Raw genomic sequence first — 115,343 nt, forward strand, 5'->3', positions numbered from 1 at the left:
ATCAATACCTTACTAATGAGCCTTCCAAACTCTAATTTCTATTTGATGCCACAGTTTAAAACAAACGGTAAGGGATTCAATCGAGGCATAGGCCTTCAAGCCTGGCAATGACGATAATGCACCCTTACCGTTGTTAACTTTATCCACAAAAATCAAGGTTATTAACAAAGAAAAAGAAGCAAAAAGAAAGCTTCAACAATAATAATAACCTATACTATTTTGTTAAAGCTAATCTAAAGGCAATGACGGGAGTTTTAGAACATTCGTTTAACTATACCCGTCGCATGTCATAACTTTTTTTCAGATTTTGCCGGATGGATACTCGCAATGAGGTAGTTTAAGGCATTGATTTCAGATCGCTTAGTTCTGTCAATCGCAAAACTGCTTATCAACATAATTAAATAAAACAATCATAAGCGCAGGTATGGCAGCCAGTATCAGCCGCTGGTATTCAGAATAACCAGCCATCATTGCAACAGCCAGCTGGCCCGTAATAATTAACCACAAAAAAATCCTGAGCCAGGGCTCGTTCCTCCTCTTTATCCATGAGGCAATAAACATCATTAAATCGACGACTATCACTACGTACAATACCATAAAGGGAATATTAAAAACCAGGTATTCTATTTTTTCAATTCTGAATGCCAGCGGGCTAAGCTCATGGTCGGCGTAGTTGGTAAATATATTGGCATTGTGTAATGCAAGTAGCTTGCCGCCAATATGCTGTAAATAAGCGCCGGGCTGGTTTTTAATGCAGTTAACAATAAACTGGTGCACCCTATCCGGGTTAAACCTGGCCATAATATTTATACCCGGAATATGCCGGTCCGGATACTTTTTCTCCAGGTTGATATTATATTGCAGCGCTGCCGATATTTCGGGGTCACTGCCGCTGTGGTAAATACCGGCACTTACTATTACGGCCATTTCATTATTGTTGCCAACAAGCGAAATACCGTTAAAGCCGGCATGCCTTTTATTTAAAGCCGAGTAGCCCGATAACAAAAGTACTACCACTACCAAGGCCGCCAATCCGGATAAAGAAAATTTGCGCTCTTGTTTACAAATTATCAGCCTTAAACACCAAAATACAATAAGCAGGGGCAGCAGATAAATAAAAGATGGGCGCAGCATAATGGCTATAAATACAAACAATGTAGCAATCCAGGCTTTTACGTGCGTAGGCTTTTGCAAATAGCAAACCATTAAATAAATAAAAACCAGGCTAAAGCCAACAGAAAGCGACTCTGTAATAACCACCTTATCAAAATTAATTACAGGCAGCATTAGCCCATATAATAACGACGCGGCGAATACAACACGCTGATTTTTAAAAACCGATCGGCTTATTTTATAAAAAACAACAATACTTAAAAACGATAGCAGAATTTGGGCTGATACCACATGGTCAATTAAATTCTGGTGCCCCAACAACCCTACCAGTTTTATAAAGTACGGATATAATGGCGTGCGGCGGCCTTCGGTTTCGCCTTTTAATATATTGGCGCTATAGTTTAGGTAGCTGGCCGTATCAACAGCTATGGTATTTTGTAAAACTGAATAATAAACAGCGCGAACAATACCACTTAAAAGCAAAACCCAAAGCAGTGGTGCCGATATTAACTGCACCACTGCTTTGCTCCACCTTCCTTTTTGGGAAAAGCGGCTAAGTGTTAATTGCATATGGTTTTTAACGCGCATTGTTGAAATAACGGCTGTTGCCATTGGATATTCGTAAACAACAGAAAAAAGGTTGCGCGTCTATACTGTTTTATATTTTCACCCGTTTCATTAGCCAACGCGCTGGGTGGGCAAAAAGCACCGGTGGCTTACTTAGCATTACCGCTCTCTTCGCAGCTTATCGCGGTGCATAGTGCCCCATTTGGCCAGGGCAAGCAGTATATCACTCAATGTATCGGCATACTCAGTTACCCGGTATTCAACAACTACGGGAGTTTGGGTATGCACCGTTCTTGAAATAAAACCATTCAGCTCCAATTCCTTTAACTCGGCCGATAATACCCTCGCCGAAATGCCATCAACGGTACGCTGTATCTCGTTAAAACGCTTACCCCCATCCCTTAACGCGGCAATTACCCTCAATTTCCACTTACCGCCAATTACATACAGGGCATCGCCAATGGGCGTAAGCACCGCGTTACAATCTGGCGAAAGCCCTACTTTATTATCCATAATAATTTGATTTTCAATACAGTATACAAAAGGATAGCACTAACCTTTTGTATACTACTAATATTTTATAACCAAATGTAAATAGATTTGGTGGTATTAAAACAAAAAGAACATGAAAAAGATATTGCATATTATTTCGAGCCCACGGGGTGCCACGTCCTTAAGCATTCAATTAGGCAATGCCATTATTGAACAGTTAATTGCCAAATACCCGGGCAGTACCGTTCATGAAAATAACCTGGTAAACGAGCAATTTCCACATCTCGAAGAAGCGCAAATCGCTTCGTTTTTTACTCCGGCACAAAGCCGCACACCAGAAAACATCCTGGCCGCTAAACATTCGGACGATGCCATTGATGAGATCCGCGAAGCAGATATTATTGTGATTGGCGCACCGATTTATAATTTTGGTATTCCCTCTGCTTTAAAAGCATGGATAGATCATATCGTAAGATCGGGCGTTACCTTCAAATACGATCAAAATGGCGCTGCAGGGTTAATTAACGGGAAGAAAATTTTCATCGCCATGGCGTCGGGAGGTATTTATTCTGACGGCCCCATGAAACCGCTTGATTTTGCAGAGCCTTATCTTAAACATATTTTCAGCTTTATTGGCATCTCAGATATTACTGTATTCCGGGTAGAAGGTTCTGCAATACCGGGCGTACAGGATACCGCACTTGAAAAAGGGATCAGTAGTATCCAATTAAATTAATACACACTAATTGATACGGATTATTTCGAATTGCACGAATCAGAAGACCCAGTTTTGGAAATAATTGCTGCAATTCGAAATAATCCGTGTCTAATTCGTGCCTATATCATTGATTTACCTCGCTTCACAACAACCAGCGCAGCAACCGAGCACAGGCCGGCCAAAAATGAAAATACAGCCGCAAAAGGAAAGAAATAAATATACTCGATAACACCCATCACCAGCAGAAATAATGCCAGCACCGGCAACAGGCTTTTGGTTAAAGGATTAGTACTTTGACTGCTAAACAACCATAAAAAAATAGTAACCAGCAGCAATACGCCTATCATGGTAAAACCATACCCCTCAAAAAATCCGCCTAAAGTTACCGACCTGCCCATGAAATCAAAGTGTTGGCTTTGCATACCGCTAACAACCTGGCCAACTGCAGGGTTTGGCGCATCTTTCCAGGTAAGTGCACCAATGGTATGGCCTATGGTATGCAGCAACATCAATATTGCCGCAATGCGTAATAATAGTTTGGCTGTCATTGTTCGGCAATTTGCTTGTACAGGTCCATAATATGGCCCCAACCCTGATCCATACTTTCAACAGCTTTGGCACCCACCAGCCTGTCAAGGTTTTTATGTTCAAATTTAATTATGGTAGTTTTAGGCCCATCGGCTATAAAATGCACCTCTACCTCGGTAACAAGGGCAGGATCAAATTTAAAATCGCCGTTGATTTGCCATACCAGCACCAGCAGGTCGTTGGGTTGCCAGGTGCTCACGTATCCAACCTCGGCTTCGGCACCATCTTCGTGCCTGGAGTACCAACGGCCATTTAAGTTGGGTTCCAGCACCATTTCGGTCATCGGTGTACTGCCAATATGATGTGTTCTGGGCCACCACAGGTCCATTTTTTGGGTAAAAACCTTAAAAGCTGTGGCTTGCGAAGCCTCAACTGTTAACTCTTTTTTGATGGATGTTAAGTTTAGGATATTCATGCTATTGTTCTTGTTGTTCTGCAATTAGTTTAAACGCCGCCAGCGCATCGTCCCAAAATTTGTCGAGGTAATTGCGCATAGCCAAAACACCTTCCCTGTTTACGTGGTAAATGTTTTTAGCACCCCGCTGATGAATGCTTATCAGCTTGGCCTCTTTTAAAACCTTCAGGTGTTGCGATACCGCCGGGCGACTAACAGGGAATCCATCGGCAATATCAACAACCGCCAGCGGCCGGTCGCGCAGTTTTTCGAAGATTAATCTCCGGGTCGGGTCTCCTAATGCATTAAAGGCTTTTTCGCAGGCGCTCATCATATTATAAATGGTAAGCAATACCTTACCGTAAGTACAAACTTACCATTAAATTTCATTCATGCAAATAAAAAGCAAAAAATATTACAGGTTGTAGACTGATTTATTGCTTGTTAGCTTCCAAACTAAGATTATTCGTAGCCATTAAGACCGGGAGGCTTATTTGCAGAGAACTGCGGGATGTATAAATAACCACCTCATATTGCGGAGTGTACCGCAGCGCAAGATTGACAGAACTGAAAGGCGATTTCAATAGAGAAGCCTCGATTGCTGGAATAGCTGAGCTCTTATAACCTGCGTTATACTTTTCTTTTCGTAAAGTTTTCAACCAAAGGGTTTGGATAATTATCACTCTGGTCTTCGGCTACATTATCCAGGCATTTAAAATCTTTTTCAACAAGCAGATACATCTCACTGCTGTTGTTTTCATAGCCAACACGGTCGGTGCTGGTCCATTCAAGCGCCAAAGCATCGGGCATATACATAATAATGGTGTTATCAGTAAAATCTGCCGATAAAAATTCGGTTTCGGTACGCTGCAGGGCATATTTAAATGTGCGGGTACCAAATTTGGTACTTTCTTCCAGGTAACCATCCCTGTCAAAGGTTTCTACATCGATTTTGGTAAGGCGATATCGCAGCGAGTTTCCTTTTATCCTGATTTTCATACTTGTTTAATTGTTAACGTTAACCACATCGCCTATAATAATAATAGCCGGATAGGTAAGCTGGTTTTCGGCGGCGATTGCTATCAGGTCTTTAACCTGCCCCCGTGCCGATTTTTGTTTAGGTAGCGATGCGTGCTGAATAATAGCGGCAGGTGTATGGCCTTTACCCGATGTAACGTAGGCAAGGGCAATTTCGGCCAGCTTTTTCATTCCCATATATATAACTACAGTGGCGTTGCTTTGCATGGCGCAGGCCAGGTCGGCCGATAGGCTGCCATCTTTTTTGGTTCCGGTAACCATCCAAACACTTTCGCTTACCTGCCGGTGGGTTAAAGGAATATCCTGCAGGCCAGACGCCTGCATACTGGTAACGCCCGGTATATAATGGGTAGTTATGCCATGCTGCCTGGCGTAAATAATCTCCTCAAAGCCGCGGCCAAATATAAACGGATCGCCACCCTTTAACCTCACTACATTGCCTTTGGTAAAAGCGTAATGCTTAATCAGTTCGTGAATTGTTTCCTGTGGGGTATAATCACCGTAAGGCTGCTTGCCTACATATACCTTTTCGCAGTCATCACGGCAAATATCCAGCAACTCTTTATTGGCCAGGTTGTCATATAATACCACATTTGCCTGCTGTAATACCTTATATCCCTTCATTGTTATCAATTCCGGGTCTCCCGGGCCGGCACCTAGCACAAAAAGAACCGAATTTTGAATTATTTTTTGCATAATTTGAAATTTTATATCAAAAAACAGGCTTTTTGCCGATTTTATTTTGATGATTTTGCCAAAATGTTAAAATCAAACTTTACGATTGACATAAATAATGATATAAATTATATCATTAGCACTAAATTAACAATTAAAACATCAATAAACATGATTTATTTAATAAAAAACTTAAAATAAATTTTTATTTGCTGTTTTTTTGACTTATTATTGTGATATAAATGAAATCAGGGTCGCATTTGGTTCATTTAAGTTTAAAAATTGCTTTAACATTTAAAAAATTCCAATATGTCAAAACCAACCATTATTGTTGTTGGCAACGGTATGGTAGGTTATAAGTTTTGCGAAAAACTTTTAACCAGATCAACCCAGTTCCAAATAATTGTTTTTGGCGAAGAGCCCCGTCACGCTTATGACCGTGTGCATCTTAGCGAGTATTTTAATGGCAAAACCGCCGATGACCTGTCGCTTTCCACTTTATCATGGTATACCGATAATGGCATCGCGCTGCATTTAGACGATCCTATCCAGGAGATTAACCGCACCGCAAAAACCATCCACTCTTTAAAAGGCGTTACCCTTACATACGACTACCTGGTTTTGGCAACCGGCTCATCTGCCTTTGTGCCCGACATTCCGGGGATAGAAAAAGAAGGCGTATTTGTATACCGCACCATCGAAGATCTTGAATTGATAAAAACCTTTGCTGGCAATGCCAAATCGGGCGCTGTAATGGGCGGTGGCTTACTTGGCCTCGAGGCCGCCAAAGCCCTGATAGATTTAGGCATTACCGAAACTCACGTTATTGAATTTGCACCAAGGCTAATGCCAAGGCAAATAGATTCGGCAGGGAGCAACATGCTGCAGATGAAGTTAAGCCAGCTGGGCCTGCATATTCATTTAAATAAAAGCACGGCCGCTATTGCCGGCGATAAAAAAATCCAATCGTTAAAGTTTAATGACGACAGCCAGCTTGCAGTAGACATGTTGGTAATATCGGCAGGTATCCGCCCACGCGATGAACTGGCAAAACTGGCCGGCCTGCACGTAGGTACCCGCGGCGGCATTGTAGTGAACGAAAAAATGCAAACCAGTGATGAGCATATTTACGCCATTGGCGAATGTGCTTTATACGAGGGCATGATATATGGTTTGATTGCGCCCGGTTATGAGATGGCTGATATTGCGGCCGCTCATTTAACCGCGGCCGATAAATCTTTTTACGGTTACGACATGAGCACCAAACTTAAGCTGATTGGCGTTGATGTTGCCAGCTTTGGCGATGCCTTTATTACCGAACCCGATTGCCGCACCATTTTATTTGAAGATACCCATAAGGGCATTTACAAGCGCATTAACATAACCAATGACGGCAAAAACCTACTGGGTGGTATTCTGATAGGCGACGCAGAAGCTTACAACATGCTGCTGCAAACCGTTAATAATAAAATTATACTCCCGCCCGATCCTGAAGATTTAATATTAGGCTCAAGAGGGGGCGCTGCAAGCGAAGGTGCCGGGGTAATGAACCTGCCCGACGATGCGCTCATTTGCTCATGCGAGGCGGTAACCAAGGGCGCAATTTGCTCGGCGGTAGCTGATGGTGGCGTTACCAGTATCGATGGCATGAAAAAGTGCACCAAAGCAGGCACAGGCTGCGGCGGCTGCGTGCCAATGGTGAAAGATTTAATTGCAGGCACTCTGAAGGCGAACGGACAGTATGTTAAAAACTCCATCTGCGAGCATTTTGATTACTCGCGCCAGGAGTTGTTCGACCTGGTAAAAATAAATAAGCTTAAGAATTACGACCTGGTACTTGATCATTACGGCAAAGGCGACGGTTGCGAAACCTGCAAACCGGTTGTTGCCAGTATACTATCAAGCCTTTGGAACGATGTAATAGTAAAACAGGAGGTAATACAGGATAGCAACGACAGGTTTTTGGCCAATATCCAAAAAGGTGGCACCTATTCTGTAGTGCCGCGCATACCCGGCGGTGAAATTACACCAGATAAACTGATAGTAATTGGACAGGTTGCCAAGCGGTACGGCTTATATACCAAAATAACCGGCGGCCAGCGTATTGATATGTTTGGCGCACACTTAAGCGATTTGCCATTAATTTGGGAAGAACTGATAGATGCCGGTTTTGAAAGCGGCCACGCATACGGCAAAGCTTTGCGTACAGTAAAAAGCTGCGTGGGCAGTACCTGGTGCCGGTTTGGTTTGCATGATAGCGTAACCTTTGCTATCGAGATTGAAGACAGATACAAGGGCATCCGTGCGCCACACAAACTCAAAGGTGGCGTAAGCGGCTGCGTACGCGAATGCGCCGAAGCACAATCAAAAGATTTTGGAATCATAGCCACCGAAAAAGGCTGGAACTTATATGTATGCGGCAACGGCGGATCTAAACCACAGCACGCCTTGTTATTGGCTACCGATATTGATAAGGAAACGTTGGTAAAATACCTGGACAGGTTCCTGATGTTTTACATAAAAACCGCCGACCCGCTAACCCGTACCGCAACCTGGCTTAACAAGCTGGATGGGGGCATGAGCTATCTTAAAAACGTAATTGTAAACGATAGCCTGGGCCTGGCCGAACAGCTGGAAGAAGAAATGCAAATGTTGGTTAACACTTATCACTGCGAATGGAAAGAGGTTATTGAAAGCCCGGCCATGCGCAAGCGCTTCGCCCACTTTATTAACGCGCCCGAAGAAAAAGACCCAACCGCTCAGTTTGAGCCAATGCGCGAACAGGTAAAAGCCAAAGGGTGGTAGGTTTCAAAGTCAAAAATCAAAAGTCAAAAATATGCGGGCGTGGGTTAGTACACGCTTGCATAAAAAATCAATTACAACATGGAAACAGCGATAGAAACCAAATGGATAATGGCCTGCTATGTAGATGATGTGCCCGAAAATGGCGGATCGTGCATTAAACATGGCGATGAGCAGATAGCGATATTTAATTTTACCCGCCGCAACGAGTGGTATGCCACTCAAAATCTTTGCCCACATAAGCAGCAAATGGCTATTTCGCGGGGAATGATTGGCAGTACCGGCGAAAGCTGCGAACCAAAGGTGGCCTGCCCGTTTCACAAAAAAGCATTCTCGTTACTTACCGGCGAATGCATCGGCGAGGAAGAACTGGCTATAAAAACCTACCCCGTTAAAGTAATTGACGGAAAAGTATTTATAAGCGTAGCGTAGCTAAAGGCTGGTATCCTGAGTAAGGGCAAATAATTTATCCAGGTCGGTTATACTTATTTTTTTGCCATTGGTGGTAACAATGCCATCTTGTATCAACTCATTAACCACCCTAAAAACGGTTTCGTAAGTTGCCCCCGCAAATGAAGCCAGATCCTGCCGGGTAAGTTCGATATTAACATGACCTTCATCATTAGTCCCAAACTGATCTTTAAGGGTTATTAAGGCGTGGGCTACACGCCCCTTTACCGGCATATGCGCCAGGTTGCGCATTTTCTTTTCTGCTTCCTGCAGCTCATCAGCAAAAAACAACATCAATTCATAAGTAAATTGAGGATTTACTTTTAAGGTAGCCTCAAAAAACTCCATATCTATATAACATATAATACCAGCCTCTAACGCAGTTGCCGAAATGGGGTAATGCGTAGCATGCTTGCCCAAAACCCTATGCCCAAAAATAGCTCCCTTATTGGCAAAGCGGATAATTAGTTCCTTATCGGCTCCCCATTTTTTATGAACCTTTACATTACCCTCGTAAACAAAGTAAATCCCGGTAACCGGGTCGCCTTCACTAAAAATAACCTGTCCTTTTTTAACAACGAAGTTTTTTTTATTGGCCGCAACCGCCGGCAGCCACTCTTTAATGCAGCTTTTACACAAAAAACAAGTTTGATTATCGCACTGAGCCTTTTTTTTCATTTCAGGATATAAATTTTTCTATTTACCAGCACTAAAAACCAGTTAAATTATATTTTGTTCGAAATTATCGAGTTTTAAACCTAAATAATTCAATGAATTCATATTTTTCATCGAATTTATTGCAAAAAATTCATTTTACACGCATTTAAAAATTATCAAAAACACATTTTAGTAATTTTTTAAGGTAATAAATTTAGATTTTTGCTAAAAAATCAACATTTACATGATTTTAATCATAAAAATCAACTTTAAATCGAATTAATTTGCATCTAACCATGAAATAAGATATATTTATACTAATTAAATGAACATTTAAATAAAAAAGAAGTCGCTTATGGTAAAAATCAAAAAAATATAAAAAAAGCCCTGCCGGGAGGTCGCATTCCCAGACAGGGTTAGTCCAGTTTTTAATCGCTTTAACAAATAAAAAACCAACTCAAATGTACAAAAATGTATCTAATCAATACACCATTGGTAAAATTCTATTAATTATATCATGTTTTGTTTCCTATAATGCATCGGCACAGCTATCTGTAACCGGGCAGCTTAAAACAAGGGGCGAGTTACGTGATGGTTATGGAACTTTAGAGCCAATTGGTAATAAAACCGCGGCCTTTGTATCGCAACGAACGAGGCTTACCTTTAATTATAAAAGCAGCCGCCTTATTTTCCAGGCATCCGTACAGGATGTAAGGCTTTGGGGCCAGGATGCATCAACCATCACTATTAATGATGGTAATCGTTTAGGCGTTCACGAGGCCTGGGCCGAATTAGTCCTCTCCAATAAAAAAGACACCTCTTTCAAATTCTCTCCTGTTGATTATTTTGCCATTAAAGCAGGCCGCCAGGAACTTGTTTATGACGATGAACGCCTGTTAGGCGCATCAGACTGGTTGCAGCAAGCCCGCAGGCATGATGCACTCGTTTTTAAATTACAGCAATCGGGCTGGCAGCTTGACCTGGGCTTAGCCTTTAACCAAAGCTCCGATGCTACTAATTACAACGGCACCTATTATACGCCTGCAAACGTGCCCGCGACGGTAAAGGATAGCAAAGGCAATTTGGCCAATACGCCGGCCGGCCTTATACCGCTGGTTAATGCTGCAGGCATTAGCTCAAAAACAGGAAGCCCATCATTTTTAAACCCACCGGGTACCAACGGCTTAAATCAAAACTACAAGTCGCTTGAATATTTATATGTTGCCAAAAAAATCAATAAAACAAAAATATCCGGTCTGTTTTTGGCAGACCAATTTGGCAAGTATAAGCTTGATTCGGTAAAAAATGTATCTGGCACAGATGAAGGTTACATTTACGGCCGCCGCTTTAACCAGGCCGGTGTAAATACAAGATATACAACCGGTTTACTGGTAAACCCCGTATTTGGCGATAAAGACCAATGGGGCATAAACGGAGGTTTTTATTACCAGGGCGGCCATGATAAAGACGGCCTTGACCTGAGCGCCTATACCTACACAGTGGCCTTATTATACAAAGGAAAAAACTGGGGCTATACCGCAGGCTGGGATTACCTTTCAGGCAACGATGCTTTATCAACCTCAAAAACCAACCACCGGTTTGATCCGCTGTATGGTACACCGCATAAATTCTGGGGCTATATGGATTTCTTTTACGCTGGCAGCGGTTCGCCAACAGGCGGTTTAAGCAACCCTTATTTGAAAATCAAATACCTTTCAGATAATAAACGTTTTAGCACCGAACTGGCTAACCATTATTTCCTGTTGGCCCAGGATCAAAAAGGGACAGATGGGCAGGCCGTTGGCAAATACCTGGGTACCGAGTTTGATTTAACCAACAGCTATAAGCTTAATAAGTTTACTACGGTTGATTTGGGTTTATCATACATGGCAGCAACCCGTAGTATGGAATATGCCAAAAGCTTAACGCCGGGCGCCAACAAGCTACACCCGTTTTGGGCCTACCTGCAGCTAAACATCAAACCGGAATTTTTGAATAAATAATACGGGAGCTTAAAGCAGAAGGCTTAAGGCCCAAAGCAAAGAATGGTAAAAATTAAAATAAAAACACTAAAAGCTTTCGGCCTTGCGCTTTCAGCTTTTAGCTAAAAAAACCGATCATGGAAAAACAACTGACCAAACTCAATATATTTTCATTAAAGGGCGTTCAAATGCGCACCTTCCATACTACCTGGCTTATGTTTTTTGTGTGCTTTTTTGGCTGGTTTGGCCTGGCACCATTAATGCCAACCATACGTGCCGAACTGCATTTAACCAAAGCACAGGTAGGTAATACCATTATAGCATCTGTAGCTGCCACCATTATAGCACGCCTTATTATTGGTAAGCTTTGCGATAGTTGGGGGCCACGTAAAACTGCAATAAGGTTATTACTTATAGGTTCATTACCAGTTTTTTTGGTGGGTTTGGCGCATGATTACACTTCGTTCCTGTTGTTCCGCCTGGCTATTGGCGTAATAGGTTCGTCATTTGTGATTACGCAGTTTCATACATCTATGATGTTTGCACCAAATATAAAGGGTACAGCCAATGCCGTAACAGGTGGCTGGGGCAACCTGGGTGGTGGGGTAACCAATATGGTAATGCCGTTAATATTTGCCGCCATAGTTGGCGCAGGTTTTACCAAAGCCGAAGCATGGCGTTACGCCATGATAGTACCGGGTGTGTTGATGCTGATTATGGCATTTATATATAGTAAATATACCAAGGATACGCCCAACGGTAACTATGACGAAATAGGATACACCAAAGCCAGTTCTTCAAAAACCGATTGGTCGATACTTGCCGACTGGCGTGTTTGGGCCCTCACGATGGCTTATGCCATGTGTTTTGGTATGGAGATTACTTTTGACAACGTAGCCTCGTTGCATTTTGTAGATACCTTCCATTTGTCGCAAAGTTCGGCCGGTTTTTGGGCGGGTATTTTTGGCTTCATGAACATTTTTGCCCGTGCGTTGGGCGGCATCGTATCAGATAAAGTTGGCGGCAAATTCGGCATGCGCGGTAAGGGCTTATTGCTTGCGGGGGTATTGTTATTAGAAGGTGCAGGGCTTATTTTGTTTGCCAACTCTGGCAACCTTACTGCTGCTATTATTTCTATGCTTTCATTCGCGCTGTTCCTTAAAATGTCAAATGGCGCCACTTATGGTATTGTACCCTTCATCAACAGTAAAAACGTTGGTATGGTAAGCGGTATAGTTGGTGCGGGCGGTAACCTGGGTGGTATGATGTTCGGCTTCTTGTTTAAATCAACAACCATCACTTACGTGCAGGCTTTTACCTATATCGGCATCGCTGTTATGGTAGTATCTGTAATTGTGTTGATAACCCGTTTTCAAAAACAAATAGTTACAAAAGAAGTAGAAGAGCCGATGGTTGCAGTAGCTTAATAAGCCAAAAGCAGAAGGCTGAAAGCCCAAAGCTCTAAAAATTAAAAGCAGTTAGTTTAAGTTCAATAAAATTTAAGAAAGCTTTGAGCCTTGTGCTTTTTGCTTTCAGCTTAAATAAAGCCTTCTGCTTTCAGCACTAAAAAAATGTCTATAAATAAACGCTCTGTTAATACGTTAAAAAGTACCTGCTGTTATTGCGGGGTGGGTTGCGGCGTTGTTATTAATAAAGAGAAAAATGGCAGCATTACTTTAGAGGGGGATAAAGATTATCCCGTGAATAAAGGGATGTTATGTAGCAAAGGGCTTAATCTGCACTACACAGCCAATGACAAAACAGACAGGCTGCTGTACCCGCAAATGCGTTATAACAAAAGTATGCCCATGCAAAGGGTAAGCTGGGATGACGCATTGGAGCGTACAGCGGCTGTTTTTAAAACTTTCATCAACAAATACGGGCCCGATTCGGTTGCGTTTTATGCTTCGGGGCAATGCCTTACCGAGGAGTATTACGTGGTGAACAAGCTGATGAAAGGCTTTATAGGCAGTAATAATATTGATACCAATTCGCGCCTGTGCATGAGCAGCGCGGTGGTGGCTTATAAAGTAGCACTTGGCGAAGACAGTGTACCACTTTGCTATGACGACATTGAACTGGCCGATTGCTTTTACGTTACCGGCGCCAACCCCGCGTGGTGCCATCCTATTTTATGGCGACGGGTGGAGGCCCACAAAGCGGCCAACCCAAATGTTAAAATTATAGTAGTTGACCCACGGGCAACCGATACCTGCAGCATTGCCGATTTGCACCTGCAGCTAAATCCCGGTACAGACGTTACGCTTAACCATGCTATTGGCCGGGTGCTGATAGAGAACGGCGATATTGATGTTGACTTTATAACCAAACATGCTGATGGGTTTGAACAATACAGCAAAATAGTATTTGAACGCACACTGGCCGAATCGGCCCGGATATGTGGCGTGGGCGAAAGCGACATTCGCCTTGCTGCCCAATACATTGGCGAAGCTAAAGGCTTTATTTCGATGTGGACCATGGGGCTAAACCAAAGTGCTATCGGCGTAAACAAAAATTTAAGCCTCATCAACCTCAATTTAATAACCGGGCATATTGGTAAACCAGGCTCGGGCCCGCTGTCATTAACCGGGCAGCCCAATGCCATGGGGGGCCGTGAGGTAGGTGGCCTGGCCAACTTACTGCCGGCGCACCGTAACCTGGCCAATCCTTTACATCGCGAAGAAGTACAAAAGTTTTGGGGCGGCACCCAAATAGCCGCCAGGCCAGGCCTTACCGCTACCGAAATGTTTGAGGCTTTGAACGATGGCCGCTTAAAAGCCATCTGGATCATGTGCACCAACCCGTTAACCAGTTTGCCCAATGTACGCCTGGCCGAAGAAGCGCTCAAAAAGGCAAAGTTTGTGGTAGTACAGGAGATAAGCAACAAGCCCGAAACCCTGGCTTATGCCGATGTGATACTCCCCGCCGCCGCCTGGGCCGAAAAGGAAGGCACCATGACCAATTCCGAGCGGCGCATCAGCTACCTGAATAAAGTATTGGACCCTCCCGGTGAAGCCATTCCGGATAGCGAGATTATTTGTCGCTTTGCAAAAAAAATGGGGTACAAAGGTTTTGATTTTAAAAGCGCCGCAGAAATTTATGCCGAGCATGCCAAACTAACCGCCAAAACCAATATCGATATCAGCGGGTTAACCTACGATATCATTAAACAACAGGGATCGGTACAATGGCCCTATAAAAAACGGAATGTAACTATAGGGACACCGCGCTTATTCACCGATAAAAAGTTTTATACCGAAACCGGTAATGCCTGCATCAGCGCTGTTCCGGATACCCTAACCAGCGAAATGCCTGATGAGGATTTTCCATTTGTACTCACTACCGGCCGCATCCGCGATCAGTGGCATACCATGAGCAAAACCGGCAAGGTGAACAAGCTTAACCAGCACATTAAGCAATCGTTTATGGAGATAAACCCGCTTGATGCCATTGAGCTGAATATACAAGACGGTGATGTTACCATTATCAAATCTCGCAGGGGCGAGGTGAATGTAAATGCAAAAATTTCGCCGGAGATAAAACAAGGGGTTGTTTTTGTGCCGATGCACTGGGGTAAAATACTCAATAACGATTTGCACCGCATCAACAACGTTACCAATGATGCGGTTGATCCAATATCAAAAGAGCCGGATTTTAAGTATTGCGCGGTAAGCGTTCAAAAATATAAAAAACCTTTTCAGCGCATTGTAGTGGTAGGCGCGGGTGCGGGCGCGCACGGTTTTGTACGATCATACCGGGAATTGAATAAGGACGATGAGATAACCATTTTCAGTAAAGAAGAATATCCTTTTTATAACCGTGTAATGCTGCCCGATTACATCAGCGGCGAACAAAGCTGGGAGCAGCTGATAAAAATGACCGACGAGGAGGAGCCTGAATTTAAAATAAGGTTGTTACGCGGTGTAAGTATTGAAAAAATAGACCGTGGCAATAAATATGTGCTGGATAGCCGTGGGGTAAAAACCTATTACGATGTACTGCTGCTGGCTACCGGCAGCCGGGCGGCTATCCCCAAAAATGTACCCTCGTTACAAGGAATTTTTAGTATGCGCAGCCGTAACGATGCCGATAACTTTAAAAAACATGTACCCAAAAACGGCCATGTGGTTATAGTTGGCGGTGGTTTACTGGGTTTGGAGATGGCAGCTTCCCTCCGCGAAATAGGCGTAACCATCACCATCATCCAGCGAACATCCCGGTTTTTAAACCGTCAACTGGATGAACTGGGCAGCAGGCTTTTACATGAGGAAATGGCCGACCAGGGCTGCGATATTTTTTATGATGACGAGGTGCAGCTATTTTATGGCCGTAGCAAACTAACCGGCATAGGCCTTAAAAGCGGGCGCAAAATTGACTGCGATGCCATGATATTGGCTATTGGCACAACCCCCAACCTGGAGATTGCCAAAGAATGCGGCCTTGATATTAAACGGGGCGTAATTGTAAACGAGCGGCTGCTCACCAGCGATCCTAACATATATGCCATTGGCGAAATTGCCGAATTTAACGGCACGCTGTATGGCATCACCGCTGCTGCAGAACAGCAGGCCGCTGTAGTAGCCGGTTACATGAATGGCGATATTGGCAGCTATTATAAAGGCAGCCTGTTCATGAACATTATCAAAATTCATGGCTTTGATTTATGCAGCATTGGCTTATCTGAATGCCCGGACAATAAAGATTATGAGGAAATAGTATTTATTGATAAAGCCAAACGCTACTATAAAAAATGCATTATTCACCAGGATAAACTGGTGGGCACTATTTTAATTGGCGATAAAGGCGAGTTCCAGGAATTTAAGGAATTGATAGCCAATAAGACTGAACTAAGCGACAAACGCCTCCAATTGTTGCGCAGTGGTAAAACCGCCGAGCCTGTTTTAGGTAAATTGGTGTGCAGCTGCAATAACGTTGGGGCCGATAACATTCGCAATAAAGTGGCTGCCGGCTGTACCCAACTGGCAGATGTTTGCAGCCAAACCGGGGCCGGAACAGGTTGCGGATCATGCAGGCCGGAGGTGAAACGCCTGCTGGAAGAGGTTTTACAGCAGCAATTAATAAAAGTATAAGCAGATGAAAAAAAAGCAACTGATTAAAATAAACCTGCCGGGCGGGGTAGCTTCTGCCGGCGATTTTTACGAAATGCTTATCATCGCCCAAAATGCCGGGGCGACCCAAATTCGCTTCGGTAACAGGCAGCAGCTTTATTTTGAAGTGGATGCAGACCAGTTGGAAGACCTGGAGTTTGATATGTTGGGCGCCGGCATCGATCATGAAATTAATGGCGATCAGTTCCCCAATATTACCAGTTCCTATATTGCCGATGGAATTTTCAACCACGAAAACTGGCTGAAGGAAGGCGTTTACAAAGACATTTTCGACCTATTTGATTATCAGCCCGAGTTAAAAATAAACCTGGTTGACAGCAACCAAACCTTCGCTCCTTTTTTTACCGGCAACTTTAATTTTATCTCGTCGCCGGTAAGTAATTGCTGGTATCTGTATATCAGGTTTCCTAAAACCAATATCCTGTATTGCTGGCCTGTGCTGGTTTATTCAGACGATATCCCCGCTTTGTGCAAAGCTGTACAACAGGTAATATTTGCCAATAAGCCATTATTTTATGACCAGGCCGAGGTTAACGCCGGTTTGCTGTATCAATTGGTTGCTACCAATAATCAGTTTGTGATTCAGCAAATAGACCAGCCGTTAAATATCCCCGAGTTTCAGTTACCTTATTATGAGGGTTTTAACAAACAGGGTAATAAATATTGGCTGGGCATTTACAGGCGCAATGAATTGTTTGATATCGGGTTTTTGAAAGATATCTGCAACCTGTGTATGCAAACCCGGGTGGGGCAGCTGTATATCAGTCCGTGGAAATCATTATTGGTTAAAAACATCGAGGCTAAACACAGGCCATTATGGGGCAATTTGTTGAACAAATACAGGGTTAACATAAGGCACGCCTCAAACGAATTAAACTGGCAGGTAGAGGACCTGTGCAGCCAATGCCTTGATTTAAAACAACAGCTGGTACGCGAATTTGAGGAAGCCGACCTGCGCACTTACCGGCTCAGCTTCGCTATTAAGCGGTCGCCAAAATCGGGGATCTACGGCTCTATTATGATCCGCGAGCGCAAGCCCGATGAGTTTGAAATTGTGCATACCCGCGATTTTAACCACAATACCCGCGAATTTGTAGTGTACAAGCAAGGCGTAACCAAAACCGACCTTGGCCGGCATTTGATTGCACTTTGCGATTTATTTTATGAGCAGCAAAGCAATATTGTGCAATCGGCCACTATTGCAGGCAGGGAAGACATGCACAAAGCAACTCATCAAAAAATAGTACACCAGTGTAAAAATTGTTTCACTATTTATGATGAAGCATATGGCGATGAATTAAACGGGCTTTTACCCGGTATACCCTTTACCGGGCTAAGCAGTTTTGAGTGCCCTACCTGCGGGGCCGGTAAGGAGGATTACAAGGAACTGGTTTGCGTGGCGTAGCAAGTTTGTTTAAAAAAACCATCAAGTGTCCCTCTCATAATATTTAATTATACTTGTTATAATTTTTACATTGATGGATGACTTAACCCCCTTTATAAAATATATACAAAGGTTAGTAACACTGTCGCCCGACGACCTTGCCGAATTTTTAGCTGGCTTTAAATTAAAAAAGGTAAAAAAGAAGCAATTCATTATTCAGCCCGACTTTATAGCCAAACACCGGACATATATTCTGCAAGGCGCATTCCGCTCGTACGTTGTTGATAACGAAGGGACTGAACACACTATTCAATTTGCAATCGAGGATTGGTGGATATCGGATATTAACAGCTTTTTATACCAGAAGCCTGCAACTATGTTTGTGGTGGCGCTGGAAGATAGTATCGTACTACAAATAGACTTCGAAACTGAAGGGCATTTAAAACAAGCCAAACATCAATTCGAAACCTTTTTCCGAATGGCCGCCGAACGTACCGCCGCTTTTCATCAGCGGAGGATTATCTCCACCTTAACGCGTACAGCCGAAGAGCGGTACAGTGATTTTTTAGAAACATACCCTTCGGTAGCCCAACGCCTGCCACAGTATGCTATTGCCTCCTATCTTGGTATGACTACCGAGTTCCTTTCTAAAATCCGCAACCATAAAGTACGCAAAAAGTTGAAGTAGTTCAACCTTATTTCCTAACCTGGTTCATCGTTAATTTTTTACTGGGGTAGCACCTTTGTGTTATTAAAACAACACAAAAATGTCAGGTAAATTAAAAAATAAAGTGGCCGTAGTTACAGGTGGTAACAGCGGCATAGGTTTTGCAACGGCAAAATTATTTGCAAGCGAAGGTGCAAAGGTGGCCATTACAGGCCGCAACGAAGCTACCATAGCAACATCAGTAGCCCAAATTGGCAGTAATGCCATTGGCTTTGTAGCCGATGTGGCCAACATTAAAAGCATCGCCCCTGTTTATGAAAAGGTTAACAACACCTTTGGTAAAATAGATATACTAATAGTAAATGCCGGTATTGTGTACCTGGCACCAATTGCCGATGTTACCGAAGAAATGTTTGACCAGGTAAGCGATATCAATTACAAAGGTGTTTTCTTCACCGTTCAAAAAGCGTTGCCTTATCTTAACGATGGCGCGTCAATCGTTATCACTTCATCAACTGTGGCCAACAAAGGCCTTGCAGGGGGCTCGGTTTACTTATCAACAAAAGCTGCCGAGCGTGCCTTAGTAAGGGCTTTTGCAGCCGAACTTGTTGACCGTAACATCCGCGTCAATGCACTTTCGCCCGGTTCTATTGATACGCCTATATTTAAAAAGGCTGGCTTTGCCCAGGAACAGGAAGATGCCATGAACCAGTTTTTTGTAACGGTAACCCCAATGAAAAGAGCTGGTACGGTTGATGAAATGGCCAAAGGTTTTCTATTCCTCGCATCCGATGATTCATCGTACATGACAGGCGGCGATCTACTGCTGGATGGCGGCTTCCGCGATTTATAATTATGGGATTTATAACCCATTAAACGTTAATTACACCGTTTAAATGAGTTAGAGGGCCGGTTGCAAAAACCGGCCCTTTCTAATATTTTGTTCAAATTAGTGTTGCCTTTTTTTTCCAATAATTCACCAGGGGAACAAAACGCCCCTCACTTCGCCCCTATTTAACTACCAATTCGGTAGATTATCCAAAAAATGTGCATATTTGGGGTTTAATGTTTATTATTTAACAAATTAACACACACAATGAAAGTCGCAGTAGTAGGTGCTACTGGCTTAGTAGGCACCAAAATGTTGCAGGTTCTGGCAGAACGCAACTTCCCCGTTACAGAATTAATTCCCGTAGCTTCCGCAAAAAGTATTGGTAAAGAAATCACTTTTAAGGGTAAGCAGTTTAAGGTAGTTTCTGTTGAGGATGCGATTAAGATGAAGCCGGACGTTGCAATTTTCAGCGCCGGCGGCAGTACTTCATTGGAGCAGGCACCGCTTTTTGCGGCAGCAGGCACTACAGTTATTGATAACTCATCGGCCTGGCGTATGGATCCAAGCAAAAAACTGGTTGTGCCCGAGGTAAATGCCGATGTATTAACTGCAGAGGACAAAATTATTGCCAACCCAAATTGCTCAACTATTCAAATGGTAGTGGCGTTAAAACCACTGCACGATAAATATAAAATTAAACGCGTGGTAGTATCTACCTATCAATCGGTAACCGGTACCGGCGTAAAAGCTGTTGACCAGTTATTTAACGAGCGCAAAGGAATTGATGGACCAAAGGTTTACCCTTACACTATCGACCTGAACGTGATACCTCAAATTGATGTGTTTACCGATAACGGTTACACCAAAGAGGAAATGAAAATGATCCTGGAAACTAAAAAGATAATGGGCGACGACAGCATTAAGGTAACTGCTACCACCGTTCGCATCCCGGTTATGGGCGGTCACTCAGAGTCTGTAAACATCGAGTTTTTACATGATTTTGATTTGAGCGAAGTACGCGAGCTATTAGCCAATTCGCCAGGTATTGTGGTGGTTGATGATACCGCCAACCTGAAATACCCAATGCCGCTTGACGCGCACGATAAAGACGATGTTTTTGTAGGCCGCTTACGCCGTGACGAAAGCCAGGATAATACTTTAAATTGCTGGATAGTATCAGATAACCTGCGCAAAGGCGCTGCTACCAATGCCGTGCAAATTGCAGAATATCTGGCGGCAAAGCATTTGATTGGCGCGCCGGTTGAAGCATAGGTATTAGTGAGTAGTTGATTGGGGGGATTAGGTGAATGGTTTTAATCGCTTGGTTAACTCAATCAACCACTCTCCTGATCAACATAAAACTTAAAAACAGGGATAGTCGGTTGATTATCCCTGTTTTTATATAAAAGCTCCCCGTTAACATGGCCAACCCTGCCTGTTAGTTAACTGCTGCCTCATAATTAAGTAAAAAGATGTTTATTAACATAATTTAACGGTGTATCTACGTTAACTTATTACGTTTAATAGCGTCATTTGTATTTCAATTACATTATTTTATTTCACAATGAAAACTAAGATAATTATAGCAGCCGTTGCCGCTTTGGGTAGTTTGTACAGCGGTGCGGTTAGTGCGCAGCAAACCGCTTTACTTGCCGATCAAAACCCGCGATATAAAGAAAGCCAGGCTAAATATGCCCGCGGTGCAGATAGCCTTACCAGCTTACAGGGCACAACCATACAGGATACCTACAAAGCCTATGACTGGTACGAGGCTAAGCTGGAACGCCGCCGCCAAAACCGTGAATGGAGGCACCAGGAACGCATGAATGGCTACTTCGATTATACACCGTCATGGGGAATTTACGATAATTACTATTCGCCATCAATCAACTTTGGCTTTGGCGGCCGCTGGGGGCGCGGCGGATACCGCGGAGGCCGTTCCGGTATCGGAATTGGTTTTGGCTGGTATTAAATAGCGCCACGCATCACTTACTATCATAATTTAACAACCTACTATCAATGAAATTTAATAACATTTTAACCATTGCTGCACTTGCAGTTTCAACACTTTTTGCTGCCTCATGCTCAAGGCAGGTAACACGCGTTAGCACCGATCAAACTATAGATGTAAGCGGTAACTGGAATAACAGCGACTCCCGGATGGCTGCCGAAGAACTAACCGGCAAAATTTTAGGCGCAAGCTGGATCCAGACTCATCAAACCGATCACCAGGGCAAAAAGCCGGTAGTAATTGTGGGCTTTGTCCAAAACAAAAGCCATGAACATATTGATGCCGAGACTTTTTTAAAGGATATTGAAAGCTCATTTATTCAAACCCAAAAGGTGCGTTTGGTACAGGGTGGCAAAAAACGCGAAGAACTGCGTGCCGAAAAAGCCGACCAGCAAACCAATGCTACCGTATCAAGCATGAAACAGTTTGGTTTAGAAAACGGTGCCGATTATATTTTGCAAGGCTCTATTAATTCGATAGTTGATTCGCACAAACGCAAAAAGGTTGTTTACTACCAGGTAAACCTTGAACTTACCAATATTCAAACAAACGAAGTGGTTTGGATTGGTGAGAAAAAAATAGCCAAATACGTAACAAATTAAAGTAAGTAAGCCCTGGCGCTGGTACGCCATGTTCAGGGTTGCTTACAGCTTAAAATGATAAACATACGTACGCGTTTTTTCCGCGCATCACCAGTTATAGGGGTGATGCTTTTTTTATTTGGTTGTACCACTTACAACCAAAGCCTTACTTCTTATTACAAAAATGTTTATGCTGGTAACTATCCCCAGGCCGAAAAAGACCTGGATAATAATGGCCTCATCCAAAAGCCGCGCAATAAACTCCTGTACCTGATGGAGAAAGGGCGGGTGGCGCACCTGAGAGGAGAGTATGAATCAAGCAATAAGTATTTCAACAATGCCGATCAATTATTGGATAGTGGCTTAAGCGGTGCGGCCGACGCGGCCGTTGGCTTATTGGTTAACTCGATGTCGCAAACATATAAAGGCGAGGATTTTGAAAAATTCATGATCCACTATTATAAGGCGCTGAATTACCTTTATCTGAACAATACCGAAGATGCCATTGTTGAGGCCCGCCGCATCACCCTGCAGGCGCAGGACCAGGGCGATAAATTTAACAATAAAGACAACCGTTACTCAAACGATGCCTTTGCCTTGATGTTCCAGGGCATGCTTTACGAACGTAATAACGATGTAAACAATGCCTTTATATCATACCGCAACGCCGCCGAGATCTATCTGAAAAACCCCGATCAAACTTATTATGGCACGCCGATGCCCCTGGGGCTAAAGGAGGATGTGATCAGAACAGCCATGTTGAACGGCTTTACAACAGAGGCCGATCAGTTTGAGAAAACATTTGGTATTCCATACACTCCTAATCAACCCTCCGAAGGCGGCGAGTTGATCTTGTTTTGGGAAAACGGCCTTGCCCCGGTTAAAACACAGGAAGATTTATTTTTTAGCCTGGTGAGGCATAGCGATGGCGGGTTGTTTTTTGTTAACGGGGCAGGTTTAGAGATCCCCTTTAACTATAACGGCGACAGGAACAGGCTGAACCTGAAATCTGTAGAAAGTTTGCGGGTAGCTTTTCCAAAATATATTGCCCAAACGCCTTATTATTTAAGCGGCAGTATCAGTGTAAATAATGAACAAATACCTTTTGAAAAAGCCGAGGACATTAATGAGCTGGCTTTTAAAACGCTTCAGCAGCGTACTTTAAAAGAACTGGGCAAAGTGCTTGCAAGGCTTGCTGTAAAAAAAATGGCCGAATACGGCCTGCGTGCCGCAGCCACAAGCGATGGTAAAACAAACGGCGTTTTAGAAGGGCTGAGCTATGGTGTACAACTTTACAGCCTGTTATCTGAAAAGGCCGATACCCGCAACTGGCAGTCCCTGCCTTCATCTATTTCCTATGCCCGCGTACCGCTGCAAAAAGGGGCTAACAAAGTAAGCATCGTACTAAAAAATGCCCAGGGCACTACCGAAACCAAAACAATTGAGATACAAGGTAACGGAACAATGCAGTTTTATAATTATGCAACGTTAAGGTAGGGCATGAATAATAGTTGAATAAATTTAGTTACAACGAAACAGCAGAAACGATAAAATACCCGCCGTTGCAGGCTACGAGGATGTAACAAATAATTACATTACCTACAAATTCAACGGGCAATGTTTTGATAAGGTAAAATGCAGATAGCCCGATATAGTTATAAATTTCAACTATTATTTATAATTGCGGCCGATTTTTACTAACTTGTTACCAATGAAAGCCATTAAGCTCGTCGTTGTTTTATGTTGCTGTTTTATCACAGCCAATCTATCTGCCCAAACTATCAGCAGTCCGCAGGCCATTGAGGCCGACCTGTTACGGATTTTTAAGCGCGTTAATTACTATGGCACGCACAAAAAGGAATGGAAAGCTGTTGATTCCCTAAAGAAGATGAACAGCATCTTTGCCTTCAAACTTAAATATTACACATCCAAATACCCTTTTACTATCGATTTAAAATTCACATCGCTGGTAAAAGAGCGTATGGTTATCGCAACTTCGGCAGATGGTTTGTTCCGTACGTATTCCTGGGATACCCGGCTGGGCAATGGTGGGTACGATTTTGATAACATACTGCAATACAAGGTTAACGGCCAAACGCTATCGCTGTTAAAAATGGACCCGCCGGGCAAGGAAGCCTACTGGTTCCCCAAGATTTACACTTTTACGGCCAATAACAAAACCATGTATTTGGCTGTCTACAACTCGGTAATGTCGGCCAGTAAAGCCGGGCAGGGCATTCGTGCTTACGCTATCGAAAAAGGTGTGCTGAACGGACGTGTGCCCATGGTAAAAACCCCTACTGCCGTATTAAGCCGCCTGTATTATGAATATAACCTGCAATCGGTGGCCGATTGGGATACTTTCCCGAGCATCACATTTGATTATACTACAAAAACAATACATACCCCCCTGGTTGATTTCAGCGGCAAAATGACCCGCAAGGTTATCACCTATAAATTTACCGGAAGGTTTTTCGAGAAAGTAAAGAGTTAGCGCCGGGGCCTTTTACTATCTTTGAGATGTAAATTATGATCTCATTCGCCCACCGTGTTTTTATGGAAGTTGCTGCCAATTTGAGCTTTTCAAAGGCTGCACAGGTGCTGTTTGTAACGCAGCCCGCTATAAGCAAGCATATTAAGGCCCTGGAAGATCAATATAAAGTACCCTTGTTTGAGCGAAAGGGCAACAGCATCCTGCTTACCGAAGCGGGCAATAAGCTGAACGAATACCTGCAGCAAGCCACCGAAATTGAACGCAAAATTGAATATGACCTGTCGGTACTCAGCAACCTGTCGCAGGCAGCAGGCCATTTGCGCTTAGGGGCCAGCACTACCATTGCGCTATATATTTTACCGTCAATACTATCGGGCTTTCAGCGCGAGTACGCCAATGTGGATGTACAGCTGGTAAACCGCAACTCCGAATATATCCTGAATGCCTTACTGAATCACGAGGTTGATATCGGCATTATCGAAGTTGATAATAAACTCACAACAGTATCCTATAAACCTTTCATGAGCGATGAGGTGATCCCGGTATGCTCGGCAAAAAGCCCGTTGGCGGGCAAATCGCTAACCTTAAAGCAGTTTGTTAAAACGCCACTGGCCGTGCGCGAACGGGGTTCTGGAACACTGAACGCGGTTTTAAAATCACTGTCGGCACTGCACATTAAACCGGCCGACCTATCGGTAAAAATCCGTCTTGGCGGCACCGAAGCGCTTAAAAACTTCCTGCTGGCCGATCAGTGCCTTGGCTTTATGCCCCGCCCATCTATCATCCGCCAACTGGCCGAAGGCGACCTGGTTGAAGTACCCATCGAAGGCCTGAAAATTACCCGCGATTTCTTTTTCATCCGCCGTAAGGGAACGGAAGATTATGGGCTGACGAGTAACTTTATCAATTATGCGTTGGAGCATATAGGAAGCTGACCTACAAAATACATTATGCCACTGAAGTTAAAATCATCATCTAACGCAGATATACATCAAGCCGTTATTTATTGGATGGAGTTACTATCGGCAGAAAAATATACTGAAGCTTTTGAATTGACCTGGCACGACCCTTACTATCAGTGGACGCCATCTCTTTTAGAGAAAGTTATTAATGGATATGGCCTGCCCGATCAAACGCTGGATATCATTCATAAGGTAACATCGCCCCAAACCGCTGTACTTGACATAAACAATCAAAATATATACAAGGATATTTCACTTTTCGACACTCCTTTGAGTCGGAACCATGGCTCACCAGAATTTGAGATAATTGGTGATGTTTTTTATGACCTGCCTATAGACGGACACTGGAGCGACTTAACTGCCTCATTTAGAATATTACAGGGAGCTGATTTTTTCGGGCTCGAATTAAATGATATCCACGTACTCTGAGTTTTATAAAGTAGCAAAATTTGCATCCCCATCTATTTTAAAATACCTGAAACCATCTAACCGTTGGCCTGTATTTATATTGTACTTAATTTATTATAGTAATAATTAAAATATACAGTTATGGCAAGTTTAAATGATCGTAAGGTAGCTATCCTTACCGAAGAAGGATTTGAGCAGATTGAGTTAACAAGCCCAAAAGCAGCCCTGGAAGCAGCAGGAGCAACTGTTCATGTGATATCGCCTAAAGCAGGCAAAATAAAAGCATGGGACAAAACCAACTGGGGTATCGAAATTAATGTAGATAAACAACTGAGCGAAGTAAGCCCCGATGATTATGATGCCTTGGTTTTGCCTGGCGGTGTACTAAACCCCGATAAATTAAGGCAAAATAAAGATGCAGTAGCTTTTGTATCGGCATTTTTAGATGAAGGAAAACCGGTAGCAGCCATTTGCCACGGCCCGCAGGTGCTTATTGAAACGGGATTGATTAATGGCCGCCGCCTTACCTCATACCCATCTTTAAAAACCGACCTGATAAATGCAGGAGCCGATTGGATTGATGAAGAGGTGGTGGTTGACAACGGACTGGTAACAAGCCGCACCCCTGCCGACCTGGATGCCTTTAACCGAAAAGCCATTGAAGAGATTGCCGAAGGCGTGCATCACGGCGCTTAAACCCAGCATGATTAAGATAAGCGCAAATAATATCGAATAATGAATGTTGAAGCTCCAATACCGAAGTATTCACTTCATTATTCGATATTGGACGTTCAGTATTGGATATTTAAATCGATTATAACTCCTTAATTTATGCTTTAATGTTTGTTGCCAAACCCAAATTCGCGATAGGTATCGGGCATGCTGCCGTTATTGGTAAAAGCAAAAGTGTAGGTAGTGCCCCAGCTTTCAAAATCGGCATTTTTATCTTTCGATGCTTCAATATGTACCGAGCTTAGCATGTATATCCCTTCGCGGCTTAGTTTAAAAAATATAAGGCCGTTTGCATCAGCGCTCAATTTCTGGGGATAAACATTACCGTTGATAGTTTTTACGTACACAATAACTACGGCATCTTTTAACGGCTTACCATGAAAAAGAACTTCGGCAGTAACATCATCGCCGTAATCGGCTTTGTAGGGGTTTTGTTTAATTACAATTTCGTATTCCTCGTTCAGCGGTTTATCAAAATCCCGGTCGGTTGGCTTATCAACAGTTACCAACGTTTTTAAGTAACGGGTTGTTTTTTCTACAAAGTATTGCTGATTGTTGGCTTTTGCTTCTTCGGCAATTTGGTCAAGCCCTTCGCTGCTCAGGTATTTTAAAAACTTGTTTCTTTCCGATTCTACATTCTCACTTTTGATAACCTCGATGGTAGCCAAACCAGGGCTTTCCAGTTTGTAGTTTAATATGTTTGATGCCGTATCTTTTGGCGATTTACCAAGGTCGGTCTGCTTTTTTCCTTCGTATAATACAAACTTTGAGATCTTGGCGCCGTCGTATTTGTACTCTCCCTCTTTTGCAAATTCATTACCGCTTAACAGGTGCAGGTTAATGTTATCGCCTTTTTTCATGTAGAAGCTACCCGGCAGTAAAAAGAAATCTTGCGCGTAGGCCGTAAAACCAATAATTAACAACACCGCCAATAATAAATATACAAATCGTTTCATCGTTTTCAGTTAGGAATTACCAAACATACAAAGTTTAACCCGAAAAAATTATTTTTTGACCTTGTTGGGGGCCTTGCCATTTAAAAACTTCAGTAGTTTTACCTTATGATTTTTGATCGTAAAAACCTTGATACCGACACTTTACTGTCTTTTTACAGAAAACTGTTGCTGCCGCGCATGGTCGAGGAGAAAATGCTCATCCTGTTAAGGCAGGGCCGCATTGGCAAATGGTTTTCGGGCATAGGGCAGGAAGCCATTGCCGTTGGCAGTACCCTGGCTATGGCCGATGATGAATATATTTTGCCCATGCACCGCAACCTGGGTGTTTTTACAACGCGTAATATCCCGCTTTCGCGCTTAATGGCGCAATGGCAGGGCAAACCTTCGGGCTTTACCAAAGGGCGCGACAGGTCGTTCCATTTTGGCACACAGGAATACAAAATCATCGGGATGATATCGCACCTGGGGCCGCAGCTGGCATTAGCCGACGGCATAGCGCTAGCCGATGTATTATCTAACCGGCATAAAGCCACCCTGGTTTATACCGGCGAAGGCGCCACCAGCGAAGGCGATTTTCATGAGGCCTTAAACATTGCCGCGGTTTGGAATTTGCCCGTTATTTTCCTTATCGAAAACAATGGGTACGGCTTATCAACCCCAACCAATGAGCAATACCATTGCAGTCAGCTGGTTGATAAAGCCATAGGCTATGGCATGGAAGGCCGCCGTATTGATGGCAACAATATTTTAGAGGTTTACCATACCATAACCGATATTAAAAACAGCATCCGCGAAAACCCGCGCCCGGTTTTGCTGGAGTGTATGACCTTCAGGATGCGCGGGCATGAGGAGGCCTCCGGGACCAAATACGTGCCGCAAAACTTATTTGAGTGGTGGGGCGCAAAAGATCCGCTGGCTAATTTTGAGAAATATTTACTGAATGAGCGCGTGCTGCTACCCGAATGGATCCCGGTGATCAGGAAAGAGTTTACAACGCTTATCGAATCGGAATTTGAAAAGGTTTACAGTGAGGCTGATATTGTGCCGGATATTGAAACCGAAGTAGCCGATATGTACCGGCCATACCAATTCCCGGCAAACCAGCCACTTGCAAGCCCGGCAACCAATAAACGATATATAGATGCCATTAGCGATGGCATGCGGCAGGGTATGCGCAAATACCCCAACCTGGTAGTTATGGGACAGGACATTGCCGAATACGGCGGCGCGTTTAAAATAACCCAGGGATTTGTAGAAGAATTTGGCAAAGGCCGGGTGCGTAACACGCCCATCTGCGAATCTGGCATTGTGGGCGCAGGTATGGGCTTGGCGCTCAACGGCTACAAAGCTATTGTTGAAATGCAGTTTGCCGATTTTGTTACCTGCGGGTTTAACCAGATTATTAATAACCTGGCCAAAACCCATTACCGCTGGGCGCAGGCTGTTGATATGGTTGTACGCATGCCAACCGGTGCAGGCACTGGTGCTGGGCCTTTCCACTCGCAAAGTAACGAGGCCTGGTTTACAAAAACGCCGGGGCTTAAAGTAGTTTACCCCGCTTTCCCGGCCGATGCCAAGGGCTTGCTGCTGGCCGCAATTGACGACCCCAACCCGGTTATTTACTTTGAGCACAAATACCTGTACCGCAGCATTAACGGTCCCGTGCCCGATGATGATGTACTGATAGAAATTGGCAAGGCCAACATTGTACAACAAGGCGAAAAAGCTACCATCATTACCTTTGGTTTGGGCGTACACTGGGCACTGGAGTATGCGGCCAAACATCCTGAATTATCCTTAGAGATCATCGACCTGCGCAGCCTGCTGCCATGGGATAAGCACGCTGTAGAGCAAAGCGTGCAAAAAACAGGCCGCGCGTTGGTGTTACACGAGGATACGCTCACCAGCGGCTTCGGCGCCGAAATAGCAGCTCACATTGCCGAACATTGCTTTAAATACCTGGATGCCCCGGTAATGCGCTGCGGTAGCCTGGATACGGCCATCCCCATGAATAAAGCACTGGAAGACCAGTTTTTGGCCAAAGCAAGATTGGCGGAAATGATGGATAAATTGCTGGGGTATTGATTGCTTTGTTGTTGAAAGCTAATAGAGCCGCAATTATCTGCAGACGTTTATTGGCCAAACCAAGAGGCCGTATCATAAGTCAAAATAACCGTCTGAGAATCGCCTGTAAGAAAATTGACTCCATCAGGTATCCGAATAAATCACGTAAAAAGAGGCTGATCATGATTTATGATACAGCCTCTTCACCCCGAAAAAAAGTCTTAATTCTTGATTCTTGCCTCTTGATTCTCTCCCCTACTTCCACTTTAAGCTCTTAATCAACACCTCTACATCCTTTTTAACAAAGTTCAGGGCTGGTTGTACCGAGTCAAGGCGTGGCTCGTTGTTAAAATAAAGAGCTCCACGCAGGTAATTTTTTGTGCTATCAGTAAGGAAAAATTGGGCCGACGATGCCGCGTTGCCATCAATGGTATAGTAAATGCCGTATACCTTGCGCTCCGGATAAGCAATAATGCCCTCATCAATTGATGTGGCCTTTATGGTATGCTTGAAAGCGAAGGTGCGGGCATCCTCGGTTAGCTGGTTAAATTCTTTTTTGGTGGTTACCGGCTGATAGCTCAAGTGCAGCGTGGCATGAAAAACAGGAAATTGCATGTTTACCCAACACGGCTTTGCATTACCGCTCTTGTCTGGCTCAATAACAGCGTATTTAGGGTAAGTAAAGCTATAGGGGCAGTCGCCATCATATTCCTGGTATTCCTTTTTGGGGAACACAATGCGGGAGTAGCCACGGGGTTTGGGCGAGTAATCATGATTGCCGCCACAGGCAGCTAAAACAAATAAACCTAAAACCAGTGATGTTAAATACCTCATACACGCAGGTCTTTAGTATTCCATATCTCCCATGATTTTTCGGCCTGCAATACCAGCATTTCGTAACCGTTTTTGGTGGTTGCGCCACGTTCGCGGCCTTGTTTTAAAAACAGGGTTTCCTCGGGGTTGTAAATCAAATCGTACAGTAAATGCTCATCGGTAATGGCCTCGTAGGGTATCGGTGGGCATTCGTGAATATTCGGCGATGTGCCTACAGGCGTGGTATTGATGATGATTTTATGGTGTTTGATATGTTGCGGTTTCAAATCGCTGAATAGTAAATGATCGGGATGTGGTTTGCGGGTAACAGTTTTGTAGGTAATGCCCATATTTTCCAATACACAGCGTACCGCCTTTGCCGCGCCGCCATCGCCCAAAACCAGGGCCTCGTCATTCGTATCCTTGATGAGTGGTTTTATCGACATCTCGAAACCATACAAATCGGTGTTATAGCCTTCCAGCCTAAAATCGTGGCCGGTAATGCCAACCTCGCCTGTAAATGCAGCCTGCAAGGGGCTTTCGGCGCTTATGCAAATACAGTTTACGGCGCCTGCTGTACGGGCATCGTGCTCAACCCAATCCAGGTATGGTATAATGGAAACTTTATGGGGGATAGTAACATTTAAACCTACAAGGTTAGGGTGTTCATCCAGCAAGTCCTGTAAATCTTTAATATGTTCCAGCGGATACACATCGTAAACTGCATCTTCAATGCCTTCGGTTTTAAATTTCTCGGTAAAATATTTTTTCGAAAATGAATGCGAAAGCGGAAAGCCTATAAGCCCGTAGTGTTTCATGTATGTTTATTTAGTATCGCCTAAAATAAAAGCCTAAAGATATACACAGAAATGATAAGTGCCATATCAAAATCACTGTACTTAAGAACAAGCAAATATTGTTATTGATTTTAAAGAAAGAAAAAACAAAAAGGGTAAAAAAACTTGACTTAAGGGTAAAAACGTCTGTTTTTAAGAAATACCCATGCGAATTTTAAGAAAAAATGTACTTTAGGAAACTGTTTATGCCCCCTGATAATCAATCTTTAATTTTGCATCTGAAAAGATATCTGTTGGCCTGTTTGCTGCTAATAAGCACCATGATGGCTTACCCGCAACAAAAAAACAAGGAGCCACAGCTTAAACTGCTGCGGCAAATGAAGAACGCTGATTCGGCAGCAACTTTCGCAAAAAAACTAACCGACTCGGCAAGGAAAAATCACGACCAGCTTTTTGAAGCAAGGGTGCTATTGGCGCAGGCTTACCAGGCATATGGTAGCGGCAACGAAAAAGACGCGTTGGGTTTTGCCCGGCAGGCTGTAAAGGTCTCATCGCCGGCCGATACCACAACCTTCGAACGATCAGCAACAATGGTGGCCTATATGCTGAGCCGGCAGGGTAAAAACGTAGAAGCTTTAAATGTGGCCTTTGGTATTTTAAAAGAGTGCGAGGCGCGCGGATGGAAAGCGGCGGGCATTGATGCAAAAATGTGCCTGGCCGATATTTACCGCGTTATTAAAAATGTAAAACAAGCTTTACCGTTTGCCCGGCAGGCGGCAGATGATGCTTTCAGCATTAAAGATACGGCATCCTATACTTTTGCTTTAAGCCATATATCAAACATTCTATCCGAAGTTGACACTTCCTATGCCGCTAATGAAAAAGCGGCAAATATTCTGGAACAGATACTACAGCCCCGTTATAAGAAATTTGTGAGCGATTTTACCCGGGCCCGATACTTAGGCAACCTGGCGCGGTTGTACATACGTAACAAACAGGAAGACCGGGCGATAAAAACCCTGTCAGAATCGATGGAGATTGCCCGAAAGGGAGGCTTTAAATCATTGGAGAAACACAACTTGAATGAGTTGATGACTTTATACCGGCTTAAAGGTGATTTTAAAAAGGCGATTGCATATGGCGAGAAGGCAATAGTAGCCGAACCTGCTTTGCAAACCAGTATATCCTTACAAAGAAATATATACAGCCAACTTAACCAATCGTACCTGGGTATTGCCGATTATAAGAACGCGTTGAGGTATTCTGATCTTTTTCATAAGCTAAATGACAGTATAACCGCCGCCGAAACCGCACGCGAGGCAAACGAGCTTGATAAAAAATACCGTGCCGACAAACGCCTGCTTATAGCATCTAACCAAACCCGGCTGCTATCTGTTCAGCGTAATTATATTATCGCCATAGCATTGCTTGTTGTTATTGCATCCGGTATTTTGTACAACTGGCTTATTGCCAAAAAAAGGCGCGAGGCAAGATTAATGACAGAAGAGCATAAACAGCTGGAAAAGCTGGACGCCCTTAAAACTCGTTTTTTTGCCAATATCAGTCATGAATTACGCACCCCGCTAACCTTGATACTTGGCCCAGCCGATCAATTGCTCAATACCACCGAAGGCCTAGATAAAGAACCGCAACAAAATAATTTGATGACCATACTGCGTAACTGCAAAAAGTTGTTAAACATGGTAAACGAGTTGCTTGACCTTGGCAAGCTGGAAGCCGGCAAACTAACGCTGAAGTTAACTCCCGTGGCATTAGCCTCGTTTATAAAAGTAATATACCAGGGATTTTCATCTGCAGCGGAACATAAAAAAATCAGCTACCGGTTAGTTTGCGACATCGCGGAGGATACTTTTGCACTGCTTGATGAAGATAAGTTTGAAAAGATATGTAATAACCTGATCAGCAACGCGGTGAAATTTACCCCGCCGTTAGGTTCGGTGACGTTAACAGTACAGATTGCCGGGGGTATGATTATGCTGAATGTTGCTAACACGGGTACGGGGATTCACCCGGATGACCTGCCCCATGTTTTTGACCGTTACTACCAGGGCCGGCGCGAAGATGATGTGCCCGAAGGTGGCACCGGCATAGGGCTTGCCATTACCCGCGAATTTACCGACCTGATGGGTGGCGCGATACAAATAGAAAATGCATGTAACGCCGGTACCGCCTTCACGGTGCAGATACCTTATATATCAGCAGAAAGTCACAATAAAGCCCCGTTAACCAATGAGCTGCCAACCCCCGCAAACTTGCAACCGGATATACATCATAACGAAAGACAAACCATATTGCTGGTAGAAGATCATCACGAAATGGCCGCTTATGTAATGAGTGTTTTAGCGCCGTTTTATAACGTGGTTACGGTATTGAACGGAATTGAAGCACTTGCCAGGCTGCAGGCCCTGCCTAATATCCCGGCGCTGATTATATCAGATGTAATGATGCCGCACATGGACGGCTTTACCCTGCTGCAAAAACTAAAAGAAAATCCTTCGCTTTGCAACATCCCGGTTATTATGCTCACCGCACTGGCAGATCATCACCATAAACTAAAAGCGCTGCACACCGGGGTTGATGATTATATAACCAAACCGTTTGTAAGTGCCGAGCTTATTGCACGTACCGGCAACCTGATCAACAACGCTACAGCAAGGGCGGTTACAACGGCTTATGAACTGGAGGAAATAGGTGGAGCAGATGCAGCTGATAGTCTATCAGAAATTCAGCCTGTTTCGCCGGCCGACCTTGCCTGGCTAGCCGAAATAGAATTATTGGTGAGGGCGCAGGTCGGCAAAACAGATATAAACCTAGCTACGCTAAGCTATAACCTGGCCATAAGCGAGCGGCAGTTATTCCGGCGCATTAAAAACATCACGGGCTTAACACCTAACAAATACATCCGCGCCATTAGGCTACAAATTGCCCGTGAGGCCATCGAGAGCGGAAAATACCGCACCGTTGCCGAAATATCATATGCAGCAGGCTTTGATACACCTGCATATTTCAGCAAGTTGTTCAAAGAGCAATATGGCCGCGATGTGAGTGAATTACTATAGCCGATGGTTAAAAAATTGCTTAAAAGAAGTAACAAGGCGGTTTCATTATCTCAATTGGCAGTTTCATAATGCAAAATGGCAGTTTTGTTAACATGGTTTGGCCCACCTTTGTGTAATGCAAAGTGCGCCTGTTTATGAATATTATAGTTAACGAACGAATGTTAAAAGAAAATACTACCCCGCTACCAATCAAAACCTCTGTGAGCTGTCCGCGGTGTAAAAACAATGCCTGCCAAAGAATCCGCAGAGGGGCGTTGATTAAAACGTTGCTGCCATGGATGTCGCTTAAGCATTATTATTGCGATAGGTGTTTTAAAAAGTTTTATAAAACGGATAAGTAATTGTCCCTGTAAATATCCAATTGTACCCTTTTGCCCCACGGTTTTTGGCTTAACCGATATATCCCACAGTTATCTAACGGCTGTGGTGATATCGGGGTAAAAAGAGTCAAGAACCGAGAGTTTAGAATCAAGATAGGTTGTAAACAGGATTTGTTTCCTGATCCCCGATATCTCGGCCCGCATTCCAAACCTAAATTTTACTATATAAAAAGCCCTGGGGAAAACATCCCGGGGCTCGGCAGTGTATGGTAAGGTTAATTATAAACTCAAAAAATGATCGAATGTGTCGCTTCGGATGCCCAGGCGTAATGTTTCCAGCGGGATAATATCCGCGGGGGCTATGTTGCCCAGGCTTACATTGGCGCCAATAAGCTTAATAAACCAAACTTGTTGGGCTTTTTGCGGGGCTTCCCAAATAATGGTGCCTTCGGGTATCTGGGTGAGTATCTCATCAACCAGGCCTTGCCTTACTTCGCCCGAATCGCGATAGATACCTACATTACCGCTTTCGCGGGCTTCGGCAATAACCTTCCATGAACCGGCCTCAATTTCGGCGTTCATGAGCTTGATCCATTTATAGGGCGCAAAAATCTTTTGCACATCCTTTGATCCTACTTCAGATATTACGGTAACCTGTTTGGCTAGTTTGCGGATGTATTCGCATTTAACATCGTGCTCAATAGTGATTGAGCCGTCTGATACCTCACAATGCTCCAACTGGTATTTATCCAGCAGACGGCAATAATCATCGAACTGGTTACGTACAATAAAGGCCTCAAACAAAGTGCCGCCAAAGTATACCGGGATTCCGGCTTGCTTATACAGCTTTATCTTTTCATCCAGGTTGGGGGTAACGTATGATGTTGCCCAGCCCAGTTTTACTATATCGGTATGTGTGGCGCCAACCTCAATAAAATCTTCAACCTGCCTTAAGCTTAAACCTTTGTCCATTACCATGGTAATGCCCTTGTCGCGGGGTTTAGCTGTACGTTCGGGTAAATTATTGATGGTGTAATTCATATCGCTGTTCTGGTTATAGCCTATAACTAAAAGTACTAACGCCGGCAAAGGTCGTAAAAAAATTCATAGGAAAAATGAAGGAAATGTTAAATTAAAACAGATGTGCGGATGGCGTACCATTTGAGGATTTGAAAATTTAAAAAGAATCCTGTGAATCCTGCTTAATCTCGAAAATCCTGTCCAAAAAAAGCCCCGCATGGCGCAGGGCTTTCACACATATTAACTATTTATAACTGAAAAAACTCAAGTTTAAATAAAGCGCCTGCACGTATCGGTATTCAAAGTAAAGCTACAAATGGGTGTTATTAGGGTATGTTATATCAAATTTATTATTCTTAAACTATCATTCAATTTTAGAGTTTTCCACAATGTGTTCACAAGTGCCCATTTTGAGGCTTTTTTGTTGATTTACTGCAATAATTTTCAACATCAACTGATAGTTGAGTTTTCTTTTTTGTAAATTGGGCTTGACTTAACTACTATGAAAAAACTGTTTTTAATTGCCCTTGTATTGTTATTTGCTTTTGGAGCTAATGCACAGGACAAGCCAACTTTGTACAACCCGGCTGCCAACGCCAGGGCCGAAATTACCGCGGCGGTTAAACAGGCTGCCAGCCAGCATAAAAATGTACTGTTGCAAATTGGAGGCAACTGGTGCAGCTGGTGCATCAGGTTTAATAACCAGGTAACTGCCGATACTACACTTAATACCTACATGAACAAAAACTACATAGTTTTGCATGTAAATTATAGCCAGGAAAATACTAACGACGCTTTAATGGCAAGCCTTGGCTACCCGCAGCGTTTTGGCTTCCCTGTTTTTATTATACTGGATGATAAGGGCAACCGCCTGCATACCCAAAATTCCGAATACCTGGAAGAAGGTAAAGGCTATAACAAGAATAAAATACTGGAGTTTTTTAAGGGCTGGTCGCCAGAGGCACTTGACCCTAAAGTTTACAACAAAACCAAATAAACCCCTTTTTAAGCTAAGCTACTGGCAAGCAATTGTTTACAAAAACATCTATTTATAGATATAATACAACACGGGTTTATTTTGTAATAAACCCGATACAAAAGAAAAATTATTTTCTAAAGGTTAAATATTTTCTCAATTGTTAATTAACTTAGTTTATTGTTTCACCCTTAAAAATCAAACTTATGGCAAAGCACACCACTCTTAAACGAGGTCAGTTACTTAAGTACATTGGTAAAAGGTGGAAGAACCTGGACATTGGCAGCCCTATCATGAAATTTTTAGGCTATGATAGTAATGGTTTTGCCGATGTATGGGTTGAATACCAGGGCCGCCTTATGCTGCTGGCCATCGGAGAGGTTGAACTGGCAATTTAGCCAACAACATCTGTTTCTCACACAAACTCAGGGAGCCCTGGTCAGTACGCTGGTCAGGGCTTTTTGCTGCAGTACTTTTGGATAAAGCTATCCGCCTTATCGCTACCTATATTACGGATGAAGTTCCAGTCGGTACAGGCGCCGGCTATATCATTTTGTTTTAATTTCTCGGCGGCCTTGTTAAGGATATCATCTATCAGTTCGTCATCAAAACCCAGTTGTTTTTTAAGCGCTATGATAGTGTTTTCTTTAGATAGATCGGCCTTGCCCTGGTACTTGTTAATGTAGTAGTTGGTAACCGCGTTTTCAAGTTCCTGCCTGTTTTTATAATCAGTGATGGCCGCCTGCATATCCCTGGTAGTTGACTGCCCACACCGCGTTTGATCGGGATCAAACCTAATGGGCTGCACCAGGTTGGTTGTGGGGTTATAACCAGCAGGCAGCACCCATAAGCCGGAGGTTAACTTGATAACCCGCAGGGCTTCGTCGTCCAGGTCAATTCCGGGGCCTTGTTGTACTTTGGCATCGGTTACCCGTCCTTGCTTATCCAGCCGGAAAGCTACGTTTACCGTACCTGAAATACAGTTGCGGCTAGAATACTCCGGGTAAACTATTTTTGATTTCAGAAAATTATCCAGGGCACGCGGTCCGCCCTTAAACGCAGGCTGGGCACCTGCGGTAAATGCAGCTGTTAATGCTATTATACTGATGAGCAGGCGCTTTATCATACTATAAATATCGACAATAAAACGGGAATAATGTTTGGAGAGATTAAGAATATTGGGTGATATGAACAAAGGCTTAGGCTATTGCAAACCATAAGATTTCGAAGCAACAATAACGTATTGACGAAAGACTTACGAAGTTTTTAAAACTTCGTAAGTCTGGAAATTTTCATTTATTCATTGCTGGCTTCCAAGCCCCTCTTTACGGCGAAGCCTCGCCGGGTGAGTCGTCGCCGCCATGCAAATGTGTCATTATCTCTTTCATGCCTATTGGTGATGCATCAGATATCCGGATCCATCACCAATAGCTTTCCGGGCTGATTTATTTTGTAAATTTACTTCGATCATATGGAATTTGAGACGCAATATATTAGCCCCGATATTAAGCTATCGCTTTTTAGCGGGAAGTGTTTTAAAACAGAAGTGATGTTTGAGCATCACATCCTGGTTTGGTTTATTTCGGGCGAAACAAAAATTATACAGGCCGAGGCCAGCTATATTTTTAACGCAGGCGATATATTTTTGGTTCCGCGCAATCAGCTGGCAACGGTTATTAATTACCCCAAGGATGGCCAGCCGCATAAGGCTGTGGCCATGCACCTCACTACAGGGAAACTGAAGGATTTTTACTCGAGACATAAGGCTGTTGGCAAGGTACAACCGTTGCAAAAGGTGTACAGGTTTACCAAACACCCTTTACTGGAAAGTTGCCTTGCATCGTTAATCCCTTATTTCGATCTTGACGAAAGCCTGCCTGCCGACCTGGCCCATATAAAAATTGAAGAAGCCATCAGTATCCTCCGGTCAATTGATAACAGTGTAGACGGCTTGCTGGCCAACTTTGCCGAGCCCGGCAAAATAAACCTTGCCGACTTTATGGAACACCATTATATGTTTAATATGACCTTAGATAGGTTTGGCTATTTAACCGGCCGCAGCCTGGCCACATTCAGGCGCGATTTTAAAAAAGCATATAATACCACACCCCAAAAATGGCTGACAGAAAAACGGTTAAAGCTGGCCCACTACCAAATTGCCGAAAATAAGCGCAAACCTAACGATGTGTATCTTGAAGCAGGGTTCGAGAACCTGTCGCACTTTTCATATGCATTCAAAAACCTGTTTGGATATCCACCCAATGGTTTGCTGCAAAAATAGAATACAAAACGGGAGCCCCCGATTTTTCAACCTGGAGTTCCCGTTTTCATGATAGCGGCCATCGAACTAAACCCGAGCCGCTTCCCAGATGTTTGTCGGCTTTTTCTTTTCACACACTTAGCGATTTAATTGCCTAACCGGGTATCCACCGATTATTTACGAGTATTGTGGCTTAAGGTAATTGGAATTGGTCACTCGCCATTATAGGCCTGTTGCAGGGTTGCGACCTGAACTTTCTTCATCGTCATAAAAGTTTCCGTAACCCGCGCAATTTGTTCGGGGCTGCCGTTTTTGAGCGCATCGAACATAACGGTAGAGGCCACTTGCCACGATACGCCGAATTTATCTTTTAACCAGCCGCATTGCCCCGCTTCGCCATCAGCTGAAAGCGCCGACCAATAGTAATCAATCTCTTCCTGGGTTTCACAAGGGATTAATAACGACACCGCATCGTTAAAATTGAAACCATGCGAATGTGCGCTATCCATAGCGGCCAGCCAGGTTTTATCAATATAATAATCGGCAAACAAGAGTGTGCCTGCTTTATCTGGTCCCATATCTTCGGGGCGCAATGCAGTGGTACCACGTTTACTATCTTTAAATACGGAGCAGTAAAAGTCGATTGCTTCATTGGCTTTACCTGCAACCGGTGGGGTAAACAGTAGCGAAGGGACTATTACAGGCCTTTCTTCGCCGGTTGGGTCGGTTAGCATCAGTTGCCATGATACGCCATATTTATCTTCAACCCAGCCATACCGCTTGCTGAAAGGGTAGCTATCCAATGGCATCATTATTTTGCCGTTTTCGCTAAGTTTATTCCATACTTCGTCGATATGTTTGTCAGCATCCGGGTTGCGCGAGGGATCAAAATTGACCATAAATGAAATGGACGGATTGATACCAAGTTTGTGCCCGGCACTAATGCCGAAGAACGACTGGCCTGCAATAGTAAATTCTACTACTTCACATTCGCCACCGGGCATTGGGAAGTGATTGGCATAATTGACGGCCGAACCGGGCATGAACGATGCGTAAAATTCAGCTGCTTGTTTTGCATCCTGGTCGAACCAGAGGTGTGGTTTGATGGGTAACATAGGTAAATAATTTTGGTGTTGATAAAACGTTAAAATTTGCCGGCATTAATTTTTAATGGCAGCTATTTAACTATCTCAAAATTAAATGATTTTTTGTTGCCAGCACATGGGCATCCGGGACAATTTGCGGGGTGTATTGCGACAGGATTTAACGCGCGATTGGGCTGTTAAACTACCTTAAACCTCCTATTTTTCATTCAGGCTATTTAACAAGGGGCAAAAAAATCGGATAAGCTTGAAAAAACAAGCTTGCCCGATTTCGATATAGGGGAACATCACCTGAATCCGTGTCTTCGTGTTATGAACCTGGAGTGGATTATTGCTTTTAGTTTTTTATAATCTTTTCTTTTACCAGTTTTTGATCGCCAAACAGTATTCCTAAAAACAGTATTGCGCCTAAAATAACAATCCATTTAAATTTAAAGGCAACTGCAAAAAGCTGGTTGCTTGCGTTGGTATTAACAAATGCCAGCAATTTATAAAAAGCCGCAAAACCAGTTGCCAATACAACTAAAGACACTAAATAAAATTGAATGTCTTTTTTCCGGTTGATTTGTGCCTGTAAACGTGCTTTAACTTTTGAAGCAAAGTTATATGGCAAACCCTCTTTGGGCTCTTCTTTCAGTTTTTCAAACAAAAGCTGGTACTGCCCCAGGCTTGTTTGTTCATCTGCCGATAGCGAATCGCCGGGTAATTTTAGGTCACATTCCAGCAACCGCTGTATTTCTTCGTCCTTTAGCTCTTTCATAGTAGCTCATTTTTGGTGTCTTTTTCTATTTTTTCCTTCAACAGTTTTCGCGCCCTGAACAAATTGCTTTTTATAGTTCCTTCGGGCGTGCCGGTAATCTGCTCTATTTCCTGTACCGAAAATTCATTTAAGTGATACAATGTTAGTACTGTTCGGTAGGCCAGCGGCATTTGCGCTATCAGTTGGTTAATATATTCGGAAATGTTCTTTTTTGTTAAAACCTGCTCAGGAGTTTCATTGGTAAAATAATAGCTGTCTAAATTTTCCGGGTAATCATTCTGTCGTTGGTTTTTATATTTTTTTGTGTAATCGATGGCAGTTAAATAAGCAATACGGGCTATCCAGGTAGAAAGCTTCGACTCAAATTTAAATTTGGGCAGGCTATGGTGTACCTTAATAAAAACTTCCTGGCAAATATCCTCCTTATCCTGCAAATCCTGTACAATGCGGTTAGTTACAAAGAATACCAATTTTTCATATTCTTTTACTAATAGCTCAAAGGCGCGGAAATCTCCCTTAATTATCCTGGATATAACTTCCCTTTCATTTAACATATTACAGTAGTCAGCCGGCAGCGCAAAACGGTTGCAAAAAATAATAAAAAATAATTGCAACCGATTATCTTATTTTGCTGACTACTGTATCAAATCATTTAAAATAACAACATCATGAAACAGTTACTTCCTTTTATCATCCTCATAGTGTTTTTCATCATATTAGCAGTTTTGATTGTTGCCCTGTTTAATTACAGGCTCAAGAACAGGATACTGGATGCCGGGCCGCTGAATGAAAGCTCGGTTAAATTTTTAGCACAACTCTCGGGCTTTGGTACCGAATCATTAAAGTGGGGCATCATCCTGTTTTTTGCCGGCATTGGCCTGGTAACTATGCAATACATCCCCTACAGCGCCGAAGATTCGCCGCTGCCGTACGGTGTCGAAACGATCTTTATATCCGCCGGGTTCCTGACTTATTATTTAGCCATTCAAAGAAAAAAAGGCAGGCAGCAATAAGCCCGGCTAACACATCCAATTAATTTTTTACATCCCTTAAAAGCGCTTCGCAGCCCTTAATGGATAACTACATCCCAAATTTTCTACCATTAAAATTTTTATCACAATGAAAACTAAACTTAATTCCATCTACATAGTATTAATTATCAGTGCATTATTAATGCTTAATAAAGCTGCGCTGGCGCAATCTGCCCCAGGAGCTTATCGCTTATCCGGTAAAATAATTGATTCTGTTAGTCACGAGCCGTTGTCATTCATCACCGTTAGGTTAAAAGATGAAAAAGGCGAGCCGGTGCGGGCTATGGTAACAAAAGATAGCGGCCTGTTTGTTTTTTCGGCATTACAAACCATGCGTTACCATATAACCATTGTGGCTGTAGGCTATCGGCAAAAAGCCATCACTGTCGATATGTCTGGAAACACCAACCTGGGCAACATTTTCGTTGCAGCACAAGTTACCTCGTTAAAAGAGGTGGCGATTACTGCCGACAGGCCCATCATTAATCAAAAGGCTGATAGGGTTGTTTATGACCTGAAGGCTGACCCGGAAAGCAAAGGGAGCAGCGTTTTAGGCATGATGCGTAAAATTCCCTTTATCTCGTTAGATGGCAGTGACAATATTTTGCTAAAAGGGAATTCCAGTTATAAGGTACTTATTAACGGCAAATCCTCAAGCATGGTGAATGGCAACCTGACAGCCATACTCAGAAGTATGCCTGCTTCTACCATCCGGAAAATTGAGGTGATAACCATACCTCCGGCTAAATACGATGCCGAAGGCCTGGCCGGGATTATTAATATCGTCACCGATAAAAAAGTGAACGATGGCTATAACGGAACACTGAATGTGAATGAAAGCGGTCCGGTTGGCGGCCCTGGACTTGGCGGTTCATTTACTGCTAAAATGGGCAAATTTGGTGTGTCGGCATTCGGTGGGGCAAGTATATATAATTCTCCGCAAACCAGTTTCTCCAATAGCAGGACAAGTTCAGGTGAATCTGCCGGGAATTTGCAGCAGGAGGGTTCCGGCAAATCAAATAATAAAAATGCCTATTTCGGAACACAGTTAAGTTATGAAATCGACTCTCTTAAACTCATCTCCGGCCAGTTCAACATTAATGGGAACCGTTCAAACAGCAGCAGCAGCCTTTCTTCTGCTTTAAATGGGGCTAACATTGCGCCGCAGCATTATGACCTTTTGAATAATAATACAGGCACATCTTACGGTATTGATGCAGCGCTGAATTACCAATTGGGCTTTAAATCTGTAAGGAACCGATTTCTGACATTTTCTTATCAATACAGTACAAATCCCAGTAACCAGAACACTGATATCAGCTTTTTAAACCAGGTTAACCAGGCAGCGCCAAACTACCAGCAATATGATCACGAAAAATTCAGGGAGCAAACCGTCCAGGTGGATTTTGTAACACCGGTAAAAATGGTAAATGTGGAAGCCGGAGTGAAAGCTATATTCAGAAACAATGCAAGTGATTTCAGGTATAACACATTAAACCCCGCCGACGGCGAGTTTGAATTGGCCCCATCATTATCAGATTTGTATACCAATACTCAAAATGTTTATAGCGCTTACAACTCTTATCAGGTATCACTAAAAAGCTGGAACATTAGCGCCGGGGTACGGCTTGAGCAAACTGTGACACGGGCCGATTTCATTTCATCCGGGTCTGTTGCTGATCAAAATTACCTTAACGTTGTTCCGTCATTTGCAGTAAGCAAAAATTTCAAGAACGAGAGCAGTCTTAATTTCGGTTTTTCACAACGGATAAGAAGGCCGGGAATAAACAGGCTGAATCCATATATCGATCGTTCTAACCCAAACATCGAATCAACCGGCAATCCAAACCTACGCCCCGTGATGTTAAATGATGTGCAGGCGGGTTATAGCAGCAACAAAAAGCTGTCAGTAAATATCGGGCTGGATTATTCGTTCATGAACAACCTCGATCTTAAGGTCACTCATTTTAACAATGCAACGCAGGTAACCAACACCACCTATGCCAATGTGGGCAAGGCCCAAAGCCTGGGTGCTAACTTTAACATGGGTTACCCGGTAAGCAAATGGTATAATGTGAATTTAAATGGCAACCTGATGTACCTGTGGCTATCTGGCCCAAATGATGGCGTTATTAGCCATAATAACCGTTACATTTATTTCCTTGCTTTATCCAACGCCTTCCAGGTTAGTAACGGCTGGCGCATTAATGCTGATGTGAATGTGATAAGCCGTAACCCCAACGGCTTGCAGGGCACCTCAAACGGGATGGTAAGTACAGCATTTGGAGTAAACAAAGAGTTAATAAAAAACAAGCTGGGTTTTGCTGCGGGTATCAAAAACCCATTCACCAAATACCGCAACAATCAAAATCAGACCTTTGGCCCTAACTTTTCACAATACAGCACCGGCAGGGAATATTTCCGGTCCTTTAACATCAGCCTGAACTATAATTTTGGAGGTTTGCGGGATGGTATCAAAAAGAGTAAAAACGAGATCAGGAATGATGATCTGTCGAATTGAAAACGGGAGAACCCGAAAAGCAGGTTCGCCTTTGCAAAGAATAAAACAACGGGACAGGGTTAAATGAAGAAGATTCCAGTGGCATTGTCGCATTATGCCCCTTATTTGTCATAAGCAGGACTATTGGTGCTGGTATTTATCCGATAGTTTTGCTTAAGCAAAATAAGTAATGGCTACTGTTATCATCACCAATAATTAACTATTTTTAAACCAACCTAAAAAGACCGCTTACCCATCCATGAAAACCATTTTTGACAAAGGCACCCGTGCCGAAATTATTACCCGTATAGGCACCCTCAATGAAAACAGCACCGCACAATGGGGCAAAATGACCGTTTACCAGATGCTGAAACATTGCAGCCTGTGGGAAGAAATGGTATTGGGTAAAACCATGTACAAGCAATCATTTATTGGGAAGCTGTTTGGCAAAATGGCCCTGAAAGGCATGCTAAAAGACGATAGCCCCGTCAAAAAAAACATGCCTACTGTGCCGGGTTTTAACATTACCGGCACGGGCGATGTGGAGGCCGAAAAAGCCAAATGGATAGGCCTGATACATGAGGAAGAAAATTTTGCCAACCACCATTTTGTGCACCCTTTTTTTGGCAAAATGACCAAAGAGCAAATAGGCTGTTTTGCCTATAAACATATCGATCACCATTTGAGACAGTTTGGAGCTTAAAAGTTGTAGCCTCCTGAACTTGTCGAAGCGTAGCACGAAGAGGCCTTTGCCGTTTATGGTTCGACAGGCTACCCATGACATGTTCTATTTTCGAGGTGCGTGCGCCTGTCACCCTGAGCCTGTCGAAGGGTCGCGCGGATAGGCCTTTGCCCGCTATGGTTCGACGAGCTCACCATGACAGCCCTTTTTATGATGTCATTCCTCCTTCAGAATTTTGAAAAATTTTATAACTCAGCATGACAGCCTTCATTACGACGATATTTTCCTCCCAAATTTCGAAGAAAGGGTAAAACGCAGCGCAAATTTTATGTTGTATATTATTCCTGCTCCGGTTTCTTCGGCAGGGTTTTCATGTTGAATTTGGGCTTGTAGGCAGGTTTTGCGGCAGGCGTTTCCTGGGCGGGTTCATCAGCGCTTGCTTCGGGTTTTGATGGTGTAGCTGGCTGGGCGGTTACTTCCGGTGCTGGGGCTGCCTCCTCTTCTGCAATTGGTTTCGGCTTCATCATGGCCGCGTTGAACCGGGGCTTAAATCCCGGCTTTGCAGCGGGTGTTGCCGTGGGTTCAACAGGCATTTCTTCTTTTTCTGCCGGTTTTTCTGCAGTGAGCTTAGTTCCTTCAGCGGGTTTTGGGTTCATCATGGCCGCGTTAAACCGTGGCTTAAAGCCTGGCTTGGCAACAGGCGTTTCGGGGGCTGCTGCCGTTGGTTGTTCTTTTACTTCCGGCGTATCGGCAGGGGCTTCGCTTTTTTCGGCAGGCTTTGGTTTTACCATTGCTGCATTAAACCGTGGTTTAAAACCAGCGGGCCTGGCAGCAGGTGTTTCTGTGGGCGGTGTAACTCCTCCATCGGCAACATCCGGTTTTTGTTCAATAGCGTCCGCGCCTTCAGCAGCTTTGGGTTTTACCATGCCCGGGTTAAAACGCGGCTTAAATGCCGGTTTGGGTGCTATATTTTCTGATGGCGTTGATGTTTCTGCGGGTTTTGTTTCTTCAATTGCTTCGTTAACTGGTTTTGGTGGTACCGCTGTAGCCCTGAATTTTGGTGTAAACCCAATTTTAGGCGGTGCTGTGTTGCCGGGCTCTATCAGGCTTTCGGTAATAGTTTGCTCGGCTAAAGGGTTGGCAATATGTACCCGCTCGGTTTTAATTTCGGCAGCCAAAGGGAACCGGCGCCTTAATTTATTAAACCAGTATTTTTTGCTATGGTCAAAACTTTTCTCGCCCATTTGCTCAAAGTGGTCTTTAAATTCCGAAAACAACAATCCCTCGGCTACTTGTAAAGCAGCAAGATCAATCCTTTTCTTTTTAAAAAACTCTTCGAATAGCATAGGAATTAAATGTTAGAATCAAGAGCCAGGAATCAAGACAAATCGCCCGTATTCAAAACTCTTGATTCCTGATTCTTGTATCTTGACTCTATAAAGTCACGTCCACATCCAATTGATTAAAATGGATGCCTTTATCTGTTTTTTTCCAGTCGTCACGTTCCTCGTCGGTAGCGTTCATCAGTTTAGGGAACCACTCCAGCGGGAAGGCCTGTTGCTTACCATCGGGTTTTTCAACAAAAAGCAGGCCGTTGGCAAAGGTTACCTTTACTTTTTTTTCTTCCTTACGTGAGCTGAATAGTGGCATGTTTTTTAATTTGAGAATTTGAACATTTGAGAATTTGAAAATGAAAAAGACACGAATAATTGAAAATGCTTTCTGCCTTATCAAACCATTTCAAATCCTCAAATTGTTACCTTATCTGCCATCTTCAAATTTTCAAATCAAAGTTTACTCCGCCATGTTATGGTACACCGCTTGTACGTCGTCGTCCTCTTCCAAACGGTCAATCAGTTTCATAATATCAACCACCTGTTCTTCGGTTACTTCGTGGAATGATTGTGGTACGCGCTCCAGTTTGGCCGATTTTACTTCAACTCCGGCTTCTTCCAGCGCTTTCTGCATTTTTCCAAAATCTTCAAACGCGGTGTGGATAACGCCGATATCTTTTCCTTCTTCATCTGCTTCAACAAACAGGTCTTCCAGGCCAGCATCAATCAGTTCAAACTCTAATTCTTCCAGGTCGCGGTCGCCCGGCTCAAAGGTGAATACCGATTTGCGGGTAAAAATAAAATCTAACGACCCGGTTTTTCCCAGCGAACCGCCATATTTGGTAAAATAGCTGCGTACGTTGGCAACAGTACGGTTGGTATTATCGGTAGCCGTTTCAACCAAAACGGCAACGCCATAAGGCGCATAGCCTTCGTAAACAAGTTCTTCGTAATCTTTTTCATCGCGGCTGGTGGCGCGTTTTATAGCGGCCTCAACGCGGTCTTTAGGCATGTTTACCGCCTTTGAGTTTTGCACAGCTGTTCGTAAACGCGAGTTAGTAGTAATATCGCCACCACCTGCTTTTACGGCCATTACAATCTCTTTCCCTAAACGGGTAAACTGCACCGCCATTTTGGCCCAGCGCTTAAACTTTCTTTCTTTGCGGAATTCAAATGCTCTTCCCATAACTTTTGTTTTGTCGATGGTCCATAGCCTATAAACCATGGACGGGCAGCGAATATAATACTGTTTTAATACGTATGCAAAAATACGATTAAAACCTTTATCCTTTCGCCTTTAACCTGATAACCGGGGCATAGGAGATACCCGCCACCCATCTAAATAAAGTATAAAATGATGTAACGATAATAGCGCAGCCCATGTCTTATAGTCATGATGAAACTGATACGCGTATTTCTGTTGCCCTTATTCATGCTGTTACTTTTTAATGTTGCCCAGGCGCAAACCAACAGCGGTAAAATTTCGGGTATTGTTTTAGATGATACTAAGAAACCACTTGATGGCGCAACCGTTATTTTACTTGCTGCAAAAGATTCAAGCGTGGTAGGTACACAGCTTGTTAACCCGGACGGTGGCTTCGTATTTAAAAACGTAAAGGATAATACCTACCTTATTAAGGCTACTTATATTGGCTATAAAACTTACCAAAGCAGTCCAGTGGTTGTAAGCCAGCAAAAGCCGGTTAATTTACCCCCGTTTATTTTATCGCTGGCCGGCAAAAAGTTAAATGAGGTGGCCATAACGGCCAAAAAATCGTATGTGCAACAAAAAATAGACCGCACTGTAGTTAATGTTGGGGCGTTGATATCAAACACCGGCGCCAATGCTTTGGAAGTATTGGCAAAAACACCAGGCGTACAGGTTGATGCCGATGGCAATATTACTTTTAAGGGAAAAAGCGGCGTAATGGTGATGATTGATGATAAACCAACCTATCTTTCGGCCGCAAACCTGGCAACTTACCTGCGCTCGTTACCGTCATCGTCATTAGACCAGATAGAGCTGATGGATAACCCGCCAGCCAAGTATGATGCCGCAGGAAATGCAGGCGTAATTAATATAAAAACAAAAAAAAATACCACCAGGGGATTTAATGCAGTGGTTTCGGCCAATTATGCGCTCGGTTTTTATGGCCGGACAGACGAGAGCATCAACTTGAATTACCGTGTTGACAAAATTAATATTTTCGCCAACCTTGCTTACAACAAGCAAAAAACATTCAGACGGCTGGAAATTGACCGCGATTATTTTGATGCTAATGGAGATAGAACCTCTTCGTTAAAAGACATCTCCTATTTCAGGCCCTCCGGTAACAACACCAATATTAAAGCCGGAATGGACTTTTATTCGTCGCCAAAAACTACATGGGGCGTGGTATTTACCGGCAATATATCGCATGATCATGACAGCAGCCCGGTATACAGCTTGTTATACAACAAAGATGGCGGGCTGGATTCGACCATAAATACGCTGAATACATCTACCAATAAGTTTGACAGCAAGGGTATAAACCTGAATTATACCCATAAATTTGATAGCACTGGCCGTACACTTACATTCGACCTGGATTATATTCACGATGCCGCCGGCAGCAACCAGCTGTTTGTAAACAACACTTTTTTACCCGATGGCACGTTAACAAATTCGCAAACGCTAACTGATAATTTGCCATCCACCATCAACATTTACTCGGCAAAGGCCGATTACGCCCATCCGCTTAAGGGCAAAGCCAAGCTGGAGGCCGGGGTTAAAAGCAGCTATGTGAGCACAGATAACGCTGCCAATTATTTTAACGTGGTTGATAATGTAAGCACTATTGACTACAACAATACCAACCGGTTTTTATATAAAGAAAACATCAATGCAGGCTATGTTAATTTCAACAAAACCCTGGGCCGGTTTTCATTACAAACCGGCTTGCGGCTGGAGAATACCAATGGATCGGGCCATCAGCTGGGAAATGCCCAAAAGGCCGATTCATCGTTTGTTAAACATTATACCAACCTGTTCCCAACTGCTTATTTTTCATACAACCTGGATACAGCCGGCCATAATGTACTGGTTATGTCGTACGGCCGCCGCATTGGAAGGCCCAGCTACGGAAGCTTAAATCCCTTTACCTTTTTTGTAGATAAGTTTACTTATTTTTCGGGTAACCCTTTCTTAAAATCACAGTTTACTGATAATTATAAACTGGCGTATAGTTTCAGGAGTTTGTTTACAGTTGCGCTTGCCTATAATTATACCACCGATGTTCAGGGCGAAACCATTCACAACAGCAACAACGTATTCATCAGCACCCAGGGCAACATAGGGCGACAGAAAACAATCAACCTGTCTGCCAATAGCAACTTTCAGCCGGCCAAATGGTGGTCGGTTAACTTATATGCCGAGGTTTATAAAAATACTTACCAGGGGGCGTTTTACACCGGGTACCTTAATCAATCGCAATACACATTTTCGGGCAATGGCAACAACCAGTTCACCTTATCCAAAACCTGGAGTGCCGAACTAAGTGGCTTTTATGATAACGGGGGCACTTACGGCCAGTTTGTTATACTGCCTAAAGGCATGCTTAACGCGGCTATCCAGAAAAAAATATTGAATAATAAGGGATCAATTAAGTTAAATGTGCGCGATATTTTCCACACCTTCAGGCCAAGCGGCACCATTACCAATATTGTGGGCGCCAATGCCACCTTCCATAACTTTTTAGATACCAGGGTAGCCACGCTGGCATTTACCTATAGTTTTGGTAAATTAACTAACACCCCTCAAAAGCGAGATACCGGCGGCGCCGAGAGCGAACAAGGGCGGGCGCATTAATTGAATGGGGTGTTTTTGAATTTGGGAAGATGTGATTCCTTTGGTCCCTCAGGGTTTTTATAATGCTATTGAGTTAAGAAAAATTAAAGTTTTACTTTCGCGTAAAGACACCGAGACGCTAAGAAAAAATCAGCAAATCACTTTGCGACTCTGCGTCTTTGCGCGAATACCTTTAACCTTTCCCCTTACAGCACCCGCTTCAAATTGTCCAGCATATCGGCGGTCATTTTGGGCAGGTCGTATTCCAGTTTCCAGCCCCAGTCTTGCTGCGCGCTGCTGTCGTCAATTGATTTGGGCCAGCTATCGGCAATGGCCTGGCGTGGGTCGATATCTGTATAGCTTATCTCGAACGCCGGGATATGCTTTTTAATTTCTTCGGCCAGTTGTGTTGGCGTAAAGCTGATGCCGGCCAGGTTGTATGACGAGCGGATTTTAATTTGCTCTGCCGGTGCATCCATGAGGCTGATGGTAGCCCTTATGGCATCTTCCATATACATCATTGGCAGCGCGGTTTCGGCCGAAAGGAAGCTTTCGTATTTACCATTCTTTAATGCTTCGTGAAATATGTGAACGGCATAATCGGTGGTGCCACCGCCGGGCGATGCCTTCCAGCCGATAAGGCCGGGGTAACGGATGCTGCGTACATCAACACCATATTTTTCAAAATAATACTCGCACCAGCGTTCGCCGGCCAGTTTGCTAAAGCCATATACCGTGTTGGGATCCATTACACAATACTGAGGCGTATTGTACTGCGGCGAGTGTGGACCAAAAACAGCAATAGAGCTTGGCCAAAACACTTTGGCAGTTTTAAACTCTACAGCAAAATCAAGCACATGGATAAGCCCCGTCATGTTTAAATCCCAGGCCATTTTTGGTTTTTTTTCGCCTACGGCCGATAGTATGGCAGCCAGCAGGTAAACCTGGGTTGGGCGGTGTTTATCAAATATGTGGTGCAGGTTATGCTTATCAAGCACATTTACAATTTCGAAGGGGCCGCTGTTGCGGATGGCATAGGTAGGATCGTTAATATCGGAGGCGATTACATTTTCGGCACCGTGGATGCCGCGTAATGCCATAACCAATTCGGTACCAATTTGACCATTGGCACCAATCACTAAAATTTTTTCAGTCATCAACTTTTAGTTTTGGCAAATGTAGGAATTTGCCTGAAAAATTAACCCTTACTTAAGCTGTTTACGCAAACGATTGATCAAAATAGTACCAGGCTGCTAGGGCAAGTATTAAGTCGCAAGTATCAAGTATCAAGACAGCAGCTGAAAGTCCGAATCAAAAAAGTCGAGATACTGCCCTTAACGTAGTAAAAACAAGTCGAGATTCCAGCTCGCTGTGGCCCCATGCTGTTACATCAAAATTTCGCCGATGGAGTAGGTGCGGGCAGTGCCGCATATCAATACCCTGTCGCCCTGGTCAATGCAAAACAATTTGCCAAGCCGGGCCGATAGTTGCAACGCCTCCATCTCTTTTTTATTTAACCTTTCGGCCCAAAACGGAATGAGCGAACAGTGTGCCGATCCGGTTACCGGGTCTTCAAGGATAAGGGCCTGGGGTGTAAAAAAACGCGATACAAAATCGCAGTGATCGCCTTTTGCTGTAACTACCACGCCACCGGGATCAAGATTTACCTGGTCAAACAGCTGCCGGTTCAGGGTTATGTTGCGCACATCGGCTTCGCTTTCATAAACCAGCACGTAGTCCCTTGCCTTAAGTACCTCTTTTGGCTGGATGCTTAATGACTGGCTAATCAGCTCAGGTAATACTGCGGGGGCAGGCTTTCTCGACGGAAAATCAAGCGTATATATCCCATTTTTTACGGTCACTATTAACTCGCCGCTCAGGGTGCAGAAAATAATTTTATCTGTTGGGTAATTTAAAATAGTAATAATGGCGTGCGCGGCAGCCAGCGTTGCATGCCCACACAGGTCCATCTCAATCTCGGGCGTAAACCAGCGCAGGTGAAAATGATCGCCGCGATCAATAAAAAAAGCGGTTTCGGCAACGGCGTTTTCCTGTGTAATTTTCAGCAGTACCTCATCAGCCGGCCAATCCGTAAGCGGCACCACGCAGGCCGGGTTACCGCCAAACAAAGTATCAGTAAAAGCGTCAATCTGATAAAGTTTCATTTTTTGTTTGCTGCTTAGTATCAAGAAGACAGCTTCGGGTGTAAAATTAACATCTTTTAATGGTTTGGTAACAAGGAACAAACAGTAGCAATTAAAAAAAATTATACATGGAGAAGACAACTACTTGCTGCAAGCTCCTCAAAAATCATGACACCTGATACCCGCTGCCTAATACGGTTTCCAAAAATCTTGATACTTGATACTGACGACTTGATACTACTTTAAACTTTTTTGCTTTATTTTGTTTTTATGTTAAAAACCAGACTTGCCCTGCTTTTATTAGCATCGATAGCCTGCAGCACATCGGTAAGCGCCCAGCAAACCGATTCGCTGAAAAAGGACACCGTTAAAATTGATACCGCGCAGCTTAACAAGTTACGCCTCAATTCACGCCCAAATTCCATCCCCACCAGGGTTAGGCCAATCCAGATAATACGCGAGCAATTGCCTGTTAGTATGTTGGATTATAAGGTTATCCACTGGAAAAAGGCGGTAACTTTTGGGCTGAATTTTAGCCAGTCGGCCTTTACCAGCAACTATAGCGCCGGTGGTGTAAACTCGGTAGCGCTGGGTACAAACTTTATATACCATACCGAGTATAACAACGCTCCTTTTAGCTACGTATCTGAGCTTAACCTTACTTATGGCGTTGCCAAAAACAAAGGCCAGGGCAAACGTAAAACCAACGACAGGATTTACTTTGATAATAAGGTAGCCTCGCAATTATCTAAACACTGGTACCTTTTCGGCGCGCTGACGTTTGAGTCGCAGTTTGACAAGGGCTTTAACTATGTTGACCAGGGCAACGGGCGTTTTGATGCCCAACAGATCTCGAACTTTATGGCTCCGGGCTATTTAACCGAGTCGTTGGGTTTGGAGTATAAGCCAGCCCCTTACTTTGATTTACGTTTAGGTACCGGTACCGCAAGGCAAACGTTTGTTTTAGATAAAAGTATCCGCCGCTTTCAAACCGATAATTACGGTGTAGATACTAACAAAACTGTTAAAAACGATTTAGCATTTCAAATGGTAGCGCTGTTTGATAAGGATTTGATGAAAAATATCCACCTGAATACACGCTATGCATTGTTTATCCCTTATGGGCAGTCGCTTAAATATGTTACACACCGCGTTGATGCTGTATTATCGGCCCGGGTAAACCGTTTAATCAATGTTACCATCAATGGTACGCTGTTATATGATCAGCATACCTCAAAAGATGCGCAGGCTACAGAAGGTTTGGCGCTGGGGATGTTGTACAGATTCCCGTAATAGTCATTGGTCATTGGTCATTGGTCATTGGTCATTGGTCATTGGTCATTGGTGAAAATTGGATAGCTGTGGGTTTGTTTTATCTTATTAAAAAAACCACAGCTTTTTTGTTGATTTTGCCAGACGGAAAACGGCATATACATCTGTCTTAAAATTAACTTTCAAAATCATACCTTTGTAACCTCAAAACTGGGATATTACAATGTTTGAAAATCTTTCGGATAAACTCGACAGGGCCTTTAAGGTACTGAAGGGGCAAGGAACTATTACTGAGATAAACGTGGCCGAAACCATGAAGGAAATCCGCAAGGCCCTTCTTGATGCCGACGTAAACTATAAAACCGCCAAAGCATTTACTGATGATGTAAGGCAAAAAGCGCTGGGTAATAATGTACTAACAGCCATTTCGCCAGGCCAGTTGCTTACCAAGCTCATGAACGATGAGCTTACCGAGCTTATGGGCGGCACCACTGCCGAACTGGAAATAAAGGCTTCGCCAACCATTATCCTGATTGCGGGCTTAAACGGTGCGGGTAAAACAACCTTTACCGGCAAGCTGGCCAATTATCTTAAAACACAAAAAAATAAAAAACCTTTACTGGTTGCCGATGATATTTACCGCCCCGCGGCTATTGATCAGCTGGAGGTATTAGGCCAGCAAATTGGCGTACCGGTATATTCAAACCGCGAATCGAAAGATCCTGTTGCTATTGCGTTGGAGGGTATTGCCCTGGCCAAACAAAATGGCCATAATATAGTGATTATTGATACCGCCGGCCGCCTGGCTATTGATGAAGCCATGATGGTGGAGATTGAGCAGGTGAAAAGAGCGGTAAAACCACACGAGATATTATTTGTAGTTGACTCGATGACAGGTCAGGATGCCGTAAATACCGCTAAGGTGTTTAATGACAGGCTTGATTTTACCGGCGTAGTATTAACCAAGCTTGATGGCGATACCCGCGGTGGTGCAGCCTTATCTATTAAATCGGTTGTAAATAAACCCATTAAGTTTATAGGTACCGGCGAAAAGATGGAAGCACTTGATGTTTTCCACCCCGATCGTATGGCATCCCGTATCCTGGGCATGGGCGACGTGGTTTCGTTGGTTGAGCGCGCTCAGCAGCAGTTTGACGAGAAGGAAGCTGCCGAACTGCAAAAGAAGATCCGCAAAAACAAATTTGATTTTAACGATTTTTACAGCCAGATACAACAGATCAAAAAAATGGGTAACATGAAGGATCTGATGGGCATGATTCCGGGCGTAGGCAAAATGATGAAGGATGTTGAAGTTGATGATAACGCTTTTAAAGCTATCGAGGCCATCATCCAGTCAATGACCCCGTTTGAAAAATCAAACCCCGAAACTATTAATCAAAGCCGTCGTAACCGTATAGCCAAAGGTTCCGGAACCGATTTAACCGAAGTAAACCGGTTAATGAAGCAGTTTGACGACATGAAAAAGGTAATGAAACAAATGAGCAACCCCGCCGCCATGGCCAGCATGATGCGCCGCATGCCAAAAATGTAAAACTATTGGCCCCACAAGGGCATTTTAAAATGCAACAAAGCCCATGGTGATTTACGATGGGCTTTGTCATTTAACCAGGATGTTGTATTCGTGGCATGGTTATATGTCTCCCAACTCTTGATATCTGGTCATCTGATATTTGTTTTGTGTATTTTTTTCTATACAAAAGCACAAGTTATTTAATCTATTCCGGTTTTAATTGGTCAATGGCATACCATTTGTCTACGCAATGTCATGGTGCCGGGTTAATAACCCGGCATGTAAACCATCAATTTAATAGATAGATATTATGAAAACTTTAGTTAAATCAGTATTATTTACAGCAGCTTTTTTCGCGGCAAAGTCAAGCATTGCACAGGTTAACGTAGGTGCAGCAACAGCAACAAAAATTGTTACCCAAACAGCATTACCATCTGTTAACGCAGCTACTGTAGCTCAAAAAGCAGCAGCAACTACTACCAATATCACAAACCAGGCAGCCGCACAGGCGCAAAATGCAGCGGCGCGTACTGCAGCCCAAACCCAGGCAGCAACCACAGCGGCAGCCGTGCAATCGCAAACAGCCGCAAGCCAGGCAGCCAATGTAAGCGGAACTGTTAACACCGCTGCAGCAACAAATGCCGATGTTGCAGTGAATAACGCAAATACTGCTGCAAACCTTGCAGGTTCGGGTAACGTAAATGGCTCAGTATCGGCAGATAAGGCTACAACAGCCGCAGGTAGCGCATTTACAGCATCAAAAAATGCCGCAAGCAACGCATCGGCCGATGTTAGCGCTAAGGCCAACGATGTTGCCGCAAAAGCTACCGCAGCTAAAACCGCTTCGGTTAATACAGCCTCTGCAGTAGGTAAAAAGGCTATAACTGCCAGGAAAAACGTTAGTGTTAGCAGCACCGGGAGTTTAAATACCTCTGGTAGTGCAGCTACAACTTCAAAAACCACCAAAGCAAGCTTATCACACAGTGGCTCATCTGCAACCACAGTAAAAGCAGGTAAAAAAAGCGCAACAGTTAGTGCATCGGGCAGCAGTTCAACTAAAGTGAGCGCTGCTAAACAGTAACATTAAATTATAGCAATGTAATTAGCAAAAGGGCCGTTAGCGGCCCTTTTGTTGATTTAAAACATAGGCCACGTACGTCAAATACTTCATGAAAAAACTTAAACTTACCGCGCTGCTTATAATGATGGGCAGCTGCACTGCCTCATTTGCACAACAAACCGTTACCGATACGGCAAAAAAGCCACAAGTAAAGGAGCTATTTGTAAATGCCGGGCTACAATACATGTCTAACCTAACCTACGCCGGCCGCCGCGATGAAAGCAGTGTGCCATTGTTATTACCATCGCTAACACTAGTGAGCAAGCATGGGTTTTTCCTGAGCGCAATAGGTTATTTTGATTTAAACGGGTCAAAATCGGGTGCCGAGGGGCTGAGTGTTACGCCGGGTTACGTTTTTGGGTTTGATAGTAAAAAGTATTACGGCGGTACCATATCGGCTACCAAATTTTTTATCACCGGTAGCAGCCCTATCATCTTATCGTCTTTTAACGCTACCATTGATGGTTCATTGTACGCCAACCCCGATAATATTGTAAAACTTAGCATCGGCGGCAGTTACCGTTTTGATAAAAACAACAAGAATGACATCATCAATACAGCCGAATTATCGAAGGAAATATTTGCGGTTAAAACCGGGGCTACCAAATTAAATGGACTTAAGTTTACGCCGACAGCGTCATTGTATGCCGGTACACAATCGTTTTACCAAACCTATTATACCGAGTCGCAAGTAACCCGGTCGGTAGAGTCGCCACAAAAGCAAACGCCTATCAATATCCTGTTCCCTAATCAGCCCAAGCAAACCATTATTACCCAAACCGTAACCCAGGAAAATCAAAAGGAAGTAAGAAAATACCAGCTGCTTGCCTTTAGCGGATCGATGCCGGTTACCTACGTTATAAACAAAGTGCAGATAGTTTTTACACCATACCTCATAAAACCATTTAACCAGGTTGATTATGTGAGCAATACGTCAAAAAACGGACTTTACTTTTTGTTCTCGGCTGGTGCCAGTGTAACTTTTTAATATAATTGCGTTTTTTCTCACGTAAAAATATTAACATATGGTTTAAATGCTGTAGTTTTTTATAAACTTCGCATTTAAACCGTTTTGTATGCGTTCAATCCTCTACTATAAAAAACTATTTCCTGTAGCTTTTGCCTTTTTTGCGTTATCTGCCCATGCCCAGGTTCCCGGCTCGGCTATTGATGTGCAGCACTACAATTTTGCATTACAGCTTAATGACGACAATAACAATATAAAAGGCGAGGCCACCGTAGCCATAAAATTTATAAAGGATGCTGCCTCCTTTAGCCTGAACCTGGTAAAAAAGAATGCCGGTGGCAAAGGGATGACTGTATCAGCAGTAACCGAAAATGGCAAAAGCCTTAAATTTGAACAGGATAGCGATATTGTTAAAATATACACGCAGGTTAAAGCCCCCAGCAGGCACAACTTTATAATTAGCTACGAAGGTATACCTGCCGATGGATTGATCATATCTACCAACAACTTTGGCCACCGCACTTTTTTTGGCGATAACTGGCCAAACCGGGCACATAACTGGCTTCCCTGTGTTGACGACCCGGCCGATAAAGCAACCGTCGACTTTGAAGTAACCGCTCCAGATCATTACCAGGTGGTGGCCAACGGTTTACAACTGGAAGAGAAAGCATTGGATAATCACCTAAAGCTTACTCATTGGCAGGAAAACGTGGTGCTGCCTACCAAAGTAATGGTTATTGGCGTTGCCGAATTTGCCATTGACCATCCCGGCGATGTAAGCGGTATCCCGGTTTATACCTATGTGTTTCCCGAAAACAAGGAGGCCGGTTTTAAAAACTATGCTATTGCAAAAGATATATTGCCGTTTTTCATCAAAAAGGTTGGCCCGTACAGTTATGAGAAACTGGCCAACGTACAATCCAAAACGATATTTGGCGGAATGGAAAATGCAAGCGCGATATTTTATTTCGAAGAGTCGGTTACCAGCAAGGGCATAGAAGAGTTAATGGCGCATGAAATAGCCCACCAATGGTTTGGCGACGGCGCAAGCGAAAAAAACTTTGCCCACTTATGGTTAAGCGAAGGTTTTGCCACTTACATGACCAACCTGTACCTCGAGAATAAATACGGTGCCGATACCTTAAAAAAGCGGCTAATAGAGGACAGGCAAACCGTTATTGATTTTGAAAAGAAAAGGCTGAGCCCCGTTGTTGATACAGCTGTAAAAGATAAATACATGCAATTGCTAAACGCCAACAGTTACCAGAAAGGCGGATGGGTACTGCATATGCTGAGGCGCAAACTCGGGGACGTTATATTTTGGAAAGGGGTAAGTAATTATTACACCATGTACAACGGACGTAACGCCAATACTGCCGACCTATGTGCTGTGATGGAAAAAGCCAGCGGCCAAAACCTAAAACCATTTTTTAAACAATGGCTACGGACTGCCGGCCATCCGGATTTAAAGATAACATGGGCACAACGCGCAAATAGTTCTGTTGTAGAAATATCGGTAACGCAAAAACAGGCATGGCTTTACGATTTCCCGTTGGAGTTTACTGTTAATGGTAAGTCCTACACCATGAATATTAAAAATAAGGAAACCGGACTTAAAGTATCCGTGACTGCCGGCGATGTCAAGGTGATAATTGACCCTAACATTAATTTACTTGCATCTTTTAGCCTTGAAGGTATTACTGTGCAAAAGTAATAAGCTTGTGACTATCTGCTAAATAAATCAACAGCCTTATTGATTTATAAAATTTTATAATTATCATTGTGTAATACCTACACAATGATAATTATGGGCATATCGTCCCAAAAATCATGGTAATGGTATACGTTATTCAGCCCCCGGATAATCCATAAACCAATTATATTAAACCAGATAACCATGAATAAAAACTCAACATTTTGGGCTTTAATGGCCATTTGCCTGCTGCCATTATTTGGCTACAGCCAAAGCAGCGATGCCATTATTGCCGGCKAAAACGTAGCCGTAACCAGCACCGATGCCGGGCAGGTACGCGGGTACATCCACAACGGTACCTTTAATTACAAAGGTATCCCTTATGCAACCGCCAAACGTTTTATGGCGCCCGAAAAGCCGGCCCCGTGGCAGGGTGTTCGCGCATCGCTGGTATACGGCGCTGTTTGCCCTATCGACCCGACCACTACCGTTACCGACCCTATCGAGTTTGGCTTTCAGCACAACTGGGGCTATATGAACGATGATTGCCTGAAACTTAACGTTTGGACGCCAGGTATTAACGACCAAAAGAAACGCCCTGTAATGGTTTGGCTGCATGGCGGCGGTTTTGCAGCCGGTTCGGCTATTGAACTGCCGTCCTATGATGGCGAAAACCTGAGTAAAAAAGGTGATGTTGTTGTAGTGTCCATTAACCATCGCTTAAACCTGTTGGGCTTTTTAAACCTATCAGCCTATGGTGATAAATATAAATCATCGGCCAATGTGGGTATGATTGATATTGTGGCCGCCTTGCAATGGGTAAAACAAAATATAGCCAGCTTTGGCGGCGATCCGGATAATGTAACCATTTTTGGCCAGTCGGGCGGTGGTGGCAAGGTTACTACCTTAATGGCGGCACCATCAGCAAAAGGCTTGTTCCATAAAGCTATTGTGCAAAGCGGCAGTTACCAGTCAAAATTTATGGATAACGATGTATCAAAAAGAATTGGCGCGGCTATGCTGGAAGTATTGAACCTGCAGCCAAACCAGGCAGATTCGTTACAAACCATATCATATGAGCGCCTAAGCGCCGCCGCAAAAAAAGCTTTACCTAAAGTTGCCCAGCAACTAAAAGCCGAAGGCAAGCCTGTTGCCGGTTTTGGCCTTGGCTGGGAGCCTGTTAACGACGGCGTGTTTTTGCCTTACCAGCTGAATGACCCCGCTGCTGCCCAACTATCAAAAAACATTCCCTTACTGGTAGGCTCAACCAAAACCGAATTTATGGCCTCGCTGATCAATCCGGCTATCCGTAACTTTAGCATGGACGATGTTAAAAGCTACCTGCAAAAAAAATATGCCGATAAAACAGATGCCTACATGGCCGAGGTTTTAAAAGCCTACCCGGGTACTGTAAAACCATCCGATTACCTGGATATTGATTTGGCAACCTTCAGGCCGGGTGTTATCCGCCAGGCCAATGCAAAATCGGCAGTAACAGGCGCGGCCCCGGTTTACATGTATATGTTTACCTGGCAATCGCCAGTGGCCGATGGCATGTTTAAATCCATCCACTGTATAGATATCTGTTTTGAGTTTGATAACATTAAACGCTGCGAAGAAATGACAGGTGGAGGTAAGGATGCCTATACCTTAGCCAATAAAATGAGCCAGGCCTGGATAAATTTTGCCCATACCGGCAACCCAAATGCCAAAGGCTTACCCAACTGGCCAGCTTATACCGCCCAAAGCGGCGCGGCTATGTTATTTGATAACAAAGCCGAAGTAAAATACCATCATGACGCTGCCTTGCTTCAAATGGCTTCGGCAAAATAAAAATCTGCAACATTAATAAACAAAAACGGCTGCCTTTTGGTGGCCGTTTTTGTTTACCCGCAAGAAAGCGCCATCCCGGCATATTTAAATTAGCAGTGCGTGCAAATTTTTATATGGCGATCTTGAAAAATTTGGAATTTTTGCATAATATAATTTTGCAGTTTGCGTTATCAACCAAACAATCCATTCCAATGGCTCGTTTAACTACCAACTATTAACCTTTAAACCATTAACATCATGAACACAGCAGCAATTAAATCCATTTATGTAACCGCTTACAGATGGAACGCCAGAAATTTCGGACAAGGTGGCCTTCCCAAATTTAACTCGCTTTTTGGCGTTAGTTTCCTGTTAATCCTTTTGCTAACCAACCTGCTGATGTTTACCCAGCTTTGCCTGCATCAAAAATGGTTTAATATTAACCAGGTAACCGCAACCGTAATGCTTTTGGCTGCCTCGGGTGCACTGTTGCTTAATTACTTTATACTGCTAAACAACGGCCGGTTTAAAAAATGGAATATTGCATTTGAAAAACTGAGCAAAAACAACCAAAAAGCATGGTCAATTATGCTGATGGCTTATGCCGTGGTATCCTGTGTGTTTTTCCTGTTTGTAAATGCGTTTTAATCTTTCAAAAATATTAGCCTCATTTTGACCTGGTTGTGCACATGGCAACAAAAATTTAACAGCCAGGTTATTTTATAATTATGCTAATTACATGAATTGTGCGTTATTTTGCATCACCTGCCGGTGGTACTGGTGTCGTGTCGGCGATAAATTGACGGATAGTCTTTAGTCCAGAGTTTTAAGCTCTAAGCCAAAAAAGAAGAAATTCAACTTTAGACTTACGACTTAGTACTGTTGACTTAACAATAGCAGGTAATATAAAGCATACCATAACCATGAAAGTGATCACAAAATTTAGCTGTTTTATTGCCCTAATTATCTGCACCTCGGTAAATGTTGCCCTGGCACAAACCAAAGCCGATGTGTTTAATCCTAAAGTACCGGTTACCTGGTTGGGGATGGACTTTTCGCAGGCAAGATTTATTGGCTCTGAAGCGGCATATAAGGCATCAGGCGAACTATTGAACTCCGAGTTTGTAGGTAAATTTATCCCGGCCTGGGCAAACCTGTTTATAACCGAGCCAAAAACATACAACGTGCCCCGTGCCTCGCACCGCGATAGTGTACACTTTGCTTTTAAAGTGACCGAAGCTGTGAATAACGCCATCACCAAAAACTTTTTTACCGAGAAGCCAAGCGACTTTAGCACCCTCAAAGAAAAAGACATTGTTGATTTGGTAAAGAATTACGATTTCCAGGGCCAGAAAGGTTTGGGCATGATGCTGTTTGTTGAAGGCATGAATAAAGCAACACACGAGGCGGGCGCCTGGGTAACCTTTGTAAACATGAACGATAAAACGGTATTATTTACCGTTTATAAAACCGGAAACAGCCGTGGTTTTGGCTTCCGTAACTACTGGGCACATTCCTGGTACAACATCCTGAAAGATTTTGCCAGCGATTTTGATACGTATAAACAACGGTCATAAGTATTTAACAGCGGCGCCCATAAGGCGCCGTTTTTGTTTTAGGCACATTTTTATGTTCCTTTTATCTTGCGATACTTAAAAATTTTTATCTTACGCTTTGAACAAACTTTATCATCGTGTTAGTTAAAACTTTTGGCAGTGCGGTTTATGGGATACAGGCTATCACCATTACAGTTGAGGTAAATATAGCGGCAGGTACCAAATATTTTATTGTGGGCCTACCGGATGTGGCTATTAAAGAAAGTTATTTCCGTATTGATTCGGCACTAAAAAATTGCAATTTCAGGATGCCGCGGCAGCAGGTAGTGGTAAATATGGCCCCGGCCGATATCAAAAAAGAAGGCTCGTCATATGATCTCACCATTGCTACCGCCGTGTTAGCTGCCTCGGGCCAGTTAGATACCGAGGAACTGGATAAGTATATCATTATGGGCGAGCTATCGCTTGATGGCAGCTTGCAACCCATCAAAGGTGCATTGCCAATAGCCATACAAGCCCGTAAAGATGGCTTTAAGGGCTTTATCCTCCCCAAACAAAACGCCCGCGAGGCCGCCATTGTAAATGACCTGCAAGTTTATGGTGTTGAAAGCATTAAAGAGGTTGTGGGCTTTTTTAATGGCGATGTAAAGCTTGAACCTGTAATTGTAAACACCCGCGAGGAATTTTACGACAGCCTGTGCAACTATGACAGCGACTTTAGCGAAGTGCGAGGACAGGAAAACATCAAACGCGCGCTGGAAATTGCAGCTGCGGGTGGCCATAACGTGATCCTGATTGGTCCGCCGGGAGCCGGTAAAACCATGCTGGCCCGCAGGTTGCCATCCATTTTGCCACCGCTAAGTTTATACGAAGCATTAGAAACCACCAAAATTCATTCCGTTGCAGGTAAGCTTGCCGCTGCCGATGCGTTGGTTACTATTAGGCCCTTCAGGAGCCCGCACCATACAATATCAGATGTGGCCCTTGTAGGCGGCGGAAGCAATCCAGCCCCCGGCGAAATTTCGCTTGCCCACAATGGTGTTTTGTTCCTGGATGAATTACCCGAATTTAAACGCAGCGCCCTGGAAGTAATGCGCCAGCCGCTTGAAGAACGCCGCGTAACCATCTCAAGGGCAAAGTTTACCGTTGATTATCCATCGAGCTTTATGTTGGTGGCCAGTATGAACCCATGTTCGACCGTACACTATTCTCCGCGTTTAGCGGGATAGAGGGAGCATAGGCCAGCGTTATCGTGATATCTTCCTTGTCAATTTCAATCGCCTTGGTGATCGTTTCAACGATGCCGCGCTTCTGCTCAAACGGCAGTTGCGCCCATTGGTCATACAGCGTTTTGATTTCTGACACTACGATTTCGCTTGACATCGCCTGGATGGTGCGCACGTCGATTTCGGCCTGCAGTTCCGGCCGCCGCGCGTCCATTTGCAAAATACGCTCCTCGACCGGCCTGAACTTCTCGGCAAACAGCTCCTTGCTCATTTCGCCGTTCAGGCGCATCGCAAGCATGTCGTCGGCCTGCTTAGAGAGCTTTGCGCGGTCTTTTTTCAGTGTTTCGAGCAGGCTTTTCTTTTCTTGCAGTTCCTGGTCGGTGGCCTCCACATAGGTTGCATGGTTGATGCCGCTTAGATAGTCCCGCAGATAGCTTTGGTATATCTCGTCGAGGTCGGCAACCGTGATGCGGTTCTTGCACTTCTTGCAGACGTACGTTTTCGAGTTGTGATACACGTACATCGTGTTGCCGCAGGCGCAGCGGACGAAGCCCGACAGGAGGTACACGGCCTTGGGGCCCTTGGGCCTTTGCAGCCCCTCCTGCATGTCGAGAATGGCATTGCACTCGTCCCACAGCTCCCTTGAGACGATTGCCGGACAGGGCAGGATGATCCATTCGGACTGCGGCTTGATCGACCAGGCCTTGCCATCCCCCCGGCTTTTGGTGTAGTTGGCGCGGCGCTCGCCCTTGGCTGCGCTGTCGCGCAATAACCGCATGATCGTCTGGCGGGTGAATGTTGAGCCGTTGCGGGTCCTGTAGCCCGCGTCGTTGAGCGCCTTGGCGGTGGTGAGCTTGCGTTGGTGCTTCACAAACAATTCGTACATCAATTTCCGCACTGGTGCCTCTGCCTCGTCAATCACCAACTCATTGCCTTGCCACCGATAGCCAAAGGACGCCTGGCCGCCAAGCGGCTTGCCCATGCGGGCGCGTACCGGCACGGAGGCCGCGACGCGGCTGGCGATTTCCTCGCGCTCCCACTGCGCCATCGCGGCGATCATGGTGTAGAAAAGGCGGCCCGCCGGGGTGCTGGTGTCGATGCTTTCCGAAAGGGAAATCAGGTCGGCACCGCACGCGCGGAAGATCTCGGCGAATTCCAATAGTTCCTTGGTGTTCCGGGCGAGACGTGCAAGCTTCGAGAACACCAGGCCGGTGATATGGCCGCTTCTGATGTCCGCAAGCATCCGCTTTGTTTCGGGCTGCTGCATGACGGACTTGCCGCTCACCGCATCAAGGCGGTACACCTCAATAATTTGCCACCCGTCCTTGGAGCTGACGTACCAGCGGGCGCGCTGCTCGTGGTGCTCCGGGCTCTCGTCCTGCACCTGCATGTCCGTGCTCACGCGGATGAAGATGCCTACGCGTTTCGTTTCCATTTTTTTTGTAGAATTTGATTGTGAAAGAATAGGGTTGACTAAAGGTAGCGGTTTGCCGCCTTGGAAAAAATACCCCGAGGGGTATTTTGCATTCACGGCGCGCACAGCCATCGGGCAAGCCGTCCTGCGAGGTCGGCTGCTATGGTGACGAGCATGTACGCGAGTGCTAGCCACACCGTCGCGCCGCCGATGAACAGCAGCAGTTTTTCTGTCTTGATTTTGGGAACATTCATTACTTTTTCTTTCAGTGTAGCGGAGGGGGACCGGATGCGTCAGGGAGGCGGCACCGATGGTTGGCCGATAGCACGGCCTCCCTTTCGCTTCAAGCGGGCCGTGCAATACTGTTTCAAAAAGAAACAATGAAAGACACCAACAACCTTGTAAAGCTGTTTGAGCAGTACGCGCACCGGCAGAACTATTCGGCGGCCTTCGGCGACATGCTCGACTTTGTCCTCCTTCCCCTCAAGATGCACGATACCGCCGAGGGGCAGCAGGATGCCCTCGCCAGGCTGACCGAACATCCCAAAAGGGAGCTGCTCGTGCCGCTGATGACGGAGATCGGCGAGCTGGCCGAGGGATTCCGCGACCCGCTGGGCGTTCTCTACGAGCTGCTCATATCGAAGGGGCACAACGGCCAGTTCTTCACCCCCGATCCCGTCGCCGAACTACTTGCGAGACTGACGGCAGAGGGCGAAGAGCAGGCAAGCGAACGGGTCCTCGATCCCGCCTGCGGATCGGGCCGGATGCTGCTAATGGCGGCAAAAGTCAACAGGCACCGCCGATTCTATGGTGCTGACATCGATCCGCTGTGCTGCAAGATGGCGCTGGTGAACATGCTGCTGAACTCGCTTGCTGGCGAGATCGCCCACATGGATTCGCTCTCCAACGCCTTCTATACCGGGTACAAGGCCGAAACGGTCCTCCGCCACGGCTACCACTATCCCTACTACCGGGAGTTCACCGATCCTGAAGAAAGTTATATTTGGCTTCGGCCCGGGCCGACGACGTCGCCGCAGGGATTTTCGGAGCCGTTTGATCCGTCGTCCTCGCCGATTGTACCCGGCGTACAGGGTACATTATTTTAATATGGAAATATAAAACGGCCCGTCATGGGCCGTTCGTTATGGTCGCTATTCCTTTGGTGCAGGCGTGCCGTGCACGTGTGCCAGATAGGCGACGATCACGGCCTCGAACATCTTGGTGTGGTACTTCTTGTTGCGGCTGGCGAGCTCGCGCTCGCGAACGCCGCTCAGTTCGGGATAGGTCGCGACGGCGTGGAGCATGAGATCTTTCTTGTTGCGGATGTCGGGAAGCTCAGCCTTGACGTCCTTCTGCGTCCTTATTTGCACCATGCACCCGTGGGTGACGACGAATTCCTGCATGCGCTCGAGGATCGCGAACAGCGTGTCGGTGAAGTGGCTAAGCGGAGGAACCTTGATGACGACGGCGGTAACGCTGTGCGTCCTGACGTACCGCTCGTATACGCCCGCGATCTCCCCGGCCTTTTGCTCCGACCACGCGTCCTTGAACGAGTGCGTGTTCCAGGCAACGAGCCTGCCGTTGTCGAGCACCGCGACCCCCGACAGCCTGCTGCCGAGGCTAATCCCGAGCACCACCATTGCCGAATCGCATGTACTTATTCACGTTGTTGACGAAGATCGCCGCCCGCGAGCTGGTAATCTTGTGTTCGGGATACGCGCAGGCGCTCTCCAGGAACCGCCGGAGCAGTTCGTGCGGGACGGCCTTGGTGAACCCCAGGAACTGGCTCAGGTACGCGGGATCGTTGAGTCGGTCCGCGATCTCGTTTGCCAGGGCAATCTCACTTTCGGTATAGTAGCTGTTCATTGGACGTAAAGTTTGTGGTTATAATTTGCTGCTAATGTTAATCGGTCGATCGCTCGATTTTTTTTACATTTCGGTCCCCGATAGGGGTGCCTTCCGCGACGAGCGGCATTGATGCGCGTATCGGACACGGGTAAAGGACATGTTTATTCAAATTCCTTCGCCTGCATTTCCTCGCGCAGCGAGTAGGTCAGTACTGTGTACAGTTCCCGCGGCGTTCTCTTGAGAAGAATGCACAGCTTGAAGAGGTATACCGTACTGGGAAGGGATGCTCCCTTCTCCCAAGAAGCAAGCGGACGGGTGCTTTCAAGTCCGAGCAGCGACGCCGCGCGCTTTCTGCTGTACCCCAATGCCTTTCGGTGCAGTCGCAATGTATTTGGAATAGGCCGATTTCCTTTTTCCATGCACAAAGGATACCAGCGAATTTATTTCGGCATAAGAGGGGTAAATTTTTCCTAAAGGAAGGCGCGTGGATTTGGAAACAAAAAGACCGCTCTTGCAGATGGTCTGACGGTTGCTACATGCCGAGCAGCGTGAGTGCCGCGTCGATGACGAAATACACAGGTGTGAGAATCAGCGCCGAGGCCACAACAAATTGGGCAAGCGATTTGAACGGGTGGGGGAACATTGGACTGTTCCACGCAATGCCTTCCCGGCGAGTGCATCTACGGGGATTACTATTAGCAATATGTGAGACATTACCGGAGGAGTTTTCCTCTCTTATCTTTTTTGCGTGGCTGCGCCACAATGTCTCCATGAACCCCATCGCGACACTGTTCGGCGACTTTATCGTCGAGTGCAAATATTCGAGAAAGCTGCGGCCCGAGACCACGAGGGGGTACGCGGCCGTGTTCGCGCTGTTCCAAAAGATCATGCCGGAAATCACCGACACCGCTGCGCTGACGCCCGACATGCTCAACGAGTTCTTCCGGCGCATCGAGACCCGTCCCCGCATGGTCGGGAAAAAGGTGAGGGTCGGGGTCAAGAAGTCGACGATCAAGACGCAGTGGTGCAAGCTAAACGTATTCTTCGCCTGGCTTGCCAAGCGCGGATACATACTGGAAAGCCCTCTAAAGGGCATTCGCGCCCCGCGGCCCAACTATGACGACTTTCGCCGCCTCAAGAACGAGGAGGTCAACAGGATATACTCGTCCATAGTAAGGTGCTCAAACGGGCCGCTCATAATCCGGCGCGATACTGCAATTGTGAGCATCCTGCTGTTTTGCGGGCTGCGCAAGGGCGAGCTTATTTCGCTGCAGCTGAAAGATATCGATCTCTTGAAAAGCGAGCTGACCGTCCGGGGCGAGACTTCTAAGTCAAAGAAGACGCGCGTATTGAAAATGCACCCGACGCTGGTGCTGCACATGAAAGACTACATGAAGGAGCGTCGGCACCTCAAAACCGAGCATCTGATAGTTTCCGTCAAGGGAGATGCGGGCCTTACCCGACACGGGCTAAAGCATTGGGTGCAAAGCCTTATAGCCAAGTCAGGCGTCAGGTTTCATCTTCACCAATTCCGTCATACGTTCGCGTGTAAGCTCTGCGAGGCTAACGTCAACGTGTTCAAGGTGCAGAAGATGATGGGGCATATCGACATTGCCATGACCATGCGATACGCCCGCTCCATGAGGACGGAAGATATGCTTGACGACATCAGCAAGATATCTGTTAATTAAAAAGTAACATTAAATTAATATTATTTTCTTTAAATGCTAAAAATCAATATATTAGATCTTTATTAACCTAATTATCATTATTTGCAAAATGGGAACAATAGACAAAATTTACGTCCGGAACTCTAGGGACGAATTGGGAAGATTTCCTAACTGGCCACTTAACAAAAACGTTTCTTTAGGAAGTATCGGTTATTATCACGGCCGCCAAGCAAAGTTCGAGTGGACGACTACACTCGCTGATCTAAATATTTCTGCGACATCTGTCGCCCCCCAAGCTATGATGTCAGAGTTATTTACTTCGAAAAATGCTGTTTCGACCGAATTCCATAGTGCGACAGCAAAGAATCCAAGTCATGCACGATTTACTTTTATAAAAAGCAGTTCAGTTGTTACTCAAGGCTTCGAGATGGGGCACCAACAGTTGCCCGTTGAGCGTCTAAAAAAAGAGATAATTGATAAGATTAGGAGGAAAGAGATCGAGTGGGATTATGACTGGGTTATTATTACTGAGTTATGGTTGGCAAGTGGTTTCACCACCCTTATTTCAAGTTCAAATAAAGGCTCTTCGGTGATTTCTGCAAACAACAGTCAGGGCCAAATTTTTAATATAGCTGATTTCAATTTGGGATTACAAGTTACTAAGAGTAAGTTCATGGCTTATCAAGGAGTCGCAGAACGTAACGTCAGACCGTATTTTCAGGTCCATCGGCTTACTAGAGATCACAAGTTTAAGCTATATGGTGCAAACTCATTTTTCTGGTCAAACTAATACAGTTGTTAAATTTAAACTAATATGGTATTCTAAAGAGAATAAGCACTTTGCAAGAAATCAACAGAGATTCTAGAAGTAGAAAAAGGGCAAACCGGTTATCGTACCGGGGTTGTAGGACTTAATTACCTGTGTCGTATAAAATTAGCTTACTACATTCGAAATTTAAAGACATTTAAGTATCCTGAGTATCCGGGCTCATCCCGGAGAATCCGCCAGATTATATTATGTTATTGCATAAAATCTGGCAACCCTTAAAGCAAGGTTGAATGAAACCAAAGGCCAGCTGTGTGCTGGCCTTTTTTATTAGTTATTTAAAAAGCTTAATCGTTAAAATGTCAACCTGAAGCCAATGCTAATGTTTCGTTATCGATGCGCTACACTACGCATTAGTTCCGAAATTCCCCTAATAACCATAAAGGCGCATAGCTGAATAGTGACTGCCTTTATCTCTTTTAATATTTACGACGACAAAGAAATCGACCTAAAGCGATAGCTGTTCGTAAGACTTGCTACGTATAGATTTTCGCAGATTAATCTAAAGAGGTAAGAATGGTACTTAATAATTTCCTGTCTCTTAGTTGAAAGCCTTTGTTTGAAGCCGGTTACTGGTCTGCATTAACTCGATATGAATAAATGTTAGAGGTTTACGTCCGCTTTAATCGTTAAGAGCATAGGGGCAGTTCAACGGATGCTTCGTCATTTGCAGCCTCAGATGATCGGCGCTGGCCGCAAGGTAGATTGTGGTAGTCTTGATGTCGCTGTGTCCCATCATCTTCGACAGGCTGAATATGTCGCACCCTCCCTCGAGCATGAGCGTCGCGAAGGTGTGCCGGAGCGTGTGGGCGCTGAAGTGCAGCGTGAGCGACGTTCGGAGCTGGCTTATCAGTTTCCGCAGTCCGTCAACGGTAAATGGCTGGCTGCCGCGAAGCGAGCAGAAGAACTCGGGACAGGTCTTGTGCAGGCGCTTTCGCTCGTCCTTGTACCGCTTCAGCGTCTGGGCCAGCACGGTGCTCATCGGCAGTATTCTGTCCTTGCTTCCTTTGCCCTGGCGGATGAAGATGGTGAGGTTGTCGGTATCGACATCGGTAAGCTTGAGGTTGAGCAGTTCCTGTCTGCGCAGTCCCGCATACACGAACGTCGAGAATATGGCGTGATTCCGGTACCGCAGAAACTTGTAGTCGTACGGGTAGTTGTATACCAGTTCCAGTAGCCGCAACGCGTCCTGCTTAGTGAGTTTTCTTGGCAGCTTCTTTTCCTTTTTTGGAATCTCTATGTCCGTGGCCGGATTCTGCTCCATGTATCCCTGCTTTACGCACCACCGGAAAAACACCAGCAGGCTCTTGTGGTAGATGGCGAACGTGTTCGTCGACCAGTCGCGGTCGATGCGGCCGGAGTAGAAAAACGAGCGGACCGACGCGTCGGTGACGTCGCTGAGCGTTACCGCGCCCGTCGCCCTGCAGAAGAACGCGATGCAGGTGCGGTAACGCCTAATGGTATAGGGGGAGTATCCCCTGATTGCGAGCGAGTACTGGCAGAACTGCTGCGAGAGTATGTCGATATACATAAGTTGTGTGCGGCAGCGTGAACGGTTTCGGGTTAGCCGACGGCCCGATCCCCGGAGGATGTACCCGTTTGCAGCGGTTTTTCCGTTACGCTTTTCCCGATATAGCCTTGTTTCATAAGGCTTTTTGTGCGCTCAGAGGGATTCGAACCCACGACCGTCTCCTTAAGAGTTGCAGACGGTGGCCCTTTGGGGAAAATATCGTTGCATTAAAAGGGTATTTTCGGAAAACGGAAGGTTTCCGAGTGGGTTTCTTGGGGCCTGTTTTCCAGCCGCTCGGGCGCTGCCGCTGATTAAAATTGGTACTGATAAACGAGGCGGGTGCCTCTTCCGTATCATACACTAAAATTGCTGCCGGTATAACACTAGCTTGTCAGGAGAAAATAAAAAAGCCGCTCCGAAGTGGATGCGACTTTTTTAGACCGTTTCAATATAGCCCACAGACAGCGCACGCCGCATAGAGTATCGGAAGCGTAGAGCCATTGAGATTGAGATGGGTCAGCCATTGAAGTCTACGGGTGCAGCTTTCTAAGTCTATCTCGCCATGAAAGCCGTAGGGGTAATATGCGACGAGTTTACTATCTATGCCATGCCTCGCGAGCAGGGGCGGCATTACGCGCAGCAAGTCAGTCCACTGAGTGCCGCCGTTTTTCTTGGCCGCTATCTCCCTTGTTGCCTCGTGCAAACCGCCTTTGACGCCTGCATGATTCGTCCGACTAAAGAAAAAGCGCATGAGCCGTCTGTCCCTTTCTACGTCGAGTATACTGGTCTCATCGTTATAGGTGGCCCGCCAAGCCGGCTGGCTGTTAAAAAAACGCAATCGATGGCTGAAAAAGCACGCGGAGCACGGAGTCGCAAGTGCTTGATTATGAGTGAAATACATGATATCGTGTCTTAATAAGTTTGTATTCGCTTGGGTGTCGACCCATCGACACCCAATGTAATGCGAATCGAATTTGTTGATTATCAAGCCCTTGGCGCCTCGCGCCTCGGGTTTTTTTTCTTGTATTAATGGGGTTTCATTTTTAATGGTTCTAAGCTGTCTCGCATGGCTTGCTGGCCAGCCACGCTTTAAATTGACGGAAACTCTGGAAGCTCTAAAAAATGACGCAACTATGACAATTAAGGAGTTGCCATGTTAATCTGGGTGACTAACTTAGTGCCAAACGACTGGATTGTTAGCTTCTCCCATAAAGTGTTGCTGCAATTCTTTTATGCACCCTCGCGGTGCGCAAGCTTTAAAGGGCCCTGGATGCCGTCAGAATCATCCAGGTTCCCTTTAGCCTTCATTTTGAGGCTCTTGAATGCAAAATACTCACTTATTTCCGCGTTTCTGCTTTTTATTTTCAATTAACCTTTGCGCAATTTATTTTCCGCTAACTTCCTGTTTTTCCGCGGAATGCATAAGTTTGCGATGCAATAGCCACGGCTCGGCAAAGCCTATAGCGGTTGCCTATGACGGCAAGTGCCCCCCCCTGTCGCTGTTGGGCATTATTCACCCAATCAAAATTAATTTAACGGATGCTTTCCGATCTGCCCCCCGTAAATGCTCCACCGTAGCAGACAGGTATATGGTCGTGCTCGAGATCTCCTCGCGCATTGCCCGCTGCGAAGCGCGGCGTTTTTATGGAGCCGCCAAACCCCATTATTTTGTTCGAGGCAAAGGATGCGAGAAAAAAGACGTTTATCAACTTTCTCTTTAGGCAGGCATTCAGCGAGCAATTCAGGAAAGGCAGCCGTATATCGATATGCCAATACGAAAAAGCGCGCTGTTTCTGGGCCTATTCCCGGTCTCCCTGATGACGGCCGCTCAAATTTTCACTATGCCTGTTTAATTCATAAATTGCAACATGGAAGATAAAGAGGATAATATGCAGGCCATCATTGCGGAATACTCTAATTTACTGGCGGATTGTATTATTGGTAAAAACGCATTGGCTAACTATTATAAAATTAAATCTCATTTGAAGGCGTTTAATGAAAGGATAGCAGATGAGGAAATCACCGGAGACATAGCTGCGGTTAAAGCTTTTAAGGCGCTAGCCTATAACTTTTATAAATTAAAAGATGATTTCGAAGAGTTAATTTTAGAGCAATCAAAGAAAAAAGATAGCCTATGATTGACTGTATTGATAGAATCGGTGCTTTTAGTGTTATTACTTATCTGGCCTTGCAGGAATATTAGTTGGTAAATTCACAAATTATTCAATTTTTAAGAAGCACGGTGCATGGAAGGTTCTGAAGGGTTATACGCTTTGCGTTAGTTGTTGGCTCGTTCCAGGTCTCTATAACGAGCGTCTTAGTCTTATTTTTTCTAATCCAACACCGGGGAATACGCATCAGTGTGGCCACTTCTCATCAGAGAGTTTGCACTGCCCGTTGTCTGGCCGCCGACGAAGCCACAAATAAGCTAAATAGTCCCATAGTTCTTAACTATGCATCTCCAAGCTCCGGAAAGAGATCATCAAACATCTTTCTGGCCTTTTCCTTTACCAACTCTATGTCCTTGTTTTTGTTGTTAATCATAAGGTAGGTGCTGTGGTCAAAATCCCTGTGGTGCGTAAAAGTCTCAATGCCAAATAAGCGCACAACGGCGGTTCGGTAAACCCGGAACCTCTTGGTCAGCTTCTTTTCCTCCACGAAACTTGCATCAGTTTTTACTATGTGCGCGCCCAAGAAGCCGAAGCTGGCAGACGGGTTGCTTTTATAAATCGAAAGCATGATTCTTATGCATGTCGACAGCACTTTGGCGCACTTGTGCTCGTGAGTTAAAAGGTTAAAACGAAGCGGGTTGCTTTTGTTCTTTTTGAGGTAGTACTTGATGATATAGATGTCATACCTGTATCTTTCGACCTCAACGAGGTAGTAATTGCCTGAACGGAAACTGTAAGTTATAACCTCCTGAAGGTATTTCTTGTTGTGTGCTTTATCGACCCCTACCTTGCAAAACCTGTAGTAATTCTCAAACACTAAGGAAGAAGATATTTATATGCGGAAGGCCTGATGGCGTTAATTTCTTCAACAGTAACCCGCACCAAGTTGGACTTAGTTATCAGCGACAGTTTGCCGGGTTTAACAGGAGTGTGGTTGTACGTATTGTGGTCAGCTCGCCTCGGGGCTAATGGCCTATCAAAGTATCCCATGTGTCGCATTTTTAAATACCATTAAGTTAACTATGAGACAATTAAATTAAGATATAGTTTGTGTAAATCTTGAGAGTTCGATACAAACATAATAAATAAATATTAATTCAAAATGTTAAGAAAGCCTGCTAAACGGTTGGCTTTGAGCCGTAAATATTACTAACACAAGAAAATGTAAATATTCTTACCTGCGAATGAGCCATTACGCATTTTAATGCATTTTAACGCATTTTTGCACATTTGTAATATATACGTATGTATTTGCTGATAGTTGATCCTATAGGCTCTAAAATGACTTATTTATAATGATTATAAATTGTAATTTTTGTGTCATATGTGGGGGATTTAAGTCGAAAGCAGCTTTTTTTGGGGGAAAGATGAATTCTCTATTCCATACGCAAGTTCCCAACGCATCCTATCTTCCATCGGGCTGACCGTTAGAATAATATGAAGTTGTGAATCCCTCCAACGACCACTCAAAACCATGCACTCCCATCGGCTGCACCGACTTCCGAAACGAGCGCAAACCGTTCGGCATCAGACTGCATGACCGGTTCTCACACGTCTACGCGCTGGGGAAGACCGGAAGCGGCAAGACGACGCTGCTGCTCAAGATGGCGGTTGACGACGTGCGCAAGGGATACGGCGTGGCGCTCATCGAGCCGCATGGCGACGCGTGCCACGCGCTTTTGGCGCAGGTTCCGGAGCACCGAAAAAGGGACATCGTATACTTCGACCCGACGAACGCAGAGCACCGCATGGGCTTCAACCCGCTTCGTGGCGTCCCGGCGGAAGAGCGGCACCTGGTTGCATCCGAGATAGTGCTGGCGTTCAAGAAAATATGGGCGGATTCCTGGGGTCCGCGCCTGGAATACATCCTGCGGTACTCGATCCTCACGCTCCTGGAATACCCGGTGGCCACGCTGCTCGACATCCAGCCGCTCCTTCTCGACCACCAGTTCAGAAACATGGTGCTGCACTATGCTGACAACGCGGCAATACGATCATTCTGGCTCAACGAGTTCGAAAAGTACCCGCCGTCTCTCCGGGCGGAGGCCATCATGCCGATCCTCAACAAGGCCGGCGCGTTCAGCGCGAACGCGGTGCTGCGGGACGTGGTGGGGCAGCAGGAAGGAATCTCCATCGAAAGGATAATGAACGACGGCAAGATACTGGTCTGCAACCTCTCGAAGGGTGTCATAGGCGAGGACGCCACCCGCATGCTGGGCAGTCTCATCTGCACCGGCATCCAGACCGTCGCGATGCGCAGGGCAAGAATGGCCGAGGATGACCGCAGACCGTTCATGGTGTTCGTCGACGAGTGCCACTCCTTCATAACGGGTTCCCTTGCCGAGATGCTCTCAGAAATCCGCAAGTACAGGGTGGGATTGTTCCTCTCGCATCAGTACATGGATCAGCTGGCCGAGGACGTCCTGGGCGCGGTGCTAGGAAACGCGGGAACGGTGATCTGCTTCCGTCTGGGTGCGCGCGATGCGAAGGTCATGGCTGAGGAATTCTACCCGGTCTTCAAGATGGATGACTTTACCAATCTGTCGCGGTTTTGCTTTTACATTCGCCTGCTGATTGACGGGATTGGGAGCAGGCCGTTTAGCGCAGAAATTGCAAAGTCGTCAAGCCAGGAGTCAAAGGAAATCAACCTTACATGATATAGCCGTTAAACCGACGACGAATAGTTCAGATTAGACAATCGATACGTCATTGCCGGCACGCTGACGTCAAATGCCTTGGCCAGCTTTGCGATCACTTCCGTTTCCGCCAGGTTCCAGTATTCGCCCGTCGCGAATTCCGACTGAATCAGAAACGAGGGCATAAGCAGCGCCGCGGCGAACGCGTTGGCTTCCTGCTCCTGCCGAATCTCCGCTTCGCTATAGTCGTATTCGTTGTTTCTAAACTTTACGATAAAGTCCTTGTCGACGAATATGTCGTCGCTCTTTTTGTTTTCCGCATGGATCCAGTGAAGAAAGTAGTGTCCTAACTCGTGAGCGATGGTAAAGCGCCTGCGCACCTTTGAGTCCCTTGTTGAATAGCCAATGGTGCACCTCATGTCCTTGATTAGCAGTACGCCGGAAATGTTCTCACCGAAGTCATAGGAGATCAAGGTCAGCCCCTCCCGTTCGGCCAATTCCTGAACCGGGATTCCCGGCGAGCTAATTTGGTGCTTCGTCAGAAGGTTCATGACGAACTGCTCAATGGCCTCAAACGTTGTCCTATTTGGATTCATCGGTTTGGTTTTTTGAAGAGGACAGGTTTATGAACCCCTCCATCTTGATTACTTGCGATTCAGACCCTATCCTCTTATTTATTTTCGATTTAACGTCATTATTGATCTCGCTCGCCGCGCCCTGCTTAGCAGGTATCAGCTCGGTTACCTTGATGCCCAAAAAGTCTGCCACATCTAGCAACGTGTGCAACAATATCTTCTGCCTCCCGTTCTCGATATTGATAATGGAGGCTCTACTCAATCCTACGTAGCTTGCGACGTTCTCATGGCTTTTCTCGGACCTTATCCTGCTCGACTTTATCAGCTCCCCAACCTGCTGATAAAACTTCTTCTCGTCTTGTTCCGTGTACATTTGTGATAGTTACTCAAATATAATTAATTGTTTGCAATACAAAACGCTTTTACGCTAAATATATTGCTAATGTTACAGTAAGCTGTTTGTGTCACAAACAGAACCAAAAAATAAATTTTGCAAATTTTATTTTTCGGAAATTTATTTTTTATATTTGCTTTTAATAAGCACAAAAAAATACCAGACTTGCGCCTGGTACTGGAAATAAGTTGAGCAACCAGTCTCGCCAGCTGCCACGTTCTTTTGAAATTCGACACTTCAAAAATAACTACTCAATCGGATTATCCAATACCTGGCAGTATATTTTTTACAACTTTTCTGGAATTTCCTAATTCAATGTCGGCGAAACAGGACACAAACGGGACTATTTAGCAGGATTTAACGCGGCATTGGCCGCAATTAACGAAATTAACTTAGAAAACAATGTCAAAAAACACCGCGCAGGAGGTCATAAAGCCTTCTGTACCAAAAATGCTGCGCGCCGTATTTCTGTATACGGGCCAGGGCGATTCAACAATCCTCGCCATCCCAACCGGGGAGGGCGCCGACGACTACCAGTACGCGCTCATAGACGCCGATCTGGACAAGGAAGAAAACGAGGTTAACCTCGTGAGCATGCTCAGGGACCTGCTCGACGGGAAAGACCTGTCAACCTACATCAACACGCATCCCCACAAGGACCACACAGGGGGCATCAAGGAAATCTACGACGAAATCGGAATTGCCGAGGTGTGGCACAGTAACCACACTCTGACCGGCGGGGACAAGGCAAGCTACGAGGAACTGCTCTATGTGCTTAAGAAGGTCGGAAAGTCGAACGAGTACCACCTCAAGGGAACGAATTCCCTAAACCAGGTCCGGAACACCGAAGACGAGGATACCGAAAAGAAGCTTGGCCTGATAGACTACCAGGTATTCGCTCCTGCGGAATACGTGTGCGACGAGATCGACGGCGAAGACGAGCGAACCAGGCGGAACCGTATACACGAGCAGTGCGGGGTATTCAAGTTCACCTACGGTGGCAAGTCCATACTGTTTACCGGCGATGCGAACAAGGACGCCTGGGAGAAGCACATAACGAAGTACCACAAGGACGCCCTAAAGGCAGTAGTGACAACCGCCAGCCACCACGGCTCAAGGACCGCGTTCAAGAACGGCAAGGACGACGAGACCCCGTACACTAAACACCTTGAGTATATCGACGCGGAACACCTTATCGTCAGCGCACCGAAGCAGAAGGACAGCCCGCACGACCACCCACATGACGATGCCATGGAGATTTACGAGGAGTACTTTGATGCCGACAACATTTACCACCTCGGCGACAAACCGTACTGCATAGTTGTCGACATTGCCGCGGACGGTAACGTGACTATAGCTGAAGACCTCAAGCTCATAGAGGCCTACGGACAAGGCGAGCCAGTTGCCGATGATAAAAAGAAGACCAGCGAGTCCGCCAACAGGGCCGAGATCCTAAAAAGCTACGCGACCAATGCAAGGCCCTGGAAACGGTAAGTACAGACAGAGGGATACCGCATCGGCGCTGGCGCGGTATCCCAAACTGTCGCCACGCATCTCCGCTGTCGGCGAAGATGTCCTGGAGGGTGAGATTGACCTTACGGGTCCCGATGGGGAAGTCGTTGAGTCATATCAGGTGAAGATGCTTTATACGGACAACTTTCCCCGAGCGTACCCCAAGGTCTACGAAACCGGAGGAAAGTTCCAGCGGCAGAGGAGTTCCATGCACATCAACGGAGACGGCACGCTGTGCCTCAACTCAGAGCCGGGCGAAGCGATTGATACGCACCGGGGCATGGACACGTGCTCGTTCATCGAAAAAGTGCTGCTTCCCAACCTGGCATGGCGAACCTATTCTCTTGAGCAACCTGCCGACAAGCTGGCCGAGTTCAGTCATGGTATAGAGGGTACAATTGAATCGTATCAGGAAATTCTGCAGACCGATGCTCCTCGAACAGCGATAGCGATACTGGATGCCCATATCAGCAAGTCGTTGCCGCACCGCAATGAAAGATGTCTTTGTGGGTCGGGAAAGAAGTTCAAGAACTGCCATCAGGCTCAGGCTGGCAAACTGGGCGCCATCCCCGTCGCTACGCTGGAAACGCACGCGGCAAACATGAAAAAGTTTGTATACGAAAAAGGTTAAACTACTTAAAATTAAAATATGAACAAATACTACTTGCAGGCGCGCTTGTTTCCGACAGTGCTTACCTCCATACCGCTCTTCGTTCTCGTTAATGAGGTGATACTCAAGTTTTACGGCCCAAAGCTGGAGGACGTGCTCGCGATCCTTCCGCACCTCACGTCGTTCAGCATTACTGCCGCGCTGGTTTTTCTCTTCATACAGATAAACCGAATTGTTTCCAAAGAAGTATTTCAAAAGCTGTATTTTAAGGACGAGCTTTACATGCCGACTACCACTCGGCTTCTGCTAAAGGACACACACGTGGAGGCGTCTATAAAGGCTCAGATTCGAAACAAGCTCTATGACAAGTATGACATTCGCCTTATGGAGTTGGTGGAGGAGGAGGCAAACGAACTCGACGCCCGCAAGCGCGCCGCGTTCAGTGTCTCGCAGATTCGAAACAACCTAAGAGAAAACAAGATGTTATTGCAGCACAACATCGAATTCGGATTCATGCGCAACATGCTTGGCGGATGCATTCCGGCGATCCTTTTTTCCATTGGCATTATCTTGTTCGGCAACTACTCTGCAAACGAAGCGCTTACAGTGGAAGGCTATGTGCTGTTCGGCGTGTACCTTCTACCCGTGCTGTTGAGTAAGTGGATTATAAGTACCTACGGCAACATGTATCAAAAGGTTCTGTTTGAGCAATTCCTAAGCGTTAGCTAACGGCGTTTAGCTGGCCAATGGGCCAGGCTTCATGCGCCGTGTTGAATACTGGCGGGTCGAAACCTCTTTTTGGATTCTTGCAGAAGTCCTTGGCGAAATCCTCGTTTTTTACCAGTATTTGGATGCGATTTTCGTTTACGTCCAATACCACATATCCCGCCTGGTTATTCGTTATGCGGATTTCGGGGTATTTGGAATATGCCAGGTAGGACGAACTCGCGTTGCCAAGAAGTGTAACGGTGGGCTTTAGAGTTTTGAGGAAGTCGAAGTTTCTCCCCGAATCCCTACCGTGATGTGGGGCAAAGAGCACGTCTATGTCGGCTACGTCATCCTTGTAGTGCTCCAAGATGTAATCCCAGGAATTGTCCTCGCTGTCACCCGCGAATAAAATCTTCCAGCGGCCACCGCCACTTTTCGGTGGCGTGAATAGCAAAACATATGACAGATCATGGTAACTCTTGTTTCTGTTTGCTTGTGCCACTAGTGCTTCGGTCGGACATAGTACCTTAAGATTGTCATCGGGCCAGTACGGGCTGTTGCTGTAGTCGAAATTTGTAAGCCTTTTGCTGGAGGCGTACTGTCCTCCTCGAATTTCCAGGTAAAATTCCCAGTCTTCCTTGTTGTAGCCGGCGAAAAAATTATTCACATCTATAAACTTGTCATTATCGGTGTCCCACGTATTGTAGACGGCCAGGGTAGCGTATAGATCCTTGATGCCATCCAGGTGATCCATGTCAGGATGAGTAATTATGAACCTAAAGATCTCGCTGATGTTTTTTTTAGTCAGGTATTGAATCGGGTTGTCGGGCTGGGACTTTTGGTGATAGTTCTTTTTCCCAAAAGGAACACCAGTCCTTTTTTTCATCTCGCTTCGCGTCAATGATTCCTGTACGGCAATTTCGGCGGGCGTATTGTAATCGTTGTATGCGTTGCTAATATCTATAACAGATACCCGGCCAGAGTCGTGCTGGATTATATTGCAGTCCCCCTCAAGCACGTTTAAAAAATGAATTACCGACATATGAATTTGATAAGGTCAAAATTTAACTAAATATAGGGAATAGTTCTGGAATTAGCTGATTATAAATACTCATTAATATGCATTGGTTTCTTTCAACAAGCGCGACCGCTAACTAAGCCCCCCTTACACTTACGATTCTCCTGGCATACACTCAAGGAAAATTCCTTGAACTTAAAAACAGTACGCCATGAACAGAAACAACAACTTCGACGTCTACCAGGCCGTCACCGACCGCATCATCCAGCAACTGGAACAGGGCACCGTCCCGTGGAAAAAGCCGTGGACAGTGGCCGGCCACCCGCAGAACCTAGTCACGAAGCGCCACTACACCGGCATCAACGCCTGGATGCTGGGCTCAGCCGGCTACGCCCAGAACTACTTCCTCACCTTCAACCAGCTCCAGGAGCGCGGCGGCAGTGTGAGAAAGGGAGAGCGCGGACATCTGGCGGTCTTCTGGAAGCGCATGCAGTCGGAGGAGGAGCACGGAAAAGAGGGCACGGTAGTCACCAGGAAGTCCGTGCTCCGCTACTACTACGTGTTCAACGTCGCCCAGTGCGACGGCCTGCCGGAAATCGTCGACACCCCTTCTCCGATGCATTCCGTCTCGCCGCTTAACACGTGCGAGGCTATCATAGAAGCCATGCCGCAGTGTCCTACCATCAAGCACGGAAAGCAGCAAGCATACTATGATCCGCTGAAAGACCAGATCAACATGCCAAAGCAGGGGAACTTCTCTTCCATAGGGGCCTATTACTGCACGCTTTTCCATGAGCTGGTGCACAGCACCGGGCATAGTTGCAGATTGCGGCGCAAGGGCATCACGGAACCAACCGAGTTCGGCACCCAAGCCTATAGCATGGAGGAACTTATCGCCGAGATCGGTGCCTGCTATCTTAACTCGGTGGCCGGGATGATAGACCGGGAGTTCGAGAACAGCGCCGCCTACATAAGCGACTGGCTGAAAGCGCTGAAGAGCGACAAGCGGCTGATCGTGATTGCCAGCGGCCACGCGCAGCGGGCTACGGACTTTATCCTCAACGTGCAGCACGCCAAGCGGGAAGACGAGGAGGTATCGGAACAAACAGAGACCCAGTGATGGGTCTTTTAATTTTTAATATCAACAATAAATAATAAATTAATTTTGTATAAATCAACAACATCACAATTAACTTATTATTAATATTTTATAATTTTGAAAATGAGCATATTATGAAATAATATTTTACATTTGTTATACAATCAATTATATATTTTCTTTTTAGTGTATACTGCAATTGCTTTAATAAATCATTCTATTATTGATTAAACGTTGTTATATGAAAAAAATTAAATTCAACAGTATAGACGGCACTGATCTTGTTGGCGACTTTTACTCGGGCGAATCATCAGTAGTGGTTTTTTTAGTGCACGGTATTACTGCTAATAGAAAAGAGGACGGGTTATACAAGGATATTTGCAATAGATTGCAGGAGAAAAAAATCGGGTCATTTTCAATTGATTTAAGAGCGCATGGAGACAGTGAGGGGAAACAAGAAGAGTTGACATTAAGTGGTTGTATTAATGATATATTTTCAGGCATCCAAACCCTAATTCAGCTATCTCACGCAAAAAATGTGATAGTTATTGCCTCGAGTTTTTCGGGAGGATTAGCTGTGTACGCTTCGCATAAACTTCAGCCATTAATCCAGTCTATAATCCTATTTAATCCAAGGCTCGACTATACTCCATGGATTAAAAACGATGCATTTTGGGTGGATGGTGCTATTTCAAAAACGGCCTCAAAAATCCTTCGAAAAAAGAAATATTTAATGCGAAATGACTTCAAAATTGGCAGACCTATGCTAAACGAGATATTATGTTTTAACCCATCTCAGTCATTGCAAGATATTAAAACTAAGATTCTTTTCATTCATGGAACAGATGATTCGGTGGTTTCAATTGCTGAATCGGAATCTAGATTTAACGAAAACAGAATGGGTAGGTTGGTAAAAATTGAGGGTGCAGATCACGGTTTCGTTTCTCCCACAGACGAAAGAGCATCATCGGAAGTTAACAGAAAATTCAGAGAACTAGTGATAACAAATACAATTGAATGGATTGATGAAATTACGAAGAGTATTAATTAATTTATTAAAACCATATTATTTATATGAGAATGTTCTGATTCAGAAAGGGGTCATAATTCATCCATACGCCGTTTTGGGGGCTCCAAATTATATAGAAGATATCGAGGATTTAGTGCCTCTTCCGAAAACACTAATTTGTCACAACGTATCCATAGGATCACATGTTATAATATATGAAGGCGCTCAGATTTTTGAAAATGTCGTGATAGAGCCATATTGTAGGATCGGAGCAAAAAGCTCCATTGGTGCTGGATCTAGATTAATATATGGTTGTCGAATTCACAATAATGTACAAATAGGCTCTGGTTGTACAATTGCTGGTAATTGTTCTGATAATGTTGTTATTGGAAACAATGTGTTTCATTTTGGCAGAATTGCACACAAGTTCAATTCTCCGAAAAGTAACTGGGACGAAACAACAGAGCCTTCACCAATTATCGAAGACGATGTGGTTATTGGTGCGAATGCTTTAATCATCGGTCCAATTAAGATTGGTCGAAATTCTTACGTGGCCGCAGGGGAAGTAGTAAGGGATTCTGTTCCTGAAAATAACATTTTATACAAGGGAAATCTATATACCAAAGACGAATGGAAAGGATCATTAAAAACAAATGAATTTTTCGCTAACGAAAGAAATTAACTTATTTTTTGCTTACTCATTTAGAGGTGACGATTATTATCACAGGTCCGACATCATTAGTGTCATAGAAGACGCGTGCGAGATAGCGAGCAGTGACACTATGCGACTTAAGAATAAAATAAAAGTTAAACCCGATTTTTATTTAAAGGATTTTGGTTCGGTTCTTCTCTTTGAGATAGAAAATAGAATTAAAGAAAGTAAAATTTGCATAATTGATATAACAGATAATAATCCAAATGTTTTCTTTGAGTTGGGATTGGCAAAGGCTTACCAAAACGAGATCATCTTACTAAAGAATAAAAAGTCAATTCGGGACTTTGAGGTGCCAAGTGACATAAAAGCAATTCATTTGCTTTACTATGATGATATAAAAGAAATAACAGGTCGGATATCCCAGCGAATTGTGGACGCTGCCAAAAGTATCACCCTATTAGATGATGACATTTTAAATGTAGCAAGGAATACTTGGAATTTTGGAAAGAAGGAAATTCCTATAAGTATTAACATAGTAACGGCTTCAAGTGAAACGGAATCGGTCTTTCGTTCATTTGAGCATCCCGACCATATTTATCTAGATAATTTGTGTGATAAGGATTCAATACTCGAATTATGTGTTATGCTTTCCAAATTATATCCACTGAGTGACATCAAGATTTTTTCGACCGAACATTTTCAACCTAGTTTTTATGAAGAAGATATAATTTTAATAGGAGGGCCAGGCACCTCCGAGTGTTTAAATAATGAGGTTGCTAGAATATTTTTAGACAATTTGAAAATTCCCATTAGTTACGATGACAGTGCTTTGGTGTACAGTGACAAAAGATATGAGGCTATCGTAAATAACAAAAATTTATTAACGAAAGATTTTGCGTACTTCGGTAAATTCATTAACCCTTTTAATGCTTTAAAAAAAGTATTCTTCTTACAGGGAATACATACCTTAGGTGTATTAGGCGCTGTAAAATCATTTGCACTTAACCCAACAGCGATTTATAACCATAAAATTTTAGACAATCAGAAGCCAGACGATGAAATAGGTTTGATTTTTCCTATAAACATAGTTTCTGGTAAAACAATGCCAACTCTCATAAAAGACGATTTCACTTTAAAGTAAGGCTCTTACATGTTTGCATCAATTATAACCTGTATTTATAACCAGGATTTAATATTATTCAACGAGTGTGTTCAGTCAGTATTCAGTCTGAAAGGAAGTCATCAGGTTGAATGGATAATAGTCGATGACTACTCAGATGATAATTACTCAGATGGTTACCAAACCCTATTAAATGAATTTATCCCAACTGCCAACCTTGACGTTAGGTTAATTAAATTAAATACAAATTCAGGACTATCTAAGGCTCGGAACCAAGGACTAAAAAAAGCGACAGGACAATTCATAATTATATTAGATTCAGATGACTTACTGCCGGACGATCTTTTGAACAGCTTAGATAAAAATTCGAAATTTAAATTATTTTGCTACGAGGTCGAGTATTTTAACAACACTAAACGAGAACATAGAAGGTTAGGCTTTTTTAAAGACAATTTTCATTTATATGGAAACACCGCACTATGCCCCTTTTTTTGGTTTGACTTTTATTACCATGGTTTGGTCGCCAGTGCCATACTTTTTGAAAAATATGGCAACTATGATGAAACTCTTTTTTGCGGCGAAGATCAAGATATATTAATTCGATTTACGCAATCAGTCGAGAGAGCAGAAATTACATTCATAGATAAGGTTGGATATTACTATAGAATAAATCCGAATGGCATTTGCGCCACTAATTGGATATCAGTAAAACGCGGTTACGAACAATCCATGCTCCGTTTAATGCAAACTGTAAATTCAGAAATTACCGCCTGTCGATTTGGAAATGTTACAATTATTGAATCATCAGAAATAGATTGCTATGAATATTATCATAAAAAATTTGGCTGGATGAATTGGTTTGATGCAAAAACAATATTAAAATGATTAACCGTTTAAATGATTTTTCTTTTTTAAAAAAAGAGCATGAAAAAATGATCTTCTTGGAAGGCTTTGCAGAGGAAATTTTTAATTACACACCTGAGACTGTACGCGACTTTTTATGCAATATTATTGAGCAGGAAACCAATTCGGTTATCCGCCATGAAGCCGCATTTATTATCGGCACCCATATAAAGTTCCTTTCATGTTTTGAAGATATTATAGCCAAGAGGTTAATAAACGTTGTGAAAAGCGAAAAATCAATTGTTCTGATTCACGAAATTATTGAAGCGTTTGGGCACTTCAAGTCAAATGTCGCTATTGATTTTTTGCAAGAAATGTATACTTGCGAAAACCAAGATATAAAAGATACAGTGATAATCAGTTTGGGTAGAAATCCGATATAGAGCTTCAGGAAATAAGGTATTCTTCGCTCTCAAAATCCGCAAAAAGTAACGCCAGGTTTTCATCGGCACAGGTACAAGCCTTTCAGGCACGGATCTGTGCCGATCAGCTCTATTCGCTCCCGCGAATGCTGAACCTGTCATTATTCTTGCCGGATTAAGGTCGCTCATCATGAAAGCTCCCTTTGCCAGTGCATACCCCGTCACTCGCGTTCAGGGATATGCACTGGCAACCGCTTTCCTCGTGTAGGCTCGCCTGCGCATCGCAAACGGCTTCACAAAGGAGGTCGCGTTGGACTGTCACCGCATTAGCCCCTCGCGCTCGTCAAACACTGACCTCCATTGCTCGTGTAAGACATACTGCCCACACGCCTGACAGCTCCCCCTGGGCAGACCGTTTGCTCAACTCGCAGGGCAACTGCGTTACTCTTCGTTGCCTTTCGGCGGCTCGCATGGTCAAGCTGGCTTTATTTCCTGAGCGCTACCAATTTCTCGGTTGGAGCTGCGGTGCAGCTCCATGCCACCGATTGCTTGTAACATATTCAGTTGAGGGCAGATAGGCATTAATCGTCATCCGCCCCAGGCAGGGATCTATACATCAATTTTAAACGGCTCAGTAGCGACCGAAATAATCTTTCCGTCGGAAAGAAAGTTGAATGTAATTGTTAACATGTAGCACCCCATAGGCGCCATTCCGGCAGTTTGAATGAAGTTGTCCGAAAAAAATCTTAGTGTGGCAGTTCCACTAGCAGTGAATCTCAGTTGATTGTTGACGGTATATTCTTTGGTGCCGTGATGATGGTTCAGAACAATATCGTACCACGCTTCTTCGTTCACAAAGCCGCCTCCACTATATTCCTCAAATGCCTTTGTTTTCACACTTATAGATTGAAGTATATACACCTTATTCGACTTTCCCATGAAATTGAAATGAAGTTGGGGCGCAAGAAGGTTTGCTGAAGCGACTATATACGGATAATTCTTTTTCGCGTAATCCATGTAGAGCTGCGGAGTGCGGGCCGTCGGTTTACTTTTTACAAATTCTTTCCATAGGCTGTCATGCTTGGTCCAAATTGGAGACGAAGCCTTTTTGTATGCAGGGGTTATCGTTACGTAGCGATAAAGCTTTTCATGCGGTCCGGCGGGGGGAACCGATGCGTGGTTCTGCCTGGAAGTAGCCTTGGTTTCATGAAAAAGTGGGCTATCCTCAACGCCCCATTTTAATGATAGTTCTTGGTTTTGTGCAAATGCCTGCTTGCATAATAAAATTAGCAGCCACAGAAAGAATCTAAGGTTTTTCCTCATCGGTGTGTAGGGTGTCATAAGCGTGTGTGGGTTTTAAGGTTATCCGCAGCGTTTTGTCATTTTGCCAGGCAAAGCCCACGTCAATTGGCAGTACGGCCGAACTATCGGGTTCGTCCAAGAACTTGTAAAGCAACTGCCTTCTGCCTACCCTTAAACGGTAAGAGGTTATTTCATCGGGCTCCACGAAGCCTACTTGATAGACCTCTCGCGGTTCGTCATTTAGGAATATCTCGGCTCTCTTTTTTGCGTAGAATTCAACATTTTGATAAAAGAGTATTATATAGGCGAAGTACCCAGTTACGGATAGCGAGAGTATATTAAACACAAAAAGGAGGGGTAGGCTATCAAGCATCCGCCGATATCCGGAGGACATCTTTTCCATCAACCTGTCTTCGTCGCCAAACATCAAAGCTGCGATGAACGCCAGGCAGGCCCAAATAATGGATACAGACAAAAAGACACTAGAGAGAGCACTGATTATTTTGTCGTCCTTACTTGATATGCTTTTTAATATTCCATAAAGTACAATGCTCGAAAATAGGCCAATCCAGTGTATGGTGATCAAAATCTTTTTTATCCGATTCATTTTGTGATAAGCCTAACTTGTTCTCTTCAATAATTAAATCTCTAAATTGGAAAGACAGCGATGTGCGCAGCATGCCTTTTTACAACTCTTTACTAGTTCCTAAACAGTGCCCTCCTTATCGCTATCAAGAAGATAGCTCTCATAAGTGTTGGTTGTAGCATGCTTAGCGCTTGCCGATTTAAGTATCACTAAAGGTATGGAGCGAGTTTGGCATTTACAAGTACAATATCCTGAAAAATAGACGATTGTGCAACTTTAACGACAGTTAAATAACTTACATCATCCGCGTGCTTTGTTTCTTTGCACTCAAATAAATAGAAAAAACATCAAAGCTATCCGGCTTTCGCGACCCACCCCAAAAGCCCCGCAAGAAATTCCGGCATAAACCCGCAGTCAGCCGCGCCGCCCATTTATTCCGTTGCTTCTTGCCCGGCTTGCCGGCGCCGGAAACCAAGATTTCTTTTTCTCTTTTTGTTTTTTGGAAATATCATATAACGAAAGCGGGGGCAAACGGGGAGGGCTGGCGCATTTTAGGCCGAGGGCCGTGTAATTCGCAGTTATACTACGCGTGGATATCCTTCTTGTTAGGATTAGAATTGAATTTTATTTATGGAAGTATATAAACCTATGCAATTCTTTCATAAATTCATGTTCTTTATAAGCAGAAACATCACACTATTAATAAGTTAAGGAAGGTATACTTTATGGAACAAGAAATCTGCGTCAATGATAACCCTGTTGTCAGTCAAAATACGACAACAACGAATGTTGGTATTACAAACGAAGATCCCAGTATCTTCCCGACATGGGTGCTGAATACAGGATTTATCACAGGCCTTATTTTAGCTGGCCTTTGTTTATTTCTAGCGGCCTACTACATGATTAATTTTCAGAACCTAAGCAGTGCTGGTATAAATCAAGTTGTAAACAAAACTATGAGTAAAGGAACGGTTAATCCGCCAAATACAGCTTCTATTAATGGAAACGATTACCAGATGATACGAGTTGCTCTGGCTACCAATATGTATATAGCACGCATTTTGCTCTTGTCTTGTGGAATCTTCATTGGGCTGGCGTTTGGTTTCCTAGGCTTTTCGCTCTTTCTATTTGGCGTAAAAGGCAGCATAGACGCATCGTTAAGCGCAACTGATAAATATAAATTACAAGTGGCACGTCTTTCACCAGGACTCTTTGTGATTTTATGTGCGACAATATTAATTGGCGTTTGCGCAACAAGAAGCTTGCCTATAGACATGAATCAAAGAAACACAGGTGAGTTTGGTCTCAGGCAATATGAGCACCCTATAAGCAGAATGTTAGATAGCGCTAACAGGGAAGAGGGTCCAAATCGTGATACCACAATGCCGCGTTAAAAGTTATGGCACATACAGCTCGCTTTTTTTTACTAAGCATTTTCGTTTTTTTGACTGGCGCAGGTCAGCTATCGGCTCAGATAGGTACCGCAACCAAGCAAAATGAATGGGCACAAATTCAGCAAATGGCAGATAAAGCATTCGCCTTGAAGGATCAGGAAGCTAGGCTTTCAAATCAATTGCTGGAATTTAAAGTGCGTGAACGTATGCGAAGTTTTCAGGAAACAGTCCATCTGTTAACCCCTTGGATTGACAAATATTTTCCAACAGGTAAAACTCATCCCACTACGGCATTCGTGCATGCCATTTTTTTACAGACGCTTTATCTTGAATACGCTGGATATTATCAACTTGTTTATAAGGCGTATTCATCTTATTTGCCAGCATTGTTGGGCGTACTTGAACTCACACACCAAGCTATACCAATTTACGATAAGGTACCGATAAGTTACTGGGTTAGGAAAAAGTCGTCTGTCTTCGCTTCTGTAAACAAGGAATTGGAAGCGCGAAAGGATATTTTTGATTTTGAGATTTTGGAATCGGCCGACTCTGAATTAGACAAAGCAATGAGGCGAGTAGATTACATGTTAAAAACGAGTCGGTATCTCTCTATTGTTTCTAGCCAGTCGGATCAACAGTTTGCATTGAAACAAATTGTTTTGAATGTAGCTAATTCAGTAGCTGAAAAAGACCCTATAAAATGGTCTGACGTTTATATAAGCGGGCTCTGTAAAACTTTTAAACTCCCTCTAAGCAAAACAACAGGCAATGGCTTTCATTTATATAGTGTGCGCACAGATGCTGGCCAGAAGGTTACTATCGCGCTCGATCAGGCTGAAAAGAACATTAAAAGCAAATATAGTAAAGCAAGGCCCTTGAAGGAACTTGTAATTGCAATTCACGGAACGGTCAGAGATTCGTCTTTTACCGATTCTGTTTTCAACAGCATTTTTGGTCAGCGTGAATCATTTCAGTCGATCAATTTTGACGTTGAGAGATGGAACGGAAGAATAATATTTGTAAACACCTCTTTACACTCTGAAAATACCAGTCTTATTTCGAATATTCAGGAGCAGGCTGCCTTTTCCTGGCTTCTGAACGATTGGACAGGGCTCCACCCCCCTCATTGGTTCATTGGCATTCCGTTTAATAATACCTCTGTAGACAATATTCATCTGGACAGCTTTCGACTCCTTTTTCTAAAAGCAACTCTTGAACATGATAAATTCCCTTTAATTGAGTCCTTTATCAATATGACTCATGACTCCAAACCATCTGACGTTATATTTATTAAAGGGTATTGGGAATATTTTTGGCGTTTTTTTGAAAAGAAAGGATTGGCTGATAAATTATATAATAGTGCTCGCAATATCAAATTAAAAGGAAAAGATGCAACAAACATGGAGTGGGCAAAGTTACTCACTAACGTAACGAGTGAAACTTTGGAGGATTTAAACAAGGAATTTATCCAATTTGTGCAATCACGAAAAGTCGAAAATATTCAGCAAAACAATAATCATTGGGAGTTAGCAGCAAAAGATTTTATTTTCTCACAAGAAAACACCAATTAAATGTAATAGCCACAACTTCATTTGACAATTTGATGATCGTTATATGCGCAACATCAGCGGCAATACCAGATTGCTTGCATATTTGTGGTGAGGGATAATGTATTGACGCTATCGTCGCAAACGTTGCACCGAAAAAACCAACACATAACACATCGATAATTTTTTCTTTCACAATGAAAAAGTTAAGGTATCCTAAGGTACTGATTTTGCATAAGTATTACGCAAGTATGATTTTCTATGAGAAATTCCTATCAATCTTTCTCTAAATAAATTTTGATTTCACCCGCAACTTTCTCAAATTTATACAACCAACAGTTGTCAAACCTAAAACCCTCACCGCCATGCCAAAGCCAGTGATCCACGGCCACTCCTACCGCCACTTCGGGGACCTTCAGATGTCCTCAAAGGAGTTCTACGCCAACCTCGAAAAGACCATCAGGGAGTACCAGTTTCCGAACGTCTCCTGCAAGCCCGTCGCGTTCTGGGAGGGCGGACTGCTCTCCGACCAGCGCGAGTACCTCCGCATAAGCTACCTCGAGTTCCGGTACCACGTGTGCGCCGCCCCGTTCGGCCGCAGCTTCTTCGTCAGCTGGTGGCTCGAGGAGACCGAGGACTGGCTGCTCGCGCTGCTCGGGCGCATCCCCCTCATCGGACGGCTGTTCCGACCGGGGAAAAAGACCTACTACCAGATCGATGCCGAGCTGATCTTCACGGAAAGCATCGAGGCTCTGGTGCGCGCCGCGGTGGCGAGCGTGGCCGCCGAGCACGGGTACCGCGCCGAGGAGATTGCCTGATGGCTGCCAAGTCTGTATCGGCGCGCCTCACCGAGCGGTTCTACGAGTGGGAGCGCTGGGGGCGCGGGCACGCGGCCTGCGGGGTTCCGGTGCAGCTCGAGCCGCCGTTCGTCCCGTTCTTCGGGCACTTCCTCGACAGCGGGTACGTTGACGACGGCAGGCGGGCCTCGCTTTTCGGCAGCCTGTTCGGGGCAAGGCACGAGGTTGCGATCGAAAGAGTGCCTATCGAGCGCCCCGTCGCGTACATCGACGACGAGGAGCACCCGTCGTTGACCATCTATGCGGTGACGTTGCCTAAAGGCCACGCAGCAAAGGCCGACAGCATCAGTCACTGCCTTGTCATGCTTTCGCAGTGCACTTCGCCCGTCTCCTTTGAGCTTATTGCGACCGGCGAAAGCGTGCTTCTGCAATTCGTATGCAGGGACGCGGTGGCGGCGTATGTCCATACGCAACTTTATGCATACTTTCCCGACTGCACTATACGGGAAGCATACGGCGACGAGGTGCTTGACTGCGCGAGGTTTGCCGAAGCGGTGTACATGCTGGACTTCGGCCTGCGCGAAGAATGCATGCGGCCAATCGCCTCCTATACCGGTGTAGGAGGTGACCCGTACACGCCGCTCTTTGGCGTGATACAGCAGCTTGCACAGGACGAAGCAGTGATTGTGCAGACGCTCTTCAACGGCACGCAAAACGCCTGGGCTAAGAGTTTAGTTACCGCAGCGAGTGATGAACGCGGCGGCTCATTCTTTCTCGACGCCCCGGAAATGCCTGGTCTGGCACGGGAAAAAGTCTCACGGCCGCTCTTTGGTGCAACCATCCGCATTGCTGCGTTGGCCGAATACGCGCAGGATGCGATACAGCTGTTGCATCACGGCGCGCTGGCTCTCGTTCATGCCTCGACCTCCCCGCACAACGCGCTCATGGCACTCGACACCCCCGACTACGCCATCAACCAGCGGCTGCACGATCTGGTGTTTCGCCAAAGCCACCGCGTCGGCATGCTGCTCAACGCCGCTGAACTTGCAACATTCGTGCACCTGCCTGACGGCAGGCTGTCCAAGAAGCTGCTTAATTCGAATCGAACGACAAAACTCGCGCCGGCGTATCTTCATGACGGGCCTTATATGATAGGAGTTAATGAGCATCAGGGCATAAGCACTAACATTGGGCTGAATGTTGAGCAGCGGCTAAAACATCTGCATATTATTGGTGCAACCGGCAGCGGCAAGTCCACACTGCTGCGCGGCCTCGTCATGCAGGATATTGCCACGCATACAGGCTGCTGCGTGCTTGATCCGCATGGCGACCTAATCGATGCGATCCTAAAAAGTATCCCCGAAGAGCGGGTCAACGACGTGGTACTGATCGATCCGTCCGATGGCGGGTTTCCGGTCGGCTTCAATATCCTCTCCGCCCACAGCGACATCGAGCGCGAACTGCTGGCATCGGACTTGGTGGCACTGTTCAAGCGCTTTAGCACCTCGTGGGGCGACCAGCTGCACAGCGTGCTGGCAAACGCCATCATGGCCTTTCTTTACAACAGCAAGCCCGGCCACTTGGGCGACCTGCGGAAGTTCTTGATCGAAGCCCCGTTTCGCAATTCCATACTCGCAACCTGTACCGACGAGGAACTGGTGTACTACTGGCACAAGGAATATCCGTTGCTGAAAACCTCATCCATTGGCTCCATCTTGACCCGGCTCGACAGTTTCCTGCGGCCAAAGGTCATTCGCACTATGGTGTGCCAAACGCAAAGCCTCGATTTCGGTACGCTGATGGATACCAACAAGATTGTCTTGGTGAAGCTGTCGCAGGGGCTGATCGGTGCGGAAAATAGCTATCTCTTGGGAGCCTGCATCGTCGCCAAGTTGCAGCAGGCCGCTATGGCACGGCAACAGCAGGCGGCGGCGAATCGTGTTCCGTTCTTCTGCTACATGGACGAGTTCCACCACTTCGTCACTCCCTCGATGGCAACCATTTTAAGCGGTGCGAGAAAGTATGGTCTGGGACTGGTCTGCGTGCACCAGGACATGCGACAGTTAGAGCGTACCGACAGCGACATCACAAGCGCACTGATGTCAAACGTTGCCACCCGCATATGTTTTCGATTAAGCGATACCGATGCCAAGCGGATGCAGGAGGGGTTCGGCGCGTTCTCGGCAGGCGACCTGCAAGCGCTCTCGGTCGGGGAAGCCATCGCGCGGGTGAACACCTCAGATGCGGATTTCAATTTGACCGTTGTTCCTGATGAAACCGACGATGAGGACAACAGCCACGCTATCATTGCCGCGTCCCGCAACGCGTATGGCGTACCAACCGAACCACAGTCTCATACTCGACCACCCACACCACCGTCTGAACCACCTGCCGCCACGGAACCGGCACCACCGGAGCCACCCTTGCCTCCGATACCGCCGCTTGTTCACGCTTCGCGACCAAAGGCAGACAAACGCGAACCGGAGGCCGGCACGGTCACCGAACACCGCTACATGCAGACGTTTGTCAAGACGCTTGCCGAGCAGCACGGGTACAGGGCCAATCTTGAAGTATCCACCCCAGATGGCAAGGGCAAGGTCGACGTGTTGTTAGAAAGGGAGGGCAAGCAGATTGCGGTCGAGATTTCAGTCTCAACGCCTGCTGACTGGGAATTGCACAACATACAAAAGTGCGTTGCTGCCGGGTATCACGGTATCGTGGTATGTGCAGGCAATGCCAAGAAACTGCAACAGATCAGGGAAAAGGCGGGTACCGTACTGTCACCCGTGGAATATGCACGGGTGCAGTTTCTGTTCACCGACCAGCTACCCACGCTGTTTGCTGAAAGCGACAGGCCGAATGACACTGCCGCCAATGCAAAAACCATGAAAGGCTATCGGGTGAAGGTGCAGTATGACAGCACCAAAACGCAGGCCGATACCGAAGGTATCATTAACAGAATCGTGCGGGGTTCGGGAAAGTAATCGGAGCGAACGGCTATGCCGGGCAGCGGCACGTGCCATGCGGCGGAACTATCTCGGGGCAATCGGCCTTTCCGGCAGGAAGTCCCTCGGGCTGCACCCGAACAGCTGCGCGAGCCTGTTGAGCTGGTCGAGGCTGTACTTGCTCTGCTCCTTGGGGCTCTCGATCTGTCCCACGAACGCCGCCGACACGCCGAGCATGGCGGTGAGCGCGGCCTGGCTGATCCCGCGACCCGTGCGGAGCCGCTTGATCTCGCCGATCACGTACAGGTCGATGTCGCTTTTTGGCTGTCCACGCAAAACGTCCCTTGCCGTACCGCCGATGCAGGCGGCACTAAACCCTTACGATCATGAAAACAACGGCTACCATCCAGAAACTCGCGCTCGACCCTCCTTGCGCCATGCGGCAAGAAGGACGACGCCAGCCCCAAGGCACAGGCCAACCTCCTCACGACCTCCCCGTGGACAAGCGTAAAGAACGAGGATCGGACGACCGAGGGTGCCTGGCTCAGCCCGGCGCCGTACGGGAACTTTCAGTACTATCCTGGAATGACGGTGACGTACTTCGACAACGGCGCCTACTCCGTGTCGCCAGGCGGCCAGGCGGGAACGTAGCAGTTGTCCAACGGCGGCAAGACCCTCACTCTGTTCACGAGCACGGGCGCAAGCAGGACGCTTGCGATATCGTCCCTGACAAGCGGTACGCTCGTGTTCTCGGCGCCGCTCGACCCGAAGAGCAACTACACGGCGCACAACTCCGGCACGCCCGGCTAGACGTTCACGTACTACGACGCGCAGCGCACCACCCTGACGCGCTGACGCCGTGCCCGGCAGGCGCCAAGCCACGAACGGAACGGGCGCTTGCCGGGCTGGCTAAACGCGAACATTGGGCATCGGGTAAACTATTAGCAAGACTATGCCGAATCGGCTCAATTGGCGGAGCGAATCAACCAAGAACACGAGGCGAGGGACACGGGCCTGAAATGCCTTTCTGAATGCTTTGGGGAGGATTAGAACGATCTTTATATGACGAGCAGGGGAATTATGTTCATGTATTTACAACGTCCATTCTAATTGAAAAAACGCAATAAAGTTTTCATTGGCAAATGAAAACTTTATATATTTGAAGCCGTAGATGATGTGTACAGAACGGTATTTTTCTGCGCCCTCCGTACAGCATAAAAAACGATACCTCGACAATCTTATCGCAACTGAATTATGCCATACCCCGTTTTAGCTTACCGCTTTGCGTCGTCCGAGCCCAGCTTGGCACTAGTATACGCGCCTTTCATTCATCAATTAAAACATTTCTGGGTCCTAAAAAAAATGGACTCTTTCAAACATTCGCCGGATCGCTTTCGGCTTCAATCCAATTGTTTGAAATAAAACGCTGCGCGCGGTAACGCCATCTCACCGAGTTTATCGTTGTCAGCCAATACCAACCGATCGATACACAAAGTTGGATGAAACAAGTCATTCACTACCAATTTGGAAACCGAAATAACGCTTAGAACTTAACTATAACAATATGCTTAAACGTATCAATCTATCACTTCTATTACTATACGCAGGGGGGTGTTTAGCACAGACCGCAAGTTCTGTGATCGACAAAATGACTGCGGTTTCGCCGACTGCGGCTTCATTTACGCAGTATACCAAAATACCGGTCGGCCAGTTTACGGGCCTGCCCGATATCAAGATCCCGATTTACACAATTAATGTTGACGACAAGCAAATCCCTATATCATTATCTTACTTTGCCCGGGGAGTTCAGCCGAACGCCCATTCCGGATGGGTCGGAACCAATTGGAGCCTCACGGCGGGAGGTACTATCACGAGAAGGATAAACGGAATGCCCGATGAGTTTATGTCAGACTATGTTACCTTCCCGTCTCCCGAGGGCAATAGTAAGTACGGGTGGTATTGGGGAGCCAATCACCAGCAAGTTTACAGCCCCTCGCAATACCTCGGAGGGCTAGTGCAGACAGGCAGCGGCATAGCGAGCAACATCACCGTTGACAGTTCACCGGACGAGTTTGACTTTAGCATAAATGGAATTTCTGGCGCCTTTTTCCTGAGCAGCGACGGCAGCTGGAAGGTTCGCTCCGCTGGCGGCGAAACGATAAAAGTGCAGGAAACAATGGGTTCCGTGACAATAAAGCCCCTTCAAAATCCAACCTCGGCGTTTACCAAGCAAACGATCAACCCAACATTCCTTCAATTTACGCTAACGGCGGGGGATGGCACAAAATATGTGTTCGGAGGTGGCGCCAGTCCGGCTTATAATACAACAATTGAGTTCAACCGCAGGGGGCCGTCAAACGAATTGTACAACAACAATCTGATTGCGATGACCTGGCATATCGTTGAAATAGATCTGCCAAGCGGAAAAAAGGTACTCTACGACTACTTTAGAAATGGCTCCGTTTTTACGTATTCCCCGGTGTCAAGTGTAACGTATTTGAACAATTTTAATTCATCGTCCGGTCCCGTCACTGGCAACACGTACGACGACGTCGATTATTCATGCAACGTGATGGACCCTGTCTACCTTAAAAGCATTACGTTTCCGGAAGGAAAGATACAATTTTCAGCCTCGATGTCCGGCGAGAGCGATCTCCTCGAGGCAAGAAATATCAACAGCATGCAGGGGGCGAGTAATAGTTCAAACTATCCGTTTCCAGGGGCGGTAGGCGCTTACAGTATTTATCACACCTATACCGACCTGGGAAATAATTATACTTACAACGCGCAGGGAAATGTGACCGGCATCTGGTATAAACTTGATAATATCGAAATAGATAACTACCTGGGAAATAAAGTAAAGGATATACAATTCGCATACAGCCAGGACGCGGCCACGCGCCTTTTCCTGGCGTCGGTTCAGGAGGTCGATGGTAGCGGCCAGCCCTATCCGCCCTACACCTTTGTCTACAACAGCCTTGCCCTGCCGAAGTATTGCACGGTAAACGTCGATCATTGGGGGTTTTACAATGGACGGAAGGCGATCCCGTCGATTACGCTCGACGCAAATCGCTTTGTAACCACGGGATTCCAGGATCAATACTATGCCTTCAGGGAGCCTGATCTGACATACGCGCAGGCGGGGATTCTAACGCAGGTGAACTACCCAACAGGGGGGTACAGCCAATACTTCTATGAGTCCAATCAGTACAGCAAATGGGTAAGTAGCCAACAGGCAATCAATCCGTTGCCGCAAAACGCCGTAGGGGGCGGTCTTAGGATCGCGAAGATAGCCGTGGTTCCTGCTTCGGGGGCGCCTGGCATCACTTATGAATACAGCTATGTTAGCAACATTGGCAGCAGCGTTTCCAGCGGCGTGTTGGGCTCGCCAAAACCGAATTACGCACAGAACGACCAGGTAAATTATGTGAGTTACGACGCGAATGGCAATCCGGTGTCTCTCGGGGCGGGAATTTCGTTTGGCTTCTGGGGCACCAATACCATTTATCCGTCACAGAACGATGATGGAAATGTGGTTACTTACACCAAGGTGATCGAACGCCAAAGTTCGGCTGGGATATTTAATGGCAAAACTGAAAGCCTGTTCAGCAATCATGACAACGGGTATTCAAATAACAGGGCGGACGCGGTGGCGTACTCCCTCTACAGCGACATTCAATTATTCCACTACAGCGACCGTGGTTTCGAGCGGGGAATGCTGTTGTCCGAATCGATATACGACAAAAACGACAACCTGATAAAAAAGACGGAGAATACCTATAACGACGATATCGCCCGTTTCAACCTCTGTGTAAAGGGGGTCTACTCATCTGTACGGTCAGAAATGATCAATGTAGGCGCCTCTGTCAACCCATTCCTGAATTTTGTTAACAATTCTGCTATCAGATACTATACGTTTTTCCCCTACCTGAAGCAGACGATTGAAACTGTCTATGTTCCAGGAACGGCCAATAGTACCGTCACTAAGACCCAGCATACCTATGACCCAACTTTCGACGGCTATAACGGCACCAAGAATCAGATACAGTCAACATTGATAAACAGCAGAGGCCAGGTACTAAGTACGAAATACAAGTTTCCGCAGGACTACAATCTGGCATCGATAAGCAACCCTACAGATCCCTTCACAGTTGGGGTGAGAAACCTGCAAAATAAAAATGCCCTCTCATTTCCCCTCGAAATCACTCATCAGCTAACCGAATCCGACGGCAGCAACCTGAGAACGACCGGATCGCAGCTTAATGTGTTTGACGGCACGTTTCCGATACCTGTGCTGACCTATGTGGCAGGTATCGCCGCTCCGAGTTTGCCGTTTTCATCCTCCTCGGTCGACGTGAGCGGCAACCTGGTCAAAGACAGCCGGTATGAACCTAGGTATTCCATAGACAATCTGGACAATACGGCGAATGTGCTGCAACAACACCTGCCATTGGGCGCAAACATTAGCTATCAATGGGGGTACAATGGTAGCTATCTGACAGCCATCGTCAAAAACGCAACGAATACGTACAAGGCATCGGCGAATACGGGGTATAAAGATTTCTTTTACGCCAATTTTGAAGAGGGTGATGGTACGAGTAGCGTCGACGATGCAAAGACGGGGCATTACAGCTTTGGAGGCCCAACGTATTCAAATACGATCAGTCACATTGAGAACGGGAACTACCGGCTGACTTACTGGAAAAAGTCAGGCACCGGCTGGACCTTCCAGTCCCAAAGCATCACAGTTACCGGCAACGCATATCCAATTAGCATTTCAGGACAGATCGATGATGTCAAGCTCTACCCTGCCAATGCGCTTATGGTCACCTATACTTACGATCCGATATTCGGAATGACCAGTTACACCGATGGAAAAGACCAGGTAACTTATTACGGACACGACGCGCTCGGCCGCTTGATCAACATCAAAAACGAGCAAAGTGAAATCGTCAAGAGCATCAGGTACCACTATGCGAACCAGACGTACAATCCAAGGGTCCCCACACCGGAACAGCCCATAGGAGTAGATAACATCACCGGCACAGCGGTGAGCTTAAAATGGCTTGCGGTATCGAACTTGCCAAGTAATTCTTGCTACCTCCAGTACATCGACTTGAATACTTCTACAACTTATCAGTACTCGATAACGTGTGGACCTTCAGGGACAGCTCTCGTTCTCGTTCCGGCAATGGGCCATAATTATCAGTTTTCCGTAATACAAAACCTTGTTTCAGGAACGCAGGTATCGTCCGCTTCCGTGAACATTTTCGTGCCATCGTACTAAAGTATGCGCCTATCGGACAGTATAGAGTAATAATAGCGCTAAACAAGTAGATAACCGTCGTCAATGACAGTAAAAAAGAAAGTAATGAAAACAGCAAGAACAATGACAGCCATTGTAGTGATGGTGATATTTAATATGGGCAAAGCGTACTGCCAGCAGCCTGACAGTGTTAAGAGTAACAAGGTGGGATTTATAAGAGCCTTGTTGAAAACCGACACTTCGACGGCACGCAGGGTAGCCGAGATCCAGGACAGTTACAAGTACGCCTTGAGGCAGGTCGTGAGTAACGGTTCACTGACTGATCAACAGCGGCGTTCGGTGATCGACTCCTTGATGAACGAGAAGAACCGGAAGCTGGAGGAGCTGTTACCGGAAGGGCAGCGTAACCTGATCATACCTACCACCGAACGTAAGCGTACGTGGAAGCGGGATACGACAGCTAAGACAAACCGATAACACCATCATTTACACCACAACCTTACTAGAATGAAAAAGATCTATTGCCTGCTACTATTGTTAGCGGCCATAACTAACCGGACACTTGCCCAGGGGGCATCAATGAGCAATCCGATCAACGCAGGCAGCTACAGTTCATCGGGCAGTTATGCTGATACAAAGAATAATTCCACGGGAAACGGTTTTGTGAATAATTACGGGCAGACGTCAAACGACGTATGGTACAGCTTTACCGTAGGCGGAGCCACGAACACGGTAGTGGTATCGATGTGCGGCAGTAGCTTTGACACGTACTTACACGTACTGAACAGCGGCGGTACTGAAATCGCGACGAATGACGACAACGGTCCGGCATGCAGCGGCCTGCAGTCGTCGCTGAGCCTGTCTAATCTATCTCCGGGCACCTACTACGTCGATGCCGAAGGGTATTCAGGCAATACGGGCACCATCGTGTTTTCGTTGAACGTGACCATCATTACGCCGATAACGATCAGCTATGCAGGTCCGCGGACCTATTCGGTCGGAACAGCCATCACAGCAGTGGGGCCGCAGGTTGGCGGCGACCCTGTCTCCCCAGCGGGGCAGACTTTTACATTCGCGGGATCGGGAAGTGCGGGGTCGGCGGACGGTACAGGTACGGCGGCCAGCTTTAACCAGCCGCTTGGCGCGACTGTTGATGCTTTGGGAAACATATATGTGGCCGAGGGCGGCTCGCATCGAATAAGGAAAATCACGCCTGGCGGTGTGGTGACTACGTTTGCGGGCAGCGGTGCCCAGGGATTTACGAATGGAACGGGCACGGCGGCGAGCTTTTATCACCCCGTGGGATTGGCATCGGATGTTTCGGGTAATATTTATGTCGCGGATGAGGACAATAATGTGATCCGGATGATCACGCCCGGAGGGGCTGTTTCGACATTCGCGGGCAGCGGGAGCCAGGGGATTAACACAGGGGCAGTGGCGGCAGCCAGTGCTACGTTCAAATACCCTTGCGGCGTGGCGGTAGACGGTTCGGGAAATGTATATGTGGCAGATACTTACAATAACATGATTCGGAAGATATCCGGCGGGATGGTGAGCATATTTGCGGGGAACGTGAGCGGAACTGCGGGTGCGGCAGACGGGCAGGGTACGGCAGCGAGCTTTAACCAACCTTTCAGTGTAGTTGCAGATGCGGCGGGCAACGTGTACGTGACCGACCGGACAAGTGCTAAAATCAGAAAGATTACCTCATCGGGGCTCGTCTCAACACTGGCTGGAAGCGGCACGGCCGGATATCTGGACGCAACAACGGGTACAACCGCACAGTTTAACGCGCCAACCGGGCTTGCTATAGATAATACGGGGAACCTGTACGTTGCGGACGAAAACAACAACCGGATCAGGAAGGTAACGCCCGTGGGCGCAGTGACGACCTTGTCAGGCACGGGGGGCCAGGGCAGCGCGAACGGCGCGGGTACAGCGTCGACGTTTTACCTGCCATTTGCGGTGGCCGCGGATGCGGGAGGCTTGGTATATTCTGGAGACCTCACGACGAACTTAATCCGAAAGATCGTGGCGGCGCCGTATACAGTACGTCCGGCGCTGCCTGCCGGCCTGTCGCTGAATGGCGCGACGGGCGTCATTAGCGGTACGCCCACAACGATGGCTGCGCTGGCAACCTATTCCATCACGGCGAACAGCAGCAACAGTACAGCTACGGCGCCGCTGGCGATCTCGGTAGCAGCAGCCGGGCCGATAGGCCTGAGCCAAGACCAGAACTACATTGCAACGTATATACCAAGAGTGGGGGCATTGACAACGGACGTCCAGGTGATCTCGGGGTCGTCGGACAAGAACGTCGAGCAGGTCGGCGTCCAATATATTGACGGATTAGGCAGGCAGCTGCAGATCGTGCAGGTCAAAGGAAGCGCGACAGGCGGCGACGTGGTCCAGCCATTCGCCTACGACGCATACGGGCGGGAGGCGATGAAGTATCAGCCATACGCCGTATCCCCAGCGGGCAGCAAAGGCTCTTACCAGTCGGACGCCCTTCAGGCCGGCTCTGGCCTGGCGCAATTCTACGCCTCGCCTCCAACCGGGGTGAGAGCGACGGCGGCACCATATGCCCAGACTGTATTCGAACCTTCGCCGCTGAACCGGGTGACGGAGCGCGGCGCTGCGGGATCGGATTGGCAGCCGCAGCCATCCGGGACTGCTGGCCATACGGCAAAGACGACCTATACGACGAATAATGCCACCGCGATAACCGATACGAGCAATACGTATTACGCCGCGCTGTACACGGTGACAATCGGTACTGACGGCAGCAGGACATTGGCACACGGTATCGGCACGCAATACAGCTACCCGGCAGGACAGCTTAATGTGACGGTAAGCACAGACGAAAACTGGAAAAGCGGCCGGGGCGGTACAACAGAGGAATATAAAGATAACGAGGGGCACGTGGTGTTAAAACGCGTGTTCAACTACCTGCCCGGCAGCCCTGGGACGATGCAGGTTCTGTCGACGTACTACGTGTATGATGACATCGGAAACCTGTGCTTCGTGCTGACTCCCGGCAGCGGCGCCGACACGATGACAGGGAGCTCTGTGCCGTCCCAGGCCGTACTTGACAATGTATGCTACCAATATAAGTACGACGCCCGAAATCGGCTGGTAGAGAAGAAAGTTCCCAACAAGGGCTGGGAGTTTATGATATACAATCAGCTTAACGAGGTGATCTTCAGCCAGGATGCCAGCCAGCGGGCGCAGACCCCGCAGGTTTGGACGTTTACCCAGTATGACGCTTTCAACAGGGTTGCAATGACGGGCCTCTGGAGTTCGACGGGAGCCTCGGGGAGCGCGGGAGATTCGAACATCTCCGCGCCAAGCCGCGTTTTGGAACAATGGCTGAACGCATGGGCCGCCGCGCAGACAGTTTTATGGGTGACGCGGGACAACAGCACAGCTACGGGGTATGCCGTGCAGAATCCGCAGGGCAAGGTACTTAGCATCAATTACTACGATACCTACCCGGCCATTTCTAGCTTTCCTTCAAGCTTTACTGCTCCCGCAGGTGCAGCAACTACGCCCAATGGCATGCCGACGGCGACGAAGGTGGCGGTCTTGAACACGATCGGTAATCCGACGCCTGATATGCTGTGGACGGTGCATTTTTATGATGGTAAGGGGCGGCAGGTAAAAACGTACCAGCAGCATTACCTCGGGGGGGCGCTTAACGCAGCAAACTATGATGCCGTGGCAGCGACCTATAACTTCAACGACCAGGTGACGACAACTACGCGGCAGCACTATACGGCGGCAAGCGGTGGCGTGAAGCTTACGCAATATCTCCAGCTTCTATATGATCACGCGGGCAGGAAAACGAAGGCCTGGTCGACGATTCAGAATGCCGGACAGTCGGGAGACCTGCGGACATTGATATCCAAGGTCGATTATAATGAGCTGGGGCAGGTATGGAAGAAGAACCTGCACAGTACGGACAGCGTGAACTTCAGGCAGACGGTGACTTATGGTTACAATGAGCGGGGTTGGCTGAGCACGAGTCTGTCAGATCAGTTCAACGTGTACCTCTATTACAATGAACCCACGACAGGGAAGCAGTACAATGGCAACATTGCCAGTCAGGCATGGCAGGCAAAAGGGGGTACGGCAACGACGTATACCTACGGCTACGATCAGCTGAACAGGTTGACGCAGGGCCTGTCCACGGCAGGCAACAATGAGAGCAATATTACCTATGACATGATGGGCAACGTCAAAACGTTGTCTCGATATCTGGGCAGCGCGCTAACGCTGATCGACCGATTGACCTATACTTATCCCGCAAATTCAAACCAGCTGAGCTCTGTAACAGATGACAGCGGCAACGCGTTGGGACAAAAGGCGGGGACAGCGACGTACGGCTACGACCTGAACGGCAACCTGGCCTCGGACGACAGCCGCGGGATACCGGCTAACGGCATCGCGTACAACCTGCTGAACCTGCCGCAGAGCATAGCCGCGCTGAACACGACATATACCTACGACGCAACGGGGCAAAAGTTGAGAAAGGTGATAACCGGTACGGGCGCGTCGACAACGGACTATGTCGGTGGCATCCAGTACAGCGGAACAGCAGTTGACTTTATCCAGACGGAAGAGGGGCGGGCGATCCCCAACGGAACGAATGCCTACAACTATGAGTATAGCCTGACGGATCATTTGGGCAACAGCCGTGTGAACTTCGACACAGGTTTCGGTTCGGTGGCAAGACAGGTGCAGACGGATGATTATTACCCGTTTGGAATGGAAAGTAACGGCACCGCGCTGGGAACGAAAAGTTTGTACCTTTACAATAAAAAGGAACTGCAGGCTAATCTTAGCTTATACGATTATGGCGCAAGATTTTATGACCCTATAATAGCAAGATGGACATCTGTCGATCCTCATGCGGAGAAATATTATCCTTTATCACCTTATGATTACGTTGCTGATAATCCTATCAAATCTATCGACGGTGACGGAAAGGACATCATTGTTACCAATAAGGATCAACAAACACAGATATTAGGATACATTAATTCACGCGCTTCTGGTAATTTTACTTTTAATTCTAAAGGGCAGTTAAAATACCTAGGCGATAAGACTAATACCAAAGGGACATCCGACTATTATACAGTACGTTTACAAGACGCTATAGAAGCTAAAGGTATAATACATATCAAAATAGACCCTGATGCAAAAACTAGAGATAACCAAGGAAAGCCAACGACAATAAAAAATGCCGGTGGCAGCACAGACCAAGTTTTCGAAGAAATAAATGACAAAATTGTTCATACTGAGGCTAATATAACTATTTCCGGCCTTTCTTATGCTGGCGCGCTTATGGATGCAGATGGCAAACCACTTACTGCGGATGCCGCAGATATTCTTATTCACGAATTAGTTGGTCACGCAATTCCATGGGTTGCAGGTGGGGATACTGGCAATGCGGTCGATAACGAAAATAAAGTTAGGGCAGATGAAGGCAAAAAATTAAGGAAAAAGGAAAAGGACCACAAAGAAAGGAGTTTATGAAAAAATTTATAATTTATCCGCGTAAAAGTAGGAACATTTTATGCATAATTGTTTTGATAGTTCTTGCTCGATTCTATTTTATCGGCTGGACCGAACGTAAAGTTGAAGCACCAAATGTAAAGATTCGGTGCTTACAAGCTGATAGTATAATCTTTACCCGAATTGAAAACAAACTTAATAGCCCGATTTATATCCCTAAAGATTATCTGATACAATTCAATGACGCATCTGATACCGTTCATTTTGACGGTATTTATGATAGCAAATATGATCGAAAGCGATATTACTATTATAACGAATTTTCACAACCCGTCCGTTCTTTGGAAAAAATAGATGGATTGCATTGTGATTCCATGAGAACTATCCAGCATAATATTGTTGATTTTCAATTTGTTCCACCTGAAATGATCGAGGTGCCAGCAGGTAAGATCTATAATATTACCTCTACAGTTAAGCCATCTATAAATAGGCATTATGGATGTTTTCGAATTTATACGGCGCGATATCCAGTTAATTCGCATCTTGATTATTCTAAGTTCCACTCTAAAAAGGAATTTCTTAAATTCGAAAATGCTAATTCATATCTTATTCTTAATAGAATTTATATTGGAGAATGAAAGCTATTGGTGGTTTAAACTGATTTAATTGGTTTTAAATTCTGATAATCAAATCATTAAGAGATTAGGGGTTAAGTTATCTAACGTGTTGGTATTCTGACTATGGCGCGCGTCAAAAAACATCACGCTTGAAACAGATTCAAGGGAGCCTCGCCCGTGTTGCGATAAGGTTTAGGTTAACAAGAGCCGGGTTCGAGAACTCGGCTCTTGTTATTTTTGCCGCCTGGCGTGCTTGCCGTATGTCACGATCATCATAGATGGTTGTTTCGAAATTGAAGCCGGGAAGTGGGTTAAAGTAGAATCGTATTTGGTACTGGTGGATGGCCAAGAACCTTAACCAACTTCTCCATGTGTCTGGAAACTGCACGTTGGTTTGGCTCAATTTCGGTGTAACGTTGCGCACAACGTCGATTGATTGCACATTAGAATAAAAGTGACTTAAGACATAGCATTTAGGTTTGGTTTAAATTATCTGGTTATCTAGGAATAACTAACTAAGATTTCACGATTGAAATTGGCATTATTGATTGCAAAGGTTTTTTAGTTAAATATTTTTCCTTAAGCTTCGTCCAGAGCAGGAAAATGGACTACGGCAAAAACGAAAAAGCCCGATTTCGCAGGATGCCCGCTTCCTGATGGTTGCCTAACGGAGTGGAGGATTGCGTCAGTACTTCGCCGGGCTTGGCTCCAGCAGCTCGCACACGCCTATTTCAAGAAATTCTGCTATCGCATAGAGTTCCGGCAGGGACGGTTGGCTGAAATTGGTGCACCACTTCGAGACCGTCTGCACGCTTACTCCAAGGTGTTCCGCCAAGGCCTTGTTCTTCACTCGCTTGAGTGCAAGATGCGCCTTGATCCGGTTGTACACGCGCTTTTCCTTTTCCATCCGGCAAAGATAGAGAAGATAAAAAGGACGCCTTTTTTACAAAATACTCCTAAAAATTTAATAAATTAAAATTAAAAGATATTTATCACTTTTAATTTTAATTTATTTCCCCTAATTTTAATCGCTATATTTTTTAATAAATATCTTCTACGTTTAATAAATATTCCGCGGAAGCTAAAAACAAACAAAACTATCACGAAAAACTATTCAGCCATGCCAGTACGAGACAGACGGTACGAAAATTTCTTGCAGTTCATCTTCGGGGGACTGATTGCCCTTGCGCTTCTTTATGAACTTGGAGTGCACGTGGTGAGCTGGTGCGAGGCGGTAATTCACCATCTCGCCGCCAGCGCGAAGTGATCGTAAGGGGGAACACCGTTGTTAGCTATGCCAGCGACTGTAAGAAACACCTATCGGCTGTTGCGGTTTGTTGCCGTTGCGGCGCTCTGCCTTTGCCTGGTGTATTTCCTGCCCGTTACGGTACTTGATTTCATCGACAAGTTCGTGCCTTGGCCTTAACGTACGCGAAATGAAGATTTTTATTAATAGTTAATTATTACAAACTAAAAACAGAATTAACGCGTATATTTGTCATTCAAGCAGGCACCTCGCCTGCATTGTGATAAGGTTTAGGTTTACAGGAGCCGGGCGCGAGGTTTCGGCTTCTGTTATTTTTCCTTTTTTGCAGCGACCATGAACGACATCGACAAAAAACACCTTCTTGAGAAGTTTGGCAGAAAGCTGACGTACGAAAGAGAGCTGCGCGGCCTTAGCCAACAGGCACTTTCTGGCATGACGGGCATCAGCCTGCTCAGGCTGATAAACATTGAGCGCGGCACGGTCGAAGTTCGGCTGAACGTCTTGGTTGCCCTCCTTACGGCGCTCGACATCAAGGCCTCCGAACTCTTAGAGGAGATTCCGAATAAGCCCCCGCACATTGTCCGATAAGTTGATAGCGAATTATCGCGCTGGTTAAGCGAAGAGTTTTCTTCTCGCTGTTTGAGATGCTAATTTCTTAGATCCCTCCTTGTGCAGTGGTGGCGGCGGCGGCCACTCCATGTCGGTTCGGGGGTAATACACTCAGCGGTTACAGGATAATTCTAAATATACATGCTATATTTTTTTTATAATAAATATGTGAAAATAACGTAGGAAAGTCGTTTGTCGCCCCGCAGGAGAAGGCCGCTACGACTGGCACGAACAAAGGCCGGGGGCGACTGACGTCGACCGCGGTTTATAACAAGACTATTTTTGTAAACCTAACAATCAAGTACAATGACAAGATATTTAATAGGCGCACTTTTTTCAGGCCTGTGCATGCTGCCGAATTTCCAGCAACTAAAGAGAAGCACTCAAATCGTAAAATTGCTGACGAAAAGCACGTTCAACGAAAGGTTGATGACCGATAAGCTTTTGGAGGAGCGCTACTACGATTCTAAATCTAACTTGAAAGAAAAGATTGAATACAGTTATGTCGGCTGCAACGCAACCGACTCCACTGCATTCGCCTATGGGGATAAAAACCGACTTTCTGACAAGCTGCATTTCACGGGCGCTGACGTCATAAAAAAGGATTGTAAAACGGTATATAAGCTTTCGGAGAAGTTCCACTATACGTATGACCGCAGTGGCCGCTTATTAAGAATTGACGTAGTGAATGACGGCACGCGTCGGAAAACGATCAGTCCCCCTAAAAGCCTGTTGATGATAAGGGACTCGCTGACCCTGCTTGAAGACTATGTGTCTGACATACAGTTTATTTTGAGTGTCACCAAGCCGAAGCATATCTCTAAAATTAAAAAGCCGGATGGGGACATTGTCAAATGTTATTTCAATGGCACGCCATATGTTTTTTTAACGGATTACGGGATTCCCGACCACGAGTTTCTTAAAAGCATGACGGTTTACCTAACGGGGGGCAGGCTAGCCAAGGACGAGTTTGCCTTTAGGAATTATTTTTTAGTGCGGACTTATTTTTACGAGAAGGGCGTATTGAGCAAGGTTGTAATAACTACAACCGATAATAAGTTAAAAAGGAACGGCGTCTCGGTTGAATCCTTCGTAAGGAAACCTGCTTAAAAAAATGAAGTTTTTAGAGACGTAAGTATGCACGTAAAAAACACCCCTATGAGGGGTGTTGTGGCAGGCGATTTGGCAATTGCTGCCATATCGTTTCGATCAGTTGCCTTGTGCCTGGGTATGCCACCGGCTTGCCGTACCCACCGCTTCGCCGCGTCAACAGAAACTTGCAACATCGCTCCACATTGCTTGAAATTTAAGCCCAGGCAGTGCCGTATTTGTTTAAGCTTGCCGCTCAAACTCTCAACTTCATGGTCAAACGGATAGTACCCAAGAAACGAAATGATTGCCGGGTAATAATGGATTTGCGGGAGTGTACATTCATTTTCCCAATAGGTGAGTGTGTCTTCTGATACCTTCAATTGTTCGGCCACCTGCTTTTGAAGTAGCTTGCTTTCAATGCGCTTCTTCCTGATATGCCCGCCAACCGTCTGCGGGTCTTCCTCGTAGTGCTTCGTTCCGCGATTTTTGAATACATTCGTGCATGGGAGAAACGTGTACGGATGAATGCTCACTTGGTGAGACTATTAGCATAAAAAAAGAGGACTGACAGGGAACTATCTGAGAGCATCATTTAAAATCCTATGAGTTAATAAAGTGTCGACGATATACGGCGAGCCACCAGGTACCTTTTGACGATAGCTAACGCCCATTAGAACTAAGACAAACATGAGTTCACTTGGGGCCAGAGTTGACTCTCCCGCCTCCCACCCCAACGGATTAGCTTATGCCACTTTTGGATGGATTAATGCGAAACGGCCCGGAGCGGATTGATTTACGATAAGCCAGCCCATAATTGCGATAAGGTTTAGGAAAATAGATGTCTAGGGTGCGGATTGCATAGCTAGTAAGTTCAGCTTTCTCTTTTGCAGCTCCATGTGGTGCAGAATGCAAACGTCATAGTCGGTCACTACCTGGGATAGCTTGTTAACTACGATAAAGATTTCAATACCCAATAGCAGAAAGAACCAAAGCAGCCAGACGAAAAGTGCCGGACCCGAATCGCGCAAAATCATGTACATCAACTTGAGTTCGTACAAGAAACCATTATCGGCTTTCGCCTGCTGTTCCACCTCGTTTCTCAACTTTACGATCCGGCCATCGTGATCCATCTTTATAGTTCTTAATTCTTTGATCTGCTGATCTAAACCGCCAATCATCGACATTTTTGGATTGGGCACTGATGTGACGACAAACATGGTTTTGGTAACGAGTTTGGTACTGGTAACCGCGGTCTTGTTTGAATCGATTTTTGTTGTAGAAACCGGCATGGCCTTTGTCTCCTTGTTGACCGTTTGCACGAAAGGTGTCTTATTTATCTCGTCAATTAACGCCTTGCGTTCGGCTTCTTTTTGGCTCAAGCTTGAATCAATACCCGCGGCCTGCCGTTTCAGTTCAGCCTGTTTTGCCGGCATCAGCGAATCGACTTGGGCATTTAATTCGAAAAGCTGGCGATGGGCGATGTCCTCCCGGAAGATAATCTGGTCAATGATGATGGAGCCGATGATTGCCATGATAAGCGCAATGATGCCGCGAATCCAATATTTTGCCTTTCCTGCACCTTCGGACATGATGATTTGCCGTTCTACCTGAATGACAATTAGCAGGAACAGTAGTGCGCCGAAAATGCTTACGTACCAGCTGCCACGTAAGTATTTATTAACAAAAGAATACCCGATAAATGCCCATAAGATTCCAACAATGACCAAGGCGGCCGTATATCGCTTAACTGAACGATGCGACATCTCGCTGCACCCTTTGAGAATTCCATAGTTGTAACCTGTCAAGAAACAGCCGAACCGTATCCACCAATTTCCCATGATTAAAATTTTCTTGTTAAAATTTGATGATGCGATATTGCAGCTAGGCCATTCTTAAACCCTCTTGTGTAGGTCATCAGTATGCCCTGGCAATCTCCCTGGCTATGTGTGGTCGCTTCTTCAATCTCGCGGACCTTAGCTATGTGTGCCGACGCTATTTTCTTTTTCATTTCGAGCTCCTCAACCATGTCGATCATGCCGCTTCTGGCGCGGCTGAGGATATGGAATTCGGTTTCCAGGATAAAATCCTCGTAGAACGTCTTTACTTTGTGGATTGTTCGCGTCAGCTCATTTTTGAGCGCTTCTACGTTCTGGGCCAGATGGCTGCTGTCCGGATTCAATAACGCATCGTCATATCCTTTTGCTTCGTGGTTGCGGTCCAAAAAGGCGTAAAGCGATCCGATTGTGTGATCGTGCTGAACAGGCGCCGGCGCCTGTTCGGTAAAGTTGCCTGTAGACGCAGCAGGTTCAATAAACACGCGTTCTTCAATCTCGGGCAGATTGGAGGTTCCGGGCGCATGACTGCCATTGAGGGCTTGCGCAGACGCTCCGTTCCTGTTTTGTTGTTTGAAAAAGCTAAACATCGCTTATAGGGTTAAGGTTGGTACTTTAAACTTACTGTGTCCGCGCTGATGGCAGCTTTTGCATAGCGTGATCATCAGGCGGTCTGCGTAATCCCAAGGCATTTTAAATGCGTTTGCTGATCTGATAAAGTGGTACTGTCGGTGGTGAACCTGCAGATCCTCGGCATTTTTGCAGATTACGCAGCATCCGTTATCGCGCGTGACAATCGCCGCGCGCTTATTCTTCCATCTTTGGTCGAAAAGCAAGTTGCCATAGGAACCGTGCGGGGGCGGGGATTCCGCCCGATTAGTGGCATCGTCCGTACCCTGCTTGTCGCCGCGCCGGTAGCGGCCGGCCCGTTTTGGGTCGGCGATTCCTGATTTGTCGTAACGGTTTATTTGCATAAGTGACGGGTATGGCGTTGCAGGCTTCCGCCTATTGGCTACACTCTTTCAGCTTTAGCAGGTTATCGGATTGCACATCGTCAGCCACCGTTTTGACATACTTTGCATTCTTGTCGGTGACTCTCGCGACAAGTTTTGCCTTGTTGCCGGCCGCGTCTTTTACATACGCCTCGCCGCCGCCTTCTACAAATTCGTACATTTCCAGGCGGGTACTGGTTCCCGTTTTTTGATCGGCTTCATTCAGCCAATTCAAGCTCTTGATAGCGACATAGGGATTTTCATGGTCGCCATCATCCTTTTTTATGCATGTGATTCTTACTGACATAACGTTTTGCTTTGGTAAGCCTCAAAAGTAGCTGGCAGTGAATGTCCGTTTTTACGGAAAACCGTAAGGCAAGATTTTTTGAGGACTATGCGTCGAATCGGCAAGTCGGAAGACACGCGCCTGCTTCGGATGTTTCCTTTATTTCGCGATACGGTTTTCCGTAAATAACTATGGCCGGGGCAGCTTACTTTTGACTTGTCTTAAAGCAAGAAGTTATGAAAAGCTATTACGTAAACCAAAACGCACAGAGCAACGGCGATCATGAAGTGCATGACCAGAGTTGCTCTTTCCTGCCAAGCGCATCCAACCGGGAGTACCTAGGCGAATTCAGCACCTGCGGTCCAGCCGTCCAGAAAGCAAAGGACCAGGGATACACAAGGGCAAACGGTTGTTATTACTGTTCAAACCCCTGTCACACCAGCTAAGATCTGGGACAGCTTTGCTGTTTAAGCGCCGACTTAAGGTGATCGGTTTGCTGTTGTTCTGCTGTTGAACCAGTGACCGATCATCTTTCCCGTTTTTAAATTAGGTCAATCATGAAACGAACAACCTATGCCGGAATCGTTGCTGCCGGAATGCTGGCGCTGAGCGCTTGCTCAGGTGGGCGCACCTCCAACACTAACGGCAATGTCGATTCCGCCCAAGTGGCCGCAGATAGTGTGTCTACGTTTTATACGGTCGTTGGTGAAGATATCGCCATACGTACGGGTCCCGGAAAAAAATTCGCTACACTGATAAACCAAAAAGCTTCGGATGCGCTTCGCGAAACGCAATATTGTACAGTGGATCAATCCATGATAGTCGAGATTCTCGGCAAAAAAAGTAATTGGACAAGTATCCGGGTGATTGAACCTGATTGGCTTAAGGACACGTATGTAGGCTGGGTGCCTTCTGAAGCGTTGACCAGTGTCCGGGATATGGATAAAAAGACTACCGCAAAACTGAACCCTAAGGAGTATGAAATTATGGTGGCCGATCATCGGGCTGCCGTTCAAAACTTTCACGTTTGGCTCAAACGTCGCCGATTCGATAAAGACTACGTATTTGCATTCACAAAAGCGTTCCGTAGGATAAACTGCACCATGCAATGTAACGTGGCTGTATACGACAGCGAGTCAATAAAGGATTTGGTGCTTGTTTACCCATTGGAAGATAAAGATTACTTGCGCCTTGCGGATCACCTGGTATCCCTTTTCCACGTTTGATGCAGCAGATGTGAGAGACTGGTATCCTTACCAGGACTTTCACTATCGCGACCTAGGCGGGAAAAACTGGAAGAAGAAAGCCGTCGAATAAAAATATTATATCAATCCCATTTCTCTGCAGAAGAGCACCAGCTGTTCGTTACTGGTGAAATTCATGGCCGATTTGACGAGATTTAACCGTTTTTCCATGCTGCTCTTGCCGGATGGCTGGATGTCATTCGCCGCTAGGTAATCGGGAATGCTTTTTTGCGGCATGCCGCCGGCCAGCAGCCGGACAATCGTTTTGTCGTAATTGGTGAAAGAGTGCATGTTCTGTTTTGCAGCCTCGTTGCGGAGTTCCCGCGGATGGTACTTTTGGTGGCCGGCGATACGTTTTAAGGCATCCTTCAGGTCGCCGGCATCGCCGCGTGCCTTGCGCACGTAGCCGTCAATGTCCAACTCATCGAACAGTTGCCTTATAATGGACGGCCGGCTTTCTGCCGAGAATACAAGTGTTTTTAAGCCCGGTTGAAGGCCTTTCGCCAGCTTGACCAGCGCCGCGCCATCCGGCAATTGACGCGTGCTCCCTTCCGGTTCAAAATAGAGGTCCGTGATCAGCAGGTCATAAGGTTGATGATTAGCAAGCGCTTTACGGATTTTTGCCAGAGTCAAATCGCAGAAAAAGGCATAGTCCGGATTCGGTATGCCGATGTCCTCCAGCGTTTTTCGCAAGGAAATGTTTGCAATTTCGTGGTCTTCGGCGATGATAACGTGTTCAAACATGATGGTCAGTTAGCGGGAATGGAAATTTGAATGCATGCACCTGGTTTTTCCTGCTGTTCAAAGGTAAGGCTGCCGCCTAAGGCCCTGATACGGTTTTCCGTATTGTGCAAACCTTTTCCGTTACGAATGCCCGCAGGGAAGCCGATCCCGTTATCCCGGTAGCTGACTAGGAGCTGGCCGGACTGCGCTTCAAACTCGATGACGGCCCGCGAGGCGCGGCTGTGTTTGCTCATGTTGACCAGGAGCTCCTGCAGCACGGGTTCCAGTTGGGCCTTGATCTTGTCGCTTATGGATTCCCACAGTTCCGGCTCGTTGCCGGACAAGGCCAGCTTGATCGCGTCGCTTTTGAAAGCGTTAACCAGCTGCTGCAGTTTTTCGCTAAACTCTTCCCGCAGCTTTGGTTCCTCGTCCTGGCTGATCTTGCGCGACTGCTCGTACATCAGGTCCAGCTGGCCAAGCAGGTAGTTTTTGTCAATGTGCTCGCTGTAGTCGACTTCGTTCATTACGCGGTAGATGCCGTTGGCGACAACATCATGCACCCGTTGCGATAATTGAAGCCTGTCCTGGCGGATGCGATTGTCGGCCTCGAGCTGCAGCCGCTGCTTTCTTCGCCGGTACCAAATGATCATGGACGGAATGCCGGTCAATACCAACAGGAGGACGAACCCGAGCTGGTATTTTTTTTCTGTGTTCGCTTTTTGCAGCTGAAAGTTGTCGGCTTTATTTTTTTCCACGCCGTACCGGATCAACGCAAACTGGTTTTTTGCCGCTTTTCGGACAAACGACAGACTGTCGTTTAATGCCTGGTATTGTAGATAGTAGGCTTTGATTCTTGCCGGGCGGGATAGCAGGATCAGCTTTTGAAGGGCCTCTAGTTTATCATCCGGGCTTTGTAGCCGATCGGCAACGACAAGCATTTTGTGCGCGTAAAGTAACGCGGAATCCGGCTTTGTTTTGCTGTAAAAGTCAGACAGGTGCGCGAAGCTTGAATTTTGCCCCCAGGTATCCTGCTTTTTGAGCCGGGCTGCCAGTGCCGTATGTAGGTCAGGTGCTGCGTCGTGAGCCGGGTCCTTCAGCCACTTAGTCATGGTCAGGTTCGTTAATGCCTTGGGATGTTCGATACTGTCGTTTACGGTAAGTAGCAGGACCTGCGAATAGGTGGCAATCGCCCCCTGATACCTTTTTAATTTCTGAAGGGCATTCCCTTTATTATTGAGGAAATAGTGGCGGAGAGTTGAATCCGCCACGTATTTTAAAGCGTATTCGCTGTAGGCAAGTGCTGCGTTGTAATCCCGGAGGTTAAAACTGGCCAAACTGAGTTCGTTGTAATCGATCGCCAGGTAATTCCGGTCCCCCGGCCTGCGTTCATCCAATGATTTCAGCGACTGGGTCAGGCTTTCCTGCGCGCCGTAGTGATCACCGGCATCTGACTGCAGAAGCGCCATATTGTAATAGGCGAGCGCGACTTTCTGCTTATCTATTGAATTTTCCGCCAGTTTGTTGAACTCCAAAAAAGCGGAATCCTTGTTGGTGCTGAGCAGCGCATACGCCTTTCGATAAGCAGCCCAGGGGTCAATAGCTGCCTGCTTGCCGGTTTTCTGACAGGACGGGAAAAGCCAAACGGCCAGGAGCAATAGCAGTACAGGTTTTTTCAACTGTTTTTTCAACTAAATTAAACAAAATAAGGCACGCTTTGCGTGCCTTATTTTGTTAACCTCCATAAGGGGGTGGCGGCGGAGGGGGTGGC

General features: G+C 45.7%; 103 protein-coding genes and 1 pseudogene (1 of these 104 running past the window's edge). 61 read left to right on the forward strand and 43 right to left on the reverse strand.

Translation table 11 applies throughout. The features are described 5' to 3' along the window. Positions 1–369 precede the first annotated feature (369 nt). Together AC1DU2_RS17845 and AC1DU2_RS17850 are read right to left on the reverse strand one after the other, a co-directional pair. Entirely contained in the window at positions 370–1,683 is a 1,314-nt protein-coding gene (locus AC1DU2_RS17845) for a glycosyltransferase family 39 protein (RefSeq protein ID WP_477385683.1), read from the reverse strand. A 156-nt stretch (positions 1,684–1,839) separates the two neighbouring features. After that, positions 1,840–2,193, reverse strand: a complete 354-nt coding sequence (locus AC1DU2_RS17850; protein WP_477358528.1) for a winged helix-turn-helix transcriptional regulator — start codon at positions 2,191–2,193, stop codon at positions 1,840–1,842. A gap of 112 nt (positions 2,194–2,305) precedes the next feature. Between AC1DU2_RS17850 and AC1DU2_RS17855 the strand changes: the two genes are divergently transcribed. Next, complete coding sequence (locus AC1DU2_RS17855; protein ID WP_477385685.1) at positions 2,306–2,908, forward strand: FMN-dependent NADH-azoreductase; 603 nt, start codon at positions 2,306–2,308, stop codon at positions 2,906–2,908. A gap of 101 nt (positions 2,909–3,009) precedes the next feature. On the opposite strand, the gene AC1DU2_RS17860 is transcribed toward AC1DU2_RS17855, so the two are convergent. The 5 genes from AC1DU2_RS17860 to cobA form a co-directional block, all read right to left on the reverse strand. After that, positions 3,010–3,438 carry an LIC_13387 family protein gene (locus AC1DU2_RS17860; RefSeq protein ID WP_477358524.1) on the reverse strand — a complete coding sequence of 143 codons (429 nt, stop codon included), beginning with the start codon at positions 3,436–3,438 and terminating at the stop codon, positions 3,010–3,012. Continuing rightward, positions 3,435–3,893, reverse strand: a complete 459-nt coding sequence (locus tag AC1DU2_RS17865) for an SRPBCC family protein (RefSeq protein WP_477385687.1) — start codon at positions 3,891–3,893, stop codon at positions 3,435–3,437. The genes AC1DU2_RS17860 and AC1DU2_RS17865 overlap by 4 nt, the downstream gene beginning before the upstream one ends. Before the next feature lies 1 nt (position 3,894). Next, the gene (locus tag AC1DU2_RS17870) at positions 3,895–4,206 is read right to left on the reverse strand and encodes an ArsR/SmtB family transcription factor (RefSeq protein WP_477385689.1); all 312 of its coding nucleotides are present in this window, start codon (positions 4,204–4,206) and stop codon (positions 3,895–3,897) included. Positions 4,207–4,502: 296 nt separating this feature from the next. Next, positions 4,503–4,871: a DUF7009 family protein gene (locus AC1DU2_RS17875; protein ID WP_477385691.1), complete on the reverse strand. Its 369-nt coding sequence runs from the start codon at positions 4,869–4,871 to the stop codon at positions 4,503–4,505. Positions 4,872–4,877: 6 nt separating this feature from the next. Then, a complete protein-coding gene (gene cobA / locus AC1DU2_RS17880) occupies positions 4,878–5,606 on the reverse strand; it encodes a uroporphyrinogen-III C-methyltransferase (protein WP_477385693.1) in 729 nt (242 codons plus the stop codon). Positions 5,607–5,894: 288 nt separating this feature from the next. Here cobA and nirB point away from each other — a divergent pair, with 288 nt between their 5' ends. Next, positions 5,895–8,390, forward strand: a complete 2,496-nt coding sequence (gene nirB, locus AC1DU2_RS17885) for a nitrite reductase large subunit NirB (RefSeq protein ID WP_477385695.1) — start codon at positions 5,895–5,897, stop codon at positions 8,388–8,390. Positions 8,391–8,468: 78 nt separating this feature from the next. Then, a complete protein-coding gene (nirD, locus tag AC1DU2_RS17890; RefSeq protein WP_477358511.1) occupies positions 8,469–8,819 on the forward strand; it encodes a nitrite reductase small subunit NirD in 351 nt (116 codons plus the stop codon). Here nirD and AC1DU2_RS17895 read toward each other — a convergent pair whose 3' ends face one another. Further along, on the reverse strand, positions 8,820–9,515 hold the full coding sequence (locus AC1DU2_RS17895; RefSeq protein ID WP_477358509.1) for a Crp/Fnr family transcriptional regulator: 696 nt from the start codon (positions 9,513–9,515) through the stop codon (positions 8,820–8,822). It abuts the gene before it with no gap. A 440-nt stretch (positions 9,516–9,955) separates the two neighbouring features. Here AC1DU2_RS17895 and AC1DU2_RS17900 point away from each other — a divergent pair, with 440 nt between their 5' ends. The 14 genes from AC1DU2_RS17900 (at position 9,956) to AC1DU2_RS17965 (ending at position 26,640) form a co-directional block, all read left to right on the forward strand. Beyond that, positions 9,956–11,497, forward strand: coding sequence for an alginate export family protein (locus AC1DU2_RS17900; RefSeq protein ID WP_477358507.1), 1,542 nt, complete (start codon positions 9,956–9,958; stop codon positions 11,495–11,497). A 116-nt stretch (positions 11,498–11,613) separates the two neighbouring features. Further along, positions 11,614–12,903 (forward strand): MFS transporter, encoded by a 1,290-nt coding sequence (locus AC1DU2_RS17905; RefSeq protein ID WP_477385697.1) that lies wholly within the window; start codon positions 11,614–11,616, stop codon positions 12,901–12,903. Between the two features lie 144 nt (positions 12,904–13,047). After that, the gene (locus AC1DU2_RS17910) at positions 13,048–16,566 is read left to right on the forward strand and encodes a molybdopterin-dependent oxidoreductase (RefSeq protein WP_477385699.1); all 3,519 of its coding nucleotides are present in this window, start codon (positions 13,048–13,050) and stop codon (positions 16,564–16,566) included. A gap of 4 nt (positions 16,567–16,570) precedes the next feature. Further along, on the forward strand, positions 16,571–18,010 hold the full coding sequence (locus AC1DU2_RS17915) for a rubredoxin (RefSeq protein ID WP_477385701.1): 1,440 nt from the start codon (positions 16,571–16,573) through the stop codon (positions 18,008–18,010). A 73-nt stretch (positions 18,011–18,083) separates the two neighbouring features. Continuing rightward, positions 18,084–18,677 carry a Crp/Fnr family transcriptional regulator gene (locus AC1DU2_RS17920; protein ID WP_477385703.1) on the forward strand — a complete coding sequence of 198 codons (594 nt, stop codon included), beginning with the start codon at positions 18,084–18,086 and terminating at the stop codon, positions 18,675–18,677. Between the two features lie 79 nt (positions 18,678–18,756). Further along, a complete protein-coding gene (locus tag AC1DU2_RS17925) occupies positions 18,757–19,509 on the forward strand; it encodes an SDR family oxidoreductase (RefSeq protein WP_477358496.1) in 753 nt (250 codons plus the stop codon). Between the two features lie 243 nt (positions 19,510–19,752). Further along, positions 19,753–20,760 carry an aspartate-semialdehyde dehydrogenase gene (locus AC1DU2_RS17930; protein ID WP_477385705.1) on the forward strand — a complete coding sequence of 336 codons (1,008 nt, stop codon included), beginning with the start codon at positions 19,753–19,755 and terminating at the stop codon, positions 20,758–20,760. Positions 20,761–21,052: 292 nt separating this feature from the next. Continuing rightward, a complete protein-coding gene (locus AC1DU2_RS17935; protein WP_477385707.1) occupies positions 21,053–21,460 on the forward strand; it encodes a hypothetical protein in 408 nt (135 codons plus the stop codon). 47 nt (positions 21,461–21,507) lie between these two features. Beyond that, entirely contained in the window at positions 21,508–22,101 is a 594-nt protein-coding gene (locus AC1DU2_RS17940; protein ID WP_477385709.1) for a penicillin-binding protein activator LpoB, read from the forward strand. A gap of 54 nt (positions 22,102–22,155) precedes the next feature. After that, positions 22,156–23,577 carry a COG3014 family protein gene (locus AC1DU2_RS17945; protein WP_477385711.1) on the forward strand — a complete coding sequence of 474 codons (1,422 nt, stop codon included), beginning with the start codon at positions 22,156–22,158 and terminating at the stop codon, positions 23,575–23,577. A gap of 214 nt (positions 23,578–23,791) precedes the next feature. After that, on the forward strand, positions 23,792–24,574 hold the full coding sequence (locus tag AC1DU2_RS17950) for a hypothetical protein (protein ID WP_477362656.1): 783 nt from the start codon (positions 23,792–23,794) through the stop codon (positions 24,572–24,574). Between the two features lie 35 nt (positions 24,575–24,609). Beyond that, positions 24,610–25,509 (forward strand): LysR substrate-binding domain-containing protein, encoded by a 900-nt coding sequence (locus AC1DU2_RS17955; RefSeq protein WP_477362654.1) that lies wholly within the window; start codon positions 24,610–24,612, stop codon positions 25,507–25,509. 15 nt (positions 25,510–25,524) lie between these two features. Beyond that, a complete protein-coding gene (locus tag AC1DU2_RS17960; protein ID WP_477385713.1) occupies positions 25,525–25,965 on the forward strand; it encodes a hypothetical protein in 441 nt (146 codons plus the stop codon). A gap of 120 nt (positions 25,966–26,085) precedes the next feature. Continuing rightward, on the forward strand, positions 26,086–26,640 hold the full coding sequence (locus tag AC1DU2_RS17965; protein ID WP_477385715.1) for a type 1 glutamine amidotransferase domain-containing protein: 555 nt from the start codon (positions 26,086–26,088) through the stop codon (positions 26,638–26,640). Positions 26,641–26,780: 140 nt separating this feature from the next. On the opposite strand, the gene AC1DU2_RS17970 is transcribed toward AC1DU2_RS17965, so the two are convergent. Then, complete coding sequence (locus AC1DU2_RS17970) at positions 26,781–27,632, reverse strand: DUF4198 domain-containing protein (protein ID WP_477385717.1); 852 nt, start codon at positions 27,630–27,632, stop codon at positions 26,781–26,783. Positions 27,633–27,737: 105 nt separating this feature from the next. Between AC1DU2_RS17970 and AC1DU2_RS17975 the strand changes: the two genes are divergently transcribed. Next, complete coding sequence (locus AC1DU2_RS17975) at positions 27,738–29,717, forward strand: alpha-ketoacid dehydrogenase subunit alpha/beta (RefSeq protein WP_477385719.1); 1,980 nt, start codon at positions 27,738–27,740, stop codon at positions 29,715–29,717. A 234-nt stretch (positions 29,718–29,951) separates the two neighbouring features. Here the strand turns inward: AC1DU2_RS17975 and gldD are convergent, their stop codons facing one another. Both gldD and AC1DU2_RS17985 read right to left on the reverse strand, forming a co-directional pair. Next, entirely contained in the window at positions 29,952–30,530 is a 579-nt protein-coding gene (gldD, locus tag AC1DU2_RS17980) for a gliding motility lipoprotein GldD (protein ID WP_477362644.1), read from the reverse strand. Then, the gene (locus tag AC1DU2_RS17985; RefSeq protein ID WP_477362642.1) at positions 30,527–31,327 is read right to left on the reverse strand and encodes a shikimate dehydrogenase family protein; all 801 of its coding nucleotides are present in this window, start codon (positions 31,325–31,327) and stop codon (positions 30,527–30,529) included. Before AC1DU2_RS17985 ends, gldD begins: the two co-directional genes overlap by 4 nt. A gap of 356 nt (positions 31,328–31,683) precedes the next feature. Here AC1DU2_RS17985 and AC1DU2_RS17990 point away from each other — a divergent pair, with 356 nt between their 5' ends. Further along, positions 31,684–34,386, forward strand: a complete 2,703-nt coding sequence (locus AC1DU2_RS17990) for a hybrid sensor histidine kinase/response regulator transcription factor (RefSeq protein ID WP_477385721.1) — start codon at positions 31,684–31,686, stop codon at positions 34,384–34,386. A 599-nt stretch (positions 34,387–34,985) separates the two neighbouring features. On the opposite strand, the gene AC1DU2_RS17995 is transcribed toward AC1DU2_RS17990, so the two are convergent. Then, positions 34,986–35,747 (reverse strand): phosphosulfolactate synthase, encoded by a 762-nt coding sequence (locus AC1DU2_RS17995; protein WP_477362638.1) that lies wholly within the window; start codon positions 35,745–35,747, stop codon positions 34,986–34,988. 481 nt (positions 35,748–36,228) lie between these two features. Between AC1DU2_RS17995 and AC1DU2_RS18000 the strand changes: the two genes are divergently transcribed. Beyond that, positions 36,229–36,723 carry a thioredoxin family protein gene (locus tag AC1DU2_RS18000; protein ID WP_477362636.1) on the forward strand — a complete coding sequence of 165 codons (495 nt, stop codon included), beginning with the start codon at positions 36,229–36,231 and terminating at the stop codon, positions 36,721–36,723. Between the two features lie 185 nt (positions 36,724–36,908). Beyond that, entirely contained in the window at positions 36,909–37,100 is a 192-nt protein-coding gene (locus AC1DU2_RS18005) for a hypothetical protein (protein ID WP_147054918.1), read from the forward strand. A 53-nt stretch (positions 37,101–37,153) separates the two neighbouring features. On the opposite strand, the gene AC1DU2_RS18010 is transcribed toward AC1DU2_RS18005, so the two are convergent. Then, complete coding sequence (locus AC1DU2_RS18010; RefSeq protein ID WP_477385724.1) at positions 37,154–37,828, reverse strand: energy transducer TonB family protein; 675 nt, start codon at positions 37,826–37,828, stop codon at positions 37,154–37,156. Positions 37,829–38,173: 345 nt separating this feature from the next. On the opposite strand from AC1DU2_RS18010, the gene AC1DU2_RS18015 reads away from it, so the two are divergent. Then, positions 38,174–38,983 carry a helix-turn-helix domain-containing protein gene (locus AC1DU2_RS18015; RefSeq protein ID WP_477362632.1) on the forward strand — a complete coding sequence of 270 codons (810 nt, stop codon included), beginning with the start codon at positions 38,174–38,176 and terminating at the stop codon, positions 38,981–38,983. Between the two features lie 191 nt (positions 38,984–39,174). Here AC1DU2_RS18015 and AC1DU2_RS18020 read toward each other — a convergent pair whose 3' ends face one another. From AC1DU2_RS18020 to AC1DU2_RS18030, 3 genes are all read right to left on the reverse strand, one after another. Then, positions 39,175–40,077 (reverse strand): VOC family protein, encoded by a 903-nt coding sequence (locus tag AC1DU2_RS18020; protein ID WP_477385726.1) that lies wholly within the window; start codon positions 40,075–40,077, stop codon positions 39,175–39,177. Between the two features lie 325 nt (positions 40,078–40,402). Further along, complete coding sequence (locus AC1DU2_RS18025; RefSeq protein ID WP_477385728.1) at positions 40,403–40,825, reverse strand: hypothetical protein; 423 nt, start codon at positions 40,823–40,825, stop codon at positions 40,403–40,405. Beyond that, positions 40,822–41,379: an RNA polymerase sigma factor gene (locus tag AC1DU2_RS18030; RefSeq protein ID WP_477385730.1), complete on the reverse strand. Its 558-nt coding sequence runs from the start codon at positions 41,377–41,379 to the stop codon at positions 40,822–40,824. The genes AC1DU2_RS18025 and AC1DU2_RS18030 overlap by 4 nt, the downstream gene beginning before the upstream one ends. 114 nt (positions 41,380–41,493) lie before the next feature. Here AC1DU2_RS18030 and AC1DU2_RS18035 point away from each other — a divergent pair, with 114 nt between their 5' ends. The 3 genes from AC1DU2_RS18035 (at position 41,494) to AC1DU2_RS18045 (ending at position 45,059) form a co-directional block, all read left to right on the forward strand. Further along, a complete protein-coding gene (locus AC1DU2_RS18035; RefSeq protein WP_477362624.1) occupies positions 41,494–41,838 on the forward strand; it encodes a hypothetical protein in 345 nt (114 codons plus the stop codon). A gap of 106 nt (positions 41,839–41,944) precedes the next feature. Beyond that, positions 41,945–44,377 (forward strand): TonB-dependent receptor domain-containing protein, encoded by a 2,433-nt coding sequence (locus AC1DU2_RS18040; RefSeq protein ID WP_477385732.1) that lies wholly within the window; start codon positions 41,945–41,947, stop codon positions 44,375–44,377. 238 nt (positions 44,378–44,615) lie between these two features. Continuing rightward, the gene (locus AC1DU2_RS18045; RefSeq protein WP_477385734.1) at positions 44,616–45,059 is read left to right on the forward strand and encodes a DUF1569 domain-containing protein; all 444 of its coding nucleotides are present in this window, start codon (positions 44,616–44,618) and stop codon (positions 45,057–45,059) included. 317 nt (positions 45,060–45,376) lie between these two features. Here AC1DU2_RS18045 and AC1DU2_RS18050 read toward each other — a convergent pair whose 3' ends face one another. From AC1DU2_RS18050 to AC1DU2_RS18060, 3 genes are all read right to left on the reverse strand, one after another. Then, entirely contained in the window at positions 45,377–46,384 is a 1,008-nt protein-coding gene (locus AC1DU2_RS18050) for a hypothetical protein (RefSeq protein WP_477385736.1), read from the reverse strand. 88 nt (positions 46,385–46,472) lie between these two features. Then, positions 46,473–46,688: a DUF2442 domain-containing protein gene (locus tag AC1DU2_RS18055; protein WP_477385738.1), complete on the reverse strand. Its 216-nt coding sequence runs from the start codon at positions 46,686–46,688 to the stop codon at positions 46,473–46,475. A gap of 144 nt (positions 46,689–46,832) precedes the next feature. Continuing rightward, the gene (locus tag AC1DU2_RS18060) at positions 46,833–47,558 is read right to left on the reverse strand and encodes a YebC/PmpR family DNA-binding transcriptional regulator (RefSeq protein ID WP_477362614.1); all 726 of its coding nucleotides are present in this window, start codon (positions 47,556–47,558) and stop codon (positions 46,833–46,835) included. Positions 47,559–47,765: 207 nt separating this feature from the next. Between AC1DU2_RS18060 and AC1DU2_RS18065 the strand changes: the two genes are divergently transcribed. Next, positions 47,766–50,219, forward strand: coding sequence for a TonB-dependent receptor (locus AC1DU2_RS18065; RefSeq protein ID WP_477385740.1), 2,454 nt, complete (start codon positions 47,766–47,768; stop codon positions 50,217–50,219). A gap of 185 nt (positions 50,220–50,404) precedes the next feature. On the opposite strand, the gene AC1DU2_RS18070 is transcribed toward AC1DU2_RS18065, so the two are convergent. Then, positions 50,405–51,355, reverse strand: coding sequence for an NAD-dependent epimerase/dehydratase family protein (locus AC1DU2_RS18070; RefSeq protein ID WP_477385742.1), 951 nt, complete (start codon positions 51,353–51,355; stop codon positions 50,405–50,407). Between the two features lie 228 nt (positions 51,356–51,583). Beyond that, on the reverse strand, positions 51,584–52,363 hold the full coding sequence (locus tag AC1DU2_RS18075; RefSeq protein WP_477385744.1) for a PhzF family phenazine biosynthesis protein: 780 nt from the start codon (positions 52,361–52,363) through the stop codon (positions 51,584–51,586). A 249-nt stretch (positions 52,364–52,612) separates the two neighbouring features. Here AC1DU2_RS18075 and AC1DU2_RS18080 point away from each other — a divergent pair, with 249 nt between their 5' ends. The 9 genes and pseudogenes from AC1DU2_RS18080 to AC1DU2_RS18120 form a co-directional block, all read left to right on the forward strand. Further along, the gene (locus tag AC1DU2_RS18080) at positions 52,613–53,635 is read left to right on the forward strand and encodes a DUF3078 domain-containing protein (protein ID WP_477385746.1); all 1,023 of its coding nucleotides are present in this window, start codon (positions 52,613–52,615) and stop codon (positions 53,633–53,635) included. Positions 53,636–53,837: 202 nt separating this feature from the next. Next, the gene (ffh, locus tag AC1DU2_RS18085; protein ID WP_477362604.1) at positions 53,838–55,166 is read left to right on the forward strand and encodes a signal recognition particle protein; all 1,329 of its coding nucleotides are present in this window, start codon (positions 53,838–53,840) and stop codon (positions 55,164–55,166) included. A gap of 289 nt (positions 55,167–55,455) precedes the next feature. Then, positions 55,456–56,226 (forward strand): hypothetical protein, encoded by a 771-nt coding sequence (locus tag AC1DU2_RS18090; protein WP_477385748.1) that lies wholly within the window; start codon positions 55,456–55,458, stop codon positions 56,224–56,226. Positions 56,227–56,314: 88 nt separating this feature from the next. Beyond that, positions 56,315–57,253, forward strand: coding sequence for a hypothetical protein (locus AC1DU2_RS18095; protein WP_477385750.1), 939 nt, complete (start codon positions 56,315–56,317; stop codon positions 57,251–57,253). 88 nt (positions 57,254–57,341) lie between these two features. Beyond that, the gene (locus AC1DU2_RS18100; protein WP_477385752.1) at positions 57,342–58,946 is read left to right on the forward strand and encodes a M1 family metallopeptidase; all 1,605 of its coding nucleotides are present in this window, start codon (positions 57,342–57,344) and stop codon (positions 58,944–58,946) included. Positions 58,947–59,129: 183 nt separating this feature from the next. After that, positions 59,130–60,758 carry a carboxylesterase/lipase family protein gene (locus AC1DU2_RS18105; RefSeq protein ID WP_477385754.1) on the forward strand — a complete coding sequence of 543 codons (1,629 nt, stop codon included), beginning with the start codon at positions 59,130–59,132 and terminating at the stop codon, positions 60,756–60,758. 237 nt (positions 60,759–60,995) lie between these two features. Next, positions 60,996–61,385, forward strand: coding sequence for a hypothetical protein (locus AC1DU2_RS18110; RefSeq protein ID WP_477362594.1), 390 nt, complete (start codon positions 60,996–60,998; stop codon positions 61,383–61,385). 275 nt (positions 61,386–61,660) lie between these two features. Continuing rightward, the gene (locus tag AC1DU2_RS18115) at positions 61,661–62,314 is read left to right on the forward strand and encodes a hypothetical protein (RefSeq protein WP_477385756.1); all 654 of its coding nucleotides are present in this window, start codon (positions 61,661–61,663) and stop codon (positions 62,312–62,314) included. A 116-nt stretch (positions 62,315–62,430) separates the two neighbouring features. Then, a pseudogene (locus tag AC1DU2_RS18120) lies at positions 62,431–63,504 on the forward strand (YifB family Mg chelatase-like AAA ATPase); the annotation flags it as partial. Here the strand turns inward: AC1DU2_RS18120 and AC1DU2_RS18125 are convergent. Together AC1DU2_RS18125 and AC1DU2_RS18130 are read right to left on the reverse strand one after the other, a co-directional pair. Next, on the reverse strand, positions 63,458–65,065 hold the full coding sequence (locus tag AC1DU2_RS18125) for a recombinase family protein (RefSeq protein WP_477385758.1): 1,608 nt from the start codon (positions 65,063–65,065) through the stop codon (positions 63,458–63,460). The pseudogene AC1DU2_RS18120 and the gene AC1DU2_RS18125 sit on opposite strands and share 47 nt — an antisense overlap. Next, positions 65,047–65,187, reverse strand: a complete 141-nt coding sequence (locus AC1DU2_RS18130) for a hypothetical protein (protein WP_477385760.1) — start codon at positions 65,185–65,187, stop codon at positions 65,047–65,049. The genes AC1DU2_RS18125 and AC1DU2_RS18130 overlap by 19 nt, the downstream gene beginning before the upstream one ends. Before the next feature lie 126 nt (positions 65,188–65,313). Between AC1DU2_RS18130 and AC1DU2_RS18135 the strand changes: the two genes are divergently transcribed. Then, positions 65,314–66,039, forward strand: coding sequence for an HsdM family class I SAM-dependent methyltransferase (locus tag AC1DU2_RS18135; protein WP_477385762.1), 726 nt, complete (start codon positions 65,314–65,316; stop codon positions 66,037–66,039). Between the two features lie 45 nt (positions 66,040–66,084). On the opposite strand, the gene AC1DU2_RS18140 is transcribed toward AC1DU2_RS18135, so the two are convergent. The 3 genes from AC1DU2_RS18140 to AC1DU2_RS18150 all read right to left on the reverse strand — a co-directional run bounded on the left by AC1DU2_RS18140 (position 66,085) and on the right by AC1DU2_RS18150 (position 67,200). Further along, entirely contained in the window at positions 66,085–66,573 is a 489-nt protein-coding gene (locus tag AC1DU2_RS18140) for a hypothetical protein (protein ID WP_477385764.1), read from the reverse strand. After that, positions 66,554–66,799 carry a hypothetical protein gene (locus AC1DU2_RS18145; RefSeq protein ID WP_477385766.1) on the reverse strand — a complete coding sequence of 82 codons (246 nt, stop codon included), beginning with the start codon at positions 66,797–66,799 and terminating at the stop codon, positions 66,554–66,556. The genes AC1DU2_RS18140 and AC1DU2_RS18145 overlap by 20 nt, the downstream gene beginning before the upstream one ends. Positions 66,800–66,942: 143 nt before the next feature. Continuing rightward, a complete protein-coding gene (locus AC1DU2_RS18150) occupies positions 66,943–67,200 on the reverse strand; it encodes a helix-turn-helix transcriptional regulator (protein ID WP_477385768.1) in 258 nt (85 codons plus the stop codon). A gap of 351 nt (positions 67,201–67,551) precedes the next feature. Here AC1DU2_RS18150 and AC1DU2_RS18155 point away from each other — a divergent pair, with 351 nt between their 5' ends. Beyond that, positions 67,552–68,472 (forward strand): tyrosine-type recombinase/integrase, encoded by a 921-nt coding sequence (locus AC1DU2_RS18155; protein WP_477385770.1) that lies wholly within the window; start codon positions 67,552–67,554, stop codon positions 68,470–68,472. An 88-nt stretch (positions 68,473–68,560) separates the two neighbouring features. After that, the gene (locus AC1DU2_RS18160) at positions 68,561–69,241 is read left to right on the forward strand and encodes a hypothetical protein (protein ID WP_477385772.1); all 681 of its coding nucleotides are present in this window, start codon (positions 68,561–68,563) and stop codon (positions 69,239–69,241) included. Between the two features lie 658 nt (positions 69,242–69,899). Here AC1DU2_RS18160 and AC1DU2_RS18165 read toward each other — a convergent pair. Next, entirely contained in the window at positions 69,900–70,808 is a 909-nt protein-coding gene (locus tag AC1DU2_RS18165; protein WP_477385774.1) for a tyrosine-type recombinase/integrase, read from the reverse strand. Between the two features lie 541 nt (positions 70,809–71,349). On the opposite strand from AC1DU2_RS18165, the gene AC1DU2_RS18170 reads away from it, so the two are divergent. After that, complete coding sequence (locus AC1DU2_RS18170; protein WP_477385776.1) at positions 71,350–71,703, forward strand: hypothetical protein; 354 nt, start codon at positions 71,350–71,352, stop codon at positions 71,701–71,703. 952 nt (positions 71,704–72,655) lie between these two features. Further along, complete coding sequence (locus AC1DU2_RS18175) at positions 72,656–72,925, forward strand: hypothetical protein (RefSeq protein WP_477385778.1); 270 nt, start codon at positions 72,656–72,658, stop codon at positions 72,923–72,925. A gap of 313 nt (positions 72,926–73,238) precedes the next feature. Here AC1DU2_RS18175 and AC1DU2_RS18180 read toward each other — a convergent pair whose 3' ends face one another. After that, entirely contained in the window at positions 73,239–73,775 is a 537-nt protein-coding gene (locus AC1DU2_RS18180; protein ID WP_477385780.1) for a hypothetical protein, read from the reverse strand. Between the two features lie 628 nt (positions 73,776–74,403). On the opposite strand from AC1DU2_RS18180, the gene AC1DU2_RS18185 reads away from it, so the two are divergent. After that, positions 74,404–75,615, forward strand: coding sequence for a type IV secretory system conjugative DNA transfer family protein (locus AC1DU2_RS18185; protein ID WP_477385782.1), 1,212 nt, complete (start codon positions 74,404–74,406; stop codon positions 75,613–75,615). Positions 75,616–75,623: 8 nt separating this feature from the next. Here the strand turns inward: AC1DU2_RS18185 and AC1DU2_RS18190 are convergent, their stop codons facing one another. Further along, positions 75,624–76,190, reverse strand: coding sequence for an ImmA/IrrE family metallo-endopeptidase (locus tag AC1DU2_RS18190; protein ID WP_477385784.1), 567 nt, complete (start codon positions 76,188–76,190; stop codon positions 75,624–75,626). After that, the gene (locus AC1DU2_RS18195; protein ID WP_477385786.1) at positions 76,177–76,542 is read right to left on the reverse strand and encodes a helix-turn-helix transcriptional regulator; all 366 of its coding nucleotides are present in this window, start codon (positions 76,540–76,542) and stop codon (positions 76,177–76,179) included. Before AC1DU2_RS18195 ends, AC1DU2_RS18190 begins: the two co-directional genes overlap by 14 nt. Before the next feature lie 423 nt (positions 76,543–76,965). Here AC1DU2_RS18195 and AC1DU2_RS18200 point away from each other — a divergent pair, with 423 nt between their 5' ends. The 3 genes from AC1DU2_RS18200 to AC1DU2_RS18210 are packed head-to-tail and all read left to right on the forward strand — an operon-like array spanning position 76,966 to position 79,414. Further along, positions 76,966–78,057, forward strand: a complete 1,092-nt coding sequence (locus AC1DU2_RS18200) for a ComEC/Rec2 family competence protein (RefSeq protein WP_477385787.1) — start codon at positions 76,966–76,968, stop codon at positions 78,055–78,057. Continuing rightward, entirely contained in the window at positions 78,035–78,706 is a 672-nt protein-coding gene (locus tag AC1DU2_RS18205) for an SEC-C metal-binding domain-containing protein (protein WP_477385789.1), read from the forward strand. Before AC1DU2_RS18200 ends, AC1DU2_RS18205 begins: the two co-directional genes overlap by 23 nt. 18 nt (positions 78,707–78,724) lie before the next feature. After that, complete coding sequence (locus tag AC1DU2_RS18210) at positions 78,725–79,414, forward strand: hypothetical protein (RefSeq protein WP_477385791.1); 690 nt, start codon at positions 78,725–78,727, stop codon at positions 79,412–79,414. On the opposite strand, the gene AC1DU2_RS18215 is transcribed toward AC1DU2_RS18210, so the two are convergent. Beyond that, the gene (locus AC1DU2_RS18215; protein ID WP_477385793.1) at positions 79,407–80,435 is read right to left on the reverse strand and encodes a ComEC/Rec2 family competence protein; all 1,029 of its coding nucleotides are present in this window, start codon (positions 80,433–80,435) and stop codon (positions 79,407–79,409) included. The two genes, AC1DU2_RS18210 and AC1DU2_RS18215, sit on opposite strands and share 8 nt — an antisense overlap. Before the next feature lie 187 nt (positions 80,436–80,622). Between AC1DU2_RS18215 and AC1DU2_RS18220 the strand changes: the two genes are divergently transcribed. The 6 genes from AC1DU2_RS18220 to AC1DU2_RS18245 all read left to right on the forward strand — a co-directional run bounded on the left by AC1DU2_RS18220 (position 80,623) and on the right by AC1DU2_RS18245 (position 85,580). Beyond that, positions 80,623–81,531, forward strand: a complete 909-nt coding sequence (locus AC1DU2_RS18220) for an ArdC family protein (RefSeq protein WP_477385795.1) — start codon at positions 80,623–80,625, stop codon at positions 81,529–81,531. A gap of 220 nt (positions 81,532–81,751) precedes the next feature. After that, the gene (locus tag AC1DU2_RS18225; RefSeq protein WP_477385797.1) at positions 81,752–82,561 is read left to right on the forward strand and encodes an alpha/beta hydrolase; all 810 of its coding nucleotides are present in this window, start codon (positions 81,752–81,754) and stop codon (positions 82,559–82,561) included. After that, positions 82,536–83,201 (forward strand): DapH/DapD/GlmU-related protein, encoded by a 666-nt coding sequence (locus AC1DU2_RS18230; protein ID WP_477385799.1) that lies wholly within the window; start codon positions 82,536–82,538, stop codon positions 83,199–83,201. The genes AC1DU2_RS18225 and AC1DU2_RS18230 overlap by 26 nt, the downstream gene beginning before the upstream one ends. Further along, entirely contained in the window at positions 83,173–84,315 is a 1,143-nt protein-coding gene (locus tag AC1DU2_RS18235) for a hypothetical protein (RefSeq protein ID WP_477385801.1), read from the forward strand. Before AC1DU2_RS18230 ends, AC1DU2_RS18235 begins: the two co-directional genes overlap by 29 nt. A 9-nt stretch (positions 84,316–84,324) precedes the next feature. Beyond that, positions 84,325–85,179, forward strand: a complete 855-nt coding sequence (locus AC1DU2_RS18240; RefSeq protein ID WP_477385803.1) for a glycosyltransferase — start codon at positions 84,325–84,327, stop codon at positions 85,177–85,179. Further along, complete coding sequence (locus AC1DU2_RS18245) at positions 85,176–85,580, forward strand: HEAT repeat domain-containing protein (RefSeq protein WP_477385805.1); 405 nt, start codon at positions 85,176–85,178, stop codon at positions 85,578–85,580. Before AC1DU2_RS18240 ends, AC1DU2_RS18245 begins: the two co-directional genes overlap by 4 nt. A gap of 588 nt (positions 85,581–86,168) precedes the next feature. Here AC1DU2_RS18245 and AC1DU2_RS18250 read toward each other — a convergent pair. Beyond that, positions 86,169–86,882, reverse strand: a complete 714-nt coding sequence (locus AC1DU2_RS18250; protein ID WP_477385807.1) for a hypothetical protein — start codon at positions 86,880–86,882, stop codon at positions 86,169–86,171. Further along, complete coding sequence (locus tag AC1DU2_RS18255; RefSeq protein ID WP_477385809.1) at positions 86,866–87,447, reverse strand: hypothetical protein; 582 nt, start codon at positions 87,445–87,447, stop codon at positions 86,866–86,868. Before AC1DU2_RS18255 ends, AC1DU2_RS18250 begins: the two co-directional genes overlap by 17 nt. A 725-nt stretch (positions 87,448–88,172) precedes the next feature. Between AC1DU2_RS18255 and AC1DU2_RS18260 the strand changes: the two genes are divergently transcribed. The 4 genes from AC1DU2_RS18260 to AC1DU2_RS18275 all read left to right on the forward strand — a co-directional run bounded on the left by AC1DU2_RS18260 (position 88,173) and on the right by AC1DU2_RS18275 (position 94,169). Continuing rightward, positions 88,173–88,841, forward strand: coding sequence for a hypothetical protein (locus AC1DU2_RS18260; protein WP_477385811.1), 669 nt, complete (start codon positions 88,173–88,175; stop codon positions 88,839–88,841). A 5-nt stretch (positions 88,842–88,846) separates the two neighbouring features. After that, positions 88,847–90,412: a hypothetical protein gene (locus AC1DU2_RS18265; protein WP_477385813.1), complete on the forward strand. Its 1,566-nt coding sequence runs from the start codon at positions 88,847–88,849 to the stop codon at positions 90,410–90,412. A 341-nt stretch (positions 90,413–90,753) separates the two neighbouring features. Next, a complete protein-coding gene (locus AC1DU2_RS18270) occupies positions 90,754–91,206 on the forward strand; it encodes a hypothetical protein (RefSeq protein ID WP_477385815.1) in 453 nt (150 codons plus the stop codon). Next, positions 91,206–94,169 carry a type IV secretion system DNA-binding domain-containing protein gene (locus AC1DU2_RS18275; RefSeq protein ID WP_477385817.1) on the forward strand — a complete coding sequence of 988 codons (2,964 nt, stop codon included), beginning with the start codon at positions 91,206–91,208 and terminating at the stop codon, positions 94,167–94,169. The genes AC1DU2_RS18270 and AC1DU2_RS18275 overlap by 1 nt, the downstream gene beginning before the upstream one ends. Positions 94,170–94,217: 48 nt before the next feature. On the opposite strand, the gene AC1DU2_RS18280 is transcribed toward AC1DU2_RS18275, so the two are convergent. Further along, complete coding sequence (locus AC1DU2_RS18280) at positions 94,218–94,466, reverse strand: helix-turn-helix domain-containing protein (protein WP_477385819.1); 249 nt, start codon at positions 94,464–94,466, stop codon at positions 94,218–94,220. Positions 94,467–95,694: 1,228 nt separating this feature from the next. Here AC1DU2_RS18280 and AC1DU2_RS18285 point away from each other — a divergent pair. The 4 genes from AC1DU2_RS18285 to AC1DU2_RS18300 all read left to right on the forward strand — a co-directional run bounded on the left by AC1DU2_RS18285 (position 95,695) and on the right by AC1DU2_RS18300 (position 105,551). Further along, on the forward strand, positions 95,695–99,417 hold the full coding sequence (locus AC1DU2_RS18285; RefSeq protein ID WP_477385821.1) for an RHS repeat domain-containing protein: 3,723 nt from the start codon (positions 95,695–95,697) through the stop codon (positions 99,415–99,417). A gap of 84 nt (positions 99,418–99,501) precedes the next feature. After that, positions 99,502–99,873 (forward strand): hypothetical protein, encoded by a 372-nt coding sequence (locus AC1DU2_RS18290; protein ID WP_477385823.1) that lies wholly within the window; start codon positions 99,502–99,504, stop codon positions 99,871–99,873. A gap of 30 nt (positions 99,874–99,903) precedes the next feature. Continuing rightward, positions 99,904–104,934, forward strand: coding sequence for a DUF6443 domain-containing protein (locus AC1DU2_RS18295; RefSeq protein ID WP_477385825.1), 5,031 nt, complete (start codon positions 99,904–99,906; stop codon positions 104,932–104,934). Next, the gene (locus AC1DU2_RS18300) at positions 104,931–105,551 is read left to right on the forward strand and encodes a hypothetical protein (RefSeq protein WP_477385827.1); all 621 of its coding nucleotides are present in this window, start codon (positions 104,931–104,933) and stop codon (positions 105,549–105,551) included. The genes AC1DU2_RS18295 and AC1DU2_RS18300 overlap by 4 nt, the downstream gene beginning before the upstream one ends. Before the next feature lie 664 nt (positions 105,552–106,215). Here the strand turns inward: AC1DU2_RS18300 and AC1DU2_RS18305 are convergent. Beyond that, positions 106,216–106,437 (reverse strand): helix-turn-helix transcriptional regulator, encoded by a 222-nt coding sequence (locus tag AC1DU2_RS18305; protein ID WP_477385829.1) that lies wholly within the window; start codon positions 106,435–106,437, stop codon positions 106,216–106,218. Between the two features lie 693 nt (positions 106,438–107,130). Here AC1DU2_RS18305 and AC1DU2_RS18310 point away from each other — a divergent pair. Together AC1DU2_RS18310 and AC1DU2_RS18315 are read left to right on the forward strand one after the other, a co-directional pair. After that, complete coding sequence (locus AC1DU2_RS18310) at positions 107,131–107,385, forward strand: helix-turn-helix domain-containing protein (RefSeq protein WP_477385831.1); 255 nt, start codon at positions 107,131–107,133, stop codon at positions 107,383–107,385. Positions 107,386–107,712: 327 nt separating this feature from the next. Continuing rightward, on the forward strand, positions 107,713–108,516 hold the full coding sequence (locus AC1DU2_RS18315; protein WP_477385833.1) for a hypothetical protein: 804 nt from the start codon (positions 107,713–107,715) through the stop codon (positions 108,514–108,516). On the opposite strand, the gene AC1DU2_RS18320 is transcribed toward AC1DU2_RS18315, so the two are convergent. The 5 genes from AC1DU2_RS18320 to AC1DU2_RS18340 all read right to left on the reverse strand — a co-directional run bounded on the left by AC1DU2_RS18320 (position 108,513) and on the right by AC1DU2_RS18340 (position 111,629). Further along, positions 108,513–109,031 (reverse strand): hypothetical protein, encoded by a 519-nt coding sequence (locus AC1DU2_RS18320; RefSeq protein ID WP_477385835.1) that lies wholly within the window; start codon positions 109,029–109,031, stop codon positions 108,513–108,515. The two genes, AC1DU2_RS18315 and AC1DU2_RS18320, sit on opposite strands and share 4 nt — an antisense overlap. Positions 109,032–109,340: 309 nt before the next feature. Beyond that, entirely contained in the window at positions 109,341–110,336 is a 996-nt protein-coding gene (locus AC1DU2_RS18325) for a DUF4407 domain-containing protein (protein ID WP_477385837.1), read from the reverse strand. A gap of 2 nt (positions 110,337–110,338) precedes the next feature. After that, positions 110,339–110,920 (reverse strand): hypothetical protein, encoded by a 582-nt coding sequence (locus tag AC1DU2_RS18330; RefSeq protein ID WP_477385839.1) that lies wholly within the window; start codon positions 110,918–110,920, stop codon positions 110,339–110,341. A 3-nt stretch (positions 110,921–110,923) separates the two neighbouring features. After that, on the reverse strand, positions 110,924–111,304 hold the full coding sequence (locus AC1DU2_RS18335) for an HNH endonuclease (protein WP_477385841.1): 381 nt from the start codon (positions 111,302–111,304) through the stop codon (positions 110,924–110,926). A gap of 31 nt (positions 111,305–111,335) precedes the next feature. Continuing rightward, positions 111,336–111,629, reverse strand: coding sequence for a DUF3892 domain-containing protein (locus AC1DU2_RS18340; RefSeq protein WP_477385843.1), 294 nt, complete (start codon positions 111,627–111,629; stop codon positions 111,336–111,338). Positions 111,630–112,165: 536 nt separating this feature from the next. Between AC1DU2_RS18340 and AC1DU2_RS18345 the strand changes: the two genes are divergently transcribed. Next, complete coding sequence (locus tag AC1DU2_RS18345) at positions 112,166–112,834, forward strand: SH3 domain-containing protein (RefSeq protein ID WP_477385845.1); 669 nt, start codon at positions 112,166–112,168, stop codon at positions 112,832–112,834. A 96-nt stretch (positions 112,835–112,930) separates the two neighbouring features. Here AC1DU2_RS18345 and AC1DU2_RS18350 read toward each other — a convergent pair whose 3' ends face one another. The 3 genes in view from AC1DU2_RS18350 to AC1DU2_RS18360 are tightly spaced (at most 43 nt apart) and all read right to left on the reverse strand, a layout consistent with a single transcriptional unit that may run on beyond the window. After that, on the reverse strand, positions 112,931–113,596 hold the full coding sequence (locus AC1DU2_RS18350; protein WP_477385847.1) for a response regulator transcription factor: 666 nt from the start codon (positions 113,594–113,596) through the stop codon (positions 112,931–112,933). A 5-nt stretch (positions 113,597–113,601) separates the two neighbouring features. After that, on the reverse strand, positions 113,602–115,263 hold the full coding sequence (locus tag AC1DU2_RS18355; RefSeq protein ID WP_477385849.1) for a sensor histidine kinase: 1,662 nt from the start codon (positions 115,261–115,263) through the stop codon (positions 113,602–113,604). 43 nt (positions 115,264–115,306) lie between these two features. Continuing rightward, a protein-coding gene (locus AC1DU2_RS18360) for a hypothetical protein (protein WP_477385851.1) crosses the window boundary here: on the reverse strand, positions 115,307–115,343 show its 3' end. 131 nt of this gene lie beyond the right edge of the window; the window shows 37 of its 168 coding nt (coding positions 132–168); its start codon lies off the right edge, out of view; it ends in the stop codon at positions 115,307–115,309.

It is taken from the genome of Mucilaginibacter sp. P4_C11 (assembly GCF_056402115.1).

Coding starts and splice junctions, on each gene's coding strand:
- AC1DU2_RS18155 (WP_477385770.1), top strand. CDS start 67,552: ATGAACCCCATCGCGACACTGTTCGGCGACTTTATCGTCGAGTGCAAA.
- AC1DU2_RS17975 (WP_477385719.1), top strand. CDS start 27,738: ATGATTTTTGATCGTAAAAACCTTGATACCGACACTTTACTGTCTTTT.
- AC1DU2_RS18100 (WP_477385752.1), top strand. CDS start 57,342: ATGCGTTCAATCCTCTACTATAAAAAACTATTTCCTGTAGCTTTTGCC.
- AC1DU2_RS18045 (WP_477385734.1), top strand. CDS start 44,616: ATGAAAACCATTTTTGACAAAGGCACCCGTGCCGAAATTATTACCCGT.
- AC1DU2_RS18060 (WP_477362614.1), bottom strand. CDS start 47,558: ATGGGAAGAGCATTTGAATTCCGCAAAGAAAGAAAGTTTAAGCGCTGG.
- AC1DU2_RS17970 (WP_477385717.1), bottom strand. CDS start 27,632: ATGAAACGATTTGTATATTTATTATTGGCGGTGTTGTTAATTATTGGT.
- AC1DU2_RS18270 (WP_477385815.1), top strand. CDS start 90,754: ATGCCAAAGCCAGTGATCCACGGCCACTCCTACCGCCACTTCGGGGAC.
- AC1DU2_RS18245 (WP_477385805.1), top strand. CDS start 85,176: ATGATTAACCGTTTAAATGATTTTTCTTTTTTAAAAAAAGAGCATGAA.
- AC1DU2_RS17930 (WP_477385705.1), top strand. CDS start 19,753: ATGAAAGTCGCAGTAGTAGGTGCTACTGGCTTAGTAGGCACCAAAATG.
- AC1DU2_RS17940 (WP_477385709.1), top strand. CDS start 21,508: ATGAAATTTAATAACATTTTAACCATTGCTGCACTTGCAGTTTCAACA.
- AC1DU2_RS17845 (WP_477385683.1), bottom strand. CDS start 1,683: ATGCAATTAACACTTAGCCGCTTTTCCCAAAAAGGAAGGTGGAGCAAA.
- AC1DU2_RS18135 (WP_477385762.1), top strand. CDS start 65,314: ATGAAAGACACCAACAACCTTGTAAAGCTGTTTGAGCAGTACGCGCAC.
- AC1DU2_RS18020 (WP_477385726.1), bottom strand. CDS start 40,077: ATGTTACCCATCAAACCACACCTCTGGTTCGACCAGGATGCAAAACAA.
- AC1DU2_RS18325 (WP_477385837.1), bottom strand. CDS start 110,336: ATGGGAAATTGGTGGATACGGTTCGGCTGTTTCTTGACAGGTTACAAC.
- AC1DU2_RS18210 (WP_477385791.1), top strand. CDS start 78,725: ATGAACAAATACTACTTGCAGGCGCGCTTGTTTCCGACAGTGCTTACC.
- AC1DU2_RS18055 (WP_477385738.1), bottom strand. CDS start 46,688: ATGCCACTATTCAGCTCACGTAAGGAAGAAAAAAAAGTAAAGGTAACC.
- AC1DU2_RS18010 (WP_477385724.1), bottom strand. CDS start 37,828: ATGATAAAGCGCCTGCTCATCAGTATAATAGCATTAACAGCTGCATTT.
- nirD (WP_477358511.1), top strand. CDS start 8,469: ATGGAAACAGCGATAGAAACCAAATGGATAATGGCCTGCTATGTAGAT.
- AC1DU2_RS18295 (WP_477385825.1), top strand. CDS start 99,904: ATGAAAAAGATCTATTGCCTGCTACTATTGTTAGCGGCCATAACTAAC.
- AC1DU2_RS18070 (WP_477385742.1), bottom strand. CDS start 51,355: ATGACTGAAAAAATTTTAGTGATTGGTGCCAATGGTCAAATTGGTACC.
- AC1DU2_RS18015 (WP_477362632.1), top strand. CDS start 38,174: ATGGAATTTGAGACGCAATATATTAGCCCCGATATTAAGCTATCGCTT.
- AC1DU2_RS18035 (WP_477362624.1), top strand. CDS start 41,494: ATGAAACAGTTACTTCCTTTTATCATCCTCATAGTGTTTTTCATCATA.
- AC1DU2_RS18340 (WP_477385843.1), bottom strand. CDS start 111,629: ATGTCAGTAAGAATCACATGCATAAAAAAGGATGATGGCGACCATGAA.
- AC1DU2_RS18275 (WP_477385817.1), top strand. CDS start 91,206: ATGGCTGCCAAGTCTGTATCGGCGCGCCTCACCGAGCGGTTCTACGAG.
- AC1DU2_RS18090 (WP_477385748.1), top strand. CDS start 55,456: ATGAAAACTTTAGTTAAATCAGTATTATTTACAGCAGCTTTTTTCGCG.
- AC1DU2_RS18140 (WP_477385764.1), bottom strand. CDS start 66,573: ATGGTGGTGCTCGGGATTAGCCTCGGCAGCAGGCTGTCGGGGGTCGCG.
- AC1DU2_RS18040 (WP_477385732.1), top strand. CDS start 41,945: ATGAAAACTAAACTTAATTCCATCTACATAGTATTAATTATCAGTGCA.
- AC1DU2_RS18160 (WP_477385772.1), top strand. CDS start 68,561: ATGGGAACAATAGACAAAATTTACGTCCGGAACTCTAGGGACGAATTG.
- AC1DU2_RS17935 (WP_477385707.1), top strand. CDS start 21,053: ATGAAAACTAAGATAATTATAGCAGCCGTTGCCGCTTTGGGTAGTTTG.
- AC1DU2_RS18215 (WP_477385793.1), bottom strand. CDS start 80,435: ATGTCGGTAATTCATTTTTTAAACGTGCTTGAGGGGGACTGCAATATA.
- AC1DU2_RS18050 (WP_477385736.1), bottom strand. CDS start 46,384: ATGCTATTCGAAGAGTTTTTTAAAAAGAAAAGGATTGATCTTGCTGCT.
- AC1DU2_RS17925 (WP_477358496.1), top strand. CDS start 18,757: ATGTCAGGTAAATTAAAAAATAAAGTGGCCGTAGTTACAGGTGGTAAC.
- AC1DU2_RS17915 (WP_477385701.1), top strand. CDS start 16,571: ATGAAAAAAAAGCAACTGATTAAAATAAACCTGCCGGGCGGGGTAGCT.
- AC1DU2_RS17995 (WP_477362638.1), bottom strand. CDS start 35,747: ATGAATTACACCATCAATAATTTACCCGAACGTACAGCTAAACCCCGC.
- AC1DU2_RS18115 (WP_477385756.1), top strand. CDS start 61,661: ATGAAAGTGATCACAAAATTTAGCTGTTTTATTGCCCTAATTATCTGC.
- AC1DU2_RS17945 (WP_477385711.1), top strand. CDS start 22,156: ATGATAAACATACGTACGCGTTTTTTCCGCGCATCACCAGTTATAGGG.
- AC1DU2_RS17920 (WP_477385703.1), top strand. CDS start 18,084: ATGGATGACTTAACCCCCTTTATAAAATATATACAAAGGTTAGTAACA.
- AC1DU2_RS17965 (WP_477385715.1), top strand. CDS start 26,086: ATGGCAAGTTTAAATGATCGTAAGGTAGCTATCCTTACCGAAGAAGGA.
- AC1DU2_RS18300 (WP_477385827.1), top strand. CDS start 104,931: ATGAAAAAATTTATAATTTATCCGCGTAAAAGTAGGAACATTTTATGC.
- AC1DU2_RS17865 (WP_477385687.1), bottom strand. CDS start 3,893: ATGAATATCCTAAACTTAACATCCATCAAAAAAGAGTTAACAGTTGAG.
- AC1DU2_RS18130 (WP_477385760.1), bottom strand. CDS start 65,187: ATGAATGTTCCCAAAATCAAGACAGAAAAACTGCTGCTGTTCATCGGC.
- AC1DU2_RS18315 (WP_477385833.1), top strand. CDS start 107,713: ATGACAAGATATTTAATAGGCGCACTTTTTTCAGGCCTGTGCATGCTG.
- AC1DU2_RS18285 (WP_477385821.1), top strand. CDS start 95,695: ATGCTTAAACGTATCAATCTATCACTTCTATTACTATACGCAGGGGGG.
- AC1DU2_RS18170 (WP_477385776.1), top strand. CDS start 71,350: ATGAAAGCCGTAGGGGTAATATGCGACGAGTTTACTATCTATGCCATG.
- AC1DU2_RS18195 (WP_477385786.1), bottom strand. CDS start 76,542: ATGTACACGGAACAAGACGAGAAGAAGTTTTATCAGCAGGTTGGGGAG.
- AC1DU2_RS18250 (WP_477385807.1), bottom strand. CDS start 86,882: ATGAGGAAAAACCTTAGATTCTTTCTGTGGCTGCTAATTTTATTATGC.
- AC1DU2_RS17955 (WP_477362654.1), top strand. CDS start 24,610: ATGATCTCATTCGCCCACCGTGTTTTTATGGAAGTTGCTGCCAATTTG.
- AC1DU2_RS18150 (WP_477385768.1), bottom strand. CDS start 67,200: ATGGAAAAAGGAAATCGGCCTATTCCAAATACATTGCGACTGCACCGA.
- AC1DU2_RS18125 (WP_477385758.1), bottom strand. CDS start 65,065: ATGGCTGTGCGCGCCGTGAATGCAAAATACCCCTCGGGGTATTTTTTC.
- AC1DU2_RS17855 (WP_477385685.1), top strand. CDS start 2,306: ATGAAAAAGATATTGCATATTATTTCGAGCCCACGGGGTGCCACGTCC.
- AC1DU2_RS18345 (WP_477385845.1), top strand. CDS start 112,166: ATGAAACGAACAACCTATGCCGGAATCGTTGCTGCCGGAATGCTGGCG.
- AC1DU2_RS18000 (WP_477362636.1), top strand. CDS start 36,229: ATGAAAAAACTGTTTTTAATTGCCCTTGTATTGTTATTTGCTTTTGGA.
- AC1DU2_RS18350 (WP_477385847.1), bottom strand. CDS start 113,596: ATGTTTGAACACGTTATCATCGCCGAAGACCACGAAATTGCAAACATT.
- AC1DU2_RS18310 (WP_477385831.1), top strand. CDS start 107,131: ATGAACGACATCGACAAAAAACACCTTCTTGAGAAGTTTGGCAGAAAG.
- AC1DU2_RS18080 (WP_477385746.1), top strand. CDS start 52,613: ATGTTAAAAACCAGACTTGCCCTGCTTTTATTAGCATCGATAGCCTGC.
- AC1DU2_RS18110 (WP_477362594.1), top strand. CDS start 60,996: ATGAACACAGCAGCAATTAAATCCATTTATGTAACCGCTTACAGATGG.
- AC1DU2_RS17895 (WP_477358509.1), bottom strand. CDS start 9,515: ATGAAAAAAAAGGCTCAGTGCGATAATCAAACTTGTTTTTTGTGTAAA.
- gldD (WP_477362644.1), bottom strand. CDS start 30,530: ATGAGGTATTTAACATCACTGGTTTTAGGTTTATTTGTTTTAGCTGCC.
- AC1DU2_RS17870 (WP_477385689.1), bottom strand. CDS start 4,206: ATGATGAGCGCCTGCGAAAAAGCCTTTAATGCATTAGGAGACCCGACC.
- AC1DU2_RS17950 (WP_477362656.1), top strand. CDS start 23,792: ATGAAAGCCATTAAGCTCGTCGTTGTTTTATGTTGCTGTTTTATCACA.
- AC1DU2_RS18260 (WP_477385811.1), top strand. CDS start 88,173: ATGGAACAAGAAATCTGCGTCAATGATAACCCTGTTGTCAGTCAAAAT.
- AC1DU2_RS17985 (WP_477362642.1), bottom strand. CDS start 31,327: ATGAAACACTACGGGCTTATAGGCTTTCCGCTTTCGCATTCATTTTCG.
- AC1DU2_RS18205 (WP_477385789.1), top strand. CDS start 78,035: ATGCAAGGCCCTGGAAACGGTAAGTACAGACAGAGGGATACCGCATCG.
- AC1DU2_RS18230 (WP_477385799.1), top strand. CDS start 82,536: ATGAAATTACGAAGAGTATTAATTAATTTATTAAAACCATATTATTTA.
- AC1DU2_RS17905 (WP_477385697.1), top strand. CDS start 11,614: ATGGAAAAACAACTGACCAAACTCAATATATTTTCATTAAAGGGCGTT.
- AC1DU2_RS18175 (WP_477385778.1), top strand. CDS start 72,656: ATGGAAGATAAAGAGGATAATATGCAGGCCATCATTGCGGAATACTCT.
- AC1DU2_RS18290 (WP_477385823.1), top strand. CDS start 99,502: ATGAAAACAGCAAGAACAATGACAGCCATTGTAGTGATGGTGATATTT.
- AC1DU2_RS18265 (WP_477385813.1), top strand. CDS start 88,847: ATGGCACATACAGCTCGCTTTTTTTTACTAAGCATTTTCGTTTTTTTG.
- cobA (WP_477385693.1), bottom strand. CDS start 5,606: ATGCAAAAAATAATTCAAAATTCGGTTCTTTTTGTGCTAGGTGCCGGC.
- AC1DU2_RS18075 (WP_477385744.1), bottom strand. CDS start 52,363: ATGAAACTTTATCAGATTGACGCTTTTACTGATACTTTGTTTGGCGGT.
- AC1DU2_RS18025 (WP_477385728.1), bottom strand. CDS start 40,825: ATGAAAGAGCTAAAGGACGAAGAAATACAGCGGTTGCTGGAATGTGAC.
- nirB (WP_477385695.1), top strand. CDS start 5,895: ATGTCAAAACCAACCATTATTGTTGTTGGCAACGGTATGGTAGGTTAT.
- AC1DU2_RS17990 (WP_477385721.1), top strand. CDS start 31,684: ATGAAGAACGCTGATTCGGCAGCAACTTTCGCAAAAAAACTAACCGAC.
- AC1DU2_RS18005 (WP_147054918.1), top strand. CDS start 36,909: ATGGCAAAGCACACCACTCTTAAACGAGGTCAGTTACTTAAGTACATT.
- AC1DU2_RS18145 (WP_477385766.1), bottom strand. CDS start 66,799: ATGAACAGCTACTATACCGAAAGTGAGATTGCCCTGGCAAACGAGATC.
- AC1DU2_RS18305 (WP_477385829.1), bottom strand. CDS start 106,437: ATGGAAAAGGAAAAGCGCGTGTACAACCGGATCAAGGCGCATCTTGCA.
- AC1DU2_RS17900 (WP_477358507.1), top strand. CDS start 9,956: ATGTACAAAAATGTATCTAATCAATACACCATTGGTAAAATTCTATTA.
- AC1DU2_RS18065 (WP_477385740.1), top strand. CDS start 47,766: ATGATGAAACTGATACGCGTATTTCTGTTGCCCTTATTCATGCTGTTA.
- AC1DU2_RS17860 (WP_477358524.1), bottom strand. CDS start 3,438: ATGACAGCCAAACTATTATTACGCATTGCGGCAATATTGATGTTGCTG.
- AC1DU2_RS18225 (WP_477385797.1), top strand. CDS start 81,752: ATGAAAAAAATTAAATTCAACAGTATAGACGGCACTGATCTTGTTGGC.
- AC1DU2_RS17910 (WP_477385699.1), top strand. CDS start 13,048: ATGTCTATAAATAAACGCTCTGTTAATACGTTAAAAAGTACCTGCTGT.
- AC1DU2_RS18335 (WP_477385841.1), bottom strand. CDS start 111,304: ATGCAAATAAACCGTTACGACAAATCAGGAATCGCCGACCCAAAACGG.
- AC1DU2_RS18095 (WP_477385750.1), top strand. CDS start 56,315: ATGAAAAAACTTAAACTTACCGCGCTGCTTATAATGATGGGCAGCTGC.
- AC1DU2_RS18240 (WP_477385803.1), top strand. CDS start 84,325: ATGTTTGCATCAATTATAACCTGTATTTATAACCAGGATTTAATATTA.
- AC1DU2_RS17875 (WP_477385691.1), bottom strand. CDS start 4,871: ATGAAAATCAGGATAAAAGGAAACTCGCTGCGATATCGCCTTACCAAA.
- AC1DU2_RS18190 (WP_477385784.1), bottom strand. CDS start 76,190: ATGAATCCAAATAGGACAACGTTTGAGGCCATTGAGCAGTTCGTCATG.
- AC1DU2_RS18030 (WP_477385730.1), bottom strand. CDS start 41,379: ATGTTAAATGAAAGGGAAGTTATATCCAGGATAATTAAGGGAGATTTC.
- AC1DU2_RS18200 (WP_477385787.1), top strand. CDS start 76,966: ATGTCAAAAAACACCGCGCAGGAGGTCATAAAGCCTTCTGTACCAAAA.
- AC1DU2_RS18220 (WP_477385795.1), top strand. CDS start 80,623: ATGAACAGAAACAACAACTTCGACGTCTACCAGGCCGTCACCGACCGC.
- AC1DU2_RS18235 (WP_477385801.1), top strand. CDS start 83,173: ATGAATTTTTCGCTAACGAAAGAAATTAACTTATTTTTTGCTTACTCA.
- ffh (WP_477362604.1), top strand. CDS start 53,838: ATGTTTGAAAATCTTTCGGATAAACTCGACAGGGCCTTTAAGGTACTG.
- AC1DU2_RS18165 (WP_477385774.1), bottom strand. CDS start 70,808: ATGTATATCGACATACTCTCGCAGCAGTTCTGCCAGTACTCGCTCGCA.
- AC1DU2_RS17960 (WP_477385713.1), top strand. CDS start 25,525: ATGCCACTGAAGTTAAAATCATCATCTAACGCAGATATACATCAAGCC.
- AC1DU2_RS18330 (WP_477385839.1), bottom strand. CDS start 110,920: ATGTTTAGCTTTTTCAAACAACAAAACAGGAACGGAGCGTCTGCGCAA.
- AC1DU2_RS17850 (WP_477358528.1), bottom strand. CDS start 2,193: ATGGATAATAAAGTAGGGCTTTCGCCAGATTGTAACGCGGTGCTTACG.